The sequence below is a fragment of the Cupriavidus ulmosensis genome, assembly GCF_977008105.1.
In genome coordinates this window covers 2872488-2979552 of record NZ_CDRMWP010000001.1, presented here as the reverse complement: position 1 = coordinate 2979552, position 107065 = coordinate 2872488, and the positions used below count along the sequence as shown (strand labels likewise).

Here is a 107065-nt window from a genome sequence, read left to right as displayed (position 1 = left end):
TTGCCCCACAAGGCTTTCGATGTGCCGCACGCAGAAGTGATACTCTTTTGAGCGATGCCTACCAGGAGATCACCGTGAGCCGCAAAACCCCCATCGAGCGCTACCGGAACATCGGTATCAGCGCGCACATCGACGCCGGCAAGACCACCACCACCGAGCGCATCCTCTTCTACACCGGGGTCAATCACAAGATCGGTGAAGTGCACGACGGCGCCGCCACGATGGACTGGATGGAGCAGGAGCAGGAACGCGGCATCACCATCACCTCGGCCGCCACCACCGCCTTCTGGAAGGGCATGGCCGGCAACTATCCCGAGCACCGCATCAACATCATCGACACGCCGGGCCACGTGGACTTCACCATCGAGGTGGAGCGCTCGATGCGCGTGCTCGACGGCGCCTGCATGGTCTACGACGCGGTCGGCGGCGTGCAGCCGCAGTCCGAGACGGTCTGGCGCCAGGCCAACAAGTACAAGGTGCCGCGCATCGCCTTCGTCAACAAGATGGACCGCGTGGGCGCGGACTTCTTCCGCGTGCGCGCGCAGATCGCCGAGCGCCTCAAGGGCACCCCGGTGCCGGTGCAGATCCCGATCGGCGCCGAGGATAGCTTCCAGGGCGTGATCGACCTCGTCAAGATGAAGGCCACGGTGTGGGACGACACCAGCCAGGGCCTGCATTTCGAGTACCGCGAGGTGCCCGCCGAGCTGCTGGGCCTGGCCACCGAGTGGCGCGAGAAGATGGTCGAGGCTGCGGCGGAAGCCAGCGACGAACTGCTGCACAAATACCTCGGCGGCGAGGCCCTGAGCGAGGAAGAGATCAAGGCGGCGCTGCGCCGGCGCACCATCGCCAACGAGATCGTGCCGATGCTGTGCGGCAGCGCCTTCAAGAACAAGGGCGTGCAGACGCTGCTCGACGCCGTCATCGACTACCTGCCGTCGCCGATCGACGTGCCCGCCATCCTCGGCCACACCCCGGACGACAAGGAAGCCGAGCGCCATCCGAGCGACGACGAGCCGTTCTCCGCGCTGGCCTTCAAGATCATGACCGATCCCTTCGTCGGCCAGTTGATCTTCTTCCGCGTCTATTCCGGCGTGGTGAACTCCGGCGACACGGTCTACAACCCGGTCAAGGACAAGAAGGAGCGCCTCGGCCGCATCCTGCAGATGCACGCCAACGTACGCAGCGAGATCAAGGAAGTGCGCGCCGGCGACATCGCCGCCGCGGTCGGCCTCAAGGAGGCGACCACCGGCGACACGCTGTGCGATCCGGCCAACGTCATCATCCTCGAGCGCATGAGCTTCCCCGAGCCGGTGATCTCGCAGGCGGTCGAGCCCAAGACCAAGGCCGACCAGGAAAAGATGGGCCTGGCGCTGAACCGGCTGGCGCAGGAAGACCCGTCGTTCCGCGTGCATACCGACGAGGAATCGGGCCAGACCATCATCTCCGGCATGGGCGAGCTGCACCTGGAAATCCTGGTCGACCGCATGAAGCGCGAGTTCAACGTGGAGGCCTCGGTCGGCAAGCCGCAGGTGGCCTACCGCGAGACCATCAAGCAGGCCGCCAAGGACGTCGAGGGCAAGTTCGTCAAGCAGTCCGGCGGGCGCGGCCAGTACGGCCACGTGGTGATCGACCTCGAGCCGCAGCCGGCCGGCAAGGGCTACGAGTTCGTCGACGCGATCAAGGGCGGCGTGGTGCCGCGCGAATTCATCCCGGCGGTGGACAAGGGCATCCGCGAGACGCTGGAGACCGGCGTGCTGGCCGGCTATCCGGTGGTGGACGTCAAGGCCACGCTGGTGTTCGGCTCGTACCACGACGTCGACTCGAACGAAAACGCCTTCCGCATGGCCGGCTCGATGGCGTTCAAGGAAGGCATGCGCCGCGCCAGGCCGATCCTGCTCGAGCCGATGATGGCGGTGGAAGTGGAGACGCCCGAGGAGTTCACCGGCAACGTGATGGGCGACCTGTCCTCGCGGCGCGGCATCGTGCACGGCATGGAGGACATCGCCGGCGGCGGCGGCAAGCTGGTGCGTGCCGAGGTGCCGCTGGCCACCATGTTCGGCTACTCGACCTCGCTGCGCTCGCTGACCCAGGGGCGCGCCACCTACACGATGGAATTCAAGCATTACACGGAAGCGCCGGCGAGCGTGGCGGAGGCCGTCATCAACAGCCGGCAGACGCGCTAGCGTGCCCTGAGCGGCAGGGCGAAGGCGCCGCGCGGCCGGCACGTGCCGCGCGGCGCCGCTTCGACTCGAAAGGAGAGTGCGATGGCCGAGCAGCTATATCCCCATTTGCCTGCCGATGAGCAGCACGAGGTCCAGGTCCTGTGCGAGCGGCTGGGCTTCGCGCCCGGCGATTTCGAGATCACGCAGGAACAGGCCGACGCGGGCCAGCCGCGCCGGCTCGGCGTGCGTCGGCTGTCGACCAGCGCGCAGAGCGCCTACGAGGCGGCCCCGGGGCTGGCGTGGATAGAAGAACTGGAAAGCGACCTGGAGTGCGGGCTGTACGGGCAGCCGTCGCGCAGCGCTTCGGCATAGCGCCGCGCGCAAGCCGCAAGAGAAAACAAAAGGCCGGCGGCCGTCATGCCGGCCTTTTGCTTTTCCGGCGCCCGCCGCTTCCGTTGCTTCCGCCGCTTCAGGCGCCCGAGCGCTGCAGCCGCATCGACACCGAGAAGCGCTCCGCCGGATGGACCGAGACCGACACCTCGAATGCCTCGCCGGCCTTGTCGAGATAGCGGCGCACGATCTTCAGGGCGGCGGCGCCGACGTCGAGCCGCAGCGCGCGCGCCAGGGCCGCGTCGGTCACGGTGCAGGCGCGCACGTCCTGGTGGATCTCGGCGATCTGGCGGCCGTAGCGGGTCTCGATCAGGGCGCTGATCAGCGTGTCGGGGGACGCGCGCACCAGTTCGCCGATCTCCCCGTAGGCCGGGTCCACGTAGACGTCGGTCCAGCCGATCGGCGCGCCGGCGGCGTCGCCGGTCATGCGCAGGCTGGACACGCGCAGCCAGCGGCTGCCGCTCGCGCAGCCCAGTTCCTTCGCCAGCGCGCCGGTCACTGTCACCTCGCCGGTCGACTGCACCACGCGCAGGTGTTCCTCGCCGAACTGCACGAGGTCGTCGACCGAGGCCAGCGACGGCCGGAAGACGGTCTTCGGCCTAGCCGCCTCGACGCGCGTGCCGACGTTCTTGCGCCGGGACACGAGGCCGAGCTGCTGCACCTCCTGCAAGGCGGCGCGGATCGTGTGGCGGCTGGTCCGGTATTGCTCGCACAGCTCGAACTCGGTCGGCAGCAGCGAGCCGACGGCGAAGCGGCCGCTGGTGATGCCTTCGATCAGCTGGCGCGCGATTTCCGCGTAATTAGGCTTGGTCATGCAAAGGCACTGGATTCTGACTAAGGGTTAACGCTTGGTTGAGGGGAATGTCCGGACATATTACACTATGCATATGTCCGGACATATATGTCCGATTGTGTTGCGGTTCTTCCGCTGCTCTTTCGCGTTTCTTCCGCGCTTCCGTCATTTCCACTCGCTCATCGGGCCCCATGCTAACTTCCTCCCTTCCGGCGGCAAGCACCGTCGTTGATTCCATCCTGTTCCGCGACGCGTTCGGCACGCAGAAGATGCGGCAGGTATTTTCCGACGGCGCGCTGATCCAGCGCTACATCGACGTCGAGGTGGCGCTGGCGCGGGCCGAGGCGCGCGCGGGCGTGATTCCCGCCGATGCGGCCGAGGTGATCGCGCGCGAGTCGCGGATCGAGCGCATCGACTTCGACCACATGCGCGAGGAAACCGACATCGTCGGCTACCCGATCCTGCCGCTGGTGCACCAGATGGTGGCCATGTGCGGCGAGGCCGGGCGCTACGTGCACTGGGGCGCCACCACCCAGGACATCATGGACACCGCGGTCGCGCTGCAGGTGCGCGACGCGCTCGACAGCATCGACGCGGACGTGCGCGAACTGCGCGGCGTGCTCGCCGCGCTGGCGCAGAAGCACCGCGACACGCCGATGGCCGGCCGCACCCACCTCCAGCAGGCGCTGCCGGTGACGTTCGGCTACAAGGTGGCGATCTGGCTGGCGATGTTCGACCGCCACCAGCAGCGCATCGCCGAGCTGCGCCCGCGCGTGGCCGTGGTCGAGTTCGCCGGCGCCGCCGGCACGCTCGCCTCGCTCGGCGACAAGGGCTTCGAGGTGCAGAAGGCGCTGGCCGAGGAACTCGGCCTCGGCGTGCCCGCCACCACCTGGCACGTGGCGCGCGACGGCTTTGCCGAAGCGGTCAACCTGCTGGCCCTGGTGACCGGCTCGCTGGGCAAGATCGCGCTCGACATCATGATCATGGCCTCGACCGAGTTCGCCGAGGTCTACGAGCCGTTCGTCAAGGGCCGCGGCGCCAGCAGCACCATGCCGCAGAAGCGCAACCCGATCTCCAGCGAGCTGATGCTCGCCGCCTCCAAGGCGGTGCGCCAGCATGCCGGCCTGATGGTGGATGCGATGGTGCAGGACTTCGAGCGTGCCACCGGCCCGTGGCACGCCGAGTGGATCGCCATTCCCGAGAGCTTCATCCTCACCTCGGGCGCGCTGTACCAGGCCAAGTTCGCGCTCGGCGGCCTGATCGTCGACGAGGCGCGCATGAAGCACAACCTGGGCATCTCGCGCGGCCTGATCGTGGCCGAGGCGGTGATGATGGGCATGGCGCCGTACATCGGCCGCCAGCAGGCGCACGACGTGGTCTACGACGCCTGCCGCACCGTCAACGAGCACGGCGGCACGCTGGCCGAGGCGCTGGCCGCGCTGCCCGCGGTCACGGCGCATTTCGACCGCGCCGCCATCGAGCGCATGACCGACCCCGCCAACTACCTGGGCCTCGCGCCGCAGATGGTGGACCGCGCCGTGGCGCTGTCGGCGCAGGCCGGGGTCTGAGATAGCGGTGGAGGAAGACATCATGCACAACGAATCCACCGGCGCCGCCACGACGGCGCCCCCGAAGCCGCTGCCCTGGTACCGCAAGCTCGGCATGCAGGTGCTGCTGGCGCTGATACTCGGCATCGCGGTCGGCTTTGCCTTTCCGAAGCTCGCGCCGCAGCTCAAGCTGCTGGGCGACATGTTCCTGTCGCTGATCAAGGCCGGCGTGGCGCCGCTGGTGTTCCTCACCATCGTGCACGGCATCGCCTCGGCCGGCGACGTGCGCAGCGCCGGGCGCGTGGGCTGGCGCTCGATCGTCTATTTCGAGGTGATCTCCACCATCGCGCTCATCTTCGGCCTGTTCGCCGGCAACCTGCTGCAGACCGGCAAGGGCATGACCGCCGCCGCCGGCGCGGCGCCGGTGGCCGTGGCCAAGGCGGCCGCGCCGCAGGGCTTGCTGGAGTTCCTGCTCCACATCGTGCCGGACAACTTCGTCGGCGCCTTCGCCAAGGGCGAGCTGCTGCAGGTGGTGGTGCTCGCGGTGATGGTCGGCATCGGCATCCTGGCGATCCCGGAGTCGCGCCGCGCCAAGGTCAACGACGGCCTCGAGACCATCTCCGAGGTGCTGTTCTCCTTCATCAACCTGGTGATGAAGCTCGCGCCGATCGGCACGTTCGGCGCGGTGGCCTACTCGGTGGGCAGCAACGGCGCCGCCGTGCTGGTCGCGCTGGCGCAGCTGGTGCTGAGCTTCTACGCGGTGGTGGTGCTGTTCATCGCCGTGGTGATGGGGCTGGCGGCCCGGCTGGCGGGCTTCAGCCTGTGGCGCTTCCTGCGCTACATCAAGGACGAGATCCTGATCGTGCTCGGCACGGCGTCGTCCGAGAGCGCGCTGCCGCGCCTGCTGATCAAGCTGCAGCGCCTGGGCTGCGCCAAGCAGACGGTCGGGCTGGTGCTGCCCACGGGCTATGCGTTCAACCTCGACGGCACCTCCATCTTCATGGCGATGGGCGTGATGTTCATCTCGCATGCCTACGGCGTGCCGCTCACGCTGGACCACCAGATCGGCATCCTGCTGCTGATGCTGCTGACCTCGAAGGGCGCGGCGACGGTGTCGGGCGGCTCGTTCGTGGTGTTCGCCGCGACCGTGACCTCCACCGGGCTGCTGCCGGTGGAAGGGCTGGCCGTGATCTTCGGCGTCTACCGCTTCCTGTCGATGGCCATCTCCACCTGCAACACCATCGGCAACGGCGTGGCGACGGTGGTGGTGGCGAAGTGGTCGGGCACGTTCGACGCCAAGGTGGCCGAGCCGTACTTCTATCCCGAGCGCTATCCCGGCTTCGCCGCCGACGCCGCGGCGGTCGAGGTCGATCCGCATGGCGCGCTGCCCAAGGCGCCCACGCTCTGACCTGCGCGCAGGTCCACCACGCGGCCCGGCGGTGTCCGCCGTCTTCCCGAGCGGGGAGCGGCCGGCGCCGCCGGGCCGCTCCCACCGGATTGAAACCAAGTGAACACCATGACGGCTACCCGCGTCGAGCATGACGCCTTCGGCCCGGTCGAGATTCCCGCCGACCGCTACTGGGGCGCGCAGACGCAGCGCGCGCTCGGCGTCTTCGAGGTCGGCGACGAGCGCTTCCCGGCCTGCCTGGTCCGCACCTTCGGCCTGCACAAGATGGCGGCGGCGCGCGCCAACGTGCGCTGCGCCGCGCTCGATCCCGCGCTGGCGCAAAGCATCGAGGCCGCCGCGGCGGAACTGCGCGCCGGCCGCTTCGACGCGCATTTCCCGCTGACCATCTGGCAGACCGGCTCGGGCACCCAGACCAACATGAACGCCAACGAGGTCATCGCCAACCGCGCCAACGAGCTGCTCGGCCAGCCGCTCGGCACCAAGTCGCCGGTGCATCCGAACGACCACGTGAACGCCTCGCAGTCCTCCAACGACAGCTTCCCGACCGTGATGCAGATGGCCGCGGCGCTGGAAGTGCGCGAGCGCCTGCAGCCGGCGCTGGCGCTGCTGCGCGATACGCTGCAGGCGCGCGCGCGCGCCTTCGCGGGCGTGCTCAAGGTGGCGCGCACGCACCTGATGGACGCCGTGCCGATGACGATGGCGCAGGCCTTCGAGAGCTTCGCCACGCAGGCCGCCGGCGGCCTCGCGCGGATCGACAGCGTGTTCCCGCGCCTGCTGGTGCTGCCGCAGGGCGGCACCGCGGCCGGCACCGGCCTCAACGCGCCGCGCGGCTTCGACCAGGCCTTCTGCGAAGAAGCCGGCCAGCTCGCGGGCCTGGCGTTCAGCCCCAGCCCCTGCAAGGTCGAGGGCATGGCCGCGCACGACACGCTGGTCGAGCTCTCGGGCGTGCTCAACGTCATCGCCACCTCGCTGGCCAAGATCGCCAACGACCTGCGCTGGCTGGGGTCGGGGCCGCGCTGCGGCCTGGGCGAGCTGGTCATCCCGGACGACGGCCTGACCTCGTCGATCATGCCCGGCAAGCGCAACCCGACCATCGCGGAAGTGGCCGTTCAGGCCGCCATGCAGGTCATGGGCAACCACGTCACCGTCACCCTGGCGGGCGCGTCCGGTAACTTCGAGCTCAACGTCGCCAAGCCGGTGCTGATCCACAACGTGCTGCAGTCGATCCGCGTGCTGTCCGACAGCATGCAGGTGCTGGCGCGCAAGCTGGTGGCGGGGCTGGACGTGAACCGCGAGCGGCTGGCGGCGAACGTGGACGGCGCGCTGCTGGCCGTGACCGCGCTCAACCCGGTGATCGGCTACGACCGCGCCGCGCGCATCACGCGCACCGCGCTCGAGCGCGGCATCACGCCGCGCGCGGCGGCGCTCGAGCTGGGGCTGCTGAGCGGGGAGGAGTACGACCGCCTGGTCGATCCCGCCAGGATGGCGCGCGGACTGGCCTAGCGCGCGCAGGCCCGGGCCGGCGCGGTTCAGGTCGCCGCGGCGGCGGCCGGCGGCATGCGCCGCTGCAGCACCGTGGTGTAGCTGAAGCGGTCCGCCGGCTGGATGCTGATGGAGACTTCCATCAGCGTGTGCGACTGGTCGTAGTACTGGCGCACGAACTCCAGCGCATGGGCGCCGGGCTCCGTGCCGAGCTTGACCGCCAGCGCCTCCGGCACGCCCACGGCCCTGGCCGTCTGCCGGATCTCCATCACCACGCTGCCGGTCACGTCGCTGATGAGGTCGCAGATCAGCTCCTGCGTATGGCGCAGCTGGCGGCGGATCTTGCCGCCGTCGGCCGCGCGCACGTACACGTGGAACCATGCCACCGGACAGGCGTGCGTGAGCGGGTCGACGCGCGCCGCCTGCACCTCCATCCAGTGCGTGCCGGGCGCGCAGCCCAGGCGCGCGGCCATTTCCACGTCCACCACGATGTTCTTGATGCTGTGGATCACGCGCTGGGTGTTGGCACTGTACTGCAGCAGCTCGTCGACGGTGGAGATGGTCGGCGCGTAGCCGGTGGCCGGCGGCGCCGAGGCCTCGACGCGCGTGCCGGCGCGCTTGCGGCGCGAGATGAGCCCGAGCGCCTGGACCTGGTCGAGCGCCGCGCGCACCGTGCCCCGGCCGACGCCGTACTTCTGTGCGAGCTCGAGCTCGCCGGGCAGACAGCTTCCCACGGGATAGGCGCCTGAGGCGATGTCGTTCAACAACATCTCCGTCAGCTCGACGTAACGCGGCTTCGTAACGCTCACGGCTTGGTCCGGACCAGGTAAATGACGAGCGGATTATATCGCCGCACCCGGCGCCCGCCGCGAAGCCGTCCGGCGCGATGCCGCCGTTCACCTGTTCCGGGCTCCGCTCCTGCATCCGCCCCCGCATCCGCCACCCCATGCCATGTCCTCACTCGAGCTTGATGTTGGCGTCCTTGACCACCTTGGACCAGCGCGCCATTTCCTGCTTGATGTAGTCCATGAACGCCGGCGGCGTGGACGGCGCGGGGATGTAGCCGAGGTCGCCCACGGTCTTGCGGAACTGCGCGTCGGCCAGCGTGTCGGCCACCGCCTTGTTCAGCACCGCCACCACGCTGTCGGGCGTGCCGGCCGGCGCGAGCAGGCCATACCATCCCTGCACCTCGTAGCCCTTGAGGCCGCCTTCCTGCACGGTCGGCGTGCCGGGCGTCAGCGGCAGGCGCGTGGCGCTGGTGACGGCCAGCGCGCGCAGCCTGCCGGCCTGCGCCTGGTTCAGGCTGTCCGGGCCGGCGAACACGGCGTTGACCTCGCCGCCCATCGCCGCGGCGATGGAGGGGCCGCCGCCCTTGTACGGCACGTGCAGCAGCTTCACGCCGGCCATGTTCGAGAACAGCTCCAGCGCCAGGTGGCTGGTGTTGCCGTTGCCCGCCGACCCGACCGAGACCGCGCCCGGATGCTCCTTGGCGTATTGGATGAACTCGGGGATGGTCTTGGGCCCGAACTTCGGGTTGGTGTAGAGCACCAGCGGCAGCTTGGCCACCATCGACACCGGCTTGAAGTCCTTCACCGAGTCGTATGGCAGGTTGGGATAGAGGCTCGGGTTGATCGCGTGCGCGGCCAGCACCATCACCAGCGTGTAGCCGTCCGGCGTGGCACGCGCCACGTACTGCGTGGCGATCGCGCCGCTGGCGCCGGCCTTGTACTGCACCACCACCGGCACGCCCAGGTATTTCTGCAGGCCGGCCGACAGCGGCCGCGCCACCACGTCGGCGGTGCCGCCGGGCGGGTAGGGAATGATCAGTTCGACGGGGCGGTCGGGAAAGGCCGCCGCGCTAGCGGCGGTGGCGGCGAACAGCAGTGCGGCGCCGAGCAGGCGGGTGATCTTGGTATGCATTTGTCTCTCTCCGTAGGTATCGGTGTTCAGATCAGGGTCAGGTCGTCCGGGAATGTGAGCGGCGCTTCGGTGGCGGCCTGGAGCTCGTCCCTGGACACGCCCGCGGCCAGGGCCCGCACCACGAAGCCGCGCTGCGGGTCGACGTCGATGATCGCCATGTCGGTGTACACGGTGTCGACCGCGCCCTTGCCGGTGAGCGGGAAGGTGCAGTGGCGCAGCAGGCGGGGCTTGCCGTCGCGCGTGGTGTGCTCCATCACCACGATGACCTTGCGCGCGCCGGCCACCAGGTCCATCGCGCCGCCGATGCCGGGCACCGCGTCCGTGTCGTCGGTGGCCCAGCTGGCGATGTCGCCCTCGCTCGACACCTGGAAGGCGCCGAGGATGGTGGCGTCGAGGTGCCCGCCGCGCATCATGGAAAACGACAGCGACTGGTCGCAGATGGACGCGCCCGGAATCAGCTGCACGTGCGCCTTGCTGGCATTGATGAGGTCTTCGTCGCCGGGGTCGCCGGGGGTGACGTCCTCGATGCCGAGGATGCCGTTCTCGCTGTGGAGCACGATTTCCTTCTTCGGGTCGAGGTGGCGCGCCACCAGCGTGGGCATGCCCAGGCCGATGTTGACGTAGCTGCCGGGCCGGATGTCGGCGGCGACCAGTTGCGCGACGCGGTCGCGGCTGAGTTTCTTGCTGTCGCTCATGGTGTCGCTCATTGCTTGCCGTCCTTGCGCACGACCTTGCTGACGAAGATGCCCGGCGTGACCACCGTCTCGGGCGGCATGAAGCCGAGCGGGAGGATGTCGTCGACCTGGGCGATGGCGGTTCTGGCGGCGGTGCACATCACCGGGCCGAAGCCGCGCGCGGCCAGGCGGTAGGTGAGGTTGCCCCAGCGGTCGCCGTGATACGCCTTGACCAGCGCGAAGTCGGCGTGCAGCGGTTCCTCGAGCACGTAGCCGCGCCCGTTGTAGACGCATTGCGGCTTGCCCTCGGCCAGCGGCGTGCCGTAGCCGGTCGGCGTGTAGAACGGGCCGAGCCCGGCGCCGGCCGCGCGCATGCGCTCGATCAGCGTGCCCTGCGGCACCAGCTCGAGCGCGATCTTCTTGTTCTTGTACAGGTCCCGGAAGATGTCGGCGCCCGACGACTTGGGATAGGTGCAGATCATCTTGCGCACGCGCCCGGCGGCCAGCAGCGCGGCCAGGCCGGTGGTGCCGGTGCCGGCGTTGTTGCTGATGATGGTCAGGTCGGTGGCGCCGTGCTCGATCAGCGCGTGCAGCAGCTCGCGCGGCAGGCCCGAATCGCCGAACCCGGTCACCATCACCGAGGCGCCATCGCCGATGCCCGACACGGCGTCGAGCAGGCTGGGCGAAATCTTGTTGATCATGGATGTCTCTTCCTTGGCGACGGGCGCCGGCGCCCGTCGGTTCTTGCGTCGATGTTTTCCCTGGGCCGCCTCACAGCGCGGCCGCGGTGCCGAGGATCGCGGTCGACTGGCTCGACAGCGTGGCGCCGTTGCCGTGCACCAGCGCGATCTCGGCCTTCTGCTGCCGCTCGCCGGCCTCGCCGCGCAGCTGGCGCACGGCCTCGATGACGAGGAACACGCCGTACATGCCCGGATGCCCGAACGACAGGCCGCCGCCGTTGGTGTTGACCGGCAGCGTTCCGCCCGGCGCGATCGCGCCGCCGCTGACGAAATTCCCGCCTTCGCCCTTGGGGCAGAAGCCGAGGTCCTCGAGGAACAGGATGGTGTTGATGGTGAAGGCGTCGTACAGGCACAGCAGGTCGACGTCGTCCTTGGTCACGCCCGCCATGCGGTAGGCGCGCCGGCCCGATTCGGTCGCGGCCGTCACGGTCAGGTCGTGCATCGAGGAGATCTGGCGGTGCCACAGCGCCGAGGCATTGCCGAGCACGTAGGCCGGCGGCTTCGGCGTGTCGCGGGCGCGGTCGCTGCGCACCAGCACGAAGGCGCCGGCGCCGTCGGTCAGCAGGCAGCAGTCGCGCACGGTCAGCGGGTCGCAGATCATGCGCGAGGCCAGCACGTCCTCGACCGAGAGCGGGTCGCGCGAATAGGCCTCGGGATTCAGCCGCGCCCATGCGCGCGCGGCGACCGCCACTTCCGCCAGTTGTTCGCGCGTGGTGCCGAACTCGGCCATGTGGCGCGCCGCGGCCAGCGCGTAGGCGCTGATCGGCTGCATCGGCTGGTACGGCGTTTCATAAGGCTGCGGGTCCAGCACCTGCCGCATCTTGCCGACCGCCGCGCGGTCCACCGCGCCGCTGCGCTGCGTGCTGCCGTAGCAGACCAGCACGGCGTTGCATTCGCCGGCGGCCAGCGCGTGCATGGCCGGCAGCAGGTGGGCGACGAAGCTCGAGCCGCCGAGCATGGTGCTGTCGACGAAGGCCGGGCGGATGCCGAGGTATTCGGCCACCGGCATGGCCCACATGGTGGCCGACGCGCTGCACGTGCACAGGCCGTCGATGTCCGCCATCGTCATCCCGGCATCGGCCACCGCGCGCGCGGCGGCCTGCGCCAGGATCTCCATTTCCGTATAGCCGCGGGCGCTGCCCAGGCCCGCCTGTCCGACGCCGACGATGGCCGTGGCGCCGCGCAATGCCGACGCGCTCATGCCGTGCCCTCCGCCAGCGTGAAGACCAGGAGATGCGTCTCGCCTTCGGGGCGCACGCGCGCGCGCACGCGGTCGCCGATCCGGGCGGCGGCCGGGTCCGGCGATTCGATCTGGCTCATCATGCGGAATCCTTCGTCGAGATCGACCAGGCACAGGTTGCGGTCGCCGCCGGCTTCGGCCGGGCGGCGCATGACGGTGGTCGAATGGACCGTGCCGCCGCCGGACGGCGCGATCCATTCGAATTCGCCGGCGCCGCAGTTCAGGCAGTGCATGCGCGGGTAGAACACCACGGCGCCGCAGCCGCGGCATTTCGGCACGCGCCACTCGCCGCCGTCGAGGTAGCGGAAATAGGTCTGCTCGGGTCCGGCCGCGGGCGGCGCGCCGTCCTTCGTCACTGGCTTTGACATGATCGTCCTGTGTGCGAAGCGGGAATTCAGATGGGGTCCCAGCACACGACGTCGGGCGAGCGCTCGAGGTCGTAGAAGCTGGTGCGCATGGCGGGGATGGCGACCTCGGCGATGGTCTGCGGCGTCCAGCCGTCGCTGCGGTGCACCGAGCGGATCGGGCGCGGCTGGCTGAACAGCAGGATCTCGTTGGCGCGCACGCCGAAGATCTGCCCGGTCACGGCGCTGGCCGCGTCGCTGGCGAGGTACACGGCCATCGGCGCGATCTTGCCGGCTTCCATGCGCTTGAGCTTGTCGACGCGCGCGGCTTCTTCCGGCGTGTTGGCCGGGATGGAGTCCGTCATGCGGCTCCAGGCGAACGGCGCGATGCAGTTCGAGCGCACGCCGTACTTCTGCATGTCCAGTGCGATCGACTTCGACAGCGCCACGATGCCCAGCTTGGCGGCGGCATAGTTGGCCTGGCCGAAGTTGCCGATCAGCCCCGAGGTCGACGTCATGTGGACGTAGGCGCCGCCGTTCTGCGCCCTGAAGTGTGGCGCCGCGGCGCGGCTGACGAAGAAGCTGCCATGCAGGTGCACGTCGATCACGGCGCGCCATTCTTCCTCGCTCATGTTGTGGAAGAAGCGGTCGCGCAGATTGCCCGCGTTGTTGATGACGGCATCGATGCGGCCATGGGTGTCGAGCGCGCACGCGATCACGTTGGCCGCGCCTTGCCAGGTCGTCACGCTGTCGGCGTTGGGCGTGGCCGTGCCGCCGGCCTGCGCGATCTCCTCGGCCAGGCGCCCGGCCGCGCTGCTGTCGCCGCCCTGTCCGGACAGGGACACGCCGACATCGTTCACGACCACCTTCGCGCCGGCCTGCGCCAGCGCCAGCGCGATGCCGCGGCCAATGCCGCCGCTCGCGCCCGTCAATACGACAACCTTGTCTTCCATTCTCAGCCTCGGTGTGCGGCGGCGTTCTGCGCGCCGGCTTGTTTATGTTCGAACATATTGTGTATGCTGAACATATTGATGTCAAGCCTACGCCGCCGCCGGCGGAGATGGCGGGCGTGGCGCCGCGCTGGCGCGCAGGAAGCGAGGAAAGCTGGATGCGCGAACGCGCAGGGTGACGGCGGGAGAGGGGAGGTGTGAGTCGACGAACAGGCTGGCAGGCGTGCCGGCAAGAGATGGCGTCCGCGCAAGGGAACGCGGCAGGCAGGAGGTAACGCGGGGGAGGGGTGGCACGCGCGATGGCACGCGGGGCGGCGGTGCTTGCCGTGCGCCCGGTGCCAGAGCGAATCCAAAAGCAAAAAAGCCCGCAATTGCTTGCGGGCTTTTCTACGATACTTTTGGCTCCCCGAGCTGGGCTCGAACCAGCGACCTGCGGATTAACAGTCCGTCGCTCTACCAACTGAGCTATCAGGGAACAGCAGAGAAAAGGATTATAACCAGTTTCTCGTTTATTCGTCAACACCTGCGCGGTAGTTCTTACCGCCGGTGCCGCGAAACTTCTGGTTCCGCCTGAACGATCCCGATGCGCCGGCCGGTGCTGCTGGCCGTGTGCCGTCGGTGTTCGATGGCGAGGGCCACATTATAGGCAATGTTTTTGATTCCTGCCATAAAAAAACCGCCCGGAAGGGCGGTTTTTTTGTTCCCGTCCGCTTCACCGGACGGTGACCATCGCCGTTCAGTCGAACACGGGCGAATCGACGCCCAGGATCTTGTGCAGCTTCGGCGAGGTGGTGGTGTACTGCATGTGGATTTTCTTCTCGGGGAAGATGTAGGGCGCGGCGCCGAAGGCGGCCAGCGCGGCCTCGTGGAAGCCCGAGAGGATCAGCTTCTTCTTGCCGGGGTAGGTGTTGATGTCGCCCACCGCGAAGATGCCCGGGATGTTGGTCTCGAACTTCTCGGTGTCCACCTTGATCTGCTTGCGCTCGAGCGCAAGGCCCCACTCGGCGATCGGGCCGAGCTTGGGCGACAGGCCGAAGAACACCAGCAGGTCGTCCAGCGGCAGGCGGCGCGTCACGCCGTCGGCGCCGGTCACCTTGATCTCGGTGAGCAGGCCGTCCCTTTCCTCGTAGCCGCTGATCTGGCCGACCACGAACTGCATCTCCAGCTGCTCGCACAGTTCCTTCATCTTGGCCACCGAGGCGGGCGCCGCGCGGAAGCCGTCGCGGCGGTGGATCATCACCACCGACTCGGCCTTGCCGATCAGGTCCAGCGTCCAGTCGAGCGCGGAGTCGCCGCCGCCGACGATGACCAGGTTGCGGCCGTGGAAGCGGCTCGGATCCTTGACGCGGTAGAACAGCTGCTTGCCCTCGAACCTGTCGATGCCCTCGACCTTGACCGTGCGCGGCTGGAACGAGCCCACGCCGGCGGCGATGAAGATGGTCTTGGTGATGAAGCGCGTGCCGAGCGAGGTCTCGACGAAGAAGCGGCCGTCTTCGCGGCGCTCCACCACCGAGACTTCCTGGCCCAGGTGGAAGGTCGGCTCGAACGGCTCGATCTGCTTGAGCAGGTTGTCGGTGAGCTCCTGGCCGGTGCAGATGGGCACCGCCGGGATGTCGTAGATCGGCTTGTCCGGATACAGCTCCACGCACTGGCCGCCCACCACCTTCAGCGAGTCGATCACGTGCGCCTTGATTTCGAGCAGGCCCAGTTCGAAGACCTGGAAGAGTCCGACCGGTCCGGCGCCGACGATCAGCGCGTCGATTTCCAGCGGCTGGCCGCCGGCGTTGCCGGTGGCCACGCTGAGGCTGGCGTCGGCGACGGGGTTAGGAATGCTCAAGTCCATATTCGTCCTGATACGTTGTGGGCACCGATGTGCCCGGCATGACGGGAAAACGCGTATGTGGGGACGGCTTCCTGGCCTGTTCTGCTCTCTTGATCCGGCGGATCCAGGCGTTCAGCGCTCGAGGTACTGCAGCTTGTCGCCGACGTCCTTCCACTGGTCGGCATCGGGCAGCGGCGACTTGGTCTTGGTGATGGACGGCCAGTTGCGCGCGAGCTCGGCGTTGAGGTCGATGTACTGCTGCTGGTCGCCGGGCACGTCTTCTTCCGCGTAGATCGCGTTCACCGGGCATTCCGCCACGCACACCGCGCAATCGATACACTCGTCCGGGTCGATGGTGAGAAAGTTCGGACCTTCGCGGAAGCAATCGACCGGACACACGTCGACGCAGTCGGTGTATTTGCAGCGGATGCAGGATTCGGTGACAACGTGAGTCATTTCGGTTCCAGAAAAACGGGGTCGGCTTCGATGGGGGGATCAGGCTTGCTGTGCACTGCGAATCACGCCGCCGGGCGGGGCCGGATGGGATGCCCCGCGGGTTCACCATCCGTCCACCATGAGTTCACCGTGCGCGGCGCGAGCGCAGGCCGTGGCCTTTCAAAGACCGATATTGTAGCCGAGGCGCAAACCTAGGGTAATCCTCCTATATAGCCGGATCAGATAGTTTTCTTATTTCTTTATGTACGTTTGATCCAGCGCAGTACCGGCGCGCCCGCGCCGGCGCGCTTTGCTGGCTCCCGGCCCGGCGCCGTTGTATGCTCCCCAGGGCCTGCCCGCGCCGCCGGCGCGCCAAAACGAGGAGAACGCCATGCCAGTTCCCGTCCGCCAGCAGCCCGCCGGCAGCGCCCGGCGCACGCGCGCGGCGGCGCGGCTCGCCGGGCTGGCGCTGCTGCCGGCCCTGGCCGCGCCGGTGACGCACGCGCAGACGCTGGCGCAGGCCGGCGGCCCGTCCGAGAGCGTGGTGGCGCGGCTGATGGCGTGGCGCATGGAGACCGACCGGCCGGTGTCGCTGGCCGCGCTGACCCGCTTCGAATGGGACGACTTCGGCGTGGTGGTCGAGCCCGCCGGCGAGGCCGTGGCCAATTGCGGCCAGGCCGGCTTCATGCCGTGCGATGCCGGCCTGCAGCCGGCGCGCGGCGCGCCGGTCCAGGTGCTGGTGTTCCGCCGCGCGGCCACGCCGGTCTACCACGAGCGCATCACGGTGCGCTCGGCCGTGTTCGCCGAACCGCTGCCGAGCGCCGTGCCGCGCGCGCAGGCCACGCTGATCGGATGCCCCGGCTACAACGGCGAGACGCTGTGGTGCCTGCGCGGCAGCGCGCGCGGCCGCCAGCCGGACCGCTTCCTCGATGGCGGGTGAGCGCGCCCGCCGCCAGCCCTGCGTGCGCGCTTTCGGTTAGCATGTCGCACTGACTTGGCTTTGCCGTCCGGCCTGACATGATCATCTCATCCCTGCTCGACACCGACCTGTACAAATTCACCATGATGCAGGTGGTGCTGCACCATTTCCCGGCGGCGCAGGTCGAGTACCGCTTCAAGTGCCGCAACGCGGGCATGGACCTGACGCCCTACGTGGACGAGATCCGCGACGAGATCGCCCAGTTGTGCCAGGTGCGTTTCACCGAGGACGAGCTCGACTACCTGCGCGGCCTGCGCTTCATCAAGAGCGATTTCGTCGATTTCCTCGGACTGTTCCACCTCAACCAGAAATACGTCACGGTGGCTCCCGCCGCATCGGGCGCGGGCGAGATCGAGATCACCATCCGCGGCCCGTGGCTGCACACCATCCTGTTCGAGGTGCCGCTGCTGGCCATCGTCAACGAGGTGTACTTCCGCAACACGCAGCCGCAGCCGGACTGGCGCGAAGGCCGCCGCCGGCTCGAAGAGAAGCTGGCCCTGCTGAAGATGCCCGGCCACGCCGACTGCGTGATCGCCGACTACGGCTCGCGGCGCCGCTTCTCGCGCGACTGGCAGGAAGAGGTGCTGCAGACCATGCGCCGCGTGCTCGGGCCCCAGCTGGCCGGCACCAGCAACGTGCATTTCGCGCGCATGCACAACCTGATTCCGCTGGGCACGATGGCGCATGAATACCTGCAGGCCTGCCAGGCGCTCGGCCCGCGGCTGCGCGACTCGCAGGTGTTCGCGCTCGAGGTGTGGGCCAAGGAGTACCGCGGCGACCTCGGCATCGCCTTGTCCGATACCTACGGCTTCGACGCCTTCCTGCGCGACTTCGACCTCTATTTCTGCAAGCTGTTCGACGGCGTGCGCCACGATTCCGGCGACCCCTTCGCGTGGGGCGAGCGCATGCTGGCCCACTACGCGGCGGGCCGCGTCGACCCGCTGGGCAAGACGCTGATCTTCAGCGACAGCCTCGACATCCCGCGCGTGATCGAGCTGTACGAGCGCTTCGGCGGGCGCTGCCGGCTGGCCTTCGGCGTGGGCACCAATCTCACCAACGACCTCGGCTACACGCCGCTGCAGATCGTCATCAAGATGACCCGCTGCAACGGGCAGCCGGTGGCCAAGCTGTCGGACACGCCCGAGAAGACCATGTGCGACGATCCCGCCTACCTGACCTACCTGCGGCAGGTATTCGGCATCAAGGCGCCGGCCTGAACCCGGGAACCCGGGCCGCGCCCGGCCTCCAGACATTCCGCATCCACCACCGGACAGCAACGCATGGACACCTCTTCCGCACGCGACCGCATCTTCGCCCGCATCCGCGCCGCCCAGGGCCGCGCCGCCGGAGTCAGCAACGGCGAGCGCGCGGCGGTGGCCGACTATCTCGCGCGCCATCCAGCCGGCCCGCGCCCGCCGGCGCCGGCGGACCGCATCGCCGCGTTCGAGGCGCAGGCGCTCAAGCTGGCCTCCACGGTGGCGCGCGTGGCGACGCTGGCCGACGTACCGGCCGAGGCCGCGCGCTACCTCGACAGCCTGGGCCTGGCGCGCCGCGCCATCGCCTGGGACAGCTTCGGCGCGCTCGACTGGCAGGCGCACGGCCTGGCGGTGGAGTGCCGCCTGCCCGAGCGCGACGCGCAGGCCGACCACGACCACGGCGACCTGGTCGGCATCACCGGCTGCTTCTGCGCCATCGCCGAGACCGGCTCGCTGATGCTGCTGTCCGGGCCGCAGACCTTTGCCTCGGCCGCGCTGCTGCCGGAGACGCATATCGCGGTGGTGCCGGTCTCGCGCATCGTCGACGGCCTCGAGGACGCCTTCGCGCTGGCGCGCGGCGAGCGCGGCGAATTGCCGCGCGCCACCAACGTCATCAGCGGCCCGTCGCGCACCGGCGACATCGAGCAGACCATCGTGCTCGGCGCGCACGGGCCCTACCGCGTGCACGTGATCCTGGTCGAGCAGGACTGAGCGCCGCGCGCCCGGCGCCCGCGCGGGAAAGCCGCAGGAAAGTTCGGCGGAAAGCCGGCGGAAAGCCACGGCGATTGCTTTACACTTGAGGCCTTCGCCGCGCGCCGGCGGCCCGCCGTGCCGGCGCCTTGCCAGCCGGCGCGCTGTCTCCGCCCGCCGCCTTCGCCCGGCGCGGGTGCCGCAATCCAGAACCAGGAGATCCCGCCCGATGCGCCGTGCCCCCGCCTTGCTTTCACCACTGCTCGCGCTGACGCCCGGCCTGGCCGGCGCGGCGGAGCTCGATGGTGCGGCGCTGTCGCCGGCATGGGCCCTGCCGTTCGCCGGCACGCTGCTGTCAATCGCGCTGTTGCCGCTGCTCGCGCCGCGCTTCTGGCATCACCACTACGGCAAGGTCGTGGCGGCCTGGGCGCTGCTGTTCCTGGTGCCGTTCGCGCTGGCCTTCGGCGCGCATGCGGCGGCCGCCAGCGCCGTGCATGCGCTGCTTTCCGAATACGTGCCGTTCATCGCGCTGATCGCCTCGCTGTACATCGTGGCCGGCGGCATCTGCGTGCGCGGCAACCTGCACGGCACGCCGCGCCTGAACACCGGCCTGCTCGCGCTCGGCACGGCGCTGGCCAGCCTGATGGGCACCACCGGCGCGGCCATGCTGCTGATCCGTCCGCTGCTGCGCGCCAACGACAACCGGCGCCACGTCGCGCACGTGGTGGTGTTCTTCATCTTCCTGGTGGCCAACGCGGGCGGCGCGCTCACGCCGCTCGGCGACCCGCCGCTGTTCCTGGGCTTCCTCAAGGGCGTGGATTTCTTCTGGACGCTGCGCAACATCCTGCCCGAGACCCTGTTCATCTGCGGCGCGCTGCTGGCGATCTTCTACTTCGTCGACCGGCACTACTACCTCAACAGGGAAGAAGAATTGCCGGCCGCGGCCGATCCCACGCCGGACTCGGCGGGCATCCGCATCGAGGGCAAGCGCAATTTCGTGCTGCTGCTGGCGGTGGTCGGGCTGGTGCTGATGAGCGGACTGTGGCAGCCCGGCATCGCGTTCGACGTGATGGGCGCGCCGGTCGGCCTGCAGATGGCCGTGCGCGACGTGCTGCTGGTGGCGGTGGCGCTGCTGTCGCTGTGGATCACGCCGGCCGCGGCGCGCGCCGGCAACGAGTTCACCTGGGAGCCGATCCTCGAGGTGGGCAAGCTGTTCGCCGGCATCTTCCTGACCATCATCCCGGTGATCGCCATGCTCAAGGCCGGCGCGGACGGCGCGTTCGCCGGCGTGATCGGCCTGGTCAGCGACGCCGGCGGCCAGCCCGTCGACGGCATGTATTTCTGGGCTACCGGCATCCTGTCGTCGTTCCTCGACAACGCGCCGACCTACCTGGTGTTCTTCAATACCGCCGGCGGCGATGCCGCCACGCTGATGACGCGGAACGCCTCCACGCTGGCGGCGATCTCGGCGGGCGCCGTGTTCATGGGCGCCAATACCTACATCGGCAACGCGCCCAACCTGATGGTCAAGGCCATCGCGGAAAGCCGCGGCGTGCGCATGCCCAGCTTCTTCGGCTACATGCTGTGGTCGGGGTGCGTGCTGGTGCCGTTGTTCCTGATGATGACCTTTATCTTTTTCCACGTCCAAGCATGAGCAAGCCATCCATTCTCGTGACCCGCGCCGTCTTTCCCGAAGTGATCGACCGGCTCGCGCAGTATTTCGACGTTGACAGCAACCAGCAGGACGAGGCGCTCGACGCCGCCGCGCTGAAGGCGCGCCTGGCCGGCAAGGCCGGCGTGCTGGCCAATGCCGCGGACCGCATCGACGGCGCGCTGGTGGCGGCGCTGCCGGCGCTGCGCGCGGTCTGCAACATGGCCGTGGGCTACAACAACCTCGACGTGGCGGCGCTGACCGCTGCCGGCATCGTGGCGACCAACACGCCCGACGTGCTGACGGAAACCACCGCCGATTTCGGCTGGGCCCTGCTGATGGCCACCGCGCGCCGCGTGACCGAGTCCGAGCACTGGCTGCGCGCCGGCAAGTGGGAGCGCTGGAGCTTCGACATGTTCCTCGGCATGGACCTGCATGGCAGCACGCTCGGCATCCTCGGCATGGGCCGCATCGGCCAGGCGCTGGCGCGGCGCGCGGCGGGCTTCGGCATGCCGGTGATCTACCACAACCGCAGCCGCCTGCCCGAGGACACCGAGCGCGCGCTCAACGCGCGCTACGTCAGCAAGGCCGGGCTGCTGGCGCAGTCCGACCACCTGATCCTGGTGCTGCCGTACAGCGCGCAGAGCCACCACAGCATCGGCGCGGCCGAGCTGGCGCAGATGAAGCCGTCGGCCACGCTGGTCAATCTCGCGCGCGGCGGCATCGTCGACGATGCCGCGCTGGCCGAGGCGCTGCGCGAGCGCCGCCTGTTCGCCGCCGGGCTCGACGTGTTCGAGGGCGAGCCGCAGGTGCATCCCGGCCTGCTGGCGGTGCCCAACGTGGTGCTGACCCCGCATATCGCCAGCGCCTCGGAGAAGACCCGCCGCGCGATGGCCGACCTTGCCGCCGACAACCTGATCGCCGCGCTCGACGCCGGGCCGCAGGCGGGGCACCCGTCCTCGGTGATCAATCCCGACGTGATGGCGCGCCGCCGCTGAAGCCTGTGCGCCGCCGTGGCGCGCCATGCCGCCACGGCGTTCCCGATCCTTCCCGACCCACATGAACCTGATTTCCCTCCTGACGCTGGCGCTCGCGGCGGCCGCGGTATTGCTGCTGCTGGTATTGGTGCTGCGCGGGCGCGGCGATGGCGCCAGCCCGGAACTGGTGCGGCTGCTCGCCGAGCTGCGCGCCGAAGGCGCGCGCGGCACCGAGCGGCTCGACCGGCTCGAGCGCGAGCTGCGCACCGAGATCGCCGAGAGCGCCCGCACCGGCCGCGGCGAGGCCGGCCAGCAGATGATGCGCTTCCAGCAGGCGCTGTCGTCGCAGCTCACCAGCATCGCCACGCTGCAGAACAACCAGATCGACATGTTCGCGCAGCAGCTCGCCAAGCTGACCGAATCCAACGCCGCGCAGCTCGACCAGGTCCGGCAGAACCTGCTGGCGCAGGGCCAGCAGGCGCGCGAGGAGCAGGGCGCGGCGCTGCGCCGCTTCGGCGACGTGCTGCAGCAGCAGCTGGGGCAGATGTCGGAGGGCAACGAGCGGCGCCTGGGCGAGGTGCGCGCCACGCTCGAGCAGAAGCTCAAGGAAATCGAGGCCAACAACGCCGGCAAGCTCGATGAGATGCGCCGCACCGTGGACGAGAAGCTGCACGCCACGCTCGAGCAGCGCCTGGGCGAGTCGTTCAAGCTGGTGTCCGAGCGGCTCGAGCAGGTGCATCGCGGGCTGGGCGAGATGCAGGCGCTGGCGCAGGGCGTGGGCGACCTCAAGCGCGTGCTGACCAACGTGAAGTCGCGCGGCACCTGGGGCGAGGTGCAGCTGGAGATGCTGCTCGAGCAGGTGCTGACCAGCGAGCAGTACGCCAAGAACGTGGAGACCGTGCGCAATACCGGCGCGCGCGTGGAGTTCGCCATCCGCCTGCCGGGCAAGGACCCCGACGGCGGCGTGGTCTGGCTGCCGATCGACGCCAAGTTTCCCAAGGAGCAGTACGAGCGCCTGCTCGACGCGCAGGAGCGCGGCGACGTGGACGGCGTGGCCGCGGCCGGGCGCGAGCTGGAAGTGGCGATCCGGCGCGAGGCGCAGACCATCTCGGAGAAATACGTCTCGCCGCCGGCCACCACCGACTTCGCCATCCTGTTCCTGCCGACCGAGGGGCTGTACGCCGAAGTGCTGCGCCGCCCCGGCCTGGTCGACCTGCTGCAGCGCGACCACCGCATCACGGTGGCCGGGCCGACCACGCTGATGGCCCTGCTCAACAGCCTGCAGATGGGATTCCGCACGCTGGCGCTGGAGCGGCGCTCGAGCGAGGTGTGGAGCGTGCTCGGCGCGGTCAAGACCGAGTTCGGCAAGTTCGGCGTGGTGCTGTCCCGGACGCGCGACACGCTCGAGCGGGCCGCGCGCAACATCGAGCAGGCTGAAGTGCGCACGCGCCAGATGGAACGCAAGCTGCGCACGGTGGAGGCGCTGCCCGGCGAGGCCGCGCAGGAACTGCTGGGCCTGGAAGCGGCGCCGGAGCCGGACGGCGAGGAGGGGGAGGCCGGCTGAGTGCCGGCGCCCGCGTGACGCCCGCGACAGCGGCAGGCAGCAAAAAGCGCATCGGAACGATGCGCTTTTTTTAGGCTTGCGGCCGGGCGGAGCGGGTGGACCGGATCAAGGCAGGTCGCGGACCGTGACCTCGATGCCGCCGAAGCGCGCCGCGACCCAGTTGTAGGCCTTGCAGGCCAGCCACAGCAGGCCGAAGCCGACCAGCGCGTTGAGGATCAGCGCCGTGAACACCGTGATGCCCGGCAGGTCGCCGTAGCGGATGAAGGCCACGAACAGGCCCAGCAAGACGATAGGTACCGAGAAGCACAGGTACACCAGCACCAGCGCGCGGGCGGTTTTGACCGGGTGGAGGTACGCGATCTCCTGATTCATGACAGCTTGGGGCATAAGCAGAGTAATGTTGCGCAAGTGTATCGAATGGGTGCTGCGGCGCATAGTCCGCCACCCGCGGGGTGCGGAAATCCCCCGGTCTGATGGCTAAACAATCGTAAAACTGCGGCACAAAAACGACACCGGGCCAGCCTACATCAGCCCGTCGAACAGCATCACCTCGACTTCGTCGCCCGCGCCCACCATGCCCTGGTCGTGGCCGAGCACGATGAAGCAGTTGGCCTCGCTCATCGAGCGCAGCACGCCGGAGCCCTGCTGGCCGGTGATGCCCACCTGCCAGCCGCCGTCCGCGGCCTGCGTCAGGATGCCGCGCTGGTACTCGGTGCGCCCGGGTTTCTTGCGGATGGGCTGCGTGCTGCGCACGCGCATCAGCGGCAGCGGCGGCACCTGGGCGCCCATCTGCCGGTGCAGCGCCGCGCGCACGAAATGATAGAAGGTCACCATCACCGCCACCGGGTTGCCGGGCAGCCCGAACAGCAGCGCCTCGCGGCCGTGGGAGGCGATGCGGCCGAACGCCATCGGCCGCCCCGGGCGCATGGCGATCTTCCAGAACGTGACGTCGCCCAGCCGCGCCATGATCTGCTTCGTATAGTCGGCGTCGCCCACCGACACGCCGCCCGAGGTGATGACGGCGTCGGCATTCTCGCAGGCGCTGCGCAGCGCGGCTTCGAGCGCGTCGGGGTCGTCGCGCACCACGCCCATGTCGAGCAGGTCCACGTCCAGGCGCCGCAGCATGCCGTGCAGGGTGTAGCGGTTGGAGTCGTAGACGCAGCCCGGCCCGAGCGGCTCGCCGATCGAGCGCAGCTCGTCGCCGGTGGAGAAGAAGGCCACGCGCAGGCGCCGGCGTACCTTGACCTCGGCCACGCCGAGCGAGGCCAGCAGGCCCAGGTCGGCCGGGCGCAGGATGCGTCCGGCGGCCAGCGCGGGCTGGCCCACGGCGAGATCCTCGCCGCGCAGGCGGCGGTTGTCGCCGGCGCCCACCGCGGCCGCGTCGAAGCGGATCAGGCCGTCCCGCGCCTGCACGAATTCCTGCGGGATCACGGTGTCGCAGCCGGGCGGCATGATGGCGCCGGTCATGATGCGCGCCGCCTTGCCCGGCGCGACCGGCGGGCAGCCCGCGCCGCCCGCGAAGGCGCTGCCGGCGACCGCCAGGGCGACCTCGCCGCCGGCCGCCAGCGCGCTGCCGGCGAAGGCGTAGCCGTCCATCGCCGCGTTGTCGTGGGCGGGCACGTCCAGCGTGGAGACCACGTCCGCGGCCAGCACGCGGCCGAGCGCCGCGCGCAGGGCGACCTGCTCGGTGCCGCGCACGGGCTCGATCACCTCGCCGATGATGCGGCTGGCCTGCGCCACCGGCAGGGCGTCGGGATCGTAGTCGGACAGGCAGGAAATGACGGTTTGCAGAGATGGCATGGCTCGGTCCCGGAGAGGCAGCAACCCGGATCGTCAGCGCGCTTCCAGCGCGCGCAGCTCGTCCAGGGTATTGATATTGGCGAAGGCGCCGGCGTCTTCGAACAGCACTTCGGCAAGGCGGTGCGAGGCGGCCCAGGTCTCGATCCTGCGTCCGCCTCCGGCGAGGTATGCCGCCAGGCTGTCGCGCGCCGTCGCCGGCATCAGGCAGAACACCTGCTGGGTTTGCCGGCGGCCCGCCGCGTCGACGGTGACGGGAATGGCCATGTCGGCGCCCTGCGCTTCGATCGCCGCGGCCAGGCGCGCGGCCAGGTCGGCCGGCAGGCACGGCGAATCGCAGGGCGAGGTCAGCAGCCAGCCCGTGCGGCATTGTCGCAGGCCGGCGAGCATTCCGGCTAGCGGTCCGGCGAATTCCGGTGCCGAATCCGGCGCGGCGTCCGTCACCACCGGCACTCCGAAGGACGCATAGGCCGCCAGGTTGCGGTTGGCGCTGATCAGCACGCCGCCGACCTGGGGCGCCAGGCGCGCCAGCGTATGCGCGGTCATGGGCGTGCCGCGGAACGGCTGCAGGCCCTTGTCGGTCCCGCCCATGCGGCTGCCCCTGCCGCCGGCGAGGATCAGGCCGGTGATGTCGTCGCGTGGAATCATTGAATGGAAGCCGGTTGGTGGCGTGCGGCGCGGTCGCATCCCGCGGTTGCGTCCCGCGTTGCGCCTCGCAGTTGCGTCCTTATCCGCCGATATAGGACATCTCGATCTTGCTGTCGGCGCGCGCGTGCCGCACGGCGGGGTCGCCGCGCTGCTCCGAGTAGTGGTCGGTGCGGGCCTGCCAGACCCGCGCGATGGCGTTGGCGATCTCCAGGTCGCCGTGCGGGCCGCGCAGCAGCGCGCGCAGGTCGTGGCCCTCGGTGGCGAACAGGCACAGGTAGAGCTTGCCTTCGGTCGACAGCCGGATGCGGCTGCAGTCGCCGCAGAACGCGCGCGTCACGCTGGAGATCACGCCGATCTCGCCGGCGCCGTCGCGGTAGCGCCAGCGCTCGGCGGTCTCGCCGCTGTAGTTGGCGGCCACGGCGTCGAGCGGGAAGGCTTCGTGGATGCGGCGCACCACCTCGGCCGAGGGCAGCACCTCGTCCATGCGCCAGTGGTTGCTGGCGCCCACGTCCATGAACTCGATGAAGCGCACGATGATGCCGCTGCCGCGGAAATGCGCCGCCATCGGCACGATCTCGGCATCGTTGGTGCCGCGCTTGACCACCATGTTGACCTTGATCGGCGCCAGGCCGGCGGCCTGGGCGGTCTCGATGCCGTCGAGCACGTCGGCCACGGCGAAGTCGACGTCGTTCATGCGGCGGAAGGTGGCGTCGTCGATGGCGTCGAGGCTCACGCTCACGCGGGTCAGGCCGGCGTCGCGCAGGGCGCGGGCCTTGCGCGCGAGCAGGGAGGCGTTGGTGGTGAGGGTGAGGTCGAGCGGCTTGCCGGCGGGGGTCTCGATGCGGGCGAGCATCTCGACGAGTTTCTCGATGTTCTTGCGCAGCAGCGGCTCGCCGCCGGTGAGGCGGATCTTCTCGACGCCGTGCGCGACGAAGAGGCGGGCGGCGCGCTCGATTTCCTCGAAGCTGAGCAGCGCGGAGTGGGGCAGGAAGGTGTAGTCCTTGTCGAAGACTTCCTTGGGCATGCAGTAGACGCAGCGGAAGTTGCAGCGGTCGGTGACGGAGATGCGCAGGTCGTGCAGCGGCCTGCCGCGGGTGTCGGCAACCAGTCCCGAGGGCGCGGCGAGCACGTCCGGGATGACGGGCATCATCGAGCGGTAGCGATGGTCGCGCAGGTCGAAGATGGGGATGACGGTTTCGGTCATGGCCTGGGGTGGGGGCGAAGGCGGACAGGCGGGGCTGGTTGCGGGTGCTGTCCTCGGGCGCCGTATTGGGGCGCTATATCGTGGGGCGCCATCGGGGGCGCCATCATGCTGTCATTCTAGCCGAGCCTGCGCCCGCGCCGTTGCCGCCGGGCCGGACGGGCGCCAACGCGGCGTGCGGATATGAAAAAAGGGACGGCATCGCCGTCCCTTTCCTTGTTGCCTGGCGAAGCCGCTTATTCCTGCGGCGTCGTTTCCTTGGCGGCGGGCGCCGTCTCGACCAGCACCATCGGGCCTTCCGGCAGCGGCGGCAGCGGCTTGCGCTCGCGCACCACGCGCGGTGCCGGCGGGAGGCTGGCGGCGGCTTCCTGCGCCGCGCGCAGCTTGCTGCTGTCGGTGTTCACCCACTCCAGGCCGGCGGAGGCGAGCATCGGCTGCAGGTTTTCCAGGCTTGCCGGGGCCGCTGCCGGGGCAACGGCGGCGGCCACCGGGGCAGGCGCTGCCACGGGTGCTGCTACCGGCACTTCCACCGGGGCGGGCGCCTGGACAACGGCTTGCGCCACGGGAGCCGGTGCGGCCGGCTGCGGCGCGTAGGCGGCCGGGCTGGCGGCCACGGTTTCCTCCGCGGCGGTTTCAGCCACCGGCGCGGGCGCCGCGGCTTCGACGGGCTCGGCCACCGGGGCGGCCAGCACTTCGGCCGGCAGCACCGTCGGCGCCGCCGCAACTTCGGCGACCTCGGCGGGCTGATAGGCCGGGGCGCTCGGCACCGGCTCGGCGGCCACGGCGGCCACGGATTCGGCCACCACCGCTTCGACGGTCTCGACGACCTCGACGGTCTGGACCGCGGCGGCCGGGGCTACGGCTGCCACGGCTACCGCTTCGCGCGGCTCGGCTGCTTCCTCGCCCTCGGCACCTTCGGCGCCCTCGGCGCTCTCGGCGTTTTCCCCGGCCTGCACGCTGTCGTCGCGTTCGCGGCGATAGCGGTTGCGGCCACGGCGGTTGCGGCGGCGGCGTTCCTCGCCTTCGCTGCCTTCGCCGTTGGCGGCGCCTTCCGGCGCTTCCTGCAGGTCGGCGCGTGCGTTGTCGGCCTCGTCGCGCTGGATCGCCGGCGCGGTCACGGTAGCCACGGCGGCGCTGGCGGCTTCGGCTGCCAGGCCTTCGCCGTTTTCGTCCTCACGCGGTGCCTCGCCGCGCTCGCGCTGGCGTTCGCGCTGGCGCTCGCGGCGCTCCTGGTTGCGGTCGCGGCGGCCTTCGCCACGGCCTTCGGTGCGCTCGGCTGCGGCGCCTTCGGGCTGCGGGCGTGCCGGCTGGGCTTCCAGCGCGGCCTGGCGCGGGGCGCGGCCGTTGCGTTCGCCGCGCTCGCCGCGTTCCGTGCGTTCGCCACGTTCGGCACGCTCGCCGCGCGCTTCGACGCGCTCACCGCGCTCGCCACGTTCCTGCGGCGCGCGCTCGCCGCGCTGGCCGCGGCCCTGGCGGTCGCCACGCTCGCCGCGTTCGCCGCGTTCGGCACGCTGGCCGCGCTCGCCGCGGCTTTCACCGCGTTCGCCACGCTGGCCGCGTTCGCGGCGGCTGTCGCCGTTGCGCTGTTCCGACTCGGCCGGCTTGGCGGGTTCCACCGCGGGAGCCGCCGGCTTGGCGCCGAACAGGCCCTTGAGCCAGCCCATGAAGCCGCCGCTGGCCACCGGCTGGGTGGCCGGCACCACCGGGCGGGCCACCGGCGGCTCGACGCGCGCGGGACGCTCGGGGCGCGGCACCGACACCGGCGCCGGCTGCTCGGGCGTGATGCCCTTGACGGCGGCTTCCTGGCGCGGCTTGGCGTCTTCCTTCTTGCGGCTGCTGTAGCTGGTGTCGGCTTCCAGTTCCTTGGCGGCGGCCTCGGCCATCTTGTAGCTGGCGGTGCTGTCTTCCAGGCGCGGGTCGTCGTGGCGCAGGCGCTCGAGCTTGTAGTGCGGGGTCTCGAGGTGCTTGTTCGGGATCAGCAGCACGTTGACCTTGAAGCGCATCTCGATCAGGTTGATGTCCTGGCGCTTCTCGTTGAGCAGGAACGCGGCCACTTCCACCGGCACCTGGCAGTGGATGGCGGCCGTGTTCTCCTTCATCCCTTCTTCCTGGATGATGCGCAGCACCTGCAGCGCGGAGGATTCGGTGTCGCGGATGTGGCCGGTGCCGTTGCAGCGCGGGCAGGTGATGTGCGAGCCTTCCGACAGCGACGGGCGCAGGCGCTGGCGCGACAGCTCCATCAGGCCGAAGCGGCTGATCTTGCCCATCTGCACGCGGGCGCGGTCATGGCGCAGGGCGTCCTTGAGGCGCGTTTCCACGTCCTTCTGGGCCTTGCTGGCTTCCATGTCGATGAAGTCGATCACGATCAGGCCGCCCAGGTCGCGCAGGCGCAGCTGGCGGGCGATCTCGTCGGCGGCTTCGAGGTTGGTGCGCAGCGCCGTTTCCTCGATGTCGGCGCCCTTGGTGGCGCGCGCCGAGTTGACGTCCACCGAGACCAGCGCCTCGGTGTGGTCGATCACGATGGCGCCGCCCGAGGGCAGCATGACCATGCGCGAGTAGGCCGATTCGATCTGGTGCTCGATCTGGAAGCGCGAGAAGAGGGGCACGTCGTCCCGGTACTTCTTCACGCGGTTCATGTTGTCGGGCATGACCACGCTCATGAAGGCGCGGGCCTGCTCGTAGATTTCGTCGGTGTCGATCAGGATCTCGCCGATGTCCGGCTGGAAATAATCGCGGATGGCGCGGATCACCAGGCTGGATTCGAGATAGATCAGCAGCGGGGCCTTGTTGTCGCCGGCGGCGCCGTCGATGGCCTTCCACAGCTGCAGCAGGTAGTTCAGGTCCCACTGCAGTTCCTCGGCCGAGCGGCCGATGCCGGCGGTGCGGGCGATGATGCTCATGCCGTCGGGGACGGTCAGCTGGCCCATCGTCTCGCGCAGTTCCTGGCGGTCCTCGCCCTCGATGCGGCGCGACACGCCGCCGCCGCGCGGGTTGTTGGGCATCAGCACCAGGTAGCGGCCGGCCAGCGAGATGAACGTGGTCAGGGCCGCGCCCTTGTTGCCGCGCTCTTCCTTCTCGACCTGGACGATCAGTTCCTGGCCTTCGTGCAGCGCGTCCTGGATGCGCGCGTTGCGCACGTCCACGCCTTCCTTGAAGAAGGCGCGCGCGACTTCCTTGAACGGCAGGAAGCCGTGGCGCTCTTCGCCGTAGTTGACGAAGCAGGCCTCCAGCGACGGCTCGATGCGGGTGATGACGCCCTTGTAGATATTGCCCTTGCGCTGTTCGCGCCCGGCAGCCTCGATGTCGATGTCGATCAGTTTCTGACCATCGACGATGGCGACGCGCAATTCTTCCTGCTGCGTCGCGTTGAACAACATGCGTTTCATCGCATTACCTCACTCCAATGCCGCGGATTGCACCGGCATGCGGTGCCCGCAGCGTTCCGTGGAGCACGCGAGGGAGCGAGCGAGGGCGCGAGAATTGCCAAAAGCGCCGGCGCGCCGACAGGCGCGGCCCGGCTGGGCGCGGGTGAAAGAGAGGTAACGACGTCGAAGCGCCGTCCGCATGGTCGGAGAGAACGCCGGCGTGCTGCTCTGCGCAGCGTTTCCGGCGGGTTTCCGGCTGGCATGGGCGGCGGCGCGGGCGCAAAGGGCGCCGGTCGCACCGCGGCCGGCCGCGGAAGGCCTAGGACGCGTCAAAGAGCAAGTTTGTCGACACGGCAATGCTGCTTCGCTACCTGACATCTCCTGGCGGGCGCACCTACTACTTCTTGGAGTTCTGCGACCGGGCGCCGGTAATAAACCAGTCAGGCGGCGTCTGAAGCATGCCGGCGGCACCGTTTCCCGGTGCGGGCGGGACTTCTCTCACCAGAGCGGATGCCAACAGGGCATCCGCGATCAAATTCTGTTCTACCTGAACACTCTTCCCACGTGACCGCCGTCAGCGCCGAAGTCGCCTTCGGGCAACTTCCTGCGCGGGCGATACCGTGCGTGCTGCGTTTTTGCCGCCATTCACCAGCCGCGGGCTCGCGGGGTACGCAAAGAAGCGGGAGGCTGGCAGGGCTGGCGGCAACCCAAAGTGTAAAATACGACGAATCGCCTACACCTGACTTGCGCTGCCGGTCTTTGGCCGGGACAGCGAGGAAATTATATTGAAAATGAATGAGTTACGCCATCAAATTGAAAAAGAGGTGCGGGCCGCCGCGGCCGCACCCCAGGTGGCGTATATAACAATTGGCGAAGAGGCCGAGGGCCAGCGCATCGACAACTTCCTGCTGAAGCTGTCCAAGGGCGTGCCCAAGAGCCATGTCTACCGCATCCTGCGGTCCGGGGAAGTGCGCGTCAACAAGGGCCGGGTGGATGCCACCTATCGCCTCTGCATGGGCGACATCGTGCGCATTCCTCCGATGCGCGTGGCGGAAAAGGCATCCGATCATGCCCGTTTCGTGCCCGCGGCCAGCTTTCCGGTGGTATTCGAGGACGAGCACCTGCTGGTGATCGACAAACCGGCCGGCGTGGCCGTGCATGGCGGCTCGGGGGTGGCGTTCGGGGTCATCGAGCAACTGCGCCGCGCGCGCCCGCAGGCGCGCTTCCTCGAACTGGTGCACCGGCTCGACCGCGAAACCTCTGGCCTGCTGATGCTGGCCAAGAAGCGCAGCGCGCTGGTCGGCCTGCACGAGCAGATCCGCGGCAACGCGCTCGACAAGCGCTATTTCGCCTGCGTGGCCGGCCATTTCGACAACGCCCGGCAGCACGTGAAGCTGCCGCTATATAAATACACCACGGCCGACGGCGAGCGCCGCGTGCGGGTCCAGGACGACGGCCTGCCGTCGCACACCATCTTCAACCGCCTGGAAGTGCTGCCCGGCTTCACGCTGCTGGAGGCGGAGCTGAAGACCGGCCGCACCCACCAGATCCGGGTCCACCTGGCGCATTCGGGCTTTCCCATCCTCGGCGACGAGAAGTACGGCGACTACGGCCTGAACAAGGCGCTGGCCCGCAGCGGCGCCAATCCGGGCCTCAAGCGCATGTTCCTGCACGCGCACAGCCTGACCTTCACGCACCCGGCAAGTGGCGAGAGCGTCACCGTCACCGCCCCCATGCCGCCGGAATGCGAAGCCTTCCTGCAGCAAGCCCGCAACCAGCGCGCCCACGACTGAGGCGCCGACAAGGAAATCAATGGCCAGGCAACGTTTCGACCTGATCGTGTTCGACTGGGATGGCACCCTGATGGATTCCACCCCGACCATCGCCAAATGCATACAACTGGCCAGCCGCGACCTTGGCCTGCCGGTGCCCGACGACAGCGCCGCCAGCCACGTGATCGGGCTGGGGCTCAAGGATGCGCTGTCCTACGCCGTGCCGACGCTGGACCCGGCCGACTATCCCAAGCTGGCCGAGCGCTACCGCTTCCATTTCCTGACCCGCGACGCGGAGCTGGTGCTGTTCGACGGCGTGCGCGAGATGCTCGAGGCATTGCATGCGCAGCACTACTTCCTCGGCGTGGCCACCGGCAAGACGCGGGTGGGCCTGCAGCGCGCGCTGCAGGCCACCGGCCTCGGGCCGCTGTTCGACGGCACCCGCTGCGCCGACGAAACCTTCTCCAAGCCGCATCCGGCCATGCTGCAGGAACTCACGCGCGAGCTCGGGCAGGAGATGGAGCGCACCGTGATGATCGGCGACACCACGCACGATCTGCAGATGGCGGCCAATGCCGGGGCCGCCGGCATCGGCGTGGGCTACGGCGCGCATCCGGCGGATGCGCTGCGCGCGATGGCGCCGGTGCACTGCGCGGCCTCGATCGCCGACCTCAAGGACTGGTTGCTGACGCATGCCTGAGACACCATTGGCGATAGCGGCGGGCGCGCGCCGGCTGTGCGCGGCGCAGGACCTGGCTGACGGCGGCGCCGGCGTGCGCTTCGTGGTCGGGATCGGCGGTCGCCAGGTGGGCGCCTTCGCGGTGCGCTTCGACGGCGCCGTGCACGGCTACCTGAACCAGTGCGCGCACGTGCCGATGGAGCTCGACTGGCAGGAAGGCCAGTTTTTCGAGTCCTCGGGCCTATACTTGATGTGCGCCACACATGGCGCGATTTATGCACCGGACAGCGGGCTGTGCGTGGGCGGTCCTTGCCGCGGCGCGTCGCTGTCCCGGCTGCGCGTGGAAGAGCATGACGGCAGCGTCTACTGGGTGCCGGAAAGCCCCTACGAGGCACCCGCCACGCCGTCCGCCTAGCCCGCCCTCACCGACAACCAAGAGCGAACCAAGAGCCAACTGCATGACTGAACAGCAAAAACCGCCGCAGGACGAAACCGGCAAGCCGCAGGAGCCGGCCGGGTCCGCCGGCGAACGGCTGGAAACCGCCGCGCACGCCGATTTCCCGCTGGAGCAGGACCTGCGCGCCGGCGACGACGCGGCCCGGCGCGAAGCCGGCGAGCGCCGCGCGCGCCTGGCGGGCGGCGGCAGCGGCCCGGTGCCGACCGGCGCCGGCTGGGAGCGCGACGTGCTGGAGAAGGTGCTGATGGCCACCCTGCGCGAGCAGCGCGCCGCGCGCCGCTGGCGCATCTTCTTCCGCTTCGTGGGCGTGGCGCTGTTCGCGCTGGTCTTCTTCGCGATCTTCGACTTCAAGGGCGACGGCAGCATCACCGCCACGTCCGGCCGCCACACGGCGATGGTGTCGCTGGACGGCGAGATCGCCGCCGGCACGCCGGCCAGCGCCGAATCAATCAACGCCGCGCTGCAGGCGGCGTTCGCCGACACCAATGCCGCCGGCATCATCCTCAAGATCAACTCGCCGGGCGGCTCGCCGGTGCAGGCCGGCATGATCAACGACGAGATCCACCGCCTGCGCACGCTCTACCCGAACAAGCCGTTCTACGTGGTGGTGGAGGAGATCTGCGCCTCGGGCGGCTATTACGTGGCCGCGGCGGCGGACAAGATCTACGTGGACAAGGCGAGCATCGTCGGCTCCATCGGCGTGCTGATGGACGGCTTCGGCTTCACCGGCCTGATGGACAAGCTCGGCGTGGAGCGCCGGCTCTACACCTCCGGCGCCAACAAGGGCATGCTCGACCCGTTCTCGCCGCAGGTGCCGCGGCAGAAGCAGTACGCCGAGACCATGCTCAAGCAGATCCACCAGCAGTTCATCGACGTGGTCAAGGAAGGCCGCGGCGACCGCCTCAAGGACGACCCGGACCTGTTCTCCGGCCTGTTCTGGTCCGGCGAGCGCAGCATCGAGCTGGGCCTGGCCGACGGCCTGGGCAACGCGGACTACGTGGCGCGCGACCTGTTCAAGGCCGAGGACATCGTCGACTACACGGTCAAGGAAAACATCGCCGAGCGCGTGGCCAAGCGCTTCGGCGCGGCGATGGGCACCGCGGCGATGAAGACCATGCTGTTCGGCACGCGCCTGCAGGCGATTCACTGAGCAGACGAAGGCGCAAGGAACGGAAACGGGGCGGCGACGCCCCGTTTTTTCGTTTGCAGGCTGCCCGGATGCCGGTCAGCCCGCCAGCAGCGAGAAGATGGCCGGGCGCTTGTGCAGCGCCAGCCGTTCGGGGCGCCATTCGGCGATCGGCAGCGTGACGATGGTCTCGCCCGGCAGCGTCAGGTCCACCGCGATCGACAGCATGGTGGTGCCCGCGCAGTGCTGGCGCAGCGCTTCGAGCAACTGGCCGTTGCGGTAGGGCGTCTCGATCCAGACCTGGGTCTGGTGCGCCTTGCGCGAGAGCTGTTCCAGCTCGCGCAGGCGCTGGGCGCGCTCGCCCGCGTCGACCGGCAGGTAGCCGTTGAAGGCAAAGCTCTGGCCGTTCAGGCCGGAGCCCATCACCGCCAGCAGGATCGAGCTGGGCCCCACCAGCGGGCGCACGCGCACGCCCCTGGCATGCGCCAGGCGCACCAGGTTGGCGCCGGGGTCGGCCACCGCCGGCACGCCGGCCTCGGACAGCAGGCCGCCGTCGCGGCCCGCGCGGATCGGGGCGAGCAGGGCGGCGAGCGCGTCGTCGCGCGTGTTGACGTTGAGCTCGCGGATCTCGATCTGCTGGACCGGCCTGGCCAGCGGGCAGGTCTCGCCGAGCTTTTTCAGGAAGGCCCGCGCGGTCTTGGCGTTTTCCGCCACGAGGTAGTCGAGCCGGGCCGCGATCTGCTGCACGCCGGCGGGGATCACGTCCGGCAGCGGGTCGCTCTCGTCGCGCTTGCCCAGCGTGTTGGGGATCAGGTAGAGGATGCCGCTCATGCTTGGTTTCCGTCGTTGTCTTGGTTGGCGCGCTCAGTGCTGGAAGAGCGGGTAGCCGGCGTGGCGCAGCATGGTGGTCAGCGCGATCAGCGGCAGGCCCACCAGCGCGGTGGGGTCGTCGGATTCCATGTGCGACAGCAGCGCGATGCCGAGCCCCTCCGACTTGGCGCTGCCGGCCACGTCATACGGGCGCTCGAGGCGCAGGTAGGCTTCCAGTTCGTCGTCGGGCAGCTCGCGGAAGGTGGCGCGCGTCTGCACGTCGGCCAGCTGCGCTTCGCCGGTGCGGCCGTCGAGCAGGCACAGCGCGGAATGGAAGGTGACGGTGCGCCCGCGCATCAGCCGCAGTTGCGCCAGCGCCTTCTCGTGCGAGCCGGGCTTGCCGATCTGCGCGCCGTCGAGCGTGGCGACCTGGTCGGAGCCGATCACCAGCGTGCCCGGATGGCGCCCGGCGATCTCCTGCGCCTTGGCGCGCGACAGCCGCAGCGCGGTGGCCTCGGGGCTTTCGCCGGCGAGCGGGGTTTCGTCGATGTCCGGCACCGCCACCGCGAAGGGAATGCGCAGGCGCTCCAGCAGCGCGCGGCGATAGGGCGAGCTGGAGCCGAGGATCAGGGCGGGGCGGGAAGGTTGCGACATAAGTAATTGAGTGGAAAGGGAAAGCGGCGTATTGCCGTCTTCCAAATTTTTGACCGCGGACGAAAAATCGACGTATAATCGTGTGTTTAGCCGAGCAAGTCCGGCGCATCGCTGTGCGTATACTGTGCGTACCCGTGTATACCGCCCGCGGTTTGCGGCTCCGGGGCCATGTTCCGCGCCGCCAATGCGCCCCAGTGCGCCGGAAGCGGCCGGCGGCGCCGGCGAGGCACGACGAACGGCACGACAAGACATGACCCAGCCGACCCAGCCGATTGACCCGCGCGCGCTTGATCTCTTCGCGTTCTGCCGCGCTGGCGGCGAGGCCGCCGGCGAAGTCGCGGCACGCGATTTGCCGCGCATCATAGCCGAGACCGCGGCGCAAGCGCCAGCATCGGCGGCGGATGAAGTGTTCGCCTATGCGCTTTCCGGCTTTGTCGAGGAAGAAGAGGGCGAGCCCGGCGCGCCGGCCACGCGGCGGCTGTTCGTCGACCTGACCGTGGACGGCCGCGTGTGGCTCGATTGCCAGCGCTGCCTGCGGGTGTTTGCGCAGGACATCGCCACCGACATGTGTTTCGAAGTGGTGGCCAGCGAGGAAGAGGCCGATGCGGCATCGATGGACGACGACGAAGTCGACGTGATCGTCGGCGCCCGGCGCTTCGACCTGCTGACGCTGATTGAAGATGAAGTGCTGCTGGCCCTGCCGGTGGCACCCAAGCACGACGTCTGCCCCGAGGTGCACGAAAGCCTCGTCACCGGGGCGGACGGTCTGGCGGAACCCGAACCCGAGGAACCGCCGGAAGAAGAAAAACGGCCTTCGCCCTTTGCGGCGCTGGCCGGCCTGAAGACGAAGCACTGACGCCGGTCCGCCGGTATTCAGGCAGCGTCCGCAAGGCACCAGGATCAGCATCCGGCCGGGCCCGGCTACGCCTCGTGCGGGATGCGTGTGTTACCATTGAAAAATTCTCGAAGGAGTCATCATGGCAGTTCAACAGAACAAGAAGTCGCCGTCCAAGCGCGGCATGCACCGTTCGCACGATCATCTGTCGGCCGCGCCGCTGGCGGTGGAACCGACCACGGGCGAAACCCACCTGCGTCACCACGTGAGCCCGAACGGCTACTATCGTGGCCGCAAGGTCATCAAGACCAAGAACGACTGACAGATCGTTCGGCGTGACTTTGCGTCTCGTACGCGCACGTTGGTAGGTCGAAAACAAAAAAGCGGCAAAATCGTTGCCGCTTTTTTGTTGCGCGCTCGCAGCGCACCGCAGTGCAGGCTTCCGGCCTTCAAGTCATGCCGATAGGCGCTTGTGCACCAGGAAACAATGACGATCAAACTAGCTATCGACTGCATGGGTGGCGATCACGGCGTTGACGTGACGATCCCGGCAGCGATCAGTTTTCTCTCCAGCCACAGCGACGCCGAGGTGGTGCTGGTGGGCCTGCGCGACAGCATCGAGGCGCAGCTCGCCAAGCTGCAAGCGCTCGACCATCCGCGCGTGCGCGTCGTGGCCGCGACCGAAGTCATTACGATGGACGACCCGGTCGAGGTGGCGCTGCGCAGGAAGAAGGATTCCTCGATGCGCGTGGCCGTGACCCAGGTCAAGGAGGGTCTGGCCGACGCCTGCATCTCGGCGGGCAACACCGGCGCGCTGATGGCGGTGTCGCGCTACGTGCTCAAGACGCTCGAAGGCATCGAGCGCCCGGCGATCGCCACTTCCATTCCCAACGAGCAGGGCTGGGGCACCACGGTGCTCGACCTCGGCGCCAACGCCGACTGCGGGCCCGAGCACCTGCTGCAGTTCGCGCGCATGGCCGAGGCGATGGTCGCGGTGGTGGACCACAAGGAACGCCCCAGCGTCGGCCTGCTCAACATCGGCGAGGAAGTGATCAAGGGCAACGACGTGGTCAAGCGCGCCGGCGAGCTGCTGCGCGCTTCGGAGCTCAATTTCTACGGCAACGTGGAAGGCAACGACATCTTCAAGGGCACCACCGACATCGTGGTGTGCGACGGTTTCGTCGGCAACGTCGCGCTCAAGAGCAGCGAAGGCCTGGCCAAGATGATCGGCAACATGATCAAGGAAGAATTCACGCGCTCGTGGTTCACCCGGCTGCTGGCGGGCCTGGCCATGCCGGTGCTCAAGCGCCTGTCCCGGCGGCTCGACCCCGCGCGCTACAACGGCGCATCGCTGCTGGGCCTGCGCGGGCTGGTGATCAAGAGCCACGGCTCGGCCGACGCGCACGCTTTTGAGTGGGCCATCAAACGCGGGTATGATGCGGCCAGTAATGGTGTGATCGCTCGCACCATTCAGGCTTTCGCCAACAAGTCAGGTAACAGCACTCCGGCTTCCGGCCCGCAGTCAGGTGCCCAGGATCCTAGTCCAAGCCCGTACGCCGCCTGAGGTTCTGATGCAGATGCCGCGGGCGACGACCCGTGGCCACACGATCGATCCGACACTACATGACAAGCTACGCAAAAATCATCGGGACCGGGAGCTATCTGCCTCCGCGGCGTGTCACCAATCAAGAACTCGCGGCGCAACTGGCTGAGAAGGGCATCGAGACCAGCGACGAATGGATCTTCTCGCGCAGCGGCATCTCGGCGCGCCACTGGGCCGAGCCGGACGTCACCAGCAGCGACCTGGCCGTCAAGGCCGCCGAGCGCGCGCTGGAAGCCGCCGGCATCGACCGCCAGAGCATCGACCTGATCATCGTGGCGACGTCCACGCCGGATTTCGTGTTCCCGAGCGCCGCCTGCCTGGTGCAGCAGAAGCTCGGCATCACCAACGGCTGCGCCGCGTTCGACATGCAGGCCGTGTGCTCCGGTTTCGTCTACGCGCTGTCCACGGCCGAGAAGTTCATCCGCAGCGGCTCGCACCGCAACGCGCTGGTGATCGGCGCGGAAGTGTTCTCGCGCATCCTCGACTTCAATGACCGCACCACCTGCGTGCTGTTCGGCGACGGCGCCGGCGCGGTGGTCCTGTCGGCGTCCGAGGAACCCGGCATCCTGTCTGCGGCGATGCATGCCGACGGCAGCCACGTCGACATCCTGTGCGTGCCGGGCAACGTGTCGGGCGGCAGCATCACCGGCAATGCGTTCCTGCACATGGACGGCCAGGCGGTGTTCAAGCTCGCGGTCACGGTGCTCGACAAGGTTGCCCGCGAGGCGCTCGCCGGCGCGCAGTTCCCGGCCGAGAAGATCGACTGGCTGGTGCCGCACCAGGCCAACATCCGCATCATGCAGAGCACCGGCAGGAAGCTCGGCCTGCCGCCCGAGCGCATGGTGGCGACCGTGCACGAGCACGGCAACACCTCGGCCGCCTCGATCCCGCTGGCGCTGGACGTGGCGGTGCGCGACGGCCGCATCCGCCCGGGCCATCACGTGCTGATGGAAGGCGTGGGCGGCGGCTTCACCTGGGGCGCGGTGCTGGCGCGCATGTGACATCCGGCGGCGCCGCGGCGCCGCCACGCCGCTGCGTTTTTCGCGGTGTTCCTCTTTAAGATTCGATTGCGATGAAATTTTCCTTTGTATTCCCCGGCCAGGGCTCGCAGGCGGTCGGCATGCTCAATGCGTTCGCCGACAACGCCGTCGTGCGCGCCACGCTGGAAGAAGCCTCGGCCGCGCTCGGGCAGGACCTGGGCCGCCTGATCGCCGAAGGCCCGGCCGAGGAACTGAACCTCACCACCAATACCCAGCCGGTCATGCTGACCGCGGCCGTGGCGATCTACCGCGCGTGGATCGACGCGGGCGGCGCGGCGCCGGCGCTGGTGGCCGGCCACAGCCTCGGCGAGTATTCCGCGCTGGTGGCCGCCGGCGTGATCCCGTTCGCCGAGGCGGTGCCGCTGGTGCGCTTCCGCGCGCAGGCGATGCAGGAAGCCGTGCCGGTGGGCGAGGGCGGCATGGCCGCCATCCTCGGCCTGTCCGACGACGACGTGCGCGCCGCCTGCGCCGAGGCTTCGGCCGCGGGCGTCGGCGTGGTGGAAGCGGTGAATTTCAACGCGCCGTCGCAGGTGGTGATCGCCGGCAACAAGGCGGCCGTGGAGAAGGCCTGCGAACTGGCCAAGGCGCGCGGCGCCAAGCGCGCGCTGCCGCTGCCGGTGTCGGCGCCGTTCCACTCGTCGCTGCTCAAGCCGGCGTCGGACCGCCTGCGCGAGCGCATGGCCGGCATGGCCTTCGGCGCGCCCGCCATTCCCCTGGTCAACAACGTGGACGTGGCCATCGTCAGCGACCCGCAGGCGATCAAGGACGCGCTGGTGCGCCAGGCCGCGGCGCCGGTGCGCTGGGTCGAGTGCGTGCAGAAGATGGCCGCCGAGGGCGTCACCCACGTGATCGAGTGCGGCCCCGGCAAGGTGCTGGCGGGCATGACCAAGCGCATCGACGGCAACCTGACCGGCGGCGCGATCTTCGATCCGGCCTCGCTGCAGGACACGCTGGCGCTGCTCAAGTAAGGCAAGAAAGGACCAACGCTATGACGAAAACTCTGGAAAACCAGGTCGCGCTGGTAACGGGCGCCTCGCGCGGCATCGGCCGCGCCATCGCGCTCGAGCTGGCTGCCCAGGGCGCCACCGTGATCGGCACCGCCACCAGCGAGGCGGGTGCGGCCGCCATCGGCGAATACCTGGCCGCGGCCGGCGGCACGGGCCGCGGCGCGGTGCTCAACGTCAACGACGCCGCGGCGTCCGAGGCGCTGATCGACGGACTGGTCAAGGCGCACGGCGGCCTCGGCATCCTCGTCAACAACGCGGGCATCACGCAGGACCAGCTCGCCATGCGCATGAAGGACGAGGACTGGAGCGCGGTGATCGAGACCAACCTGACCGCGGTGTTCCGCCTGTCGCGCGCGGTGCTGCGCCCGATGATGAAGGCGCGCGGCGGCCGTATCATCAACATCACCTCGGTGGTCGGCTCGACCGGCAACCCGGGCCAGATGAACTACGCCGCCGCCAAGGCCGGCGTGGAAGGCATGAGCCGCGCGCTGGCGCGCGAGATCGGCAGCCGCAACGTGACCGTGAACTGCGTGGCGCCGGGCTTCATCGACACCGACATGACCAAGGTCCTGTCGGATGAGCAGCACGCGGCACTGAAGACCCAGATCCCGCTGGGCCGCCTCGGCCAGCCGGAAGACATCGCGCATGCGGTGGCTTTCCTGGCCGGCCCCCAGGCAGCCTACATTACCGGTACGACGCTCCATGTGAATGGTGGCATGTACATGAATTGATCACGTTTCACGGCGGACGGTTTCGAGGGAGAAGCCGGTAGATGCCGTGTGAAGTGGTTGTTTTTTGAACTGAACGGGCGCGGTTCTTGCAATGGAAGGCGGGTGGGATTTTTATGGTCCAAACCTGCTAAAATGCGCCCACTTTTTGTCGAACTTCCCTGGAGGGTTACATGGACAATATCGAACAACGCGTCAAGAAAATCGTGGCAGAGCAACTCGGCGTGGCCGAGGCTGACATCAAGAACGAATCCTCGTTCGTGAACGATCTCGGTGCGGATTCGCTGGACACGGTTGAGCTCGTGATGGCGTTGGAAGATGAATTCGGCATGGAAATTCCCGATGAGGAAGCCGAAAAGATCACGACCGTGCAACAGGCCATCGATTACGCCACCGCACACGTCAAGGCCTGAGCCTGTCGTATCTGGATTCCGAGCCACAGAAAACAGGCGGACTGGCCGCAGGGTCGTCCGCGCTGTTTTCTGTGGCTTTCGTCTGTTCGAAGAAGCACAATCGGATATGCCGCGCCGTGACCGGCGTGGCCTGGCGCAAGGCTGTCATGGCCGGCGCCGGTCGTCGTTCCGGTTCTGCTTCACGTACCCGTAGGAAATCATAGTGAGCCGTCGTCGCGTCGTCGTCACTGGGCTTGGCCTTGTGTCTCCGGTCGGAAACACGGTTGCCGAGGGCTGGGCCAATCTGGTTGCCGGTCAGTCTGGCATCGCCACCATCACCAAATTCGATCATTCCGCGCTAGCCGTGCACTTCGCCGGCGAAGTGAAGGGTTTCAAGGCCGAGGACTACATCCCCGCCAAGGAAGCCCGCCATATGGATACGTTCATCCACTATGGCATCGCAGCGGGGACGCAGGCGCTGAAGGACAGCGGCTACGTGGTGTCCGAAGCCAATGCCGACCGCGTCGGCGTGCTGGTCGGCTCGGGCATCGGCGGCCTGCCGATGATCGAGGATACCCACGCCGAGCTGACCAACCGCGGTCCGCGCCGGATCTCGCCGTTCTTCGTGCCGGGTTCGATCATCAACATGATCTCGGGCCACCTGTCCATCTATCACGGACTCAAGGGCCCGAACCTGGCCGTGGTGACGGCCTGCACCACCGGCCTGCACAGCATCGGCCTGGCGGCCCGCCTGATCCAGGCCGGCGATGCCGATGCCATGCTCGCGGGCGGCGCCGAATCGACCGTGTCGCCGCTGGGCATCGGCGGTTTCGCCGCCGCGCGCGCGCTGTCGACCCGCAACGACGATCCCGCCGCCGCCTCCCGTCCGTGGGACAAGGACCGCGACGGTTTCGTGCTGGGCGAAGGCGCCGGCGTGATGATGATCGAGGAGTACGAGTCGGCCAAGGCGCGCGGCGCCAGGATCTACGCGGAACTGATCGGCTTCGGCATGAGCGGGGACGCCTACCACATGACCGCACCCAACATGGACGGCCCGCGCCGCTGCATGGTCAACGCGCTCAAGGACGCCCGCATCAACGCGGACGAGGTGGGCTACCTGAACGCGCACGGCACGTCGACCCCGCTGGGCGACAAGAACGAAAGCGAAGCCATCAAGCTGGCTTTCGGCGACCACGCCTACAAGATGGCCGTGAATTCGACCAAGTCGATGACCGGCCACCTGCTGGGCGGCGCCGGCGGCCTCGAATCCGTCTTCACCGTGCTGGCGCTGCACCACCAGGTCTCGCCGCCGACCATCAACATCTTCAGCCAGGATCCCGAATGCGACCTGGACTACGTGGCCAACACGGCACGCGACCTGAAGATCGACGTCGCGGTGAAGAACAACTTCGGTTTCGGCGGCACCAACGGCACGCTTGTCTTCCGCCGCGTCTGAACCCGGCAGCCGCCGGGTGACGCTCCTCCGGACTTCGTTCGGGACCCATCGCCTGCGGTGGGTCTTGGCGCTGTTCCTGGCCGGCGAACTGGCGGCGCTTGCGCTGCTCGCGCGCGAGGCCGCGTGGAGCCTGGCGCGTTCTCCCGAAGGCTGGGGCCTGGCGCAGTGGCTGCCGGCGCTGGCCGCGGCGGCAGCCGGCGGCTGGCTCCTGAGCCACTGGCCCGCGCTCTGGCGGGCCGCCGGCTGCACCTATGCCGGACTGGCGCCGGGGCACGGCGGTGCCGCGGGACGGCCCGCCATCCTGGTCCGCCTGCATACCGGCGCCGATGCGGTGGCGCGGGTCGCCGGCAGTTGGGACCTGGGCGGCCTGGCGCTCGTGCTGGCGCTGGAGCCGGTCAGCGGCACGCCGCCGCGGACATTGATCATCGGCCCGGGAGCCGCGGCTTCCGATTCCCTGCGGGCACTGAGGCGCGCACTCGGCGCGGCGCGGCGCGAACAGGCGCCGGCGCGCGAGGCAGCATGAGCGGCGCCGCGCTGCAACCATTCGTCACAAAATGCGTTGCAACGCACTGACCGTGCGCCGGCTACGTAGGTAAAATACAACGTTTGTCGTGAAGACGATACCAAGAGATACACTGCAGGTGAACCATTCGTGAGCGAACGCGAAGCCGATCAGCTCCTCGTTGAACGCGTCCAGAAGGGCGATAAGCGGGCCTTTGAACTGCTGGTGGCCAAATACCACCGCAAGATCATCAGGCTCATTTCGCGCTTGGTGCGGGATTCGGCGGAAGTGGAGGATGTGGCACAGGACGCCTTTATCAAGGCGTATCGTGCCTTGCCGCAATTCCGCGGCGAGTCGGCGTTCTACACCTGGTTGTACCGGATTGCGGTGAACACGGCAAAGAACTACCTGGCAACCCAGGGGCGCAGGCCGGAAGCCACCAGCGACATCGATGCCGAAGAGGCTGAAACTTTTGCGGATGGCGAGCAACTAAGAGATATCAATACGCCGGAGTCGATGCTCCATACCCGACAGGTGGCCGAAACGGTCAACCGGGCGATGGAAGCCCTGCCGGAAGAACTGCGCACGGCAATCACGCTTCGCGAAATCGAGGGCCTCAGCTATGAGGAGATTTCCGAGGCGATGGGGTGTCCGATCGGAACGGTCCGGTCACGCATCTTCCGGGCGCGCGAGGCGATCGCCGAGAAATTGCGTCCGCTGCTGGGAACGGCAGAGGGCAAGCGGTGGTAAGCGGTAAATCGGCGGTAAGTCAGTGGTAAACGGTAAGTAGCAAGACAGTGGTAAGTGGTAAGAAAATGTCGTGCGGCCAGCGTTGCAGCCTATTCCTGCATCGATAAACGACAAAAGCAGTCAGACGGGATTGTCGGTGTTCAATGGTTTTTCTAGGGGTGGGAAATGGGTCAGGCTCATAAGCAGTCGGTTCATGTAGTGGAAGCAGCGGAGCAGATCTCCGCGCTGATGGATGGCGAGCTGGCGCCGCACGAAGTCAACGCCGTACTGGATCTCGCCAAGGGCGAGGACGGCATGGCAAGCTGGACCACGTTCCAGCTGATCGGCGATGCCCTGCGTTCGGAAGAACTGACGCATGCCGGCTCGACCGACGATTTCCTCTCCCGTTTTTCCGCGCGTCTCGACAGCGAACCGCACGTGCTGGTGCCCGCCGTGGCCCAGCAGGCGGCGGCGCATCGCATGCTGTTCAAGCCTTCGTGGGTGCGCCGGGTGATGCCGGGCACGGCCATCGCCGCCGCCGTGGCGGCCGTGAGCTGGGTCGTGGTGCCGCAGATGCGCGGCACCGGCGACGTGGGCGCGCCCGATGCCGTGGTGGCGCGTGCCGAGCAGCCCGCCGTGCCCAAGGCCGGTGGCATCGTGACCGTTTCCGCCGACAGCGCGCAGATGATCCGCGATCCGCGCCTTGACGAATACCTGCGTGCCCACCGGGTGTCGGTGGCCACCGACGCGGTCGTCCCGACCATGCGCACCGTTGTCAACAGTGCAAACTTTTCTCAGGACAATTCGCAGGAATAATGCCGGACATGCATAAAGGATGGTCGCCCGCCAACGTAGCGGGCGCACGCAGAATAAGGGCCCTTCGCAGGTCCTTTTTTCTGGCCTTGTGTCTGACTGCGGCTGCGGCAGGCGCGCAGCCGGCGGACAATACCCTGGCCCGGCGGGATGCGACGGCCTGGCTCAACAAGATCCACCGCGCGGCCCAGCGCGAGAATTATGTCGGCACGCTGATCTATCAGCGCGGCAGCGTGATGCATGCCTCGCGCATCCAGCACTACAGCGACCTGGTCAACAACGAATACGAACGGCTGGAAACGCTGGACGGCAAGCCGCGCGAGGTGCTGCGCCAGAACGACGTCGTGCACAGCCTGATCCCCGAGGCCAAGCTGGTGGTGGTGGAAAAGCAGGAGGCGAAGGACCGCTTCCCGGCCCTGCTGGCGACCAACAAAAGCGATGTCCTCGACATCTACGAGATGCGCAAGCTGCCCGGCGAGCGCGTCGCCGGGGTCGAATGCGAAGTGTTCTCGCTCGATCCGCACGATGCCGCGCGTTATGCCGTGCGGCTGTGGGCCGAGAAGAACTCCGGGCTGCTGATGCGCGCCCAGACCGTGGGCGAGGGCGGCAAGGTGCTCGAGCAGGTCGCGTTCTCGCAGGTCGAGATCGGCGTGCCCTCGGAAAAGCAGCGCATTCTCACCGCCATCAAGAACGCCAGTTCCTGGAATCACTACGAAGTCACCAACCAGCCGGCCAACATCGCCGACGAGGGCTGGAGCATCGGGATTCCGGTCAAGGGCTTCATGAAGATCCGCGAGGTCCGTCGCCCGCTCGGCGAACTGCGCTCGCCGCAGGCCAACCCGCGCGGGCAGGTCTTCGAGGTGCTCCAGATTGTCTACAGCGACGGGCTGACCGGGCTGTCGGTGTTCATCGAGCCGGTTTCCGAGCAGCGCGTGCGCCGCGAAGGCGTCGCCTCGCTGGGCGCCACCCAGGTGGTGGTGCGGCGCGTCGCCGATTTCTGGATCACCGTGGTGGGCGAAGTGCCGCCCGCCACCGTCCGCCAGTTCGCCTCGGCGGTAGAATACAAGCCACCGCCGAAGGCGCACTGAGCCGGCCCGCGCTCCGGGCCGCCGGTGGCGCCGCGGCTCCCCGCCGCGGGCGCGCCGCGCCACGGCCCCTCCGAAGCCCTGTTTCCTTCCTTTTTGCCGATTTCCGGGAGTCGATGATGTCACCAAGATCTCCAGCCTTGGCTCGGACCGTGCTCATGGCTGCCATTCTCGCGTTTGCGCCGCTGGTCGCAGAAGTGAGCCATGCGCAGGCCGCCGCGCAGTCCTACGGGCTGCCCGATTTCACCGATCTGGTCGACAAGACCGGGCCGGCCGTCGTCAATATCCGCACCACCGAGCGGGTGCGCGCGCGCGGCAACGGCAGCCCCGACGACGATGAAATGGCCGAGTTCTTCCGCCGCTTCTTCGGCGTGCCGATGCCCGGCGCGCCGGGTACGCCCACGCCGCCGGGCGCGCCGCGCCGCGGCCAGCCGCCGCAGGGCGAGGAGCAGAGCCGCGGGGTCGGGTCCGGTTTCGTCATCAGCCAGGACGGCTATGTGATGACCAACGCGCACGTGGTGGCCGACGCGGACACCATCTACGTCACGCTGCCCGACAAGCGCGAATTCAAGGCCAGGCTGATCGGCTCGGACAAGCGCACCGACGTGGCGCTGCTCAAGGTCGACGCCACCGGCCTGCCCAAGCTCACGCTCGGCGACTCCGACAAGGTGCGCGCGGGCGAGTGGGTGCTGGCGATCGGCTCGCCGTTCGGCCTCGACAACAGCGTGACCGCCGGCATCGTCTCCGCCAAGGGACGCGACACCGGCGACTACCTGCCGTTCATCCAGACCGACGTGGCCGTCAACCCCGGCAACTCGGGCGGCCCGCTGATCAACCTGCGCGGCGAAGTGATCGGCATCAATTCGCAGATCTACAGCCGCAGCGGCGGCTACATGGGCATTTCCTTCGCGATTCCCATCGACGAGGCGATGCGCGTGACCGAGCAGCTCAAGGCGAACGGCAAGGTCACGCGCGGACGCATCGCCGTGGCCATCGGCGACGTGACCAAGGAAGTCGCCGACTCGCTCGGCCTGGGCCGCGCGCGCGGCGCGCTGGTGGGCAGCGTGGAGCCGGGCGGGCCCGCCGAGAAGGCCGGCATCGAGGCCGGCGACATCATCCTGAAGTTCAACGGCCGCGACATCGAGAAGGCTTCGGACCTGCCGCGCATGGTCGGCGACATCAAGCCGGGCACGCGCGTGCCGCTGCAGTTGTGGCGCAAGGGCGCGACGCGCGACGTCAACATCACCGTGGCCGAGCTGGACGCCGACACCAAGGTCAAGGCACGCAACGGCAATGCGCCGCGTGACGACGGCGCCGCGCAGGCGGCCAAGCCCAACGCGCTGGGGCTGATCGTCAACGAGATTCCGGACGCCAAGCTCAAGGAGCTGAAGATCAAGTCCGGGGTGGAAGTCGAGCAGGCCGACGGCCCGGCCCAGCGCGCCGGCATCCGCCCGGGCGACATCATCCTGCGCCTGGGCGACAGCGACGTGACCAGCCCGCGCCAGTTCAACGAACTGGTCAAGGGCCTGGACAAGGGCAAGATCGCCGCGGTGTTCGTCAGGCGCGGCGACGCCACCCAGGTGCTGACGCTGCGGCCGGGCACGGTTTCCTCACGCTAGCCCGTTCCCATGACCGCGCTCACGCTGTATGGCAGGACCTACTGCCATCTGTGCGAGGACATGAAGATCGCGCTGGAGCCGCTCCGGCGCGATTTTTCCTTTGTCCTGCACGAGGTGGACGTCGATGCCGACGCCGCCACCGAGGCCCGCTTCGGCGAGCTGGTGCCGGTGCTGATGACCGGCACGCCCGCGGGTGCCGGCGACGAGCTGTGCCACTATTTCCTCGACGTCCCGCGGGTGCGGGCGTGGCTGGCGGCGCAAGCCATCTCGCCATACGGAAGTCCTTGAAAGTACGGTAAAATCGCGCTTTGGCGCAAAATCCGCGCCACCAACCTTGCGGCCCGGAACGGCGCGTGCCCGGCAGGGTGCCGGTTCCAGGCCGTTCATAGCCGCTGCGCCGTCCGGCGTGCCCTGGCGGGCACCTCCAGGCGAGAAAAGGCGCACCCCTGAACATCCGATGGACCATATCCGCAACTTCTCGATCATCGCCCACATCGACCACGGCAAATCGACCCTGGCCGACCGCATCATCCAACTGTGCGGAGGCCTGTCCGATCGCGAGATGGAGGCGCAGGTGCTCGACTCGATGGACATCGAGAAGGAGCGCGGCATCACCATCAAGGCCCAGACCGCGGCGCTGAACTACAAGGCGCGCGACGGCCAGATCTACAACCTGAACCTGATCGACACCCCGGGGCACGTCGACTTCAGCTACGAAGTGAGCCGCTCGCTGTCCGCCTGCGAAGGCGCGCTGCTGGTGGTGGACGCCTCGCAGGGTGTGGAAGCGCAGACCGTCGCCAACTGCTACACCGCGATCGAGCTCGGCGTGGAAGTGGTGCCGGTGCTCAACAAGATCGACCTGCCGCAGGCCGACCCGGAAAACGCCATCCGCGAGATCGAGGAAGTGATCGGCATCGACGCGCAGGACGCCACGCCGTGCTCGGCCAAGACCGGCGTCGGCGTGCAGGACGTGATCGAGGCCATGATCGCGCGCGTGCCCGCGCCCAAGGGCGACGCGGCCGCGCCGCTGCAGGCGCTGATCATCGACTCGTGGTTCGACAACTACGTCGGCGTGGTGATGCTGGTGCGCGTGGTCAACGGCACGCTGCGCCCCAAGGACAAGGTGCTGCTGATGGCCACCGGCTCGCAGCACCTGGTCGAGCAGGTCGGCGTGTTCTCGCCCAAGTCGCTGCAGCGCGAGGCGCTGACGGCCGGGCAGGTGGGCTTCGTCATCGCCGGCATCAAGGAACTGAAGGCCGCCAAGGTGGGCGACACCATCACCAACATGGCGCGCAAGGCCGCCGCGCCGCTGCCGGGCTTCAAGGAAGTCAAGCCGCAGGTGTTCGCCGGCCTGTATCCGGTCGAGGCCAACCAGTACGAAGCGCTGCGCGAATCGCTCGAGAAGCTCAAGCTCAACGACGCCTCGCTGCAGTACGAGCCCGAAGTGTCGCAGGCGCTTGGCTTCGGCTTCCGCTGCGGCTTCCTCGGCCTGCTGCACATGGAGATCGTGCAGGAGCGCCTGGAGCGCGAATTCGACATGGACCTGATCACCACCGCGCCGACGGTGGTGTACCAGGTCAAGATGCGCGACGGCACCATGCTGACCGTGGAGAACCCGGCCAAGATGCCGGACCCGAGCCGCATCGAGGACATCCTCGAGCCGATCGTCACGGTCAACCTGTACATGCCGCAGGACTACGTCGGCTCGGTGATCACGCTGTGCACGCAGAAGCGCGGCACGCAGATCAACATGAGCTACCACGGCAAGCAGGTGCAGCTCACGTACGAGATCCCGATGGCGGAAATCGTCATGGACTTCTTCGACCGGCTCAAGTCGGTGTCGCGCGGCTACGCCTCGATGGACTACGAGTTCAAGGAGTACCGCGCCGCCGACGTGGTCAAGGTCGACATCCTGATCAACGGCGACAAGGTCGATGCGCTGTCGGTGATCGTGCACCGGAGCAACTCGCAGTACCGCGGCCGCGAGGTGGTGTCCAAGATGCGCGAGATCATCCCGCGCCAGATGTACGACGTGGCCATCCAGGCCACCATCGGCGCGAACATCATCGCGCGCGAGAACGTCAAGGCGCTGCGCAAGAACGTGCTGGCCAAGTGCTACGGCGGCGACATCTCGCGCAAGAAGAAGCTGCTCGAGAAGCAGAAGGCGGGCAAGAAGCGCATGAAGCAGGTGGGCACGGTGGAAATTCCGCAGGAAGCCTTCCTGGCGATCCTGCAGGTGAGCGACAAGTAAGGCGGGCAGGGTAGCAAGGCAACAAGGCAACCGGGCCGGGCTTGCGCCTGGCCGCGGGCGAAGCGGACTCTAACAAAACATCACCACGATCTAGCCGTCATGAATTTTGCACTGATCCTTTTTGTGCTGGTGGTCATTACGGGCATTGCCTGGGTGGCCGACAAGCTGGTGTTCGAAAAGCAGCGGCGCTTGTCCGCGCAGGCCGCACTCGCCGAGTTCGATGCGCGCAGGGCCGACCTCCAGGGCCGCTACGGCACCGGCGAGATCGACACCTCGCGCAGCCGCCTGGCCGAGGAAAAGCTGCGCCAGCCCTGGTGGCTGGAATACTCGGCGAGCTTCTTCCCGGTGATCCTGGCGGTGTTCGTGCTGCGCTCGTTCGTGGTCGAGCCGTTCAAGATCCCGTCCGGCTCGATGATCCCGACGCTGCTGATCGGCGATTTCATCCTGGTCAACAAGTTCGACTACGGCATCCGCCTGCCGGTGGTGAACCAGAAGATCATCCCGGTGGGCGAGCCGCAGCGCGGCGACGTGATGGTGTTCCGCTACCCGAAGGACCAGTCGCTCGACTACATCAAGCGCGTGATCGGCGTGCCGGGCGACGTGGTGAGCTACCAGGACAAGCGCCTGACCATCAACGGCAAGCCGGCGCAATACGCGCCGCTGCCCGACTACCTCGACGAGGAGCGCCTGTCGTACTCCAAGCATTTCGACGAGACGCTGCCGGCCGGCCCGGTCCACGGCATCCTCAACGACGCCGACCGGCCGGCCTTCATCGCCGGCGCCGACCCGGATTTTCCGTTCCACGAGAACTGCACTTACAATCAGCAAGGGCTGATCTGCAAGGTGCCGCCAGGTCACTATTTCGTGATGGGCGACAACCGCGACAACAGCCTGGATTCACGTTACTGGGGTTTCGTCCCCGATCAGAACATCGTCGGCAAGGCGTTCCTGATCTGGATGAACCTCGGCAATATCGGACGCGTGGGATCGTTCAAGTAGCATCCCCGCGGCGCGAATAACCACTCCGGTCAAGCGAGGGAAAGCGCATTATGGGTCAATCGGAACGAATTGGCGGTGCCGTCGGGGGACGGCGGCAGCGCCTGGCGAGGCACAGCGGGCAGCGCGGATTTTCGCTGGGCAGCCTGCTGGTGGTCATCCTGGTGGTGGTGGGCGTGGTCATTCCCGCGATCCGGGCGATACCGAGCCTGCTGGAATATTTTTCGGTCAAGCGCGCGGTCAGCTACGCCAAGCAGCAGGCGAGCAACCGGCGCGAAGTGGCCGACTATTTCAACAAGCAGGCGCAGATCGACCGCATCACGGCCGTGCGCAGCGACGATCTGGATATCCACGAGGATGACAACGGCACCATCCGCTCGGTGGGATTCTCCTACCGCAACGAGGTGCCGCTATACGGCCCGCTGAGCCTTTTGATTACCTACTCGGGAACGCAGTACTGACATGAACCTCGACGCCTTGCAGCAACGCCTCGGCTACCGCTTCAGCAAGCCAGAACTGCTGCAGCAGGCGCTGACGCACCGCAGCCACAGTGCCTTGCATAACGAACGCCTGGAATTCCTCGGCGATTCGGTGCTCAACTGCGCCGTGGCCGACATGCTGTACGGCATGTTCAGCAAGCTCGACGAAGGCGACCTGTCCCGCGTGCGCGCCAACCTCGTCAAGCAGCAGGCGCTGTACGAGATCGCGCAGATGCTGCAGTTGTCCGAGGCCCTGCGACTGGGCGAGGGCGAGCTCAAGAGCGGCGGCTTTCGCCGCCCCTCGATCCTGGCCGACGCGCTCGAGGCCATCGTCGGCGCGGTGTTCCTCGACGCCGGCTTCGAGGGCGCGCGCACCCTGATCCGCAAGCTGTACATCCCCATCCTCGAGCAGGTCGATCCGCGCACGCTGGGCAAGGATGCCAAGACGCTGCTGCAGGAGTACCTGCAAGGCCACAAGATAGCGCTGCCGCAATACAACGTGATCGCCACCCACGGCGCGGCGCACAACCAGCAGTTTGAAGTCGAGTGCACCGTGCCTAAACTGGAAGTGCGGGTGTTCGGCACCGGCGCGTCGCGCCGCGCCGCCGAGCAGGCCGCCGCCAAGCTGGCTCTCGACGAGGTGCAGAAGCTCGTGCCCCAGTTGCTCAAGCGCAGCCGGGCCGAGCGTACCGGCAAGACCCGCAAGCAGCCGGTGCCGCCCGATCCCCAGTTGTCTCTCAGGTTGAAGGAATGACCGAATCACTCGATCCGCGGCAAGATGCCGCGGGTACCCCTTTCGCGGCGTTCCGCTGCGGCACCGTGGCCATCGTCGGGCGTCCCAACGTCGGCAAGTCCACGCTGATGAATGCGCTGGTCGGCCAGAAGATCAGCATCACCTCGCGCAAGGCGCAGACCACGCGCCACCGCATCGTCGGCATCCAGACCACCGACGACGCGCAGTACGTGTTCGTCGACACCCCGGGCTTCCAGACGCGCCACGCCAGCGCGCTGAACCGTTCGCTCAACCGCGCCGTCACGTCCACGCTGTCGAGCGTGGACCTGGTGCTGTTCGTGGTCGAGGCCGGCCAGTACGGCCCCGACGACGAGAAGGTGCTGGCGCTGCTGCCGAAGAAGGTGCCGGTGCTGCTGGTCACCAACAAGCTCGACCGCCTCGGCGCGGACCGCGCCGAGGTGATGATGCCGTTCCTGGAAAAGATGGGCCACCAGTTCCAGTTCGCGGAAGTGGTGCCGATGTCGGCCAAGACCCATGACCACATCGCGCGCCTGCTCGGCATCATCCGGCCTTACCTGCCGGAAGGCGAGCCGATGTACGACGCCGATTCCATGACCGACCGCAGCGAGCGCTTCCTCGCCTCGGAGATCATCCGCGAGAAGGTGTTCCGCTGGACCGGCGACGAGCTGCCCTACACCAGCACGGTCATCATCGAGAAGTTCGAGACCGAAGGCCGGCTGCGGCGCATCTTCGCCACCATCCTGGTCGAGCGCGAAGGCCACAAGGCCATGATCATCGGCAACAAGGGCGCCAAGCTCAAGACCATCTCCACCGAAGCCCGCATCGACATGGAAAAGCTGTTCGACGGCAAGGTCTACCTGGAGATGTTCATCAAGGTCAAGAGCGGCTGGGCCGACAACGAAGCAGGACTGCGCGCCTACGGCTATGAATGACAGAGCGGGCGGGCCGGCACTGAAGGCCCGCCGCATCGACCCGGTGGCGGAAGAAGCCGCCGAACTGCTGGACAGCCACGCCGTGCCCGGCATGGAGGTGGCCGAGCAGCGCGCCATGATGGACCGCGCGCTGCGCATCGCGCCGGCGCGCACCGAGCTGCGCGTGGCCAACCAGCCCGGCTTCGTGCTGCATGCCTGGCCCTACCGCGAGACCAGCCTGATCCTCGACGTGTTCACGCGCGACCACGGCCGCGTGGCGATGGTCGCCAAGGGCGCCAAGCGGCCGCATTCCGCGCTGCGTCCGGTGCTGCAGCATTTCCAGCCGGTCTCGCTGTCGTGGAGCGGGCGCGGCGAGGTCAAGACGCTCACGCGCGCGGAGTGGGTCGGCGGCCTGCTGCCGCTGGCCAGCGACGCGCTGCTGTCGGGTTTCTACCTCAACGAGCTGCTGCTGCGCTTCTGCCCGCGCGAGGACGCCCACGTGGCGCTGTTCCGCCAGTACATGGAAACGCTGGCGCGGCTCGCGCACGGCGAGCAGGCCGGCCTGGTGCTGCGCAGCTTCGAGCGCGTGCTGCTGCAGGAAACCGGCTTCGCCGTGGCCTTCGACGAATGCGCGAACTCGGGCGAGGCGGTGGAGCCGGAGCACGACTACGTGTACCAGCCGGAGCGCGGCGTGCGCCGCGCGCAGCCGAGCGATCCGTCCTCGTGGCCGGTGGTGTCCGGGCAGACCCTGCTCGACATGTCGCAGGACGACTACCGCCGGCCCCAGACCGTGACGCAAAGCCGTGCGCTGATGCGCTTCCTGCTGCATTATTATCTGCAAGGCGCGCCGCTGAAGACGCGCCAGATCCTGATCGACCTGCACTATCTCTGAGCCTGCCCGCATGATTTTCCACGCGCATCCCGGCGTCATCGACCTTGGCGTCAACATCGACCACGTGGCCACGCTGCGCAACGCGCGCGGCACGGTCTACCCCGATCCCATCCAGGCCGCGCTGCAGGCCGAGCAGGCCGGCGCCGACCTGATCACGCTGCACCTGCGCGAAGACCGCCGCCACATCCGCGACGCCGACGTGCACGCGCTGCGCCCGCTGCTGGCCACGCGCATGAACCTGGAATGCGCGCTCACCCAGGAGATGCTCGACATCGCCTGCGCGATCCGCCCGCAGGACGTCTGCCTGGTGCCCGAGCGCCGCGAGGAAGTCACCACCGAAGGCGGGCTGGACGTGGCCGGGCGCTTCGAGCAGGTCAAGGCCGCCTGCCGCCAACTGGCCGATGCCGGCATCCGCGTGTCGCTGTTCATCGATGCGCAGGCCGAGCAGATCGAGGCCGCCGCCGCCTGCGGCGCGCCCGTGGTCGAGCTGCACACGGGCCGCTATGCCGACGCGCACACGCCGGCCGAGCAGGCCACGGAATTCCGGCGCGTCGCCGACGGCGTCGACGCCGGCGTGCGGCTCGGGCTGGTGGTCAACGCCGGGCACGGCCTGCACTACACCAACGTGCAGCCCATCGCCGCGCTGCCCGGCATCAAGGAACTCAACATCGGCCACGCCATCGTCGCGCACGCGGTCTTCGCCGGCTGGCAGAACGCGGTGCGCGAGATGAAGGCCATCATGGTGGCCGCGCGTCTGGGCACCACCTATCCGCGCCCGGACGCCGCAGCGTGATCTACGGCATCGGCACCGACATCATCCAGATCGAGCGCGTGCAGGGCGTGATGGAGCGCACGCGCGGGCGCTTCGCCGAGAAGGTGCTCGGGCCGCAGGAACTGCTGAAGTACCACGCGCGCCGCGCGCGCTCCGAGAAACGCGGGCTGGCCTTCCTGTCCACGCGCTTCGCCGCCAAGGAAGCCTTCTCCAAGGCGATCGGGCTGGGCATGCGCTGGCCGATGACGTGGCGCGCGATGGAACTGCTGAACCTGCCTTCGGGCGAGCCCTATGCGCTCTGCCACGGCGAGCTCGATGCGTGGCTGCGCCAGCGCGGCGTCACGGTGCGGGTCACGGTCAGCGACGAACACGATTACGCGGTCGCCTTCGCGATCGCCGAGCTTGGCGGCGCCGCTCCCCGCGGCGGCGGCGCGCCGCTCGCTTCCCAGCCTAGTGAAGAACCCAAATGATCAACAAGATTTCCGGCAAGCGCCCGGGTCCCGTGGTGCTCGACGTCAAAGGCAAGCAGCTCGACGCGGAGGACGTCCGGCGCATTTCCCATCCGCTGACCGGCGGCGTGATCCTGTTCGCGCGCAACTTCGAGTCGCGCGTGCAGCTGCAGACGCTCACGCAGGACATCCGCGCGGTGCGCGAGGACGTGCTGATCTGCATCGACCATGAAGGCGGCCGCGTGCAGCGCGCCAGGACCGACGGCTTCACCCACCTGCCGGCGATGGCGCGCCTGGGCGAGCTGTGGGACCGCGACGTGCTGGCCGCGACCAAGGCGGCCATGCAGTGCGGCTACGTGCTCGCGGCCGAGCTGCGCGCCTGCGACATCGACCTGAGCTTCACGCCGGTGCTGGACCTCGACTACGGCCGCAGCGCGGTGATCGGCGACCGCGCCTTCCATGCCGACTCGCGCGTCGTGACCATGCTGGCCAACCACCTGACCCACGGCCTGCTGCTGGCCGGCATGGCGAACTGCGGCAAGCATTTTCCTGGCCACGGCTTCGTCGCCGCCGACTCGCACGTGGCGGTGCCGGTGGACGAGCGCGGCCTCGACGAGATCCTGGCACAGGACGCGCGGCCCTACGAATGGATGGGCATGGCGCTGTCGTCGGTGATGCCGGCGCACGTGATCTACCCGAAGGTGGACCCGAGCCCGGCCGGCTTCTCGCGCTTCTGGCTGCAGGACATCCTGCGCACCCAGCTCGGCTTCGAGGGCGTGATCTTCAGCGACGACCTGAGCATGGAAGGCGCCAGCGTGGCCGGCACCGTCACCGAGGCCGCGCGCGCGGCGCTCGGCGCGGGCTGCGACATGGTGCTGATCTGCAACAGCCCGGAGCGCGCCGACCAGTTGCTCAGCGAGCTCGATGCCGGCGTCGCCGAAAAGGCCTCGCAGCGCCGCATCCGCAAGCTGTTCGGCCGCCGCAAGCCGCTGCCCTGGAACAAGCTGATGCAGGACCCCGACTACGCCGGCGCGCTGCGCGAGCTGAAAGGGCACGGCCTGATCGCGTGACGATGCGCCCGCCGGGCGGCAGGCAAAGGAAAAGGGCAGCCGAGGCTGCCCTTTTTTCCGTCGCGCCACCCGTGGCGGGCGGCAGCGGCCAACTGCGCTCAGTTCGCGCGGCTGCGGTATTCGCCGGTACGGGTGTCGATTTCGATCTTGTCGCCGATATTGCAGAACAGCGGCACTTGCAGCTCGAAGCCGGTGTTGATCTTGGCGCCCTTGAGCACCTTGCCCGACGAGGTGTCGCCCTTGACGGCCGGTTCGGTGTAGATGATCTCGCGCACCAGCGTGGTGGGCATTTCCACCGAGATGGCCTTGTCGTTGTAGAACACCACTTCGACGTTCATGCCGTCTTCGAGGTAGTTCAGCGAGTCGCCCATGCTGTCCTGCTCGACTTCGTACTGGTTGTAGTCGGCGTCCATGAACACGTACATCGGGTCGGCGAAGTACGAGTAGGTGCACTCCTTGCGATCCAGCATCACGACTTCGAACTTGTCGTCGGCCTTGAAGACCGATTCGCCCGGGGCTTCGGTCAGCAGGTTCTTGTACTTCATCTTGACCACGGCGGAGTTGCGGCCCGACTTGTTGTACTCGGCCTTCTGCACGACCATCGGGTCGGTGCCGATCATGAACACGTTGCCGACGCGGAGTTCTTGTGCGGTTTTCATCTGAACTGTTTTCCTGAAAAAGAATGTCTCGGAATTCGGTGTGGCGAAGTATGGCGAAGGCGCGTTGCCGGCGCATGGCACCGGCCATCCATACGCGGTCCATCCAGTTACGCCCGGGTACCGCAGGATGCCGTGGCGCGCATGCCTTGGGGCATGCCGCGCGGGATCCTGTCGCGGTACCGCCGTTTTCCGGCCCGGTCGCCATCAAATCAACCGACTATTTTACCTGATTTTCGCAGAAGGCCACGAGATTTGCCGCCAGATCGCCGAGGTGCTGCAGGCTGCGCTGCCACCGCTCGGTGGCGTCGCGCAGCGCCGGCAGATGTGCCCGCAGGGCCGCCCAGTCGAGCGGCTTGCCGGGCTCGTTCCACGCATGCCAGAACGCGACCAGCGCGGCGGCCGCCGGCGCCTGGCCGGTGTGCTCCAGCCGCTTCACGAAGAGGTCGAGAAAGGCGTCGAGCTTGACCAGGTGCGCGGCCTCTTCCTGCGGATAGATGTGCCAGACCAGCGGGCGCCCGGCCCACTGCGCGCGCACGAACGAGTCCTCGCCGCGCACGAAGTTGATGTCGCACAGCCACAGGAGTTCGTCGTAGTGCTCCTGGCGCACGAACGGCACCACGTGCATGGTCAGGCTGCCGGCTGCCATGACCCGGCCCGGCGCGGCATCCGGCGCGCCGAACCACGCACTTGCCTGCTGCGCGGCGAGGCCGGCCGGGACCAGGCACTGCACCGGCTCCGCGCCGTCGCGCCACTGCGCCAGCAGCGCGGGCAGGGCGGGGTTGGGGTAGGCGAACAGGCTGGCCTTCAGCGCGCCCTCGCTGGGCCGCACGCCCAGCCGGTGCCACAGCGCGGCCTGCGCCGCGGGGCTTTCGCGCAGGTGCTCGCGCTGCAGACCCAGCATGGACTCGCGCAGCAGCCCGCCCGTGCCGGACTCGAAGCCCGGGAAGAAGAAGTACTTCACCAGCGGCAGGCGCGGATGGGGCGAGCTCATGCGGTGGTGCTCCCGCACCCACGGCTCGGCGCTCAGGTATTCGAGGTTGATCCAGACCGGCCGCGGCGCGCGCGCCGCCATCGCGGCGAGGAAGGGCGCCGGCAGCTCGCAGGCGAACGACTCGATCACCACGTCGTGCGGCACCACGCCGGCGAAGCGCGCGGCGCCGTCCTGTTCGCTGTCTTGTCCGCTCTCGTGGCCGCTTCTTTGATCGCCTTCCTGGCCGGGGCGCCGCCAGGTGCGCACCTCCACGCCCGCCAGCACCTGCCGCGCGGCGTCGACGTCGAGCCCCGGCGCCAGCCGCGCGAAGCTGTGCAGGTCGTCCACCCACAGCCGCACGGCGTGGCCGTGCTCCTGCGCGAGCTGCCGCGCCAGCCGCCAGCAGACGCCGATGTCGCCGAAATTGTCGATGACGGTGCAGAAGATGTCCCACGAGCGGACGGTGCGGCCGGCCTGGCTGGCTTGGCCGGTGGGATCGGGACGGACGGGCATGGTGGCGGGAGTCGGCAACGATTTGCTCTAAACTTGCGATTTTAGAGCCTGTCGCGCCGCCGCCGTCCGCCGGCCGGGCGCGGACTGGCCGCGCCCACACGGTCGATGCCCTCCCGCGATTCCTCCCCGATGTCCCAGCCGGAACCCGAAATCCACAACCCAGGCACGCCCGCCGAGCCCGGCCCCGAGGCCGCGCCGCCGTTCGACCCCAAGGCGGTGATCGCCCAGTTGCCCGGCCTGCCGGGGGTCTACCGCTACTTCGACGCGCAGGGCAACGTGCTCTACGTGGGCAAGGCGCGCGACCTGAAGAAGCGCGTCTCGAGCTACTTCAACAAGAACCTGCCGTCGCCGCGCATCGCCATGATGGTGGCCAAGATCGTGCGCATCGAGACCACCGTGGTGCGCACCGAGGCCGAGGCGCTGCTGCTGGAAAACAACCTGATCAAGGCCCTGGCGCCGCGCTACAACATCCTGTTCCGCGACGACAAGTCCTATCCGTTCCTCAAGCTGACCAGCCACCGCTTCCCGCGCATGGCTTACTACCGCGGCTCGACCGACCGCAAGCACCAGTACTTCGGGCCGTTCCCGAGCGCGCACGCGGTGCGCGAGAGCATGCAGATTCTGCAGCGCGTGTTCCAGCTGCGCACCTGCGAGGACACCGTTTTCGCCAACCGCACGCGGCCGTGCCTGCTGCACCAGATCCACCGCTGCACCGCGCCGTGCGTCAAGGCCATCAGCGAGGAGGACTACGCGCGCGACGTGGGCAATGCCGCGCGCTTCCTGCAAGGCCGCCAGAGCGAAGTGCTCGACGGCCTGCAGGCCAAGATGGAGGAGCATGCCGGGCGGCTGGAGTTCGAGCAGGCCGCGGCGGTGCGCGACCAGATCGGCGCGCTGTCCACCGTGCTCAGCCGGCAGGCCGTGGAGGAAGTCGGCGGACAGGCCAGCGACATCGACGTGCTGGCGGTGGCGGTGGAAGGCGGCCGCGCCTGCGTCAACCTGGCGATGGTGCGCGGCGGCCGGCATCTCGGCGACAAGGCTTATTTTCCCGCCCACGTGGAAGAGGGCGCGATGATCGTCGGCGAGGAGGATGCGGGCGCCGACGCCGGCGGCGAGTCCAGCGCCGGCATCGCGGCCGAGCGCATCGCCACCGAGGTGCTGGCCGCCTTCATGGCGCAGCACTACCTCGACCAGGCGGTGCCACCGGTGCTGGTGGTGAGCCACCTGCCCACGGACAAGACGCTGCTGCAGGCGCTGTCGATGCAGGCCGGGCGCAAGGTCACGCTGGTGCGCCAGCCGCAGGGGCAGCGCCGCGCCTGGCTCGAGATGGCGCAGCAGGGCGCCGCGCTCGCGCTGTCGCGCCGGCTCGCCGAGCAGGGCAGCCAGCAGGCCCGCACGCGCGCGCTGGCCGAGACCATCGGGCTCGACCTGGAAGACCTCGCGCTGCTGCGCGTGGAGTGCTTCGACATCAGCCACACCGCCGGCGAGGCGACGCAGGCGTCGTGCGTGGTGTTCCATCGCCACGAGATGCAGAACGCCGAATACCGGCGCTACAACATCCAGGACATCACGCCCGGCGACGATTACGCCGCCATGCGCCAGGTGCTGACGCGGCGCTACCAGAAGCTGGTGGAGATGCTGGAGCAGGCGCAGGAGGCCGGCGGCGGCGAGGCCGGGGCGGGGGGCGGCCAGAGCGAGGCCTCCGCCGCGCTGGCGCTGGTGCCCAACATCGTGCTGATCGACGGCGGCAAGGGCCAGGTCGAGGTCGCGCGCCAGGTCTTCGAGGAGCTTGGCCTCGACATCGGCCTGCTGGTCGGCGTGGCCAAGGGCGAAGGCCGCAAGGTCGGGCTGGAGACGCTGGTGTTCGCCGACGGGCGTCCTTCGCTGGAGCTGGGGCAGGGCAGCGCGGCCCTGATGCTGGTCGCGCAGATCCGCGACGAGGCGCACCGCTTCGCCATCACCGGCATGCGCGCGCGCCGCGCCAAGGTGCGCACCACCTCGCGGCTCGAAGAGATCGAGGGCGTCGGCGCGCGCCGGCGCCAGAAGCTGCTGACCCGCTTCGGCGGGCTGCGCGGCGTGATGGCGGCCAGCATCGACGAACTCGCCAGCGTGGACGGCATCTCGCATGCGCTGGCCGAGGAAATCTACCGCCAGTTGCATTGATTCTGGCGCGCGCGGCGCGAAATGCTCGGACGGCGTTGAAATAAGCGACAATCGCGGAATTGCTTACCGCCATTGTCTCGTCCCGGGCCCCCCAATGCCGCTGAATATACCGATCCTGCTGACCTGGCTCCGCGTTGCCATGATTCCTCTCGTGGTGGGGGTGTACTACCTGCCCGAGGCATGGCTGCCGATGCACGCCAAGAACATGACGGCCGCCGGTTTCTTTATCGTGGCGGCGGTCACCGACTGGCTGGACGGCTTCCTGGCCAGGCGCTGGAACCAGACTTCGTCCTTCGGCGCCTTCCTCGACCCCGTGGCCGACAAGCTGATGGTGGCGGCGGCGCTGCTTTCGCTGCTGGCGCTGGGCCGGGTCGCCGACCTGATCGCGCTGGTCATCATCGGCCGCGAGATCACCATCTCGGCGCTGCGCGAGTGGATGGCGCAGATCGGCGCGTCCAAGAGCGTGGCCGTCAATTTCCTCGGCAAGCTCAAGACCACTTTCCAGATGATCGCCATCCCGCTGCTGCTATTCAACGACAGCCTGCTCGGCATCGTCGACGCTTCCGTGCTCGGTACGTGGATGATCTACGTGGCGGCGTTCATGACGCTGTGGTCGATGTTCTATTACATGAAGCTCGCGTGGCCGCAGATCCGCGAGCGCAGCGGCATGGGTGGACAGGCCACCGTACAAAAATGATGTTTCGGTGAAAATATGCTTGACGAGGATGTTCCGGTTTGCAATAATCCTGTTCTCGCTTCTGACGAAACAAACCGAACGAAGCGAAATACGGCAAGAACGCATCGAGATGGCAGCAGTATCGGCACAGAAGTTGCGTTTTAGCCAAGAAGTCGGCAGGAACATGCGGGAGTAGCTCAGTTGGTAGAGCGCAACCTTGCCAAGGTTGAGGTCGCGAGTTCGAGACTCGTCTCCCGCTCCAGTTTTTGCAATGTTCGCCAGCGTGGGTGTATGCCGCGCGATGGTCGGCAGGCTTCGGCAGTACGGCAGTAATCAGCAGTATCCAATGCGGGAGTAGCTCAGTTGGTAGAGCGCAACCTTGCCAAGGTTGAGGTCGCGAGTTCGAGACTCGTCTCCCGCTCCAGGTCCCAAAGGGAAGCGCCGCTTCCCTTTTTGTTTGTGATGGTGGCGCGTGGCGCGGCCCCGGCAGGGTCGGTCGATAGCGGCTACAATCCAGCAGCAAAGTCACCCGGCGGGGTGGCAGAGTGGTCATGCAGCGGCCTGCAAAGCCGTGTACGCCGGTTCGATTCCGACCCCCGCCTCCAATCTAAAGCCCTGATTTATCAGGGCTTTTTCTTTTTTGGCGTTCCGATGAATTCGCCGAAAACACCCTCAAAAACGTCAGAATAGTCCTATTGCCACCCTAAAAAGGTGGCACTGCCACCCTGAAACGGCTAGGGTTGGGCGTGTACGCGAGTTGTCGGTCGTGTACGCGAGTCCAACAAACGATAACGGGAGCAGGGCAGATGGCGATGGTTCGCGCGCGCGGCGCCAAATTCGAATTGCGAGTGAAGCACAAGCTGCTACCCCGGCCGTACACGGCCACGTTCGAAACTGAGGCGGAGGCGCGTGAGTATGGGAATCAGCTTGAGGCGATGCTGGCCCAAGGCCTGATTCCGCGTGAAGCAGTTAGCCAACCGAAAGCGTCGGCTGGCACGACAGTCGGGCGCCTTGCCCGTGAATACCTCGATGCGGTGTCGGTGAGCGTGCTGGATCGCGGGCTGCTGGATTTGCTGGTGCTGTCGATCGGTGCCAAGCGTCTCGTCGACGTGCTGCAGTACAAATGGGTGGAGGAGTGGGTCCGGTCCCTCAAACTCGTGGAAAACCTGGCACCCGGGACCATCCGAAAGCGAGTGGGATGCCTGGCGCGCATGCTGGACTGGCATCTGAAGCGCGAGGCCGCGGACGGTGGCCAGCCGCTGGCCAATCCGCTGCGCCTGTTGCCAAAAAACTACTCCACCTACAACGAGCGCGAGCGCATCCTGCTGGCGGCCGACAAAGAAAAGGTCGTGAAAATCGATGTCGAGCGCCGCCGGCGCCTGCTGGACGGGGAAGAGGATCGGATCTTGGCGGCAATGAACGGCCAGAAGCGCGAGGACCGCGAGCGGCCGTTACTGATGCCTGAGCGAGAGGCGATGATCGATCTCTTTGACTTGGTGGCCAGCACCGGCCTGCGCTTGCGAGAGGCGTACCGACTGCGGCCGGAGCACGTGCTGCTCGACCTCTGGACCATCCACGTCGCCGACAGCAAGACCGGCGCGGCCAGGGATGTTCCGATACTGCCGGCACTGCATGGGATGCTGGAGCGTCGTCTCAGGGCCGCCCGCCTTCGCGGGCCGGGGGCAATGATTTTTCCGTGGTGGGATGGCGTAGACGACAGCGACAAGGTGCTGAATCGTGTCACGAGTCGTCTTAGCCGCGCCTTCGGCCGTGTGTTCAGGTACGCGGGCTGTGAGGACCTCACGGAGCACGATCTTCGGCACGAAGCGACATGCCGATGGGTGTTACTGCGGGATGGGGCCGGTGGTTGGATGTACCGGGGCGAGGAGGTCATGAAGATCACGGGTCACAAGGACCCGCGTGTCTTCATGCGCTATTTGAGCCTGCGCGGCTCGGACCTCGCCGACCGGCTTTGGGTCAAGCCGCCACTCGAACGGTCTGCGTGAGGTCCATCAGTGGCTTGGCGCGGCCGCGCCCCTTCTGAGCTGGCTTCGCCTGCTCATACTGCTTGGGCGCCACGTTTTCGAGCGCACGCTCGGCCAGGTACTGCTTAAGCGCAGAAACCGGGAAGCGCCAGGAGCGGCCGTATTTCACACCAGGCAGCTTGCCGGCGGCTGCGAGCTCGTTCACATGCTGCCGCTCGCAGCCGAGTGCCTCGGCCACCTGGTCGGATGTCAGCGCTTCGATGAGGTGGAGGGGGCCGATCATTTTGCGGGTTCCTCAGGGCCCGGGGTTGTCGTGGCCTGCGTTTCCGCCGCGTTCGGCCCTGGGGCAAGGGGTATGCCGATAGCGGTGCGCATCTCGGCAACGGCCTCGGGGTTCTCCTCGCGCCATCGCTGCCAGCTTTCGTCCGTCAGCTTCCATTCGATCCATTCCTGGCAATCAGGCTTGGCGAGAAACGGTTTGCGGTGCTTGCTGCACCGCTCGCAGCGCTGCGGCCGACGGGCGGTGATCCACAGATGGGCGGCGCAAAAGTACAGGCCGCATCCGTGCTCTCCACCGTATGGCTCGCCGCCGCAGACATAGGAAAGGCCGCGGTCGATCTCGGCGTTGCACCCAGGGTGATCGCACACGGCCGGTACGCCGTAGCCGATGTCGCGGTTCCAGTTGTTGTCGTATCCGATGCTCCAGCCCATCACGCACCTTCCTTTCGCTCAGCGCGGATGAGGTGCTCCAGCTCGGCCAGGATCAGGGCGCCGGCCCGCTCCAGGTTGCGCCGGCGGTCCTTCGGCTTCCACCACTCCAGATCCCAGGGCCACATTGCGAGGATATGGTGTGGCGTGCCGCGGGCCCCTAAATCCTGCATTACTGAGGCATCCGGGCCGTCAAGCGCGGCCGCGGCAGCATAGGTGGCGGCAGCTTGGGCGAGTTGCCCTTCTGCGTGCTCGTCGTCATGCTCCGGCGTCCAGCCTTCCTCCGCGATCTGGCGGCGGCGCTCGCGTACCACGGCGCGCCACGCCTCCAGCGCGTGGCGCGGCAGCTCCGTCGCTGCGCTCCCGATGGGCGGCTCCCACAGCTCGGCGCCGTGGTAGGTGTAGCCCAGGCGCTCCAGCGTGCGGGCAGCCGCATCGCGTTCGTCCTCGCTGGGCTGCTCTGCGACATGCTGCGGCAGTGGCGAGTGTTTCGGCTTTGCCGCCTGCTTGGCCCGGATTTGCTCGACCTTGGTCCAGATGCGGGCGAGTTCGGTCTCGCCGGCGGCGTGCATATCCAGACCCTGCGCGAGGCACAGCGCGGCCAGCGTGACCATCACGCCGCCGACCTCCTGGTGCTTGTCACCCACGGGCCGGCCGTACACATAGTCGACGAGCTGGTGCGCTTCGCTTGCGGTCGCGCCGCATGCCTGCACCAGTTCCAAGGCCTCTTCGAGGAAGCGGTGATTGCGCTCTTCGGTGTCGGCCGCGATCTCGGCGCCAAAGCAGGCGAGCATCCACGGCTCGACGCGAGATTGGAAGGTGGTGCCGGGCTGCTCTGCGGCCAGGAGGGCGCGCAGTTCCGCCCGGCATTCCTCGGCCCGGTCCATTGCGGTTCCATCATCGAACCTGCCGCCGGCTACCGCCCATGCGCTGGCAAACTCCTGCACCTTGGTCATGATGGCCTCGACATCCAGCGCCTTGGCGCTCGGTTGCGGGGCAGCATGCTCGAACGCAGCGATTGAGTAAGGGCGGACCGACGAAGCGCCGGCGCCACCATCTCGCAGCATGCCGGCCTTCTGCAATGCCGAGATTGCGCGCGAGGGATCTTCCTCGTGCACCCATGCAATCGGCTCGCTCTGGTGCTGGGCGGCAGGCGATGCGGCGAGCATGGCGCGGATCAAGCGCGACACCCATTCAACGTCGTCGCGCTGTGGCTGGCCGAGCAAGTGCGCGGCGATAATGGCCGCTGTAGCCTCAACCTGGCTATCCGCCGGCGCAGCACCGTAGCCGGCGAGAACGTCGCGGGCGGGCGTCTCGGCCACTCGCTCGTTGCGGCTGTTCCTGTCCTCGTTGCTCATCGCTTGCTCCTAACTCGCAGGACCGCCAGCAGCAGCGCCTCGGCATCGACGCATAGGAATACCTGGTCGCGTCGATCGCCCAACTGGAATCCGATTTCGATAAAGTTGCGCGGCTGGCCATCGTCCGTGATCGAAACAACCACCTCGCTCGACGTGTAGGGGCCATCGGCGTTATTGCGCCAGGCCTCGGCTTTCCCGATGATATTTTCGTTGGTCATGTCACTTTTCCTGGCCGGGCTGGTTGAACGAAGCGAGGAAGTGTGACTCCGGGCCATGCTTCACCCAGCGCGCGAGCGCCTGCATCGGGTTCCTTCTTGCGCTGGCTATCAGCACGCGCGCCAGCTGCTCGAGCCGCAAAATCCGGGCGGCCTGCGCGACGTTCGCCTCGCGCGCCACGGCGAGCAGCGACTCGGCCTCCGCGCGTGCCTGTTCCGCAGCGCGCAGGCGGCGCAAGAGCTCGGCCGGCGCCGGCGACTGGTCCGGGTCGCCACCCTCGCGCGCATCGCCGTGGGCGAGCTTCACTTCACGCGGGAATGGCCACGAGATCCGTTTCATGAGCTTTCCTTTCAGGGACGGGGACCGGCCGCATGCTGCCGGTCTTGAGGTTGACGAAGGCGCCGTGCCAGGTAATGCGGCCGTGTCGGAAAAATTCCCACAGGATGGCCAGCGCGGGGGTGACGACGGATTGGTTGACGAACAGCTCCTGACGCTCGAGCGCCTCGGCTAGGCCGCAGCTGGGCGTATCGTCGTCCGGCCGGCTGGTGTCGATCAGCTCGGGCAGCAGATCGTAGGGGTACGGCAGTAGCGCGCTTTCTGCGGGGTGGATCGTCCTGAGCGGGATCTCGCCACGCTCGGCGATCTGTACCTTGTCCAGGGGGGTGTGGCCGAAAATCACCTGGCCATCGCTTGAACGATTGCCCAGGTCCAGCACGTAGATGTCGCGCCGGCGCACGATGATCTTATGCAGCGCAAGGCGCGCGTGTGCGCTGTCCACGCAAACGATGACGATGGTTCCCGCCTGCAAATGGTGGAGCTCTCCAGCCTCGCAGCGCTTCGGCCGTGCGATCCATTCCAACCCGAAGTGCATATTCACGCGATGCACCAGGACCACGGACTTGAACAGGCCAACGTCGGCCGCGCTGAAGAGTTGGCGGCCCATGTTGGCCTCGCTTACCGTGTCGGGATCGAAGACCACCACGCGCAGGCCAGGGTGGCCAAGGGCGACCAGGGCATGATTCAGGCGTGCGAGCCCCGTCAGCATTTGCGAGCCATTCCCGCCGCACCCGACCAGCACCACCTCTGTCGCGCGACTGAGGCAGGCGGAAGGCGTCAGGTGAACGCCGCTCACTTCGTTTCCCCGAATACGGCGCTCGCCGGCACGTTGATCGGCATGGTCATGCCGAGCACGCAGATGCGGAAGACGATGCTAGGTGTCTTGCCGGGCCCGAGGTCGCCCACTACGCACGCGATCTTCACTTCGCCGGCATCGTCGCCGTCGTCGGTCGGGCTGAAGAACGCCGGGTCGTCGCCGTGGCTGTGGATGTCGAAGGCAAGGCTTTCAAATTCCTCCAGCGCCGGCCGTCGAATGTCGACGTGGTTCGGGCTCGTGGAGGGGGCATCGACCTCCCGATAGTTGAGATCGCCCGTCCGGGAATTCCAGACGATCCATGCGGCATGCTCGTTCGGCAGCGCCGCGCGCGCGGCCTCCACAAACTGGCGAATCAGCGGGAAGACCACGCCGAGGCGCTGGAACGCCAACTCGACCTTCTTGCCGACGGTGCCGTAGGGCGGCCGAGGCGAGTTCTCCTGCAGCTGGGCGATGGGCTGGATGAAGTGCAGCCAGGGGCGGCGCACTTCGATATACAGCCCCTCGGCCGTGGCCAGGAAGCGGTGGCCGACTTCCTTCAATGCTTGGAACTCGGCGTATTTCGGCACAGCGACGGTGGGCGCGCTCTGCCAGAGCTTTTCATCGAGCGGATACTGAGCATCGTCGCGCGAGGCCGCGATCGGGTTGTGGAGCGCGGCCTCCACCTTGCTGGCCGCTTCCTCGACGAAGCGCGTCAGCGCTCCAGAGATGGTTTCGATGCCGCTTTTCGCCGCCGCGTTGAACTCGGTTATCAGGGCTTGCATGGTCATTCTCCTTTGGTGACGCGGGCAATAGCGTCGGCGAGCGTTTCGTTGCGAGGGATCAGGCAGCGGATCGGAAATTCGGCGCCGGCCAGCAGGTCGCGCCAGAGCTGTTTCGCGCCGCCGCGGCGCTTGACCACCCGGGGCTGGTTGGGGTGCGTGAAATTGCTGCGAAAGAAAGCGTTCTCGTAGGCGACGATCGAGGCCGGCCCCGGGCGATCCGGCAGATCAACATTGCCGGTGCATATCTGGCCCGAGTCCCAGACGTTGAAGTAGGGTGCAACGTAGACGCGGCTCTCCGGTGTCGGCCGGAACATGTCGCGCAGCGCGAACACGTACCAGCGTTCACCAGTTGCGACGAAGACCAGGCCGGGATGGTTGGCAGGTCCCGACACCTCGCCAAGGTCGGACCCGGCGCCGAACCAGACATGCCGGCGTTGAGGAGGGGTCCACCAGGCAATGGTGTTGGGGCCTGCATAGATGAGCCGCTCGTCGATGAAGCCGTGATAGGCGGTGCGGCGCGCCGCGGCTGCTGCAAAGGTGGCCAGGTCGGGCAGTGTCATCGCGCGACCGGCCAGCAGCACGGGTGTCTTGCCGTCGATATTGACGTTGTGGATCGTGGCGTAGACGGCCTCTTGGTTCTCCGAGCAGTACAGCAGGATCGCCTGCTTGAGGAGCGCCGCCATGTCCCCGCTGGTGGCAATGTGCACGCTGCTCATGGCCGTTCCCCGATGAGGTCAACAAGATTCTCGATGGCCCTGGCCAGCTTGGCGGTTGAGCGCATGCGAGTGAGCCATTCGGCGGCCTGCTGCTCGCCGGGCGGGCACGGCACTGCGGTGGCCGCCTCGATGTAGTCGCCCTGGAGGGCTTCGTTTGTCCAGTCATCGAGGATGCGGGGCGCCTGGTCCGTGGGGGACCAGCGAAACCATGCGCACCAGGCTACCGAATCGCATTCGGACTCGCCGTGGCCGCAATCTGCGAATGGGCCGCCGGTGTGCACGATGGCAACGATGGTGTCTATTGCTTGGACAACCTTGCGGGCGAACGAGTCGCGTGCGGCCGCGGTTCGGACTTGGGGATCGGAAATGACTCGCCTTGGTCCGGTGGCCCATGTCGGCATATCGCCGAAAATGTCCGCGCGGCTAGGTATCTCGGCGTAGTCTTCCCGTGCCCGCTCCACGGTTATGTCGTTTAGCGAGGCAATTTCCCTAAGAGCATCTTCCTCGTTGCTGCAATAGTACCAATGGGTTGCGGAACATTGCCACAGGGCATCGCGCGGCGTGAGCGTGTTGGGCAGGTAGACCAGTGCGTCATAGAACACGGCTAGGACGGTTTGGCCGAGCCCTTTCATGGCGGTCTCCAGCTGAGTGATAGCCGGACCGATGAAATAGGGTTCGCAGGGAAACCACCCTCGTTCGTCTTGAGGAGGGTAGATAGCCAGCCAGGGGCAGCCCGCGTAGGCGCCGGCGGCCGGGTGCGGCCGCATCAGTTGTACGCCGAGGTTCCAGCGGAAAATGCGCTCTCCTCTGGTGATTTCGAGCCAGTGCCTGCGCAGGGCGTTCTTCAGCAGTTCCGCGGCATTGGTGGGCCGGCCAACGAAGTCAACGGGCAACATCGCCCCGCCGTCGATGAGAGAGAGCAGTAGCTGGCTGCACCATGTGGAATCGCCGGGCACCACGAATTCCTTAGGCACGTCGGTCAGGCGTGGCAGGGAGAGCGTGGTCATGGGAGCAGCGGCAAGGAAGTGGAAGGGGGGTAGAGCCTTGCGGTGCTGCTGGCATCGCGACGAAGACCGATGAGCCTTATCGCGCGCGCCACCGGGGTGTTGATGTGCTCTGGCGCGATTCGGTCGCCTTTCGACTTCACGAAGTCGCCAGTCTCGACGATGCGGCGCATATCCTCGGGCGTCAGCGGACCGCCCTTGTTACCCTTCGTTCCGACGGCACGTCGGAACGAGAAGATGTGCTTCTCGCCTTGCAGTTCCGGGCCCTCGATCTCTGCATTGACGATCTCGGGGTAGGTGTTCGCATAGAAGTCACGAACCTGCGCCAGCGTGAAGCTGGGGGAGGGGTCAGCGAGCTTGACGCCGTTGTAGCGAAACTCGCGCGAGAGAATGTTGACCTGCATGGTGTCACCTTAGATGGGCAGCTCGAGGCCGATTTGACGGGGGTCGATTTCTCCCGCGGGAGCGGGATCGCTGGGCGTTTCCTCGCGCGCGATTCCTTCTGCAGGCGCAGCGGGGGAAGGGGGGGAAATGCCTTCCGGGATCTGCTCGGGCGCGCTGCCTGGCGAGTCTTGATTGTCATCGTCCGAGCCGCTGTCGTCGCTGGCGTCGTCCGGGCCGTTAGGCTTGTTTCCCGATGGGTCCTGTGCAGGCTCGCCCGCCTTCTGCGCGCGCGGCCTGCCGCGGCCTGGCCCCTTGTTACTGCCTTTCGCCGTCGGCCCCGGCAACGCATTGTCCTTCGTGCTGCCGTTCGCCGCGGCCGCTGCGGAGGCCTGCTCCAGGACGGAGCGCGCGCCGGGGGCATAGATGCTGAGCGCGGCGGCGAAGTCGGCGTCGAGCTCGTCGGGCGTGGCCAGGATGTAGAGCGGATGAGGCGATGCCTTGACGGTCTTCGAGGCGTCGAGCTGCGGCGTGACGGTAACGCGCAGTTGCTCGCCCTCGGCCACGATCGTGAGCATCAACGGCGAGGCCTGGGCGAGTTCGTGCAATTCCCGGAACATGTGGGCTCCTTGCTTGGGGTGGATCAGGATTTGGATTTCGGCGCGACGCCGGTGGCGGCGTCGACGTAGGGCCTACAGGCGCGGAACGCAGCCTCGAGGCGTTGGGCGGCGAGCATTTCCTCCTGCGAGCCCACGCGGGCGCGCAGGTAGCGATAGGCGTGCTGGGCCGCCGCGCATTCGCGCCACGCCGCGACTTCGGCGAGCAACTCGATGCTTTCGGCCTGGGCGCGCGCGGGATGATCGGGCGCAGTCACAGCGCCCCCTTCTTCGCGCGCCGGGCTCCGGTGCGGGCTACGGGCCTGCGAATCTTCGTCTGGTCTGCCTGCACCGCGGCGGCGCGATGACGCCAGATAGCGTGCTCGCACTCGTCGGCGTCCGGGTAGCTCATCAGCGACCACACAGGGGTATTCCCGTCCATCACCGTGTAGGTGTGGTACGGCGTCCTGGGGATCGGGCGGCGGACGACGACGTGTTTCCCGACCAGGATGGCAGTGGTGAGCCGCGGCGGCGCCGCGCGGTCCGTCTTGAGGCGTGTCATTTCGTTCATGGGTCGCTATTCGTTGTCGCCGGCGGCGAGTTTCTTGAGGTCGGCGCGTGCTGGCTGGCCGGCCGGCGCGCGCGAGCTACGGCGGGCATGGGCCGCCGCTTCGATGGCCCTGCGGATCGGGCCGGGAGCCAGCGCCTCCGCCTCGCTGCAAACCAGGCGGAGACGCACGCGCTCGCGGAGCACGTCGGCGTCGGGCAGGGCCGGGATGGACACGGGCGGGTTAGAAGGGTGCGCCGGTGGCGGGTGTGGCCTCTTCCGGGGCGGAGGGGTGGACGAGTAGCGCCGGCGTCTCGCTTGCCAGCGTGCGCGTCGAGTCATCCAAGAGAAGCGCCGCCAGCCAGCGGCGGTGATCCGTACCGAGAATGAACGTGAGCGTGGCTCGGCCATCCGTGACAACCATCGTGGCTGTTCCGGCGACACCTGGTTGGACTGATATGCTTTCAATTCGCGGCCGCAGGACTGCGACGCCGTCTTTCGTCTTTTTCATCTCGTTCGGCTCATTCAAGGGGGTGCACATGCTGTCTTTCTCCGTTGGGGATCTGGTCAAACTGCTGGAGCAGTTGCCTGTGTGGAAACAGGTCGTGGGACTTGTTCGGGAGGTCGATGCTCTGAAGAAGCGTGTCGAGATGCTTGAACGTTCAGCGGCGCAGGCGCCGAAGCGGGACGAGTGCCCAAAGTGCCACGGGTTGAGCTTCGGCCTGGATCGGACGGAAGCGGACCCGATGTTCGGTGACGTCGGGGTGCAGCGGGACTATTACAAATGTGGCGCATGCGGTTATGAGCGGCATCAACAACGCACATAGCGGACCGGTGTCCGGCGGCGAGCGTGCGGAGCCTGCACTGACGTGCGCAGCGCACCGTGGAACTCGGAATCGGATCTGACGGCACCCTTCTGGCTGAACCAGGCCGAAGTGCCGGCATGCATGCTGCTCTTGCTTGGGGATGGCCGCTCGTCGCGCCAGCACGTGCTTGCCATCCCGGATCGCTGAGCGCATCGACCGGCGGCGCGACTGCGCCTGCCACGCCAAAGGCCAGCAGCAGGAGCACCATGCCCTGCACCGGGTGCCGGCTGAAATAGCCGTTGGCCAGCCGGTCGACCGTGCTCATGCCGACCTCGCGTGCGCGCTGAGCCGGGCCTCTGCCGCGGCGAGTTCCTGCGTGGCGAAGCTCAGCACCGCGGCCTTGTCGATGGCGCCCCACGTGTTGCGCGTGGGTGCCGCCGCGATGTAGTTGCGCAGGAGCGTGGGCCGCGTGTGCTCATTGCCCAGCGTGCGCAGGAACGCCAGCTCGTGCACGGTGCTGTAGCTTTTCTTCGGAGCGGCGGTCATCGCGATGACCTCCTGGCCTGGGCGTCCGCGGCGCGGCGCATTTCCTTGGCCTGCTCGCGGGCGCGCTCCAGCTCGATGTACTGCCAGCAGAATTCCTCGAGTTCGGCCGCAGCCAGGATGATCGGGCACGTCGAGTCATAGCCGCCGATCGAGACGCTTTGCTCTAGGAGTTCCAGGCGGGCGCCGCGGTCGCGTTCGTAGTAGGCATCGCCAACCTGCTCATCCCAATGCGGATTGACCTGAAAGCTGATGCGCAGGTACCCCTCGATGCTCAGCCCGATGGGGGTAGAGAACGCAGTCGCTTCGTCGATGCGGTACCAGCGCGGGGTGCACGTGCTGGCATGGAAGAAATCCGGGTCCTGGTGGTCCGCGTACAGCAAGGCGGCGCGCTTGGGGTACTGCCGTTGGTGGTACGGCACATCGAGGTTGCCCAAGTCATCGTGCTCGGTACCATAGTCGTCGACGACAACCCAAGGATTCGGCGTGGATTCGTAGTGGAAGCCGGCTGCGCCATAGACGCGGAAGTGTTCGAGATGCATGGCCGACCTCACGCAGTCCGATGGGTGGTGCTGGTGGTGGTCGGGGTGGCCGGCGCGGCCTGGTCGCGCTCCAGCGCGATCGAGTGCACGACGTAGACGACCACCACGGCTGCGACGTAGGCGATCCAGACTTTGATACGTTGGGTTTTGTTCACTTCGCTCTCCATCAGATGAGCGCCGGGCGGCGCGTCGATGGATCGAATAATAGTCGGACTTTTATTTATTGTAAATAGTCCGACTATTTTTTTCAGATGGCCCGGGTTACGCGGGCAGCGATGGCTAGTGTCTGGATGATGTCGGCCAGCGCCTCGACGGCGAGAGAGGGGGTGTCCGCGTAGGCGCCAGTGATCGTGACCCTGTAGGAGCCGTCTGCTTGTAGGCGGACAACCATCTTGTCATCGGCCGAGCCCGCCTGACCGTCATCGGCCGCCGCTCCTGCCTGTCGTTTGCGATATGCAGCTAGATCGAAAACCTTCGTCATGGACGCATCTCCTGTGAGGTTGGAGAGGGTCCAACCTTTCAATTGGGTAACGGCACGTAGGAGCGATGCGGTTTCCCCTATGACGGGGGAGGCAAAAGCATCTGCCTGAATGGCAGAGAGCAGGGCAACAAAAAGCCCGCCTCCTGGGCGGGCCAATCGATGGGCCAGGCGAGGCCGCGAGGTGGTCAGCTAGATTTGCGACGACCACCACCGGGTCGTGGGTGTAGGCCCGTGAATTCGATGACGGTCGGCTTTGTCTTGGGCGCTGTCGACAGCAGAAGCTCGATTGCCTGAGTGATTCGTTCCAGCTCGTCCTCATCTCGCTCGGCGAGCAAGCGGAGCAGCCTGGTCAAGGCCGGACTCTTACGAGGAGTGGGGGCTGGCGGCGTCGATGGCTTCTCGCTTCCGCCCTCTGGCAGTTGTCCTGCCAGTGCTGGGCTGATTGCGCTCGGACTAACCCCGAGGGCGCCAGCGAACTTTAGCAACGCTGGCAGATTCAATGGAATTCGGCCGAGCAGGTACTGGCTCACTGCGGCTTGGGTCTTCCAACCGCACTGATCGGCGAGCCACTCCTGCGTGACGCTGGTGTTGCTGCGTCGGAATACATCCCATGCCGAGCGCAGTCGTGTTGCGTCGGCTAGTTGCTCGGGGGTGAGGGGCTTGGCGGGCATGCGATCAATCTATTAGTGATACTTATAATCGTCAAACAGTCCGACTATTGATCTTTCTAAATAGTCGGACTATTATTGGGGCCGCGTTCATAACACCTTCTCCCTCGCCCATGCACCTTGCCGAATTCCTCAAGACAGAAGGCCTCACGCAAGCCGCGTTTGGTCGGATGTTTGACCCGCCCGTCTCGCAAGGTCTGGTGAGCCAGTGGCTCCTCGGGCGGGTTCGCATGACCCTTGAGCAGGCGCTTAGGACGAAACAGGTATCAGATGGTCATGTAACGCCGGAGGACTGCGCGGCTCTCTACGGCTCGTCTGTTGACGCTGGTGGAGTCTCGTAGTGGCTCGGCGCCAGCTCAGTGCTCGTCGAGTGCGCGTGCCAAGCGCTCAAGCTCGGCCAGCAGTCGGTGGGCGGCAAGTATGCAATCGGCGATCGCGTCGCGCTGAGCAGTCCGCCCTGATGCCTTCTTTCGCGGGGAGCCGGCGCCCGTGGCCAACCATTCCGATGACACCCCGAGTACGCGCGCGATTGCTGGCGTGTGCCGGCTTCCCTTTGCGTTCCGATTTGGGTCGCAGAGGTACTGAATTGACTGATACCGAACGCCGATGTGTCGGGCCAGGCCGTGCCGCGTCGTCGGCGGCTCGGTTTGGTCCATCGCCCATCGAAGGCGTTCTGCGTAGGTGTACATGCGCCGAAGTTTGGCACTGGGGCTGAGCAGATGTGTTTGTCATTTGCCGACAGAAATTTCTGCCTGCCGCAACGAGATTTCGCGGCCGCTGGCCTCGCCGGCGCGGGCAGCGAACGCGCTCTGCAACTGGCTGCGCGGCGGCCATGTCGGCTGTCGGTTCTGCTTGTACATCCTCGCCGCCCTCATCGCGCGCGTCGCTTTTTCAATTCGGCTCATTCCAGTGCTCCTCGTGATGGCTTGCATCGTAGAGGGGGCGCCGGTGCGTAAACAGGATGAAAAACCAAAATTCCAAAGGTGACGCATGACGTGCTGGTACAGCGAAACGAACTGGCTCGACGTTCTCTACACGTCGGTGCGAAACACCCCGGGCCGCGTTGAAGCGGCCGCGGCCTACCTCACAAACCGGCGCGGCACGCGCATCTCCGCCGAGGCGCTGCGGTTACGCCTGCGCGGCGAGGCCGATACGAAGCTGTCGGTGGAGATGCTCGATCTGCTGGTCGAATGGATGCAGGAGCTTCGCCAGCCGCATGCCCTCGACGTGATCCACGCGCGCGCCGCCGCGTTCGGCCTAGTCGTCGAGGCGGCGCCCACGGCAGCCGGCGTGGACTGCGTCCTGCAGCAGTTCCTGCGAGTTGGATTGGGTCACGGCGACGTGGCCACCGCGATTCAGGACGCACTGGCCGACGGCAAGATCACGCGCAGGGAAGCGGACCGGGTTGCCCGGCGTATCCGCGATGCGCAGCAGGCGCTGCAAGCATTGCTCATCACCGCGCGCGCGGCCGTGGCGGAATAGTCATGGCGCGCTTCCATCCGGGAATGGTCTGCTGCAGGGGCGAGCGAGCCGGCCAGGGGCTCGAATGCAGCCTGGCCAGTATGCACAGCTGCGCGACGCGCGCCTGCCGCGCGCTGGCGGAGGACAGCCCGGAGCGGTTGCCCGGTTTTCTCCTGCGTCTCCTCTCGATCTTCATGCCCGGCGCAGTGCGCGACATCGCGCGCGCGGCCGGCTGCCTCGATCACTTCATCCCGGCCGCCGCAGCGCATTGCGCGGCGATCGCCGCAAAGCCGGAGCGCCAGGTCTACGCGGGCCTGCTCTCCGAGATCCTTTCCGAAGCTGACTACAGCCACTTCGTTGAACTGCATGCCGCTGAATGGCGGCGCATCAGGGAGAAATCATGAGCGAAACCCAATCGAAGCCCCGTTACGACGCACGCCTGCTGCGTGCGGTCGGCCGGCGCGTGAACATGCGCAGCGCAGCGGGCTGCGCGCGACTTCGGCGGCTCGGCCCGGCGCGAAGCACGGGGAAATAATTCATGGCGACACTGGATCAGATCGTCCAGCAGCTCGCCCAGGCCGGCATGCCGGCATTGCCGGAGGGCCACCCGGTCGCCGACGGCAAGGTGAAGCGGTACGGGCCGGGCAAGAAGGCATGGTATGTCCTGCACGAGGCGCTGCTGGCCAGCGGCGCCGTCCAATATTTTGGTAGCTTCGGCGAATGGCAGGGCCTGGACAATGGCGCGCAGAAATTCCAGGCGGAGGGCGGCAAGCTGTCGGCGGCCGAGCGCGCCGACATGCTGCAGCGCCAGCGGCAGTTAGAGGTTCAGGAGGAGGAACGCCGGACACTGGAGGCGCAGCGCGCGGCCGGCCGGGCCACGGAGCAGTGGCGGCGCGCCGCGGCGACGGGCGAGTCAGAATACCTCGCGCGCAAGCAGTTGACGCCGGAGTGGGTGCGCTTTGACCCCGACGGCACGATCTACGTGCCGGTCATCCGGTACGACACCGCCCAGCTGGTCGGCCTGCAGAAGATCGCGCCGGACGGCAGCAAGCGGTTCAACAAAGGCATGGCGAAGAAAGGCGCAGCATGCCGGCTCGGCAAGCCGGGCGAGACCGACCGCATTGCGCTGATCGGCGAGGGCTACGCTACCGTGCGCTCCATTCGCATGGCAACGGATGAGGCGATGGCTGCGTTCATCGCCTTTGATGCCGGCAATTTGCTCGAGGTGGGCCGTGTCGCGCGCCAGCAGTACCCGGACCTGCATCTGCTTTTCTGCGCTGACGACGACTGGATGATAGAGCGCCAGCTCGCGGCGCACCTCCTCAAGCGATACGGCCTGACGCAATCGCTTGAGGCCGGCGCGCCGTCGCAGCGGCTGGAGTGCAATGGCACCTGGTACGAGTTCGCGCTCGCGCGTGAGGTTGATGCCTGGGGCGGCACGTACCTGGCGCTCACGGTGTCGAATGACCGGGTGTTGCCGCACACGGTGCGTTTCGAGAACACGGGCCTGGCGCGCGCCCGCGCGGCAGCGGCGGAGCTGGGCAATGCTTCCGTCGTCGCGCCAGCGTTCGCGGCGCGCGGGGAGAATGCCTGGACCGACTTCAACGACCTGCATTGTGCCGAAGGGCTCCAGGTGGTGCGCGAGCAGATCTCCGCCGCGGTGCTGGCTGCGCTGATGCCGCCGGACGCTCGGCCGAAGTCGGAGAGCGATGCGCCGGCGCCCGCTGCGACGGCGGGCAAGCCCGGGCGGAAGGGCAAGCTGTCGCTTGTCGCTCCTACACCCCTACCGCCCGCTGGCGCAGTAGGTGGCGAGGATGACGCCGATGCGGAGAATGGAGCTCACACATGGGAGCAGGACCTCGAGCGCGGCAAGCGCCAAGAAATACTGCCTTCCATGATGAACGTCTACAGGATTCTCATGTGCCATTCGAGATGGAGTGGTGTCATTGCGTACGACGAGTTCACGGGGCAAGTGGCCAAGCTGCAGCCACCGCCATTCCCGGGCGGCGAGGTAGGCGAGTGGTCGGATATGGACGACCTCCGGGCAATGCTCTGGATCGAGCAGTCGTACCGAATTCATCCGCGCAAGGATATTGTCATGGATGCGGTGCTGCTTGCAGCGGATACGCACAAGTATCACGACGTGAGGCAGTACCTGGCATGCATCGAGTGGGATGGGCAAAGCAGGGTTGAGACGTGGCTTTCGACATATCTCCGTGTCGCAGACTCGGAGTACACCCGCAAGGTTGCCACGAAATGGCTGGTGGCCTGTGTAGCCCGCATCGTGCGGCCGGGATGCAAGGCCGACAACGTGCTGATTCTCGAGGGCACGCAGGGCTTGTATAAGTCGACGGCACTCAAGATTCTCGCTGGCGAGAAATGGTTCACCGATGCGCCGTTCAAAATTGGCGACAAGGATGGTTACACGATCATCCGCGGGAAATGGATCGTGGAACTCGGAGAGCTCGACTCGTTCAATAAGGCCGACAGCTCACAGGCGAAACTGTTCTTCGGGCAATCTATCGACCGATACCGCCCCTTCTATGGGAAGCGGCCCTCCGACGTGCCACGCCAGTGTGTTTTCGCCGGCACGGTCAACTTGGATACCTACCTGAAGGACGAGACCGGAAATAGACGCTACTGGCCCGTGCGGGTGGCGCGAGAGATCGATCGTGTTGGCCTCGAAGCTGCGCGCGATCAGTTATGGGCGGAGGCGTTGCATCTCTACCGGCAGGGTGTCATCTGGTGGGTCACGGAGGATGAGCGCCCCCTGTTCGAGCTAGAGCAAGATGACCGATATGAGGGCGACGCCTATCAGGATGAGCTCAGTAGATTCCTCGCTTTCAGGGACTCGGCGACGATGACGGAACTGCTTTCCGAAGGCCTCCGTCTCGATGTCGCCAAGTGGACGCTGCCTGAACAGCGCCGTGTTGGCAAATGCATGAAGGCGCTGGGATGGGTACGTCGGCGCGACGGGAAGGCAGGTGCGGGTGGCAAGCGAGAATGGGTGTACTACCCGCCGGATGTCGCCGATGCGCTCGCGGACATTCCCCCCGCCGCGCCAGCGGGGTTGCCAACCGATGCGCGGATCGGAGATGATGATGCGCCCCTTTAACTCTCAAGCGATCTCCCATGCCCGATCTGCCCGTGAAACGAAGCTCTATCCGAAGGGAGGCAAGTCAGCACTCCCGGGCGCTGTTCGACTCGATGTACGCGCTCATGCTGCAAGAGGTCACTACCTTGCAGCAGCTGCGGGATTGGACGCCGGCCGGTCTTGTCGTCGAACAGACGAATGGTGTCTATCGGCTGGAGCGCAAAAAGTAACGCATGGAACATTTCGTCCCATGTCCCAAGAGGTGGCGTCCCAAGGACGGCCCTTGGGACGTGTCCCATGTCCCAAGGGAAATTGTCTTGGGACGCCCTCTTGGGACGCCCGGAAATCCTTACCCAGAAAGGGTTTCCGGGGAGCCGTCCCAAGCGTCCCAAGAAAATTCGTTTTTTCTCGTGTAGCGCGCGGCGCGTGCACACACGCAGCGGGCATGTGCACGCGCATTGCGCGCGCACACAAGACATTCCTTTTTTCTTGGGACGTTTGGGACATTGGGACGGAGAGAGGGAGAGCCGAATGGACGATCTGAGGGAGCAGGTCGCCGCGGCGATGAATCCGAAAGGGCAGCTGGGCGACGCCGTGGCCCAGCCTGAGATGAAACTCGGGGCGCTGGCCTTCGCCGATGACTTGGGCCGTATGCTCTGGCGCCTCAAGTACGGCCAGGACACCGCGCCGCAGACATTCCACCGCGCCGCGCTGCTCCTGGCGCGCCGGGCGCGCGGCCTGAAGCGCTTGCGGCGGGGCCATCGCATGAGCCGGCGCGCGACGGAAGCCGATCTTGGCGACGGCGATCTGCTGGAGCGGCTCGCAGCGCGGGCCGTGGCCGAGTGGGTCAATGATCGTTGCTCGAGCTGTTCCGGCCGCGGGCGAGTCGGTGGCGGCGCGGTGGTGCGCGGGCGCGACGGCTGCCCCGTCTGCGGCGGCGCGCGATGGATCTCGTGGGAGGAGCGCATTCCCTTCGCGGCGCCGGGCCTAGTGTTGCGCTGGCGGGATCGCTGCGATCGATGCGACGGGCTGGGCGGCGTGGCCGCCGGCGGCAAGCTGCATCGGATGGCAGTGTGCGCCGGGTGCGGCGGCTCCGGCCGCGCCCGATATGCCGATGCGGACCGTGCCCACGCGCTCCGCCTTCCGCTGGAAACCTACCGGCGGCGATGGTCCGACGTGCTGCTGGGCATGCTGGCCGTGCTGGATGCCTTCGACGGCGACACGGAGAATGTGGTGGCGCGCCAGCTTCGCGTGCGCATTGCATCTCCGACTGACATGGACTAGACTTCGCTCCAGTCGGCCATGCCGATCCCTTTCGCTGGCACTCGCGTTAGTCGTGCAGCCCTCCCAGGACAGAATAAAAATTAGGGGTGCCTGGTTGGTTCGTTGGGATCTGGCCGTCCATACAAAACGCAAGTCACTGAAGCCCGGAGCGCGCAAGCCTCCGGGCTTTTTCATTTCCGCCGCTCGAGCGGCAACCACGCGGTGTCTCCGCTCGCCCTTGGCCGGGCGGGCCTTCAGCGGGCCGGTGCGGTGGGGCGCCGGCCCGTGTCTTTTTGGAGAAAGGCATGGCAACAGTCAATGTCGACATGCGCTCGGTGATACGTGCGTTCGATGATGCGCAGGAGCGGCAGATGCCGTTCGCGGCGGCGCGGGGGCTCACGCGCCTGGCCGGGCTGGTGCGCGATGCCGAGACCGCCGAGATCGTGCGGGCCTTCGATAACCCCGTGCCTTTCACGCGCGCAGCGATTGGCACCAGCTCGGCGACGAAGGCGTTGCTGGAGGCCTCGGTCTTCGTCAAGGATCGCCAGGCGGTGTACCTGCGTACGGAGGTGGAGGGCGGCCAGCGCGAGCAGAAGACGTTCGAGCGGTTGTTCGGCAAGGGCATCGCCGTGCCCAGCGTTGGCGCCAAGCTGAACCAGTACGGCAACCTCACGCGCGGCACCATCAAGAAGATCGCCGCCGAGCTGAATTCGTCGGGCGAGGCCAAGCGCTACTTCCTCGGCCAGCCGCGCGGCGCCAGCCTGCCGGCCGGGATCTACGACCGCGGGTCGCGTGGGCGCGACCTGATACCCGTGCTGGTCTTCACCACGCGCGCGCAGTATGAACCGCGGCTGCGCTTTCTCGAGGTGGCCGAGACAACGGCGCGCGAGAACTTTGCGCGCGAGATGCTCATGGCCTGGCGCGATGCGCTGGCCACGGCGTGGCGCTGATGTGTTTCTCATACCACAACAAGAGTGGAGCTTTTATGACTGAAGATCAGAAGGAAACGACGTTTCGCGCTGCGGTGGACGCTGCTCGGATGGCGGCGGAGTATGCGGCCCGCGATCGTGGTGTCGGGTCGGTGGATGCGGCAGAGATGGTCGTCTCTGCCGCCGTGCGAGCAGCTGAAATGATCAGCGCTGGTGAGCCCTGATCGAGGAAAGCTCGCTCCGAATCTTGCGCACTGAGTCATCTTGCTCCTTTGCCAGGAGGGCGATAGCTTCGGCGAGCAAGGCGATCGCCTCATCCGTGTTTCCTGCTTTGGCCTGCTCGGCGGCTGATTCCGCCTTGTGACGCGCATTGGTAAAGCTCATATTGCTCCTCGTCGTTGCGTTGATGGGCATGGGTGTTGGGGCACCCAGCCGTCCATTGTGACAGGGAGACCGGCAGGACTCGGCCGCTGGGCACCGGCGCCGGCAGGCGGGGCGGTCGGGGGCTGCCCCCCTCCCCCCTCCGGGCGCCGCCGGGCGGCCGCGGGTCCTTCCGACCTCCCAGCTCACACGGGTCATTCACGCCCCGATTCATTTCCAGATGAAAGGGCGCCAAGGGTTAGTTAGTTTGGGGATGGGATGGGCAAGACCGTGAACCTGCTGGAGTTGGCCGAGATTACCGGATTCGCCGTGCAGACGCTGATTCGGTGGCAAAAGGACGAAGACATGCCGGTTCTCCTCGCCGGCCAGCGCGGCCGCGGCAACGAGTACGACACCGCCGCGGTCATTTCTTGGCTGGCGCGGCGCGAGGTCCATCGCGCTGGCCTGTCCAGCCCGAAAGACGAGCTTGATCGCGTGCGCAAGGTCGAAGTCGAGATCCGCATCGGCGAAAAGCTCGATCTGCTGGCGCCGGCCGCCACGTTCGAATCGCTCTGGAGCAACCACATCGAGGCGGCCAAGACCGAGTTGCTCCTGTTGCCCGGGAAGTTGGCTGACGCCGTGTTCGAGGCGCATGGCATCGAAGTCGACGAGCAACTGACCCTGCCGCTCATTGAGGAGTGCCTGGGCAAACTCCAACACCTGGACGAAGACGATGACGCTGACCCCGACTCTGAGCATCCTGACGATGCCGGAGACCTCGAGGAGGATGACGAAGACGGCTAGGCGCGCGCTGCGCGCGGCCGTGTCGCGCTGGGCGTTGCCGCCACGCATGAACGCGCTGGAATGGTCGCGCCGGCATCGCTATCTGTCGAGCATCGAAGCCGACCGCGCCGGCAAGTACGACCCGGAGGTGACGCCTTACCTGTGCTGGCCGGGCAATCCGCTCGAGGCGATCGACGATCCGAACGTGATCGAGGTGTGCTGCCAGAAGTCGGCGCAGGTCGCGTGGACCTCCGGTGTGCTCGGCAACATCCTGGGCAAGTGGATCGACCTCGACCCGTCGCCCATCCTTGGCCTGTTCCCGAAAGAGGGCGCGGCCAAGGAATACATGGCCGAGAAGTTCGAGCCGATGGTGGGCGCCACGCCGCGGCTTCGCGCCGCGGTGAATCTGCGCAGCCGCAAGGCGCAGCAGCGCATGCTGTTCAAGCGCTTTCGCGGCGGCTTCCTCAAGCTGGTCGGGTCGAATTCGCCGTCGAGCGTGAAGTCCAGCCCGATCCCGCGCGTCTTCATCGAGGAGCCGGACGACTGCAACCTCAACCTGCGCGGCCAGGGCGATTCGATCAAGCTGGCCAAGGAGCGCACGAAGACGTACCGGCGATCGCGCGTCAAGATCGTCATCGGCGGCACGCCGACCGTGGAGGGCACCTCGACCATCGCGGCCGAGATGGAGCTCTCGGACAAGCGGGTGGGCATGATTCCATGCCATCACTGCGGCGCGGAGCATGCGCTGAGTTTCGCCAACCTGCATTGCCCCGAAGATCCTGACGCGGCGCATCCGATCTACGGCAAGAAGGTGCCGGACGAAGCCTACTACGTGTGCCCGCACTGTGAAGGCCGATGGAACGATGCGGAGAAACGCCGCAATGTGAAGCAAGGCCGCTGGATGGCGACCGCGCCGTTCAACGGCATTGCCGGCTACTACATCAACGAGTTGTACAGCCCGTTCGCCGGCTCGACGATGCCTATCCTGATGGCAAATCGCCTCACGGCGATGCACCACCTGGAGATGGGCGACGAAAGCAAGCTCGTCGCCTTCGTCAACAGCTCGATGGGCTTGCCCTATTCGTTCAAGGGCGACCAGCCCGAGGCCAGCGTGCTGGCGGAGCGGGCGGAGCCATATGCCGCCGGCGTTGTGCCTGCCGGCGGCCTCGTGCTCGTCATGGGCGTCGACGTGCAGCCCGACCGCCTGGAGGTGGTTTTGCGCGCCTACGGGCGCGGGGAGGAATCCTGGTTGGTGCGGTATGACCGGCTCTATGGCCAGCCGGGCCTGATTACGGATGATGTCTGGAACCAGCTCGACAAGCTGGTCTTCGGCAAGTACCGGCATGAGCGCGGCTTCGCCCTGAGCCTCTCGGCGGTGTCGATCGACAGCTCGGACGGCAACACATCCGATGCGGTTTACAAATACGTGCGATCGCGCCAGGGCCGCGGCGTTCCGCATGTCATGGCGATCAAGGGCGCGCGCAGTCCCGATGCGGAGATCTTCCGTAAGCCCGGGCCGGTGATCGAGACCAACAAGAAGAACACGAAGGCGGCGCGCTACGGCGTGTCGGTCTTCATGGTCGGCGTTGGCCGCGCCAAGGACCTGTTGATCGGCGAACGCGGTCGCGTCGGACTGGAGGGCAAGGGGCCGGGCCGCTTTCACGTCTACAAGGACGTGATCGCCGACTACTTCGACCAGTTGCTGGCGGAGGTCAAGGCGCCGGTGCGCCAGAAAAACGGGCACGTGGTGCGCGTCTGGCAGAAGAAGGTCGGCAAACGCAATGAGGCGCTCGACTGCGAGGTCTACGCATTGCACGCCACGCGCGCGGCCAAGGTCCACCTGATGCAGGAGCGGGACTGGTCCACGCTCGAGGCGCGGCTGTCGCAAGGCGGCCTGTTCGACGACATGCCGCCACCACCGGCGCCGCTTCAAGTTGCCGACGCGCCATCACCTGTACCCGCCGTGCCGGAGTCGGAAGATGAGGACCCGGACGAGGATGCGCTGCAGGCCCGGCCACAGCGAGCCGTAGAGCCGGCTGCCGCCGACACATCACCCAACCTGCCACCGCGGGCGCGGCGCCGAAGATACGGCACCGTCTCGCGCGGCGTGGAGATCTGACCCATGATTACTGCAGAACAAGCACAGGCGCAGCTCGACGCATGGCTCGCCGCCAGCCTCGCGGTGGCACGCAACCAGTCTTACGAGATCGAGGGGCGCAAGCTCACGCGCGCCGACGCGGCCGAGATCCGCCGGCAGATCAATTTCTGGGAGGGCAAGCGCGCGGCCGCGCGCAACGGTGGCCGCCGCATGCGCATCGGCTACGGGGTCGCCGAATGAAAGTCGGCAAACCAGACCTGAAGCTCACGCTGACGGACCGGATCGTCAACTACTTCGATCCGGTCGCCGGCAACCGCCGGGCCCAGGCGCGCACCGCGCAGGCCTACTCCGGCGCATACGAGGGTGCCTCGCGTTCCAAGCGCTCGTTGCGTAACTGGTTTGCGTTCGGCGGCTCGGCCGATGCCGACCTGCTGCCGGCGCTGGCCGAGCTGCGCAATCGTAGCCGCGACCTGGCGCGAAACAATCCCCTGGCGCTGGGCGCCATCAACACGGCGGTGACGAATGTGGTCGGCACCGGGCTTGCGCCGCAGCCGACCATCGACGCGGAGGTGCTGGGCTTGACGGAGGAGCAGGCGTCCACCTGGCAGCAGCAGGCGCAGCGGGAATTTTCCCTGTTCGCTGACACGAAGGAATGCGACATCTCGCTAGCACAGACGTTCTACGAGATGCAGCAGCTGGCGTTCCGTTCCACGCTGGAAAATGGCGACCTGTTCGTAGTCACGCCCCTCCTGACGCGCCACCGCACTGCATATCGCCTCCGCCTGCAGCTGATCGAGGGCGATCGCTGCTGCAACCCGAACTACGCCGCCGACACGGAGAATCTTGCCGGTGGTATTGAGATGGACGACTACGGCGCCCCGGTTGCCTGTCACTTCCTGCGCAAGCACCCGGGCGGTATCGGTGCCCGCGCAGGCAAGCGCATCTGGGATCGGCGCGAGGTATTCGGCAACGGCACCGGCCGCCGCAACGTGCTGCACCTGTTCGAGCGGCGGCGGGTTGGCCAGACACGCGGCCAGCCGTACCTGGCGCCCGTGATTGAGCCGCTGCGGCAGCTCGGTATCTACACGGAGGCCGAGCTGGCCGCTGCGGTTGTATCGGGCATGTTCACGGTCTTCATCAAGACCGAGGACGGGCAGGGCGTTTTGCCCGAGGACGAAGGGAAGGAATCGCAGCCGGATTACCGGCTTGGCAAAGGCGCAGTTATCCAGGGTGCGCCCGGCGACAGCGTTGAGGTCATCAACCCAGGCCGCCCGAATGCGTTGTTCGATCCCTTCGTGCAGTCGATCCTGCGCCAGATCGGCGTGGCGCTCGAGTTGCCGTTCGAAGTGCTCATCAAGCACTACACCTCGAGTTACACCGCGGCGCGCGCGGCCATCCTGGACGCATGGCGCTTCTTCAAGCTGCGTCGCTTCTGGCTCTCGACAAACTTTTGCCAGCCGGTCTACGAGCTGGTGATGGACGAAGCGGTCGCCAACGGCCGCCTGTCGGCGCCGGGTTATTTCACTGATCCCCTCATCCGGCGCGCCTGGTTGGGCTGCCAGTGGGTGGGTGACGCGCCGGGCGCGGTCGATCCACTCAAGGAAGCGCTGGCGTCGGAGAAGAATCTGGCGATCGGGCGCACTACCCTGGCAAAGGAAACAATGGCCTATGACGGGAGCAATTGGGTCGACAACCACGCCCAGCAGGCACGGGAGATGGAGGCCCGCCGCCGCGATGGGCTCCTGGTGCCGGCCACGGCCAGCGGCGCAGAAATGGAGCCCGGGCTCGATGACCCCTCGGCGCCGCCCGACCCCAGCGACCCCAAGCCTTTGCCGGATCTGCCGGCCAACAAGTAACGCGGACCCGCCCATGTGGCGGGTTTTGTTTTTCAGGAGCAGTGATGAATCGACTACTCGATGTGGTGACGGCGCCCTGGGCGATCCTGCCAGCCAAGCTCTCGGAGATCGTCGCAGCTTACGACGCGCGCATGCTGGGCGAGCAGATCGACCTGCAGGCGGTAGCTGCCAGCCTGGGCCGGCCGCTCGGCAGCGAGCCGCAGGACTACGAGATCGTCGACGGTGTGGCGATCATTCCGATGATGGGCACGATCGCGCGCCGCGCGAATCTGTTCAGCGACATCTCCGGCGGCGCTTCCAGCGACCTGGTGATGCGCGATCTGCGCTCGGCTGCGGCGAACAGCCGGGTGAATTCGATCCTGCTGCATGCCGACACACCCGGCGGCACCGTCGCCGGCACGCAGCAGACCGCCAACGTGATGCGTGAGGTAGGCGCGGTCAAGCCCGTCGTCACCCTGGGCGATGGTCTGATCGCCTCGGCCGGCTACTGGATCGGCGCCGCCGCACAGGCGGTGTTTATCGCCGACGGCACCACGCAGGTCGGCTCCATCGGCGTCGTGAGCAGCCACCGCGACGTGTCGCGCTCCGAGGAAATGCGCGGCGTCAAGACCACCGAAATCTATGCCGGCAAGTACAAGCGCATCGCCGGCAGCTACGCGCCGCTGTCCGAGGAGGGCAGGGCTTCGGTGCAGGACTACGTGGATTACCTGTATGGCCAGTTCGTGCAGGCCGTTGCGGAATACCGCGGCGTCAGCACTGAGAAGGTCCTGGCCGACATGGCCGACGGGCGCATTTTCGTCGGCCAGCAGGCCGTCGATGCTGGGCTGGTTGACGGCATTGCCACGCTCGACCAGCTGGTCGGCCGGCTTGCCGCTGGCGAGTTCAAAACCCCCGGGGCCGCAGTGCCCCGTCCCAAGACCCGGGCGGATATGCCCACTTCTCCGAAAGGAAACTCCATGAGCATCACGACCCGCGACGAGCTGGCGGCAGAATCGCCCGCACTGCTGCAGGAAATCGAATCCGCCGCCCGCGCCGCCGGCGAAGCTGCCGGCGCCACCGCCGAGCGCGCACGCATCCTCGGCATCGAGGCGCACGCGATGGTCGGCCACGAGGCGCTCATTGCCTCGCTGAAGGCCGACGGCAAGACGACGCCGGACCAGGCCGCCGCCCAAGTCCTGGGCGCGCATCGCGCGGCGCTGGCCAAGCAGGCCAGCGGCCAGGCTGCCGACGCTCCGCCGCCGCTGCCGGCGTCGGTCGATGCCAGCGCTGGCGGCAAGAAGGATGCGCCGACCAAAGCGCAGATCGCCGCGCGCGCGGCCGAGCTGCGCCGTGAGGCCGAGGCCAATGGCGGGAGCCTGTCCTACGCCGCGGCGGCCACGCAGGCCGCCAAGGAACTGGCGCAGGACTGACCGCACCGCGTCTCTCATCACTTCACAGGAAATTACCATGAGCAATCCCGGACTCCTCAAGGCCCATATCGCCGAGGGCCCGCTGGCCAAGAATCGCATCGTCACCCACGGTGCGACCGACGGCAGCGTCAAGCAGGCCACCGCGGCCACCGATCCCCTGCTGGGCGCCACCGAGGGCTTCGCTTACGTCGCCGGCGACCGCCCGACCATCGTGCGCAGTGGTATCGCCGACATCGAGTACGGCGGCAACGTCACGCGCGGTCAGCCGCTGACCGCGGATGCGGTCGGCCGTGCCGTCGCGGCGGCGCCGGCCGCTGGCAGCAACGTTCGCATCATCGGCTTCGCCGACGTGTCGGGCGTCCAGGGCGACATCTGCCCGGTGTCCTTGGCGCCCGGCGTGATGCAGGGCTAGACGCCCCGTCCCGCCTTCCTTCTTCCCTTTCTTCTAGGAGTCATCCATGACGACTGCTGTCGCTCCGTACCCGATCAATCTGCAGCTCATTGCGGCGATCGTGATTGCCTACGCCAACGGCGAGATGATCGCCGACCAGGTGATGCCGCGCGTGCCGGTTTCCCAGGCCGAGTTCAAGTATCTGGTGCAGACTGTCGCTGACCACTTCACCGTGCCCGACACCCGCGTGGGCCGCAAGGCGAAGCCCAACCAGGTCGAAAGCTCCGGCACCATGCAGACCGGCGCCGTGTTCGACTACGGCCTGGACGAGATCGTCCCGGTCGAGGACGTGAAGAACGCCCCGGAGGGTGTCGACCCGTTGGCGCTCGCCGCCGAATTCGTGATGAAGCTGGTCACGCTCGACCGGGAGGTGCGCGTGGCCAACACCGTCTTCGGTGCGGCGAATCACACCAACAAGCTCACCCTGGCGGGCGCGGCGCAGTGGTCCGACTACACCAGCTCGGACCCGATCACGGCCATCCTGACCGCGTTGGACGCGCCGATCATGCGGCCGAATGTGGCGATCTTCGGGCGCACCGTGTGGACCAAGCTGATCCTCCACCCGAAGGTGATCGACTACGTGAACGGCAAGGGTGGTACGTCCGGCGGCGTGACGCGCCAGCAACTGGCCGGCGCAATTGAGGTCGATGAGATCCTGGTCGGCAGCGCTTTCGTCAACACGGCGCGCAAAGGCCAGGCGATGTCGCTGCAGCGTTGCTGGGGCAAGCATGCGGCATTCATCTACCGCGAGAAGCCGGCGGAGACCACGCGCTCCACCACCTGGGGCTTCACCGCGCAGCAGGGCGAACGTATCTCCGATGCCGATTTCGGCAAGCAGTATGGCGGCCTCGAGGGCAGCTACATGGTGCGCGCCGGCGAGCGCGTCAACGAACTGGTGACTGCACCGGATCTGTCCTTCTTCTTCCAGAACGCTATCGCCTGAGCGCGCTAGCGCCAGGTCTTGGCAGAGCGGCCCGCCATGTGCGGGCCGTTTCCTTTTCGAGAGGAACAGCATGAGAGTCAAAGCAATCTGGCCGGTGGACACCGGCAGGAAGGAGCCGCACGCCGCCGGTGCCGAGTTCGATGTCTCGCCGGAGCTTGCCTACGAGCTCAAGGCGGCGGGCGCGGTGGAAATCGTGGAGCGCAAGCGCGGTAGCGAGCCGAAGAACCCGGCCGGCACGCAGCTGGAGTCGTCGCCGCCCCCCGATCCCGGCGCGCCCGGTGGTAGCGGCGCCGGCGAAACGGATGCCGGCGCCGACCAGACCGGCGACCAGGGCGGCCAGGGCAGTAACCCCGGCTCGCAGGCCTGATGGACGCCGAGGATCTGGACGATTTTGTCGAGGATTTCGGCGAGCTCGTCAACGTGCCCAGCCGGGGCATTTCCCACATGGCGCTCATCAACCATCTGCCCGGCGACACGCTCAACGGTCTCTCGCGGGGCAATGGCGTGCAACTGCTGGGCCGTGCGGATCTGTTCGGTGTCCTGGCGGCCGGTGATGTGGTGACGGTGAGCGCCGGCCCCGCGGCCGGGGACTACAACCCGGTCGGCGAGCCCGCGAAGCGCAGTGACGGCGCGTTCGTGCTGATCGATCTCAACCCGGTATCGACATGACCACTACCAAGCGCGAGGAAATGGCCCAGCGCCTCTACGAGCGCTTGCAGGCCGTGCCCGATCTGCAAGCGCTGGGACTGGCGTTCTCCCGGTCCCTCTTTGCCGCATTGGACATGCGCGGAAAGAAGCGTGTTCTGGTGGTGCACCACGGCAAAGAGCAGCTCGGCGCCGAGTCGACTGCGGAGATCGACCGGCATGCCGTGCTGATCGTGACCATCGTGACGCGCGACCCGGACCCGGACAGCCTGTCCGAAGCTGCGTTCGCGCTGGTGCATCCCGCCGTCATGACGTTCACGGACCCCGCGCTGATCGACATCAGTGAGCTGGGCACGGACGCACCCAGCTACGACAACCTCGGCGGCATCGTCGGCGCGCGCGCAGTCCACTACGACTTCTTTTACCGCACGGGGCGTGACAGCCTCAGTGCATAGGAGATCCAGATGAAGCAAAACACGGAGGCCGGGCCGCCGGCGGACGCGGCTACCACCGCGGCCACGCCGGCACCGTCCGATTCGGCCAGCGTGCTGGCCACCGACCATTTCGCCGGCGTGGCGGGCTCGTTCGAGTTCGATCCGGTCAGCGGCACGCGCCGTCCGGTAGCCGGGCCGGCCATCAACCAACCCGAGGAGAATCAGCATGGCTAAGCTCAATCGAAAGACGGTGCTGCTGGTAAAGATCGAGACGACGCCGGGCACCGATGCCGTTCCAACCGGCGCCGCCAATGCCATCCTGGCGCGCTCGTGCACCGTGCAACCGCTGGTGGCGGAGAACGTGCCGCGCAACCTCATCCGCGCCTATTTCGGCAACAGCGAGCAGATCCCGGTGGGCATTCACAGCGAGCTCGACTGTGAGGTCGAACTGGCCGGCGCCGGCGCGGCCGGTACGGCACCGGCCTGGGGGCCGCTCATGCGTGCGTGCGGCATGTCCGAAACCGTCACAGCGGCCACGGATGTCAAATACGCGCCCGTGACTGGCACCAACGAGACGGTGAGCATCTACGCCTACATCGACGGCCTGCTGCACAAGCTGGTCGGCTGTAAGGGTACGGTGGCCTTCGACATCACCGCCAAGCAGATCCCGGTGATGCGTTACAAATTCATCGGCACGTTCGCGCCGGTGACGGATGCGGGTAATCCGGCGGGCGTGGACTACTCGAAATTCCAGCGGCCGGCCGCGGTCAACAAGACCAATACGGCAACCTGGTCCATCTCCGGCTATACGGGCCCGTTGCAGGCGCTCCAGATCGATCTGGCGAATACCCTGGTCTGGCGCTCGTTGGTCGCCTACGAGGGCGTCGAGCAGACCGATCGCCAGCCGACCGGCAGCATCAACATGGAGCTCACCACGGTGGCCAGCAAGGACTGGTGGTCGACCGTGCGCGACGTGGTGCTGGGCGCGCTGTCGATCACGCACGGTACGGTGGCCGGCAACATCGTCAAGATCGACGCGCCCAAGGTGCAGATGTCGAACCTGGCATACGCCGACCAGGACGGCGTTGCGATGATGACCTCCAACCTCACCATCAATCCGAACGTGGGCAACGACGAGCTGCTGATTACGGTCAAGTAGCCGGCTGCGGCCTTGCCGCTGCACAACCCGTGAGGCCCGCCGTCGAGCGGGCCTCCGTCATTTCCAGGAGAACCACCCCAATGGCATTCAAGCTCACCACCACGCCGACCTTCGGCGCGCGCGTCACCGTCGAGACCCTCAACGAGAGGGGCGTCATCGAGAAATCGCAATTCCTGGCGATTTTCACCCGCTACACCGTGACCCAGCTCGAGGAGCTCAAAGCACGTTGGCTGTCCGAGGGCAAGGATGATCCCTGCTGGCTCGCGCGTCAGGTCCTGGTCGGCTGGAAAGAGCTGGTAGCCGACGACGGCACCGTGGCCGAGTTCAACGAAGAGAACAAGGCCGTGCTGCTGCAGATCCCGCCGGCCGTCGCCGCGTTGCAGGCGGCGTTCTGGGACAACGTCATCACCTCGCGCGCAAAAAACTAATCGAGGCCGCGCGGCATTGGGCCGGCGCGCGCGAAACCGACTTCGAGGCGGACGCCGATGTGGCCGACGCGCTGGAGGCGATGGGTGCGCCGGCGGAGGTGGTGGCAGCAGCGCGGGCCCGGGGCAGTGGCGAGGATTTTTTCTACCACGACGACACCCGGGAGGCGGTGCTGTTTTTCCTCGACCTGTGGAGCCAGTGGAACCACGTTGGCACGATGGCCGGTGTGGTGCGCACCGGCCTCAACTACCCGGCCGTGGAGAGTGCCATGCGCCTCAGCGGCATCGGTGGAAAGAGCCGCGCGGCCTTGTTCGCAGATCTCCAGTTGATGGAGAGTGCGGCGCTCAAAGTCTTCCTGGAGGAAGCCGAGAGATGCCGCCGATGACCACAACACCCGCTTCGGCGGGTGTTTTCATTTGAAGGGAGGGGCCTGTGTCCGATCTCGGGAACATGGTTGTCCGGTTGCGTGCTGACCTGGCCGAATACAAACAGGATATGGCCGGTGGCGCCGCCGTCGCGGTGCAAACCGGGGCCAAGATCGAGGGCGCCATGCAGGGCGCCGCGACACGAGCGGAGCAGAGCGCCGCGATCGTGGCGCGCAGCTCGGAGCGCCTGGCCGGCTCGATGAACCGGGCCGTGGAATCCACCGGCGCGCTGAACCGCCAGTTTGATGGTCTTCTGCGCACGCTCGGCGGCATCGGGCTCGGTCTCACCATCAGCGAGATGGTCAGCCTGTCGGATGCCTCCACCAATCTGGCGGCGCGCATCGGCCTGGTGTCGTCCTCGGCCGCGGCGGCGACGCAAACGCAGGCTGCGCTGTACGACATCGCGCAGCGCACGCGCCAGCAGTGGGAAGGGGTGGCGCAGACCTACTCCTACCTCGCCAAGGCGGGCCAGGAGCTGGGCGTCAGCCAGGAAAAAATCTTGCGCGTGACCGAGAATACCTCCAAGGCCATTGCGCTCAGCGGCGGGGCCGCGGAAGCGACCCAGGCTGCCCTGGTCCAGTTTTCGCAGGGCCTTGCCAGCGGCACGCTCCGCGGCGAAGAACTCAATTCGGTGCTCGAGCAGGCGCCGCGCCTGGCGCAGGCATTGGCTGACGGCCTGGGCGTCTCCATCGGGGAGCTGCGCAAGCTGGGCGAAGAGGGCAAGCTGGTACCGGCGCAACTGCTGGATGCGCTCGACAAGGCCGGCAAGCAACTGAGCGCGGAGTTCGCCTCGATGCCGCTGACGGTCGAGCAGTCGTTCACCCAACTGCAGAACGCGCTCATGAAGCGCATCTCGGACATGAACGAGGCCTCGGGCGTGTTCCGCAAGCTGGCGGATGGCGTTTCCTTCCTGGCCATGAATCTGGACTACGTGACGGCGGCGCTCACCGGCCTTACCGCCGCCAAGGCGGCAGATTGGGCGCTGAACGCGGCGTCTTCGTTCGCGCGCAAGGCCGATGCGGCCATGCTGTCGGCAGCAGCGACCCGGCAGGAGACCACTGCCACCCTGCTGGCGATCGAGGCCGAGGTTGCCCGCACCGCGGCGCGCACGGCGGACATGACGGCGACCTCGGCGGCTATCGGTGTGGCGCGTGCTGAGCAAACGGCCAGGCTGGCCAGTGCCAATGCGTCGCTGCAAGCCGCTGAGGCGACCCTGGCCGCAGCCACGGCGGCCGGCGCGCTGTCCGGTGCCCTGCGCCTGGTGCGCGAGGCCGACCTACAGGCGACGGCGGCAACGGCGGCGCGCTCGGCGGCGCTGGCGGAGCTGGCCGTCCTGGGGCAGCAGCAAGTGCGCGTGAACCTTGAGGTGGCCGCCGCCACCGAGGCCAATGCAGCGGCCCAGCGATCGCTGGCAACAGCCCAGGCGGCGGGCGCTGGTGGGGCCGGCATCGCCGCTCGGGCCCTGGGCCTGCTGGGCGGCCCGCTGGGGGCGGTGGTGACTGTGCTGGGCCTCGGTGTCACGGCGTGGGAGATCTACTCGGCCAGGCAGCGCGATGCCGCGCGCGAAGCGGCGGATTCGTCGGGCAAGCAGGCGGCCGTCAGCGTTCAGACGACGCAGCAGATCATTGACGATCTGAACAAGCAGATTGCCAAGTACCGGGAGCGCAACGAAGTTCGCGACGGCACGCCGGCGGCCGATACGGCGAGGCTGGTCGACCAGAAGCAGCGCCTGGCGGACCTGCACGCGCGGAACGCTGCCATCACGCCGGAGCAACGCGCTGCCAACCCCTATAACCCGGATCTGCTGGATGAAGCGCGGCTCGAGAACGCCATCGTCGAGGCGGAGACGGCCATGCGCGCGGAGCGCGTGCGAAAGCTCCAGGCGGAAAACGAAAAGTTCGATCAGCAGCTCAAGGGCATCAACGAGAACTACGAGAAATACATCACCACGCAGAAGGGCTTGCTAGCCGAGGGTGCCATCAGCCTCTCTACCTACGTCGATCGTGTCAAGGTGGCCTATGACAAGTGGGCCGGCGGCTCCAAGGACGCGGAGACGGCCAATAAGGCCTTCCAGAACATGCTGGGCGGCCAGATGGCGTCGATCGAGCAGCAAAGCAAGCTGCGCGAAGACACGCTCAAGCGCGAGCTGGCCAACATCGACCGCCTGCGCAAGACCGGGCAGATCACGGAGAGCGAGGCGCTGCAGAGTAGCTACGATGCACGCGAGACGGCCCTGCAGGGCGAGATTGCGCAGGCCAAGCAGCTCGAGGACCTGGCCGCCGGCAAGAAAGAGCTGGCGGCACGCGAGAAGTACCACGGCGAGCGCGTGCGCCTCGAGGCGGAGCTCGCGGCGTTGGACCAGGAGCGCGTCAACGCCCTCAAGGACCAGACCGAGCAGCTCTACCGTGCCCAGGCGGACAGCGACCAGAAGACGCTGATGGGCATCGAGCAGCGCATCGTGGCCGTGAAGGACGAAACGCTGCTGTACGGGCGCCTGCCGTCGGTGATCGAGTCGGTGACGGTTGCTCGCCTGCAGGAGCGGCGTGAGGCCATTGCCATGCTCGACCCCATGAGCGACCAGCTCAAGGCGCTCGATGCGGAGATTGACGCGCGCAAGCGCCTGCAGCAGGCGCTGTCGGCCAAAGAGACCACCGAGGCCCGCTATGACCTGGCCAAGAAAACCGAGGAGGAATGGAAGCGGCTCTCCAACGAGCTGGGACAGGGCCTGACCGATTCCCTGTTCCGCGCCTTTGAATCGGGCAAGGATTTCGGCCGCACCTTCCTGGACGGCCTCAAGAACCTGGCCAAGACCACCCTGCTGCGCATTCCTATCCAGTACGTGCAGAACGGCATCCTGAGTGCCTTTGGCCTGGGTGGGGGCAGCGGTGGCGCCGGCGGAGCCATTCAAAGCGCGGCGGACCTCTACGGCATGGTCGACAAGATCAAGACGGGCTACGGCCTGGTGTCGGCCTGGCTGGGCGGTGGCGGTAGCGCGGCAACCGGCGCCACGTTCGGCGGGACCGGCTTCCTGGCTGGTGGCCTGTTCGGGGCCGGCACCGGCGCTTCGATCTATGGCGCTGGTGCCGCCGGCGTGGCCTATGGTGCGAATGCCGGCCTGTCGCTGTATGGAGCGGGTACCGCCCTGTCGCTGTCGGGCAGCACGGCCGGCCTCGGCGCAATGGCCGGCTCCGCTGGCGCCAGCGCCGGCGGCATCGGTGCCGGCATCAGCGGGGCGATGGCCGCAGTGCCGGTGGCCGGCTGGGTGGCGGCGGGGATGGCGGCGGCAGATGCCTTGTTCGCCAAAGGGTGGGACTACAAGAAAGTGGACATGAACACCCTCGGCAAGGTCTACGGGGCAGCCACGTTCGGCGCGGACAGCCTGCTGCGCAGTGTCGGCGTCAGCGATCGCTTGGCCAACGTGCTTTCCGGTGCCTCGACCATCACGGCGCTGTTCGGCCGCAAGAAGCCGGAAGTGCAGGCCGCCGGCATTGTGGGCGACTTCACCGCCGACGGGTTCAGCGGTCAGCAGTTCGTGGACTGGAAGGCCAAGGGTGGCTTGTTCCGCAGCGACAAGAAATGGACCGACTACTCGGCGCTGGACGACCAGCAATCTGCTGTGTTTGGCGGTGCCGCCAAGGGTTCGCTGGCGTTCTATGAGAACCTGGACAAGCTCGCGGGCGGTGCAGGCCTGCAAGACCGGCTCGGCTCGTTCCGCTACAGCGTGCGAGCGGATCTGCGCTCGCAGGACCAGGTGGACCAGTTGCTCAAGGACATGTCGAACTCGATGGGGAGCCAGCTGCTGCCGCAGCTCGAGGCGCTCCGTCAGGGCGAGGAATCGGTGTCCGACGCGGCGCAGCGCTTGACCGATGTCTACACCTCCACCAACACGGTGGCGTCCGTCCTTGGCAAGACCACCGAACAGGCCTTTGGTGGGGTGGGCCTGGCCACGGCCAAGCTGCGGCAGAACCTGGTCGACCTGGGCGGCGGGCTGGACACGTTCAACGCCAAGGTGGCCGACTACTACGCGGGATATTTTTCCGACGAGGAGAAGATCACCAGGCTGCGCAGCCAGCTCTCCGACAGCTTCAAGGATCTCGGCCTCACCATGCCGGAGACCCGCGCGGGCTTCCGGGCCCTGGTCGAATCGCTGGACCTGAGCACGGACAACGGCCAGCAGCTATTCGTGGCGATGATGAACCTGGCGCCGTCCTTCGGCCAGGTGGCGGATGCCGTCGCGGCGGCGGAGGCCGCCACCAAGGCATTCGGCGACCAGGTGAAGCAGTTTCAGGACCAGCTGCTGCTGGGCAACCTCTCGACGCTCACGCCCGAGCAGCAGTATGCGGAGGCGAAGCGCCGCTATGACGAAACCTCGGCTAAGGCAATGGGCGGTGATGCTGATGCGCGGTCGCAGTGGTCGCAGATCGCGCAGGCCTTCCTGGAAGCATCGCGGGCCTACTACGCGAGCGGCGGCCAGTACACCGACGACTTCAACAAGGTCCAGGGTTTCAGGCCGGACGGCTCGCACGCGAACGGCCTGGCCTACGTGCCTTTCGACGGGTACATGGCGGAGCTGCACAAGGGCGAACGGGTGCTGACCCGGGAGGAAAACGCGCGGTTCAGCAAGCCGGCGGACTGGTCCGGTTTCGGTCGGGGCGGCGCGCCGGCGATGACGGCGGAAATCAAAGCGCTGCGTGCTGAGGTTCAGGCGCTGCGCGAAGACAACCGCCAGCTCGCCGCCGCGCGCATGCAGCAGGCCCAGGACAACCACCAGGAGGCCGTCACGGTGGCCGGCCGCCAAAGCCGGCGGCTGGACGACATTTCCAACAACATCAAGCCATGACCATTGCAATTGAGGTGACTGCCTGGCGGATCTCGGCCGCGGCGGTGGAGACCTTGCGCTTTGCAAGCGAGGGCTTTACCACGCGGCCGACTGATACGCCGGCCAATGCGTACTTCGACGGCCGCCTGCAGGAGCAGCCCCGGCTAGGCCGATCGTTGTTCGATCGCGCCACTACCTACGGCGCGTCGCGCGCCTCAGTCGGGCAAATCCGCCTGCTGAATCCCGATGGCGCGCTCGATCTGCTGGCCACCGACTACGCCGTCGACGGCCGGCCCTTCGTCGTGAAGGTCGGGCAGCTCGGCACGCCGGTGGCCACCTGGTCGACTGTGATGTCCGGTCTGCTCGATGACGTCGCCGCGGAGGACGGCGTTGTCAATCTGAAGGTGCGCGACCGCCTGGCCTTCCTGGGCAAGCCGCTGGACCGGCCCAAATACGCGGGCAGCAACGTGCTGCCCGACGGTGTGGAGGGTACGAAAGACGATCTCAAGGACCAGTACAAGCCGCGCATCTATGGCGCGGTGCTGAACGTGCCCACGAAGGCGGTCAACACGTCCAAGCTCGTCTATCAAGTCTCCGACCAGGCCTGCGCCGTGAGCGCGGTCTATGACAACGGCGTGGGGCTGGCTCGCGGCGCCGACTACGCCGACCAGACGGCGCTGCTGGCTACCGCGCCGGCGGCCGGCACGTTTCGCTGCTGGCAGGGCCTGTTCCGGCTCGGCTCCGCGCCGGCGGGCCAGGTGACAGCGGATGCGGCCACGGTCGAGCAGCGCGCGGGTGCGCTGCTCGAGCAGGTCGCGCTCGACGCGGGCATCCCCGCCGCCGACATCGAGGGCGCAGACGTGGCGGCGCTGAACGCGGCCAACGCGGCGGCGGTCGGGGTGTGGGTGGACGGCGAGACGAATGGGCAGGCGGTGATGGATACGCTCGCCAATGCCATCGGCGCCTGGTACGGCTTCGACCGGCTCAACCGCCTGCGCATGGGGCGCCTCACGCAGCCGGCGGGCGTGCCGGTTGCACGCTGGCCGGCGGATGCCGTGACCAGCCTAGTGTTGCGCGAGGCGGGCGTGCCCAACTGGCGCACCGTGGTGCGGTACGCACGGAACTACACCGTCCAGGCCCAGCCCGCCGGCAGCGTGTCGCAGGCACGCAAGGCCTTCCTTGCCGAGGATTACCGGCAGGCCGCCGTCGAGGTGCCCGCAGTCAAAACGCCGTGGCCCTCCTCGGAGGAGCTGTCGTTCGATACGGCCTTGATTGCGGAGGCCGATGCGGTGGCGGAGGCCAACAGGCGCAGCGCGCTGTATAGCGTGCGGCGCATGCTGGTTGATGCCGACGTGCCGCTGTCGGAGCTGGCCGCCGTCGACCTGGGTGCGGTCGTGGGGCTGGACGGCGCCAGATACGTGGCGCCCGGGCGGCTGCTGTGCGTGATCGCGCTGGATGCTGGTGTCGATAACGACACCGTGAAACTGACATTGTGGGGGTAGGGTGGCCAACGTTCTTCTTGCGCATCCCAATATCGCCGATACCGGCACGCTGAGCGGCGGGGCCTGGCAGGTCAGCCGCGACAACCTGAAAGATCGGCGCCTGTCGCGTGTGGCACGCACGGCAACGGCCGCCAAGGCCGACACCCAATTCACGCTGGACCTCGGTCGCAGTCGCCTGATGACGGTGATTGCCATCGTGCGGCACAACGTGTCGACCTCTGGTAAGTGGCGCGTGCGTCTGGCCACCGATCCGGGCTTTGCTGCGCCGGTCTACGACAACGCGGTGACGGTGCCGCTGGACGGGTCGCCTTCGCTGCAGATGGATTTCCTCACACAGACCTTTATGGCGTGGGAGCCAGACTGGCAACTGGCATGGCCAACGCTGTTCCCGACCAGCGTGCTCGAGTGGGAGGATGACAATTTCTGGACCGGCAGCATCACCGAGGAGGAGCGCAGGGAATATCCCTCGTTGCTGCTGGCCATTCTGCCGAAGCCGACAGCGGGCCGCTATGTCCGGGTGGAGATCGATGACGAAACGAACCCGGACGGCTATGTCGAGTTCGGCCGCATCTTCGTCGGCAGCGCCTGGCAGCCTATTTACAACGCCAACTATGGCGCGTCGATCGCCTGGGAGACCGACACCGGGATGCAGCGCGCGTTGTCCGGCACGCCGTACTTTGACCACAAGGCAGGCCGGCGCGTGACGCGCTTCGATCTTGGCTTCCTTACTCGGGATGAGGCCCTCGGGCGACTCTTCGAGATCCAGCGCAAGGCGGGCATCGATGGCGAGGTCCTCCTGGTGTGGGACAAGGACGACGCGATCAACCTGATGCGGCAGTCGTATCTCGGCCGCCATCGCCAGCTCGCGCCTATCGCGCGGGCGTTCGTCGGCAATTTCAGCAACGCATTTGAAATCGAGGAGCTCACCTGATGACCAGCGTAACTTTCACGCCGGACGTTGGCGGCGATAGCGTCACCATCGACGACAGCGACAACCCGTCAACCGGCCTGGCTAACGGCGGGCACCGCACGCGGTTCCTGATCGCGCTGCAGCAGTTCCTGAAGGTCACTGGCTGGGTCAAAACCACCGCGCAAACGGTGCTGGGTTATCGAGATGCCGCCGCGGTGTCGGCTGCCAGCGCGCAGACCTTTGCCGCTGCAGCGCAGGCCGCGGTCGGCGCGCCGTCATATGCCGGAAAGCCGGGCTACGTTTTCACCGTGAACGCAGGCGCCTCCGGTGTTCAGTGGTCGCAGGACCTCGGCTTGCGTGACCTCGTGGTGAATCGGAATGCCACTTTTGCGGGCGGCCTGGAGGTTGTCGGCAGCTACCCGGGGCTGGCATTCAGGGAGACCGATCAATCCGGCGCTGCCGGGCTGTTCCGGCTCCTAGCCGACGCGGGTGCCTGGCGCCTCGATCGCAACACAGCGGCAGCCAAGGACTACTCCTCCCTGGTCACTGAATATCAGGTGAACGCTGCAGGCCGGCACTTGTTCGGTGGCGTGGCGGACGATGGGCTGTCGAAGTATCAGTTTGGGGGGAATGTCTGGGTCGCCGGCTCTCTCTTCGCCACCGTGAACGTGGGCTGGACTTCGGATGCGCGGCTCAAGGCCGACTTGGCGCCGATCGCGACGGCGCTGGAGAAGGTCACTCGCATGCGCGGTCTGACCTACGTGCGGAGCGACATCGAGAATAGCCGGCGCTATGTCGGCGTGCTGGCTCAGGAGCTGCAGGAGATCCTGCCCGAAGCAGTATATGAGGGTGCCAATGGCTATCTCGCGGTTGACTATGGCGCGCTGACGCCGGTGCTAATCGAGGCCGTCAAGGCGTTGCTGATGCGAGTGGAGCAGCTCGAGCGGGGGGGCGCATGACACTGCCGGCCTCCCCGCCCATTTCAATGGTTGATCTGGCCAACGAGACGCGGAACACCATCGGCGGCCTTGGGATTGCTCACGATGATGTCAAGCGCTTGCTTGGGTTGCCTCGAAGCCATCCGGGGCCGATCTCGCTCATGGACTGCCTTGGCAAGACGCGGCCGTGGTGGGGGCTGGTGCCGGTCACGAAAAGCACGGGCGGCAGCCAAGTTATCGTCACCTACTACACATGGATACAGTCGCACGGTGGCTTGGCCGCGGCGGTCGACCCCTACTTTGGCAATGTGCCGATCATTACGATCCAGTCGTTGCTCTCGGACGCGGAATCACAGTCGATCCTGAGCTTCGCTAGTGACCCGGGGTTCCGCAACAACATCAAGGGGCAACTGCTGGACAACAACTTCGTGGTGACTCGTGAAGTCATCTACACCCCCGACCCGGGCGGGTTGAATTGGCGCGTGCGTGTCGCGAGCCTTGACCCTGGTGTTTGCCTGTTTGTGTCGGAGGGAGTCCAGTTCGTCAACTTCATGAAGCTGTAGCGCACCGACGCATATTCCATTTCTCTCGCCGCCTTCGGGTGGCTTTTTCTTTTGGAGGGCCGTATGCCGGCAGAAGACAAGTTCAAGTTCCACCAGCAGCAGCTCACCTCGCCATCGCGCGATTTCGTTGCGGCGAACAAGGACGACAACACGGACCTGCCGCAGGTGTCGCGCGCGATCTATGTGGGCACCGGCGGCGATGTCAACGCCGTGCGCGAGGACGGCACTGCGGTGCTGTTCAAGAACGTGCCGGCGGGTTCCATCCTGCCGATTCGATGCTTTCGCATCAAGGCGACCGGCACCACGGCCAGCGACCTGGTGGTGCTGTGATGCAGTTGGGCATCGGGCTTTCGATTTCCGGTGTCGGGGCGCGTCGCTATGACGCCGACGATCTGGCCAGCGGCACGCTCAGCCTGAATTTCGTCGCCACCAACGACGTAACGCTGGTAGTCGATTTCGTCGCGGGGACCTACCGCGCGTGGATCGATGATCCGTCCTGGCCATATGGCGTGACGGGTGTTTTCAAGGGGAAGGCATAGCCATGCTGGTAAGCAAGAATTTCGGTGACATAGTGACCTTCATGCGTGCGTCCGTGGGATGGAGCTACAGCCCGGCCGGCGTGCTGGTGCCGAACGCGGCAAATAGCCCACGGCTCGACTACGATCCCATCACGCTGGCTGCTCGCGGCCTACTGGTTGAAGAGCAGCGAACGAATCTGGCACTGAACTCGGACACGTTCACCAACTGGAATATCCAGGGGGCAACGCTATCTGCTCCGATGATGGCGGCGCCGGATGGGGGGCTGTCGAGAAAACTGGTTTCTGCCGTGACGCCATCAACGGTAGTCCAGGTCTACCAGACCTCGGCGAATACGCCCACTACAGTAGGCGCGAGCTACACGCTGTCCGTATTTGCCAAGGCCGGCGAATATGCCGCGGCCTATTTGAATACCAATTTGGTGGGCAACTTTGGTAGCGCCGTTTTCGATCTGACGAATGGTGCAACGAAGGCCTCAGCCGGTCTCACGGCATCGATGGTGCAGCTCGGCAATGGTTGGTGGCGTTGTTCGGCTGCCGGGGTGGCGGCGAACACCGGAACACAGATTGCGGTGGGCGGCGCAAGCGATTTCGCGGGCGCTTCGCCTGGTACGGGACCTGCCGGGAATTCGGTGTTTGATGGGGTATCCGGACTCTATGTGTGGCGCGTTCAGTTTGAGCAAGGGGCGTTCTCGACTTCCGCAATTCCCACGACCTCGGCCCAGGCTACCCGTGCCGCTGACGGTGCCATCATCGCCGATCTGAACAAGATCGGCTTCAACGCAAGCGAGGGAACCTTCTACGCGGAGTGGGTTGTTCCAAATGACACTGGGAATCATGCCCCGGTAGCATTGAGCGACGGTTCGGCAAACAACAGGCTTGCCCTTTTCACTGGTGCTGGTCAGGTTCGAGCCACAGTCAACGTGAGTGGTGCGACGGTACTTACGCTGAATGGCCCAGCCGTTGCGGCTGGTGCGCTTTGCAAGGCTGCTCTGGGGTACAGCGCCGCAGGGCATGCCCTTTGTGCAAATGGTGGCGCTGCCGTGACTGGAGCAGGGGCCGTGCCAGTCGTGAACCAGATGGCAATCGGACAGACGCAGGCATTTACGTCGATGTTGGGCTCTACGATTCGCGCGCTGCGCTACATTCCCCGGCGCATGACGAACGCCGAACTCCAAGCACTGACTGTCTGAGGCCGCCATGTTCTACGACTACTACCTGCGCGGCGCTGACCGCGACACCACACGTGCGGCGTTGCTGGCCGCCGGCCTGACCGTTGACATCGATGTCGACGGCGAGACGCGGCGCGTTCCTGCCGCAGGCGCCAGCCTTTCGACCATCGGCACGATTTGCACGGGTGGCGAGTGGGATGCCGACGGCAACCTGGTGACGGAGCCGGTGGCCGTGCCGGGCTGGCACGTCAACCTGCGGCTGTCGCGTCCCCTTGAGGCCTCCGAGGTTGCCGCGCTGGCCGGCATGGAGATCTCGCCGGCGCCGGCGACTCCCTACAGGGTGTGGGCCGAATGAAAATCTACCTTCACCCCCTCTGCCTGGTGTTCGTCACCAGCCGCCTGCTGCCGGCCCGCTTCGACGGCTATTCCTTTGGCCCCGTGGTCCTGGTGCGGCCGGACAGCAGCGCGGCGCTCCTCGTGCACGAGCAGACCCACGTGCGGCAGTTCTGGCGCTACCTGGGCCTCAACGGCCTGCTGTACGAGTTCAGCCCCAACTGGCGGCTTCGGCTCGAGCTCGAGGCCTACCGCGCGCAGTTGGCGGTGGCCGGCCCGGCCGCGGCGCAGGGCATGGCGTCGTCGCTGGCCAGTAACTACGGGCTGGACATCACGCAGGAGGAAGCCTATCGCCTGCTCACGGCCTAGCGCGCCGATTGCTTCACCAGTCAGCCACCCCGCGGGGTGGTTTTTTCATTCCCGCCGAGTGCGGGTTTTTTATGCCGGGGAGGCACATGGGGGAAGACGACCCGACGCAGTTGCAGGCCGTGCTGCGTGCCATAGCGGAGCTGACAGAGGAGGTGCGGCGCTTGCGGACGGGATTTCCAGAGGGCGATTCGGATGGGCATCGGCGCTACCACGAGGAAATCATGCAGGCGATGGCGGACCGCCGGAAGCTGCGCCAGGAGCTCATCACGCACCTGCTCAAGACGAGCTCATGGGCCGCCCTGGCGGGCGTCCTGTGGGCGCTGTGGGAACACTTCATATCCAAGATCAAGGGGTAACACATGAAAAACGTTTTGCGGCGCTTGGGTTGGCGCCTGTTCTGGTCGGCGCTGGCCACCGTGCTTGCCTTCGCCATGTTCCAGCCGCTGGCCTTGGCCACCGGCGTGCCGGAGGTGGCGGCCGTGCTGCCGGCGCTTGCGGTGGTCTACTGGGTGGAGATGTCCGTGCTGGTCATGCGCGTGGCGCTCCACCCGCGGTTGGACTTCCAGGACATCGCGCGCGATGCTGTGGCCAGCTCGACGGCGGGCGTTGGTGCAGCGATCGTGTTCGCAGTGCTCTCGATGGGCGTATTGGCGCGTATGGGGGTGATCCTATGGATCGTCTACGGCGCGCGCTGATCGAGGGCCTCGCCGCGTGCGAGGTTTTCCTGTTGCCGGCGCTCACGCTCCTGCTCCTGTGGCTGGCCGGCCCGGCCGCGGCGCAGCTACCTGGTGACGCGCCTCGCTACCTGCCCCAGCTGCAGCACGAGCTGGCGGCGGCCTGGCCGGATGTCGCGCCGCGCGCCTGGGTGCCGGCGCTGATCGAGCAGGAAAGCCTTTGGCGCGTCAATGCCACGCTGCGGACGGCGCGCGAGCACGGTTGCGGCTTCGGGCAATTCACGCGCGCCTACGATGCCGGCGGCCGCATCCGATTCGATGCGCTGGCCGAGACGCGGGCACTCGATCCCGGGCTCGCTGGTTGGTCGTGGGCTGACTGTGCGCGCCCGGAATATCAGTTGCGTGCGGTGGTGGTGAAGCTGCGCATGCACGATCGGCAGTGCCAGCCGCTCATGCACGAGAACCGCCAGGTGAAGGCCTGCGCGGCCGCTATGTACAACGGCGGCGCGGGATCGGTAGCCAAGCGCGTGCGTAGCTGCAGCCTGGTCGCTGGGTGCGACCCGGGTACCTGGTTTGGTCATCTCGATCACCAGTGCCCGCAGTCGCGCGAGCGAGCGGCCGGCTATGCCGAGTCGTTCTGCGAGATCAACAGCAAGTATCCCGCGCGCGTCGAGGCGCGCATGCCCAAGTACATGGAGACGATGCGATGAAGGCAATCAACTGGAGCGCCGCCGGCGTTGCGGCGCTGCTCGGCGGCGTGCTGGCGTTGGTGCTGGCCAACTGGCTTTACTTCACCCCGCGCGCGGAGGCCGCCGGCCAGGCGTTGAAGGCGGCAAACCAGCTTGCCGGCCGGGTGCAGGACGCGAACGAGCGCTGCGCTGCTGACGTGGGCACGGCCAACGCGGCCGTCGCGGCGCTGAAACAGGCGGCAGAGACGCGCGCCGCCAGCGCGGCCGCGGCGCTGGCCGAGGCGCAGGGGCGGGCCACCGAGGCGGAGAAGAAGGCCGACTACCTGGCGCGCCGGCCGCCGTCTAAACCTGCCGACCTATGCGGCTCGCTCGACGAGCTGCTGACCGAAGCGATCGAGGAACGGAGGACCGCGCAATGAACTTCCAGTTTTCGAAAAATCGAAATTTCGTGGTGCTCGCGGGGCTTGGCATGCTGCTGGCCGGCTGCGGCAGTGCGCCGCCGCAGGTAATCAACCAGACGAAGACCGTTGAGGTGCCGGTGGCCGTGCCGTGCAAGGTGAAGGCGGTGGAGAAGCCGGCCTGGGCGCTGGGCCAAGCTGACCCGGGGGCCGACGTGTATGTGAAGGGGCGGGCGGCGCTGGTGGAGGTGCGCCAGCGCGCGGCGTACGAGATCCTGCTGGAGGCGGCCGCCGCAGCGTGCTGGTAGCTGGTGCGCAGACACAGCAACGGGAGTGGAGCTTCTTCTTGCGTCTGGGCATCCCTCTCGATGCTATGGCTGCCGATGTTCTCCTGTTTCAGCAATGCCGGGCGTCGTTCGCACTTGGTGATCCATGTTCCATGTTGCTCGAATCCCGGGCTTGACGAGTCCACCGAACTTTGAGAACACGCGGACCAGGGACCCCCTGAGCGCTGCCAACGCTGCGTGTTCGTGGGAGATTTTCGATACCAGACCACCATTGGCAAGGACCATGATGGTCTCGTCATCGGCTGAGGTCAATGGACTCGGGAAATCCAATACTGGAAGTTCGGGGAAAAGAACCGGTATGAGGTCTTCGACAATTTTGCGTGAGTCGAATGGACCAAAGCGATAGACGTTTTTCCCGTCAATCTCTGCGAAGTGCCAACCACCCGCCGTGTCGGAATACAGGACCACACTTTGAGTTTTACTCTGGGCTTGCATACACCCTCCAAACAAGTTATTTGCGATGGGCCCTCCGCAGTTCGGTAGGGGCGCAGTGCGGCTTTCGCGTGGAAGGCACATCCTTTGAACTGAGGGACCATATCTGCCGTCACTGTAGGGAGGTGCTTACAGCCTGTCGGTACGGTACAGTACGGGTAAAGGTACTGGCGGGCACTGGGAGGTGCCGCGGCGGCGCTGTTTCACGGCTAGCGAGCAGAGTTCATGGTATACCTTTTCTGCTGTATGAATATACAGTTATCTCGGTGCCGCCGACGCACGCTAGTCTGTTGCAGGGGCGCAACCGGTAGCCTATCGTAGGTGACAGTTTGGGGCGCAGGTTGTTAAGTTATTGATATTTATAGGTTGGGGGTGGCCTGCAAAGCCGTGTACGCCGGTTCGATTCCGACCCCCGCCTCCAGCATCCAGCAGTCCAGTAGTCCAGCACAAGAGCGCTGCCCTCACCGGTGGCGCTTTTTGCTTTCCGGGCGCCGCCGCCCCGCGATCCTCCGGCTCGCTTCTTCCTCTTTCCCGTTCATCCCTTTCCTGTGTTGCCCGCTCGCGCACTCTGTGGGCGCGTGTTTTCGTCTTTCTGGAAGCGCAGTCGCACAAGCTGCGCGACACCCGATCCGGCACTGCCGGCGTCGATGCCGGCGCCTCCGCGGCCTTGCTGCCGATCGCGTCGCGGGCCTCGTCGTGGAGCCTATGGGGGCACAATGCACGTCGATTCCGCGCTTTGCCGTGCGGATGATCGTGTTACATTGCATGCGTAGTCTTCACGGGATGCCCGGCGCAGTCCGGTCCGGGCCGCGCGCCATTGCCGCATCATTGCCGCATTGTCGTGCTCGCTGGCCGGCGCCGCGTTGCCGCCCCGGGACTGCTGCAAGACTTCCGTTCCCGTTCTCCCTCGATCAGCGTGATATCTCCCTGGCCTCCCGGCGCCGACGCCGCCGTGGCGTGCGTGAGGTTTCGCGTCCCCGGCGTGCCGACCGCTTAGGGGGTGGGCGGGCCGTCCGGCCAATGCCGTCATGGCAACCCACGAGGAACCCACCACGCATGCATCACGCTACCCCGCTCATCAGCACCATCGTCGGCGGTCTTGTCCTGGCATTCATCCTTGGCGCCCTGGCCAACCGGCTCAAGCTGCCTCCGTTGATCGGCTACCTGTGCGCCGGGATCGTGGTCGGGCCGCATACGCCCGGCTACACCGCGGACCAGGCGCTGGCGCCGGAGCTGGCGGAGCTGGGCGTGATCCTGCTGATGTTCGGGGTCGGCCTGCATTTCTCGCTGAAGGAGCTGATGGCGGTGAAGAGGATCGCCATCCCGGGCGCGGTGGTGCAGATCGCCATCGCCACGGCGCTCGGCATGGGCGCGGCATGGGGCTTCGGCTGGCAATGGGGGCCGGGGCTGGTGTTCGGGCTGGCGCTGTCGGTGGCCAGCACGGTGGTGCTGCTCAAGGCGTTGCAGGAGCGCGACCTGGTGGCATCGCCGCAGGGGCGCATCGCGGTGGGCTGGCTGATCGTGGAGGACCTGGCGATGGTGCTGACGCTGGTGCTGCTGCCCGCGGTCGCCGGGCTGCTGATGCCGGTGGGGGAGGGTGCCGAGGCGGTGGCCGCGCCGAGCTCCGGCGAGATCCTGTTTACCGTGTTCTCCACGCTGGGCAAGGTCGCGGCGTTCGTCGCGGTGATGCTGGTGGTGGGTCGCCGCTTCATTCCGTGGATGCTGGAGCGCATCGTCTGGACCGGCAGCCGCGAACTGTTCCGGCTCGCGGTGCTGGCCACGGCGCTGGGCGTGGCGTTCGGCGCCTACTCGCTGTTCGGCGTGTCGTTCGCGCTCGGCGCGTTCTTCGCCGGCATGGTGCTGGCCGAATCGGAGTTCAGCCACCGCGCGGCCGAGGAGTCGCTGCCGCTGCGCGATGCGTTCGCGGTGCTGTTCTTCGTCTCGGTCGGCATGCTGTTCGATCCCGTGGTCCTGATCAACGACCCGTGGGGCGTGCTGGCCACGCTGTTCATCATCGTGGTGGGCAAGTCCGTGGCGGCGCTGTGCATCGTGCGCGTGTTCGGGTATTCCACGCGCACCGGCATGACCATCGCGGTCAGCCTGGCGCAGATCGGCGAGTTCTCGTTCATCCTCGCCGGCCTCGGCGTCTACCTGAAGATCCTGCCGGAACGCGGCCAGGCGCTGATCCTGGCCGGCGCGCTGCTGTCGATCGTGCTCAATCCGCTGCTGTTCCACCTGCTCGACCGCTATACCGCGCGGCAGCAGGACGAGGGCGATCCGCAGCCGGC

At 67.2% G+C, this 107065-nt stretch carries 123 protein-coding genes and 4 tRNA genes (1 of these 127 running past the window's edge); 84 read left to right on the top strand and 43 right to left on the bottom strand.

The genetic code is table 11. The annotated features are described in order from the left end of the window. The first annotated feature begins 74 nt into the window (after positions 1 to 74). A complete protein-coding gene (gene fusA, locus ACWTPI_RS13725; RefSeq protein ID WP_454731903.1) occupies positions 75 to 2183 on the top strand; it encodes an elongation factor G in 2109 nt (702 codons plus the stop codon). Positions 2184 to 2264: 81 nt separating this feature from the next. Further along, positions 2265 to 2534 (top strand): hypothetical protein, encoded by a 270-nt coding sequence (locus ACWTPI_RS13720; protein ID WP_020206044.1) that lies wholly within the window; start codon positions 2265 to 2267, stop codon positions 2532 to 2534. Between the two features lie 97 nt (positions 2535 to 2631). Here ACWTPI_RS13720 and ACWTPI_RS13715 read toward each other — a convergent pair whose 3' ends face one another. After that, positions 2632 to 3366: a GntR family transcriptional regulator gene (locus ACWTPI_RS13715; RefSeq protein ID WP_020206045.1), complete on the bottom strand. Its 735-nt coding sequence runs from the start codon at positions 3364 to 3366 to the stop codon at positions 2632 to 2634. Positions 3367 to 3536: 170 nt separating this feature from the next. Here ACWTPI_RS13715 and pcaB point away from each other — a divergent pair, with 170 nt between their 5' ends. From pcaB to ACWTPI_RS13700, 3 genes are all read left to right on the top strand, one after another. Continuing rightward, positions 3537 to 4913, top strand: coding sequence for a 3-carboxy-cis,cis-muconate cycloisomerase (gene pcaB, locus ACWTPI_RS13710; protein ID WP_454731902.1), 1377 nt, complete (start codon positions 3537 to 3539; stop codon positions 4911 to 4913). A 22-nt stretch (positions 4914 to 4935) separates the two neighbouring features. Next, complete coding sequence (locus ACWTPI_RS13705; RefSeq protein ID WP_155888335.1) at positions 4936 to 6300, top strand: cation:dicarboxylate symporter family transporter; 1365 nt, start codon at positions 4936 to 4938, stop codon at positions 6298 to 6300. 108 nt (positions 6301 to 6408) lie between these two features. Further along, a complete protein-coding gene (locus ACWTPI_RS13700; RefSeq protein ID WP_454731901.1) occupies positions 6409 to 7803 on the top strand; it encodes a class II fumarate hydratase in 1395 nt (464 codons plus the stop codon). A 26-nt stretch (positions 7804 to 7829) separates the two neighbouring features. On the opposite strand, the gene ACWTPI_RS13695 is transcribed toward ACWTPI_RS13700, so the two are convergent. The 7 genes from ACWTPI_RS13695 to ACWTPI_RS13665 all read right to left on the bottom strand — a co-directional run bounded on the left by ACWTPI_RS13695 (position 7830) and on the right by ACWTPI_RS13665 (position 13653). Continuing rightward, on the bottom strand, positions 7830 to 8591 hold the full coding sequence (locus tag ACWTPI_RS13695; protein ID WP_454731900.1) for a GntR family transcriptional regulator: 762 nt from the start codon (positions 8589 to 8591) through the stop codon (positions 7830 to 7832). 148 nt (positions 8592 to 8739) lie between these two features. After that, entirely contained in the window at positions 8740 to 9702 is a 963-nt protein-coding gene (locus ACWTPI_RS13690) for a Bug family tripartite tricarboxylate transporter substrate binding protein (protein WP_454731899.1), read from the bottom strand. A gap of 26 nt (positions 9703 to 9728) precedes the next feature. Beyond that, positions 9729 to 10409, bottom strand: a complete 681-nt coding sequence (locus tag ACWTPI_RS13685) for a 3-oxoacid CoA-transferase subunit B (protein WP_454731898.1) — start codon at positions 10407 to 10409, stop codon at positions 9729 to 9731. Then, positions 10406 to 11077 carry a 3-oxoacid CoA-transferase subunit A gene (locus ACWTPI_RS13680; RefSeq protein WP_059411361.1) on the bottom strand — a complete coding sequence of 224 codons (672 nt, stop codon included), beginning with the start codon at positions 11075 to 11077 and terminating at the stop codon, positions 10406 to 10408. Before ACWTPI_RS13680 ends, ACWTPI_RS13685 begins: the two co-directional genes overlap by 4 nt. A gap of 70 nt (positions 11078 to 11147) precedes the next feature. Beyond that, on the bottom strand, positions 11148 to 12317 hold the full coding sequence (locus ACWTPI_RS13675) for an acetyl-CoA acetyltransferase (protein ID WP_454731897.1): 1170 nt from the start codon (positions 12315 to 12317) through the stop codon (positions 11148 to 11150). Beyond that, entirely contained in the window at positions 12314 to 12724 is a 411-nt protein-coding gene (locus tag ACWTPI_RS13670) for a Zn-ribbon domain-containing OB-fold protein (RefSeq protein WP_454731896.1), read from the bottom strand. The genes ACWTPI_RS13675 and ACWTPI_RS13670 overlap by 4 nt, the downstream gene beginning before the upstream one ends. Before the next feature lie 26 nt (positions 12725 to 12750). Further along, positions 12751 to 13653 carry an SDR family oxidoreductase gene (locus tag ACWTPI_RS13665; protein WP_454731895.1) on the bottom strand — a complete coding sequence of 301 codons (903 nt, stop codon included), beginning with the start codon at positions 13651 to 13653 and terminating at the stop codon, positions 12751 to 12753. A 44-nt stretch (positions 13654 to 13697) separates the two neighbouring features. On the opposite strand from ACWTPI_RS13665, the gene ACWTPI_RS13660 reads away from it, so the two are divergent. After that, positions 13698 to 13829: a hypothetical protein gene (locus tag ACWTPI_RS13660; RefSeq protein ID WP_454731894.1), complete on the top strand. Its 132-nt coding sequence runs from the start codon at positions 13698 to 13700 to the stop codon at positions 13827 to 13829. Positions 13830 to 14049: 220 nt separating this feature from the next. Here the strand turns inward: ACWTPI_RS13660 and ACWTPI_RS13655 are convergent. From ACWTPI_RS13655 to fdxA, 3 genes are all read right to left on the bottom strand, one after another. After that, positions 14050 to 14125 (bottom strand) — tRNA-Asn (locus ACWTPI_RS13655). Positions 14126 to 14386: 261 nt separating this feature from the next. Then, the gene (locus tag ACWTPI_RS13650; protein ID WP_454731893.1) at positions 14387 to 15493 is read right to left on the bottom strand and encodes an NAD(P)/FAD-dependent oxidoreductase; all 1107 of its coding nucleotides are present in this window, start codon (positions 15491 to 15493) and stop codon (positions 14387 to 14389) included. 111 nt (positions 15494 to 15604) lie between these two features. After that, on the bottom strand, positions 15605 to 15928 hold the full coding sequence (gene fdxA, locus ACWTPI_RS13645) for a ferredoxin FdxA (protein WP_020206055.1): 324 nt from the start codon (positions 15926 to 15928) through the stop codon (positions 15605 to 15607). A gap of 370 nt (positions 15929 to 16298) precedes the next feature. On the opposite strand from fdxA, the gene ACWTPI_RS13640 reads away from it, so the two are divergent. The 6 genes from ACWTPI_RS13640 to rmuC all read left to right on the top strand — a co-directional run bounded on the left by ACWTPI_RS13640 (position 16299) and on the right by rmuC (position 23024). Further along, entirely contained in the window at positions 16299 to 16847 is a 549-nt protein-coding gene (locus ACWTPI_RS13640; protein WP_454731892.1) for a hypothetical protein, read from the top strand. 77 nt (positions 16848 to 16924) lie between these two features. After that, on the top strand, positions 16925 to 18103 hold the full coding sequence (pncB, locus tag ACWTPI_RS13635) for a nicotinate phosphoribosyltransferase (RefSeq protein ID WP_020206057.1): 1179 nt from the start codon (positions 16925 to 16927) through the stop codon (positions 18101 to 18103). A 63-nt stretch (positions 18104 to 18166) separates the two neighbouring features. Further along, a complete protein-coding gene (locus ACWTPI_RS13630; RefSeq protein WP_020206058.1) occupies positions 18167 to 18853 on the top strand; it encodes a LutC/YkgG family protein in 687 nt (228 codons plus the stop codon). Between the two features lie 208 nt (positions 18854 to 19061). Beyond that, positions 19062 to 20486, top strand: a complete 1425-nt coding sequence (locus ACWTPI_RS13625) for a sodium:proton antiporter (RefSeq protein ID WP_059411367.1) — start codon at positions 19062 to 19064, stop codon at positions 20484 to 20486. Further along, positions 20483 to 21481: a 2-hydroxyacid dehydrogenase gene (locus ACWTPI_RS13620; RefSeq protein WP_020206060.1), complete on the top strand. Its 999-nt coding sequence runs from the start codon at positions 20483 to 20485 to the stop codon at positions 21479 to 21481. The genes ACWTPI_RS13625 and ACWTPI_RS13620 overlap by 4 nt, the downstream gene beginning before the upstream one ends. Positions 21482 to 21542: 61 nt before the next feature. Beyond that, on the top strand, positions 21543 to 23024 hold the full coding sequence (gene rmuC / locus ACWTPI_RS13615; protein WP_454731891.1) for a DNA recombination protein RmuC: 1482 nt from the start codon (positions 21543 to 21545) through the stop codon (positions 23022 to 23024). 105 nt (positions 23025 to 23129) lie between these two features. Here the strand turns inward: rmuC and ACWTPI_RS13610 are convergent, their stop codons facing one another. From ACWTPI_RS13610 to ACWTPI_RS13590, 5 genes are all read right to left on the bottom strand, one after another. After that, on the bottom strand, positions 23130 to 23396 hold the full coding sequence (locus ACWTPI_RS13610) for a hypothetical protein (protein ID WP_020206062.1): 267 nt from the start codon (positions 23394 to 23396) through the stop codon (positions 23130 to 23132). Between the two features lie 150 nt (positions 23397 to 23546). Next, complete coding sequence (moeA, locus tag ACWTPI_RS13605) at positions 23547 to 24824, bottom strand: molybdopterin molybdotransferase MoeA (protein WP_059411369.1); 1278 nt, start codon at positions 24822 to 24824, stop codon at positions 23547 to 23549. Between the two features lie 33 nt (positions 24825 to 24857). After that, complete coding sequence (gene mobA / locus ACWTPI_RS13600; protein ID WP_454731890.1) at positions 24858 to 25469, bottom strand: molybdenum cofactor guanylyltransferase MobA; 612 nt, start codon at positions 25467 to 25469, stop codon at positions 24858 to 24860. A gap of 79 nt (positions 25470 to 25548) precedes the next feature. Next, positions 25549 to 26673, bottom strand: coding sequence for a GTP 3',8-cyclase MoaA (gene moaA, locus ACWTPI_RS13595; protein WP_454731889.1), 1125 nt, complete (start codon positions 26671 to 26673; stop codon positions 25549 to 25551). A 233-nt stretch (positions 26674 to 26906) separates the two neighbouring features. Beyond that, positions 26907 to 30056 (bottom strand): Rne/Rng family ribonuclease, encoded by a 3150-nt coding sequence (locus ACWTPI_RS13590; RefSeq protein WP_454731888.1) that lies wholly within the window; start codon positions 30054 to 30056, stop codon positions 26907 to 26909. A gap of 770 nt (positions 30057 to 30826) precedes the next feature. Between ACWTPI_RS13590 and ACWTPI_RS13585 the strand changes: the two genes are divergently transcribed. Genes ACWTPI_RS13585 through ACWTPI_RS13570 form a run of 4 tightly spaced genes read left to right on the top strand, consistent with a single transcriptional unit; the run spans position 30827 to position 34093 of the window. Then, the gene (locus tag ACWTPI_RS13585; RefSeq protein ID WP_029044048.1) at positions 30827 to 31828 is read left to right on the top strand and encodes an RluA family pseudouridine synthase; all 1002 of its coding nucleotides are present in this window, start codon (positions 30827 to 30829) and stop codon (positions 31826 to 31828) included. Positions 31829 to 31847: 19 nt separating this feature from the next. Then, positions 31848 to 32507 carry an HAD-IA family hydrolase gene (locus tag ACWTPI_RS13580; protein WP_020205097.1) on the top strand — a complete coding sequence of 220 codons (660 nt, stop codon included), beginning with the start codon at positions 31848 to 31850 and terminating at the stop codon, positions 32505 to 32507. After that, a complete protein-coding gene (locus ACWTPI_RS13575; protein WP_454731887.1) occupies positions 32500 to 32901 on the top strand; it encodes a Rieske (2Fe-2S) protein in 402 nt (133 codons plus the stop codon). Before ACWTPI_RS13580 ends, ACWTPI_RS13575 begins: the two co-directional genes overlap by 8 nt. A gap of 43 nt (positions 32902 to 32944) precedes the next feature. Continuing rightward, complete coding sequence (locus ACWTPI_RS13570) at positions 32945 to 34093, top strand: S49 family peptidase (RefSeq protein ID WP_059415492.1); 1149 nt, start codon at positions 32945 to 32947, stop codon at positions 34091 to 34093. A gap of 75 nt (positions 34094 to 34168) precedes the next feature. Here the strand turns inward: ACWTPI_RS13570 and ACWTPI_RS13565 are convergent, their stop codons facing one another. Continuing rightward, positions 34169 to 34900 (bottom strand): SAM-dependent methyltransferase, encoded by a 732-nt coding sequence (locus ACWTPI_RS13565; RefSeq protein WP_020205100.1) that lies wholly within the window; start codon positions 34898 to 34900, stop codon positions 34169 to 34171. A gap of 33 nt (positions 34901 to 34933) precedes the next feature. Then, a complete protein-coding gene (locus tag ACWTPI_RS13560) occupies positions 34934 to 35533 on the bottom strand; it encodes a Maf-like protein (protein WP_454731886.1) in 600 nt (199 codons plus the stop codon). Positions 35534 to 35783: 250 nt separating this feature from the next. On the opposite strand from ACWTPI_RS13560, the gene ACWTPI_RS13555 reads away from it, so the two are divergent. The 7 genes from ACWTPI_RS13555 (at position 35784) to acpP (ending at position 41159) form a co-directional block, all read left to right on the top strand. Next, positions 35784 to 36389, top strand: a complete 606-nt coding sequence (locus tag ACWTPI_RS13555; protein WP_454731885.1) for a YceD family protein — start codon at positions 35784 to 35786, stop codon at positions 36387 to 36389. 121 nt (positions 36390 to 36510) lie between these two features. Then, positions 36511 to 36690, top strand: coding sequence for a 50S ribosomal protein L32 (gene rpmF, locus ACWTPI_RS13550; protein ID WP_010814675.1), 180 nt, complete (start codon positions 36511 to 36513; stop codon positions 36688 to 36690). 165 nt (positions 36691 to 36855) lie between these two features. After that, positions 36856 to 37932 (top strand): phosphate acyltransferase PlsX, encoded by a 1077-nt coding sequence (plsX, locus tag ACWTPI_RS13545; protein WP_029044050.1) that lies wholly within the window; start codon positions 36856 to 36858, stop codon positions 37930 to 37932. A 59-nt stretch (positions 37933 to 37991) separates the two neighbouring features. Next, positions 37992 to 38972 (top strand): beta-ketoacyl-ACP synthase III, encoded by a 981-nt coding sequence (locus tag ACWTPI_RS13540; protein WP_020205104.1) that lies wholly within the window; start codon positions 37992 to 37994, stop codon positions 38970 to 38972. Positions 38973 to 39043: 71 nt separating this feature from the next. After that, positions 39044 to 39979, top strand: coding sequence for an ACP S-malonyltransferase (fabD, locus tag ACWTPI_RS13535; RefSeq protein ID WP_020423891.1), 936 nt, complete (start codon positions 39044 to 39046; stop codon positions 39977 to 39979). A 20-nt stretch (positions 39980 to 39999) separates the two neighbouring features. Next, entirely contained in the window at positions 40000 to 40749 is a 750-nt protein-coding gene (fabG, locus tag ACWTPI_RS13530) for a 3-oxoacyl-ACP reductase FabG (RefSeq protein ID WP_020205106.1), read from the top strand. Positions 40750 to 40919: 170 nt separating this feature from the next. Continuing rightward, complete coding sequence (gene acpP / locus ACWTPI_RS13525; protein WP_008644813.1) at positions 40920 to 41159, top strand: acyl carrier protein; 240 nt, start codon at positions 40920 to 40922, stop codon at positions 41157 to 41159. On the opposite strand, the gene ACWTPI_RS13520 is transcribed toward acpP, so the two are convergent. Then, positions 41149 to 41490, bottom strand: a complete 342-nt coding sequence (locus ACWTPI_RS13520) for a hypothetical protein (protein WP_231586647.1) — start codon at positions 41488 to 41490, stop codon at positions 41149 to 41151. The genes acpP and ACWTPI_RS13520 overlap by 11 nt on opposite strands. Here ACWTPI_RS13520 and fabF point away from each other — a divergent pair. From fabF to nagZ, 16 genes are all read left to right on the top strand, one after another. Further along, complete coding sequence (fabF, locus tag ACWTPI_RS13515; RefSeq protein ID WP_231401673.1) at positions 41401 to 42594, top strand: beta-ketoacyl-ACP synthase II; 1194 nt, start codon at positions 41401 to 41403, stop codon at positions 42592 to 42594. The genes ACWTPI_RS13520 and fabF overlap by 90 nt on opposite strands. A gap of 64 nt (positions 42595 to 42658) precedes the next feature. Beyond that, positions 42659 to 43117, top strand: coding sequence for a hypothetical protein (locus ACWTPI_RS13510; RefSeq protein WP_454731884.1), 459 nt, complete (start codon positions 42659 to 42661; stop codon positions 43115 to 43117). Between the two features lie 129 nt (positions 43118 to 43246). Then, positions 43247 to 43846, top strand: coding sequence for an RNA polymerase sigma factor RpoE (gene rpoE, locus ACWTPI_RS13505; protein WP_020205109.1), 600 nt, complete (start codon positions 43247 to 43249; stop codon positions 43844 to 43846). A gap of 165 nt (positions 43847 to 44011) precedes the next feature. After that, the gene (locus tag ACWTPI_RS13500; protein ID WP_043367076.1) at positions 44012 to 44641 is read left to right on the top strand and encodes a sigma-E factor negative regulatory protein; all 630 of its coding nucleotides are present in this window, start codon (positions 44012 to 44014) and stop codon (positions 44639 to 44641) included. Between the two features lie 8 nt (positions 44642 to 44649). Beyond that, a complete protein-coding gene (locus ACWTPI_RS13495; RefSeq protein ID WP_029044052.1) occupies positions 44650 to 45726 on the top strand; it encodes a MucB/RseB C-terminal domain-containing protein in 1077 nt (358 codons plus the stop codon). Between the two features lie 155 nt (positions 45727 to 45881). After that, the gene (locus ACWTPI_RS13490; protein WP_370552885.1) at positions 45882 to 47342 is read left to right on the top strand and encodes a DegQ family serine endoprotease; all 1461 of its coding nucleotides are present in this window, start codon (positions 45882 to 45884) and stop codon (positions 47340 to 47342) included. Between the two features lie 9 nt (positions 47343 to 47351). Then, positions 47352 to 47630 (top strand): glutaredoxin family protein, encoded by a 279-nt coding sequence (locus ACWTPI_RS13485; protein ID WP_020205113.1) that lies wholly within the window; start codon positions 47352 to 47354, stop codon positions 47628 to 47630. A gap of 169 nt (positions 47631 to 47799) precedes the next feature. Next, the gene (lepA, locus tag ACWTPI_RS13480) at positions 47800 to 49593 is read left to right on the top strand and encodes a translation elongation factor 4 (RefSeq protein WP_020205114.1); all 1794 of its coding nucleotides are present in this window, start codon (positions 47800 to 47802) and stop codon (positions 49591 to 49593) included. Between the two features lie 99 nt (positions 49594 to 49692). After that, positions 49693 to 50592, top strand: a complete 900-nt coding sequence (gene lepB / locus ACWTPI_RS13475; protein ID WP_059415482.1) for a signal peptidase I — start codon at positions 49693 to 49695, stop codon at positions 50590 to 50592. 50 nt (positions 50593 to 50642) lie between these two features. Continuing rightward, positions 50643 to 51050, top strand: coding sequence for a DUF4845 domain-containing protein (locus tag ACWTPI_RS13470; protein ID WP_029044054.1), 408 nt, complete (start codon positions 50643 to 50645; stop codon positions 51048 to 51050). A gap of 1 nt (position 51051) precedes the next feature. Next, entirely contained in the window at positions 51052 to 51822 is a 771-nt protein-coding gene (rnc, locus tag ACWTPI_RS13465) for a ribonuclease III (protein WP_020205117.1), read from the top strand. Then, positions 51819 to 52754, top strand: a complete 936-nt coding sequence (gene era, locus ACWTPI_RS13460; protein WP_020205118.1) for a GTPase Era — start codon at positions 51819 to 51821, stop codon at positions 52752 to 52754. Before rnc ends, era begins: the two co-directional genes overlap by 4 nt. Next, positions 52747 to 53625, top strand: coding sequence for a DNA repair protein RecO (gene recO, locus ACWTPI_RS13455; protein WP_454731883.1), 879 nt, complete (start codon positions 52747 to 52749; stop codon positions 53623 to 53625). Before era ends, recO begins: the two co-directional genes overlap by 8 nt. A 10-nt stretch (positions 53626 to 53635) precedes the next feature. Further along, a complete protein-coding gene (gene pdxJ / locus ACWTPI_RS13450; protein WP_454731882.1) occupies positions 53636 to 54418 on the top strand; it encodes a pyridoxine 5'-phosphate synthase in 783 nt (260 codons plus the stop codon). After that, complete coding sequence (gene acpS, locus ACWTPI_RS13445; RefSeq protein ID WP_020205121.1) at positions 54415 to 54867, top strand: holo-ACP synthase; 453 nt, start codon at positions 54415 to 54417, stop codon at positions 54865 to 54867. Before pdxJ ends, acpS begins: the two co-directional genes overlap by 4 nt. Continuing rightward, positions 54864 to 55916 (top strand): beta-N-acetylhexosaminidase, encoded by a 1053-nt coding sequence (gene nagZ, locus ACWTPI_RS13440; protein ID WP_454731881.1) that lies wholly within the window; start codon positions 54864 to 54866, stop codon positions 55914 to 55916. The genes acpS and nagZ overlap by 4 nt, the downstream gene beginning before the upstream one ends. A 98-nt stretch (positions 55917 to 56014) precedes the next feature. On the opposite strand, the gene efp is transcribed toward nagZ, so the two are convergent. Together efp and earP are read right to left on the bottom strand one after the other, a co-directional pair. Next, positions 56015 to 56575 (bottom strand): elongation factor P, encoded by a 561-nt coding sequence (gene efp / locus ACWTPI_RS13435; protein WP_020205123.1) that lies wholly within the window; start codon positions 56573 to 56575, stop codon positions 56015 to 56017. Between the two features lie 217 nt (positions 56576 to 56792). After that, positions 56793 to 58058 (bottom strand): elongation factor P maturation arginine rhamnosyltransferase EarP, encoded by a 1266-nt coding sequence (earP, locus tag ACWTPI_RS13430; protein WP_454731880.1) that lies wholly within the window; start codon positions 58056 to 58058, stop codon positions 56793 to 56795. A 129-nt stretch (positions 58059 to 58187) separates the two neighbouring features. Here earP and uvrC point away from each other — a divergent pair, with 129 nt between their 5' ends. The 6 genes from uvrC (at position 58188) to ACWTPI_RS13400 (ending at position 62900) form a co-directional block, all read left to right on the top strand. After that, on the top strand, positions 58188 to 60218 hold the full coding sequence (gene uvrC, locus ACWTPI_RS13425) for an excinuclease ABC subunit UvrC (RefSeq protein ID WP_454731879.1): 2031 nt from the start codon (positions 58188 to 58190) through the stop codon (positions 60216 to 60218). A 94-nt stretch (positions 60219 to 60312) separates the two neighbouring features. Further along, positions 60313 to 60915: a CDP-diacylglycerol--glycerol-3-phosphate 3-phosphatidyltransferase gene (gene pgsA, locus ACWTPI_RS13420; RefSeq protein WP_020205126.1), complete on the top strand. Its 603-nt coding sequence runs from the start codon at positions 60313 to 60315 to the stop codon at positions 60913 to 60915. Positions 60916 to 61080: 165 nt separating this feature from the next. Beyond that, positions 61081 to 61156: transfer RNA gene (locus ACWTPI_RS13415), tRNA-Gly, on the top strand. An 86-nt stretch (positions 61157 to 61242) separates the two neighbouring features. Further along, a tRNA-Gly gene (locus ACWTPI_RS13410) sits at positions 61243 to 61318 on the top strand. A 107-nt stretch (positions 61319 to 61425) separates the two neighbouring features. After that, a tRNA-Cys gene (locus ACWTPI_RS13405) sits at positions 61426 to 61499 on the top strand. 201 nt (positions 61500 to 61700) lie between these two features. Next, complete coding sequence (locus ACWTPI_RS13400; protein WP_454731878.1) at positions 61701 to 62900, top strand: site-specific integrase; 1200 nt, start codon at positions 61701 to 61703, stop codon at positions 62898 to 62900. Here the strand turns inward: ACWTPI_RS13400 and ACWTPI_RS13395 are convergent. The 15 genes from ACWTPI_RS13395 to ACWTPI_RS13325 are packed head-to-tail and all read right to left on the bottom strand — an operon-like array spanning position 62872 to position 70860. Then, entirely contained in the window at positions 62872 to 63162 is a 291-nt protein-coding gene (locus ACWTPI_RS13395) for a helix-turn-helix domain-containing protein (protein WP_454731877.1), read from the bottom strand. The genes ACWTPI_RS13400 and ACWTPI_RS13395 overlap by 29 nt on opposite strands. Beyond that, positions 63159 to 63590, bottom strand: coding sequence for a hypothetical protein (locus ACWTPI_RS13390; protein ID WP_454731876.1), 432 nt, complete (start codon positions 63588 to 63590; stop codon positions 63159 to 63161). The genes ACWTPI_RS13395 and ACWTPI_RS13390 overlap by 4 nt, the downstream gene beginning before the upstream one ends. Further along, entirely contained in the window at positions 63590 to 64945 is a 1356-nt protein-coding gene (locus ACWTPI_RS13385; RefSeq protein ID WP_454731875.1) for a hypothetical protein, read from the bottom strand. Before ACWTPI_RS13385 ends, ACWTPI_RS13390 begins: the two co-directional genes overlap by 1 nt. Further along, complete coding sequence (locus tag ACWTPI_RS13380) at positions 64942 to 65163, bottom strand: hypothetical protein (protein ID WP_454731874.1); 222 nt, start codon at positions 65161 to 65163, stop codon at positions 64942 to 64944. The genes ACWTPI_RS13385 and ACWTPI_RS13380 overlap by 4 nt, the downstream gene beginning before the upstream one ends. Position 65164: 1 nt before the next feature. Continuing rightward, on the bottom strand, positions 65165 to 65500 hold the full coding sequence (locus tag ACWTPI_RS13375; RefSeq protein ID WP_454731873.1) for a hypothetical protein: 336 nt from the start codon (positions 65498 to 65500) through the stop codon (positions 65165 to 65167). Continuing rightward, positions 65469 to 66293: a PRTRC system ThiF family protein gene (locus tag ACWTPI_RS13370; protein WP_454731872.1), complete on the bottom strand. Its 825-nt coding sequence runs from the start codon at positions 66291 to 66293 to the stop codon at positions 65469 to 65471. Before ACWTPI_RS13370 ends, ACWTPI_RS13375 begins: the two co-directional genes overlap by 32 nt. Then, positions 66290 to 67075: a PRTRC system protein A gene (locus ACWTPI_RS13365; protein ID WP_454731871.1), complete on the bottom strand. Its 786-nt coding sequence runs from the start codon at positions 67073 to 67075 to the stop codon at positions 66290 to 66292. Before ACWTPI_RS13365 ends, ACWTPI_RS13370 begins: the two co-directional genes overlap by 4 nt. Before the next feature lie 2 nt (positions 67076 to 67077). Further along, on the bottom strand, positions 67078 to 67791 hold the full coding sequence (locus ACWTPI_RS13360) for a PRTRC system protein B (protein WP_454731870.1): 714 nt from the start codon (positions 67789 to 67791) through the stop codon (positions 67078 to 67080). Further along, the gene (locus ACWTPI_RS13355) at positions 67788 to 68798 is read right to left on the bottom strand and encodes a PRTRC system protein F (RefSeq protein WP_454731869.1); all 1011 of its coding nucleotides are present in this window, start codon (positions 68796 to 68798) and stop codon (positions 67788 to 67790) included. Before ACWTPI_RS13355 ends, ACWTPI_RS13360 begins: the two co-directional genes overlap by 4 nt. Further along, a complete protein-coding gene (locus tag ACWTPI_RS13350) occupies positions 68795 to 69199 on the bottom strand; it encodes a PRTRC system protein C (RefSeq protein WP_454731868.1) in 405 nt (134 codons plus the stop codon). The genes ACWTPI_RS13355 and ACWTPI_RS13350 overlap by 4 nt, the downstream gene beginning before the upstream one ends. Before the next feature lie 9 nt (positions 69200 to 69208). Continuing rightward, entirely contained in the window at positions 69209 to 69796 is a 588-nt protein-coding gene (locus ACWTPI_RS13345) for a PRTRC system protein E (protein ID WP_454731867.1), read from the bottom strand. A 23-nt stretch (positions 69797 to 69819) separates the two neighbouring features. Then, positions 69820 to 70050 carry a hypothetical protein gene (locus ACWTPI_RS13340; protein WP_454731866.1) on the bottom strand — a complete coding sequence of 77 codons (231 nt, stop codon included), beginning with the start codon at positions 70048 to 70050 and terminating at the stop codon, positions 69820 to 69822. Beyond that, on the bottom strand, positions 70047 to 70343 hold the full coding sequence (locus tag ACWTPI_RS13335) for a hypothetical protein (RefSeq protein ID WP_063923101.1): 297 nt from the start codon (positions 70341 to 70343) through the stop codon (positions 70047 to 70049). Before ACWTPI_RS13335 ends, ACWTPI_RS13340 begins: the two co-directional genes overlap by 4 nt. A gap of 6 nt (positions 70344 to 70349) precedes the next feature. Next, positions 70350 to 70556 (bottom strand): hypothetical protein, encoded by a 207-nt coding sequence (locus ACWTPI_RS13330; protein ID WP_454731865.1) that lies wholly within the window; start codon positions 70554 to 70556, stop codon positions 70350 to 70352. Between the two features lie 7 nt (positions 70557 to 70563). Next, a complete protein-coding gene (locus ACWTPI_RS13325) occupies positions 70564 to 70860 on the bottom strand; it encodes a hypothetical protein (protein WP_454731864.1) in 297 nt (98 codons plus the stop codon). On the opposite strand from ACWTPI_RS13325, the gene ACWTPI_RS13320 reads away from it, so the two are divergent. Beyond that, the gene (locus ACWTPI_RS13320; RefSeq protein ID WP_454731863.1) at positions 70859 to 71146 is read left to right on the top strand and encodes a hypothetical protein; all 288 of its coding nucleotides are present in this window, start codon (positions 70859 to 70861) and stop codon (positions 71144 to 71146) included. The two genes, ACWTPI_RS13325 and ACWTPI_RS13320, sit on opposite strands and share 2 nt — an antisense overlap. 300 nt (positions 71147 to 71446) lie before the next feature. Here ACWTPI_RS13320 and ACWTPI_RS13315 read toward each other — a convergent pair whose 3' ends face one another. The 5 genes from ACWTPI_RS13315 to ACWTPI_RS13295 all read right to left on the bottom strand — a co-directional run bounded on the left by ACWTPI_RS13315 (position 71447) and on the right by ACWTPI_RS13295 (position 74264). Beyond that, complete coding sequence (locus ACWTPI_RS13315; RefSeq protein WP_059415557.1) at positions 71447 to 71671, bottom strand: hypothetical protein; 225 nt, start codon at positions 71669 to 71671, stop codon at positions 71447 to 71449. Beyond that, on the bottom strand, positions 71668 to 72210 hold the full coding sequence (locus tag ACWTPI_RS13310) for a hypothetical protein (protein WP_420994092.1): 543 nt from the start codon (positions 72208 to 72210) through the stop codon (positions 71668 to 71670). Before ACWTPI_RS13310 ends, ACWTPI_RS13315 begins: the two co-directional genes overlap by 4 nt. 8 nt (positions 72211 to 72218) lie before the next feature. Further along, positions 72219 to 72365: a hypothetical protein gene (locus ACWTPI_RS13305; RefSeq protein ID WP_454731862.1), complete on the bottom strand. Its 147-nt coding sequence runs from the start codon at positions 72363 to 72365 to the stop codon at positions 72219 to 72221. 92 nt (positions 72366 to 72457) lie between these two features. Beyond that, on the bottom strand, positions 72458 to 72691 hold the full coding sequence (locus ACWTPI_RS13300) for a hypothetical protein (protein ID WP_420994094.1): 234 nt from the start codon (positions 72689 to 72691) through the stop codon (positions 72458 to 72460). Positions 72692 to 74087: 1396 nt separating this feature from the next. Then, complete coding sequence (locus tag ACWTPI_RS13295) at positions 74088 to 74264, bottom strand: hypothetical protein (RefSeq protein ID WP_454731861.1); 177 nt, start codon at positions 74262 to 74264, stop codon at positions 74088 to 74090. Positions 74265 to 74349: 85 nt separating this feature from the next. Between ACWTPI_RS13295 and ACWTPI_RS13290 the strand changes: the two genes are divergently transcribed. The 8 genes from ACWTPI_RS13290 (at position 74350) to ACWTPI_RS13255 (ending at position 80330) form a co-directional block, all read left to right on the top strand. Beyond that, a complete protein-coding gene (locus ACWTPI_RS13290; protein ID WP_454731860.1) occupies positions 74350 to 74841 on the top strand; it encodes a phage regulatory CII family protein in 492 nt (163 codons plus the stop codon). 2 nt (positions 74842 to 74843) lie between these two features. Further along, a complete protein-coding gene (locus ACWTPI_RS13285) occupies positions 74844 to 75224 on the top strand; it encodes a hypothetical protein (protein WP_454731859.1) in 381 nt (126 codons plus the stop codon). Further along, positions 75221 to 75355 carry a hypothetical protein gene (locus ACWTPI_RS13280; RefSeq protein ID WP_454731858.1) on the top strand — a complete coding sequence of 45 codons (135 nt, stop codon included), beginning with the start codon at positions 75221 to 75223 and terminating at the stop codon, positions 75353 to 75355. The genes ACWTPI_RS13285 and ACWTPI_RS13280 overlap by 4 nt, the downstream gene beginning before the upstream one ends. 3 nt (positions 75356 to 75358) lie before the next feature. Continuing rightward, positions 75359 to 77935 (top strand): VapE domain-containing protein, encoded by a 2577-nt coding sequence (locus tag ACWTPI_RS13275; protein ID WP_454731857.1) that lies wholly within the window; start codon positions 75359 to 75361, stop codon positions 77933 to 77935. A gap of 17 nt (positions 77936 to 77952) precedes the next feature. Further along, positions 77953 to 78144 (top strand): hypothetical protein, encoded by a 192-nt coding sequence (locus ACWTPI_RS13270; RefSeq protein WP_454731856.1) that lies wholly within the window; start codon positions 77953 to 77955, stop codon positions 78142 to 78144. A gap of 301 nt (positions 78145 to 78445) precedes the next feature. Continuing rightward, positions 78446 to 79198 (top strand): hypothetical protein, encoded by a 753-nt coding sequence (locus ACWTPI_RS13265; RefSeq protein ID WP_454731855.1) that lies wholly within the window; start codon positions 78446 to 78448, stop codon positions 79196 to 79198. Between the two features lie 284 nt (positions 79199 to 79482). Continuing rightward, complete coding sequence (locus tag ACWTPI_RS13260) at positions 79483 to 80127, top strand: hypothetical protein (protein ID WP_454731854.1); 645 nt, start codon at positions 79483 to 79485, stop codon at positions 80125 to 80127. 35 nt (positions 80128 to 80162) lie between these two features. After that, on the top strand, positions 80163 to 80330 hold the full coding sequence (locus ACWTPI_RS13255) for a hypothetical protein (RefSeq protein ID WP_454731853.1): 168 nt from the start codon (positions 80163 to 80165) through the stop codon (positions 80328 to 80330). Here the strand turns inward: ACWTPI_RS13255 and ACWTPI_RS13250 are convergent. After that, positions 80311 to 80490, bottom strand: a complete 180-nt coding sequence (locus ACWTPI_RS13250) for a hypothetical protein (protein WP_454731852.1) — start codon at positions 80488 to 80490, stop codon at positions 80311 to 80313. The two genes, ACWTPI_RS13255 and ACWTPI_RS13250, sit on opposite strands and share 20 nt — an antisense overlap. 255 nt (positions 80491 to 80745) lie before the next feature. Between ACWTPI_RS13250 and ACWTPI_RS13245 the strand changes: the two genes are divergently transcribed. From ACWTPI_RS13245 to ACWTPI_RS13105, 29 genes are all read left to right on the top strand, one after another. Next, positions 80746 to 81270, top strand: coding sequence for a terminase small subunit (locus ACWTPI_RS13245; protein WP_059415580.1), 525 nt, complete (start codon positions 80746 to 80748; stop codon positions 81268 to 81270). After that, positions 81200 to 83368: a phage terminase large subunit family protein gene (locus ACWTPI_RS13240; RefSeq protein ID WP_454731851.1), complete on the top strand. Its 2169-nt coding sequence runs from the start codon at positions 81200 to 81202 to the stop codon at positions 83366 to 83368. The genes ACWTPI_RS13245 and ACWTPI_RS13240 overlap by 71 nt, the downstream gene beginning before the upstream one ends. A 3-nt stretch (positions 83369 to 83371) precedes the next feature. After that, entirely contained in the window at positions 83372 to 83587 is a 216-nt protein-coding gene (locus ACWTPI_RS13235; protein ID WP_420994107.1) for a DUF6148 family protein, read from the top strand. Then, positions 83584 to 85203, top strand: a complete 1620-nt coding sequence (locus ACWTPI_RS13230) for a phage portal protein (RefSeq protein ID WP_059415588.1) — start codon at positions 83584 to 83586, stop codon at positions 85201 to 85203. Before ACWTPI_RS13235 ends, ACWTPI_RS13230 begins: the two co-directional genes overlap by 4 nt. Positions 85204 to 85247: 44 nt before the next feature. Then, entirely contained in the window at positions 85248 to 86612 is a 1365-nt protein-coding gene (locus ACWTPI_RS13225; RefSeq protein WP_063923102.1) for a S49 family peptidase, read from the top strand. Positions 86613 to 86649: 37 nt separating this feature from the next. Beyond that, positions 86650 to 87024, top strand: coding sequence for a DUF2190 domain-containing protein (locus ACWTPI_RS13220; protein ID WP_454731850.1), 375 nt, complete (start codon positions 86650 to 86652; stop codon positions 87022 to 87024). 46 nt (positions 87025 to 87070) lie between these two features. Beyond that, positions 87071 to 88006, top strand: coding sequence for a major capsid protein (locus tag ACWTPI_RS13215; RefSeq protein WP_454731849.1), 936 nt, complete (start codon positions 87071 to 87073; stop codon positions 88004 to 88006). Positions 88007 to 88076: 70 nt separating this feature from the next. Then, positions 88077 to 88373, top strand: coding sequence for a hypothetical protein (locus ACWTPI_RS13210; protein WP_454731848.1), 297 nt, complete (start codon positions 88077 to 88079; stop codon positions 88371 to 88373). Beyond that, positions 88373 to 88675, top strand: a complete 303-nt coding sequence (locus ACWTPI_RS13205; RefSeq protein WP_420994112.1) for a hypothetical protein — start codon at positions 88373 to 88375, stop codon at positions 88673 to 88675. Before ACWTPI_RS13210 ends, ACWTPI_RS13205 begins: the two co-directional genes overlap by 1 nt. Further along, on the top strand, positions 88672 to 89106 hold the full coding sequence (locus ACWTPI_RS13200) for a hypothetical protein (protein WP_420994113.1): 435 nt from the start codon (positions 88672 to 88674) through the stop codon (positions 89104 to 89106). The genes ACWTPI_RS13205 and ACWTPI_RS13200 overlap by 4 nt, the downstream gene beginning before the upstream one ends. A gap of 9 nt (positions 89107 to 89115) precedes the next feature. Continuing rightward, positions 89116 to 89319: a hypothetical protein gene (locus ACWTPI_RS13195; RefSeq protein WP_059415604.1), complete on the top strand. Its 204-nt coding sequence runs from the start codon at positions 89116 to 89118 to the stop codon at positions 89317 to 89319. After that, positions 89312 to 90244: a phage tail tube protein gene (locus ACWTPI_RS13190; protein ID WP_420994114.1), complete on the top strand. Its 933-nt coding sequence runs from the start codon at positions 89312 to 89314 to the stop codon at positions 90242 to 90244. The genes ACWTPI_RS13195 and ACWTPI_RS13190 overlap by 8 nt, the downstream gene beginning before the upstream one ends. Positions 90245 to 90324: 80 nt before the next feature. Continuing rightward, positions 90325 to 90672 carry a hypothetical protein gene (locus ACWTPI_RS13185; RefSeq protein WP_059415609.1) on the top strand — a complete coding sequence of 116 codons (348 nt, stop codon included), beginning with the start codon at positions 90325 to 90327 and terminating at the stop codon, positions 90670 to 90672. Positions 90673 to 90731: 59 nt separating this feature from the next. Next, positions 90732 to 91055 (top strand): DUF1799 domain-containing protein, encoded by a 324-nt coding sequence (locus tag ACWTPI_RS13180; protein WP_454731847.1) that lies wholly within the window; start codon positions 90732 to 90734, stop codon positions 91053 to 91055. A gap of 47 nt (positions 91056 to 91102) precedes the next feature. Next, positions 91103 to 95935, top strand: coding sequence for a tape measure protein (locus ACWTPI_RS13175; protein ID WP_454731846.1), 4833 nt, complete (start codon positions 91103 to 91105; stop codon positions 95933 to 95935). Next, a complete protein-coding gene (locus ACWTPI_RS13170; RefSeq protein ID WP_454731845.1) occupies positions 95932 to 97416 on the top strand; it encodes a hypothetical protein in 1485 nt (494 codons plus the stop codon). The genes ACWTPI_RS13175 and ACWTPI_RS13170 overlap by 4 nt, the downstream gene beginning before the upstream one ends. Before the next feature lies 1 nt (position 97417). After that, a complete protein-coding gene (locus tag ACWTPI_RS13165; protein WP_420994117.1) occupies positions 97418 to 98347 on the top strand; it encodes a hypothetical protein in 930 nt (309 codons plus the stop codon). Then, a complete protein-coding gene (locus ACWTPI_RS13160; RefSeq protein ID WP_454731844.1) occupies positions 98347 to 99285 on the top strand; it encodes a tail fiber domain-containing protein in 939 nt (312 codons plus the stop codon). The genes ACWTPI_RS13165 and ACWTPI_RS13160 overlap by 1 nt, the downstream gene beginning before the upstream one ends. Beyond that, positions 99282 to 99827, top strand: coding sequence for a hypothetical protein (locus tag ACWTPI_RS13155; RefSeq protein WP_454731843.1), 546 nt, complete (start codon positions 99282 to 99284; stop codon positions 99825 to 99827). The genes ACWTPI_RS13160 and ACWTPI_RS13155 overlap by 4 nt, the downstream gene beginning before the upstream one ends. 63 nt (positions 99828 to 99890) lie before the next feature. After that, positions 99891 to 100157, top strand: coding sequence for a spike base protein, RCAP_Rcc01079 family (locus ACWTPI_RS13150; RefSeq protein WP_454731842.1), 267 nt, complete (start codon positions 99891 to 99893; stop codon positions 100155 to 100157). Beyond that, on the top strand, positions 100157 to 100366 hold the full coding sequence (locus ACWTPI_RS13145; protein WP_059415622.1) for a hypothetical protein: 210 nt from the start codon (positions 100157 to 100159) through the stop codon (positions 100364 to 100366). The genes ACWTPI_RS13150 and ACWTPI_RS13145 overlap by 1 nt, the downstream gene beginning before the upstream one ends. Positions 100367 to 100368: 2 nt before the next feature. Then, positions 100369 to 101556: a phage head spike fiber domain-containing protein gene (locus ACWTPI_RS13140; RefSeq protein ID WP_454731841.1), complete on the top strand. Its 1188-nt coding sequence runs from the start codon at positions 100369 to 100371 to the stop codon at positions 101554 to 101556. A 7-nt stretch (positions 101557 to 101563) separates the two neighbouring features. Next, entirely contained in the window at positions 101564 to 101890 is a 327-nt protein-coding gene (locus tag ACWTPI_RS13135) for a hypothetical protein (protein WP_454731840.1), read from the top strand. Then, complete coding sequence (locus ACWTPI_RS13130) at positions 101887 to 102237, top strand: hypothetical protein (protein WP_059415628.1); 351 nt, start codon at positions 101887 to 101889, stop codon at positions 102235 to 102237. The genes ACWTPI_RS13135 and ACWTPI_RS13130 overlap by 4 nt, the downstream gene beginning before the upstream one ends. Positions 102238 to 102323: 86 nt before the next feature. Then, entirely contained in the window at positions 102324 to 102593 is a 270-nt protein-coding gene (locus ACWTPI_RS13125) for a hypothetical protein (RefSeq protein ID WP_059415630.1), read from the top strand. Between the two features lie 3 nt (positions 102594 to 102596). After that, complete coding sequence (locus ACWTPI_RS13120) at positions 102597 to 102932, top strand: oligosaccharide flippase family protein (RefSeq protein WP_420994125.1); 336 nt, start codon at positions 102597 to 102599, stop codon at positions 102930 to 102932. Then, complete coding sequence (locus tag ACWTPI_RS13115; protein ID WP_454731839.1) at positions 102908 to 103621, top strand: hypothetical protein; 714 nt, start codon at positions 102908 to 102910, stop codon at positions 103619 to 103621. The genes ACWTPI_RS13120 and ACWTPI_RS13115 overlap by 25 nt, the downstream gene beginning before the upstream one ends. Further along, on the top strand, positions 103618 to 104019 hold the full coding sequence (locus ACWTPI_RS13110; RefSeq protein WP_454731838.1) for a hypothetical protein: 402 nt from the start codon (positions 103618 to 103620) through the stop codon (positions 104017 to 104019). Before ACWTPI_RS13115 ends, ACWTPI_RS13110 begins: the two co-directional genes overlap by 4 nt. Continuing rightward, on the top strand, positions 104016 to 104306 hold the full coding sequence (locus ACWTPI_RS13105; RefSeq protein WP_454731837.1) for a hypothetical protein: 291 nt from the start codon (positions 104016 to 104018) through the stop codon (positions 104304 to 104306). The genes ACWTPI_RS13110 and ACWTPI_RS13105 overlap by 4 nt, the downstream gene beginning before the upstream one ends. 63 nt (positions 104307 to 104369) lie before the next feature. Here the strand turns inward: ACWTPI_RS13105 and ACWTPI_RS13100 are convergent, their stop codons facing one another. After that, on the bottom strand, positions 104370 to 104780 hold the full coding sequence (locus ACWTPI_RS13100; RefSeq protein WP_454731836.1) for a hypothetical protein: 411 nt from the start codon (positions 104778 to 104780) through the stop codon (positions 104370 to 104372). 1053 nt (positions 104781 to 105833) lie between these two features. Here ACWTPI_RS13100 and ybaL point away from each other — a divergent pair. Next, a protein-coding gene (gene ybaL / locus ACWTPI_RS13095; protein ID WP_020202254.1) for a YbaL family putative K(+) efflux transporter crosses the window boundary here: on the top strand, positions 105834 to 107065 show its 5' portion. Its footprint extends 4 nt past the window's final position; only the first 1232 of its 1236 coding nucleotides appear in the window; it begins with the start codon at positions 105834 to 105836; its stop codon lies beyond the right edge, outside the window.

Bases quoted from the DNA above. Each gene is read 5' to 3' on its own strand.
- ACWTPI_RS13720 (WP_020206044.1), top strand. From the start codon at position 2,265: ATGGCCGAGCAGCTATATCCCCATTTGCCTGCCGATGAGCAGCACGAG.
- ACWTPI_RS13715 (WP_020206045.1), bottom strand. From the start codon at position 3,366: ATGACCAAGCCTAATTACGCGGAAATCGCGCGCCAGCTGATCGAAGGC.
- pcaB (WP_454731902.1), top strand. From the start codon at position 3,537: ATGCTAACTTCCTCCCTTCCGGCGGCAAGCACCGTCGTTGATTCCATC.
- ACWTPI_RS13705 (WP_155888335.1), top strand. From the start codon at position 4,936: ATGCACAACGAATCCACCGGCGCCGCCACGACGGCGCCCCCGAAGCCG.
- ACWTPI_RS13700 (WP_454731901.1), top strand. From the start codon at position 6,409: ATGACGGCTACCCGCGTCGAGCATGACGCCTTCGGCCCGGTCGAGATT.
- ACWTPI_RS13690 (WP_454731899.1), bottom strand. From the start codon at position 9,702: ATGCATACCAAGATCACCCGCCTGCTCGGCGCCGCACTGCTGTTCGCC.
- ACWTPI_RS13685 (WP_454731898.1), bottom strand. From the start codon at position 10,409: ATGAGCGACACCATGAGCGACAGCAAGAAACTCAGCCGCGACCGCGTC.
- ACWTPI_RS13680 (WP_059411361.1), bottom strand. From the start codon at position 11,077: ATGATCAACAAGATTTCGCCCAGCCTGCTCGACGCCGTGTCGGGCATC.
- ACWTPI_RS13675 (WP_454731897.1), bottom strand. From the start codon at position 12,317: ATGAGCGCGTCGGCATTGCGCGGCGCCACGGCCATCGTCGGCGTCGGA.
- ACWTPI_RS13670 (WP_454731896.1), bottom strand. From the start codon at position 12,724: ATGTCAAAGCCAGTGACGAAGGACGGCGCGCCGCCCGCGGCCGGACCC.
- ACWTPI_RS13665 (WP_454731895.1), bottom strand. From the start codon at position 13,653: ATGGAAGACAAGGTTGTCGTATTGACGGGCGCGAGCGGCGGCATTGGC.
- ACWTPI_RS13660 (WP_454731894.1), top strand. From the start codon at position 13,698: ATGTTCGAACATATTGTGTATGCTGAACATATTGATGTCAAGCCTACG.
- ACWTPI_RS13650 (WP_454731893.1), bottom strand. From the start codon at position 15,493: ATGGACTTGAGCATTCCTAACCCCGTCGCCGACGCCAGCCTCAGCGTG.
- fdxA (WP_020206055.1), bottom strand. From the start codon at position 15,928: ATGACTCACGTTGTCACCGAATCCTGCATCCGCTGCAAATACACCGAC.
- ACWTPI_RS13640 (WP_454731892.1), top strand. From the start codon at position 16,299: ATGCCAGTTCCCGTCCGCCAGCAGCCCGCCGGCAGCGCCCGGCGCACG.
- pncB (WP_020206057.1), top strand. From the start codon at position 16,925: ATGATCATCTCATCCCTGCTCGACACCGACCTGTACAAATTCACCATG.
- ACWTPI_RS13630 (WP_020206058.1), top strand. From the start codon at position 18,167: ATGGACACCTCTTCCGCACGCGACCGCATCTTCGCCCGCATCCGCGCC.
- ACWTPI_RS13625 (WP_059411367.1), top strand. From the start codon at position 19,062: ATGCGCCGTGCCCCCGCCTTGCTTTCACCACTGCTCGCGCTGACGCCC.
- ACWTPI_RS13620 (WP_020206060.1), top strand. From the start codon at position 20,483: ATGAGCAAGCCATCCATTCTCGTGACCCGCGCCGTCTTTCCCGAAGTG.
- rmuC (WP_454731891.1), top strand. From the start codon at position 21,543: ATGAACCTGATTTCCCTCCTGACGCTGGCGCTCGCGGCGGCCGCGGTA.
- ACWTPI_RS13610 (WP_020206062.1), bottom strand. From the start codon at position 23,396: ATGAATCAGGAGATCGCGTACCTCCACCCGGTCAAAACCGCCCGCGCG.
- moeA (WP_059411369.1), bottom strand. From the start codon at position 24,824: ATGCCATCTCTGCAAACCGTCATTTCCTGCCTGTCCGACTACGATCCC.
- mobA (WP_454731890.1), bottom strand. From the start codon at position 25,469: ATGATTCCACGCGACGACATCACCGGCCTGATCCTCGCCGGCGGCAGG.
- moaA (WP_454731889.1), bottom strand. From the start codon at position 26,673: ATGACCGAAACCGTCATCCCCATCTTCGACCTGCGCGACCATCGCTAC.
- ACWTPI_RS13590 (WP_454731888.1), bottom strand. From the start codon at position 30,056: ATGAAACGCATGTTGTTCAACGCGACGCAGCAGGAAGAATTGCGCGTC.
- ACWTPI_RS13585 (WP_029044048.1), top strand. From the start codon at position 30,827: ATGAATGAGTTACGCCATCAAATTGAAAAAGAGGTGCGGGCCGCCGCG.
- ACWTPI_RS13580 (WP_020205097.1), top strand. From the start codon at position 31,848: ATGGCCAGGCAACGTTTCGACCTGATCGTGTTCGACTGGGATGGCACC.
- ACWTPI_RS13575 (WP_454731887.1), top strand. From the start codon at position 32,500: ATGCCTGAGACACCATTGGCGATAGCGGCGGGCGCGCGCCGGCTGTGC.
- ACWTPI_RS13570 (WP_059415492.1), top strand. From the start codon at position 32,945: ATGACTGAACAGCAAAAACCGCCGCAGGACGAAACCGGCAAGCCGCAG.
- ACWTPI_RS13565 (WP_020205100.1), bottom strand. From the start codon at position 34,900: ATGAGCGGCATCCTCTACCTGATCCCCAACACGCTGGGCAAGCGCGAC.
- ACWTPI_RS13560 (WP_454731886.1), bottom strand. From the start codon at position 35,533: ATGTCGCAACCTTCCCGCCCCGCCCTGATCCTCGGCTCCAGCTCGCCC.
- ACWTPI_RS13555 (WP_454731885.1), top strand. From the start codon at position 35,784: ATGACCCAGCCGACCCAGCCGATTGACCCGCGCGCGCTTGATCTCTTC.
- rpmF (WP_010814675.1), top strand. From the start codon at position 36,511: ATGGCAGTTCAACAGAACAAGAAGTCGCCGTCCAAGCGCGGCATGCAC.
- plsX (WP_029044050.1), top strand. From the start codon at position 36,856: ATGACGATCAAACTAGCTATCGACTGCATGGGTGGCGATCACGGCGTT.
- ACWTPI_RS13540 (WP_020205104.1), top strand. From the start codon at position 37,992: ATGACAAGCTACGCAAAAATCATCGGGACCGGGAGCTATCTGCCTCCG.
- fabD (WP_020423891.1), top strand. From the start codon at position 39,044: ATGAAATTTTCCTTTGTATTCCCCGGCCAGGGCTCGCAGGCGGTCGGC.
- fabG (WP_020205106.1), top strand. From the start codon at position 40,000: ATGACGAAAACTCTGGAAAACCAGGTCGCGCTGGTAACGGGCGCCTCG.
- acpP (WP_008644813.1), top strand. From the start codon at position 40,920: ATGGACAATATCGAACAACGCGTCAAGAAAATCGTGGCAGAGCAACTC.
- ACWTPI_RS13520 (WP_231586647.1), bottom strand. From the start codon at position 41,490: ATGATCGAATTTGGTGATGGTGGCGATGCCAGACTGACCGGCAACCAG.
- ACWTPI_RS13500 (WP_043367076.1), top strand. From the start codon at position 44,012: ATGGGTCAGGCTCATAAGCAGTCGGTTCATGTAGTGGAAGCAGCGGAG.
- ACWTPI_RS13495 (WP_029044052.1), top strand. From the start codon at position 44,650: ATGCATAAAGGATGGTCGCCCGCCAACGTAGCGGGCGCACGCAGAATA.
- ACWTPI_RS13490 (WP_370552885.1), top strand. From the start codon at position 45,882: ATGGCTGCCATTCTCGCGTTTGCGCCGCTGGTCGCAGAAGTGAGCCAT.
- ACWTPI_RS13485 (WP_020205113.1), top strand. From the start codon at position 47,352: ATGACCGCGCTCACGCTGTATGGCAGGACCTACTGCCATCTGTGCGAG.
- lepA (WP_020205114.1), top strand. From the start codon at position 47,800: ATGGACCATATCCGCAACTTCTCGATCATCGCCCACATCGACCACGGC.
- lepB (WP_059415482.1), top strand. From the start codon at position 49,693: ATGAATTTTGCACTGATCCTTTTTGTGCTGGTGGTCATTACGGGCATT.
- ACWTPI_RS13470 (WP_029044054.1), top strand. From the start codon at position 50,643: ATGGGTCAATCGGAACGAATTGGCGGTGCCGTCGGGGGACGGCGGCAG.
- rnc (WP_020205117.1), top strand. From the start codon at position 51,052: ATGAACCTCGACGCCTTGCAGCAACGCCTCGGCTACCGCTTCAGCAAG.
- era (WP_020205118.1), top strand. From the start codon at position 51,819: ATGACCGAATCACTCGATCCGCGGCAAGATGCCGCGGGTACCCCTTTC.
- recO (WP_454731883.1), top strand. From the start codon at position 52,747: ATGAATGACAGAGCGGGCGGGCCGGCACTGAAGGCCCGCCGCATCGAC.
- pdxJ (WP_454731882.1), top strand. From the start codon at position 53,636: ATGATTTTCCACGCGCATCCCGGCGTCATCGACCTTGGCGTCAACATC.
- nagZ (WP_454731881.1), top strand. From the start codon at position 54,864: ATGATCAACAAGATTTCCGGCAAGCGCCCGGGTCCCGTGGTGCTCGAC.
- efp (WP_020205123.1), bottom strand. From the start codon at position 56,575: ATGAAAACCGCACAAGAACTCCGCGTCGGCAACGTGTTCATGATCGGC.
- earP (WP_454731880.1), bottom strand. From the start codon at position 58,058: ATGCCCGTCCGTCCCGATCCCACCGGCCAAGCCAGCCAGGCCGGCCGC.
- uvrC (WP_454731879.1), top strand. From the start codon at position 58,188: ATGTCCCAGCCGGAACCCGAAATCCACAACCCAGGCACGCCCGCCGAG.
- pgsA (WP_020205126.1), top strand. From the start codon at position 60,313: ATGCCGCTGAATATACCGATCCTGCTGACCTGGCTCCGCGTTGCCATG.
- ACWTPI_RS13400 (WP_454731878.1), top strand. From the start codon at position 61,701: ATGGCGATGGTTCGCGCGCGCGGCGCCAAATTCGAATTGCGAGTGAAG.
- ACWTPI_RS13395 (WP_454731877.1), bottom strand. From the start codon at position 63,162: ATGATCGGCCCCCTCCACCTCATCGAAGCGCTGACATCCGACCAGGTG.
- ACWTPI_RS13390 (WP_454731876.1), bottom strand. From the start codon at position 63,590: ATGGGCTGGAGCATCGGATACGACAACAACTGGAACCGCGACATCGGC.
- ACWTPI_RS13385 (WP_454731875.1), bottom strand. From the start codon at position 64,945: ATGAGCAACGAGGACAGGAACAGCCGCAACGAGCGAGTGGCCGAGACG.
- ACWTPI_RS13380 (WP_454731874.1), bottom strand. From the start codon at position 65,163: ATGACCAACGAAAATATCATCGGGAAAGCCGAGGCCTGGCGCAATAAC.
- ACWTPI_RS13375 (WP_454731873.1), bottom strand. From the start codon at position 65,500: ATGAAACGGATCTCGTGGCCATTCCCGCGTGAAGTGAAGCTCGCCCAC.
- ACWTPI_RS13365 (WP_454731871.1), bottom strand. From the start codon at position 67,075: ATGCAAGCCCTGATAACCGAGTTCAACGCGGCGGCGAAAAGCGGCATC.
- ACWTPI_RS13360 (WP_454731870.1), bottom strand. From the start codon at position 67,791: ATGAGCAGCGTGCACATTGCCACCAGCGGGGACATGGCGGCGCTCCTC.
- ACWTPI_RS13355 (WP_454731869.1), bottom strand. From the start codon at position 68,798: ATGACCACGCTCTCCCTGCCACGCCTGACCGACGTGCCTAAGGAATTC.
- ACWTPI_RS13350 (WP_454731868.1), bottom strand. From the start codon at position 69,199: ATGCAGGTCAACATTCTCTCGCGCGAGTTTCGCTACAACGGCGTCAAG.
- ACWTPI_RS13345 (WP_454731867.1), bottom strand. From the start codon at position 69,796: ATGTTCCGGGAATTGCACGAACTCGCCCAGGCCTCGCCGTTGATGCTC.
- ACWTPI_RS13335 (WP_063923101.1), bottom strand. From the start codon at position 70,343: ATGAACGAAATGACACGCCTCAAGACGGACCGCGCGGCGCCGCCGCGG.
- ACWTPI_RS13320 (WP_454731863.1), top strand. From the start codon at position 70,859: ATGCTGTCTTTCTCCGTTGGGGATCTGGTCAAACTGCTGGAGCAGTTG.
- ACWTPI_RS13325 (WP_454731864.1), bottom strand. From the start codon at position 70,860: ATGTGCACCCCCTTGAATGAGCCGAACGAGATGAAAAAGACGAAAGAC.
- ACWTPI_RS13315 (WP_059415557.1), bottom strand. From the start codon at position 71,671: ATGACCGCCGCTCCGAAGAAAAGCTACAGCACCGTGCACGAGCTGGCG.
- ACWTPI_RS13310 (WP_420994092.1), bottom strand. From the start codon at position 72,210: ATGCATCTCGAACACTTCCGCGTCTATGGCGCAGCCGGCTTCCACTAC.
- ACWTPI_RS13300 (WP_420994094.1), bottom strand. From the start codon at position 72,691: ATGACGAAGGTTTTCGATCTAGCTGCATATCGCAAACGACAGGCAGGA.
- ACWTPI_RS13295 (WP_454731861.1), bottom strand. From the start codon at position 74,264: ATGAGCCGAATTGAAAAAGCGACGCGCGCGATGAGGGCGGCGAGGATG.
- ACWTPI_RS13290 (WP_454731860.1), top strand. From the start codon at position 74,350: ATGACGTGCTGGTACAGCGAAACGAACTGGCTCGACGTTCTCTACACG.
- ACWTPI_RS13285 (WP_454731859.1), top strand. From the start codon at position 74,844: ATGGCGCGCTTCCATCCGGGAATGGTCTGCTGCAGGGGCGAGCGAGCC.
- ACWTPI_RS13280 (WP_454731858.1), top strand. From the start codon at position 75,221: ATGAGCGAAACCCAATCGAAGCCCCGTTACGACGCACGCCTGCTGCGT.
- ACWTPI_RS13275 (WP_454731857.1), top strand. From the start codon at position 75,359: ATGGCGACACTGGATCAGATCGTCCAGCAGCTCGCCCAGGCCGGCATG.
- ACWTPI_RS13270 (WP_454731856.1), top strand. From the start codon at position 77,953: ATGCCCGATCTGCCCGTGAAACGAAGCTCTATCCGAAGGGAGGCAAGT.
- ACWTPI_RS13265 (WP_454731855.1), top strand. From the start codon at position 78,446: ATGGACGATCTGAGGGAGCAGGTCGCCGCGGCGATGAATCCGAAAGGG.
- ACWTPI_RS13260 (WP_454731854.1), top strand. From the start codon at position 79,483: ATGGCAACAGTCAATGTCGACATGCGCTCGGTGATACGTGCGTTCGAT.
- ACWTPI_RS13255 (WP_454731853.1), top strand. From the start codon at position 80,163: ATGACTGAAGATCAGAAGGAAACGACGTTTCGCGCTGCGGTGGACGCT.
- ACWTPI_RS13250 (WP_454731852.1), bottom strand. From the start codon at position 80,490: ATGAGCTTTACCAATGCGCGTCACAAGGCGGAATCAGCCGCCGAGCAG.
- ACWTPI_RS13245 (WP_059415580.1), top strand. From the start codon at position 80,746: ATGGGCAAGACCGTGAACCTGCTGGAGTTGGCCGAGATTACCGGATTC.
- ACWTPI_RS13240 (WP_454731851.1), top strand. From the start codon at position 81,200: ATGACGCTGACCCCGACTCTGAGCATCCTGACGATGCCGGAGACCTCG.
- ACWTPI_RS13235 (WP_420994107.1), top strand. From the start codon at position 83,372: ATGATTACTGCAGAACAAGCACAGGCGCAGCTCGACGCATGGCTCGCC.
- ACWTPI_RS13230 (WP_059415588.1), top strand. From the start codon at position 83,584: ATGAAAGTCGGCAAACCAGACCTGAAGCTCACGCTGACGGACCGGATC.
- ACWTPI_RS13225 (WP_063923102.1), top strand. From the start codon at position 85,248: ATGAATCGACTACTCGATGTGGTGACGGCGCCCTGGGCGATCCTGCCA.
- ACWTPI_RS13220 (WP_454731850.1), top strand. From the start codon at position 86,650: ATGAGCAATCCCGGACTCCTCAAGGCCCATATCGCCGAGGGCCCGCTG.
- ACWTPI_RS13215 (WP_454731849.1), top strand. From the start codon at position 87,071: ATGACGACTGCTGTCGCTCCGTACCCGATCAATCTGCAGCTCATTGCG.
- ACWTPI_RS13210 (WP_454731848.1), top strand. From the start codon at position 88,077: ATGAGAGTCAAAGCAATCTGGCCGGTGGACACCGGCAGGAAGGAGCCG.
- ACWTPI_RS13205 (WP_420994112.1), top strand. From the start codon at position 88,373: ATGGACGCCGAGGATCTGGACGATTTTGTCGAGGATTTCGGCGAGCTC.
- ACWTPI_RS13200 (WP_420994113.1), top strand. From the start codon at position 88,672: ATGACCACTACCAAGCGCGAGGAAATGGCCCAGCGCCTCTACGAGCGC.
- ACWTPI_RS13195 (WP_059415604.1), top strand. From the start codon at position 89,116: ATGAAGCAAAACACGGAGGCCGGGCCGCCGGCGGACGCGGCTACCACC.
- ACWTPI_RS13190 (WP_420994114.1), top strand. From the start codon at position 89,312: ATGGCTAAGCTCAATCGAAAGACGGTGCTGCTGGTAAAGATCGAGACG.
- ACWTPI_RS13185 (WP_059415609.1), top strand. From the start codon at position 90,325: ATGGCATTCAAGCTCACCACCACGCCGACCTTCGGCGCGCGCGTCACC.
- ACWTPI_RS13170 (WP_454731845.1), top strand. From the start codon at position 95,932: ATGACCATTGCAATTGAGGTGACTGCCTGGCGGATCTCGGCCGCGGCG.
- ACWTPI_RS13160 (WP_454731844.1), top strand. From the start codon at position 98,347: ATGACCAGCGTAACTTTCACGCCGGACGTTGGCGGCGATAGCGTCACC.
- ACWTPI_RS13155 (WP_454731843.1), top strand. From the start codon at position 99,282: ATGACACTGCCGGCCTCCCCGCCCATTTCAATGGTTGATCTGGCCAAC.
- ACWTPI_RS13150 (WP_454731842.1), top strand. From the start codon at position 99,891: ATGCCGGCAGAAGACAAGTTCAAGTTCCACCAGCAGCAGCTCACCTCG.
- ACWTPI_RS13145 (WP_059415622.1), top strand. From the start codon at position 100,157: ATGCAGTTGGGCATCGGGCTTTCGATTTCCGGTGTCGGGGCGCGTCGC.
- ACWTPI_RS13140 (WP_454731841.1), top strand. From the start codon at position 100,369: ATGCTGGTAAGCAAGAATTTCGGTGACATAGTGACCTTCATGCGTGCG.
- ACWTPI_RS13135 (WP_454731840.1), top strand. From the start codon at position 101,564: ATGTTCTACGACTACTACCTGCGCGGCGCTGACCGCGACACCACACGT.
- ACWTPI_RS13130 (WP_059415628.1), top strand. From the start codon at position 101,887: ATGAAAATCTACCTTCACCCCCTCTGCCTGGTGTTCGTCACCAGCCGC.
- ACWTPI_RS13125 (WP_059415630.1), top strand. From the start codon at position 102,324: ATGGGGGAAGACGACCCGACGCAGTTGCAGGCCGTGCTGCGTGCCATA.
- ACWTPI_RS13120 (WP_420994125.1), top strand. From the start codon at position 102,597: ATGAAAAACGTTTTGCGGCGCTTGGGTTGGCGCCTGTTCTGGTCGGCG.
- ACWTPI_RS13115 (WP_454731839.1), top strand. From the start codon at position 102,908: ATGGATCGTCTACGGCGCGCGCTGATCGAGGGCCTCGCCGCGTGCGAG.
- ACWTPI_RS13110 (WP_454731838.1), top strand. From the start codon at position 103,618: ATGAAGGCAATCAACTGGAGCGCCGCCGGCGTTGCGGCGCTGCTCGGC.
- ACWTPI_RS13105 (WP_454731837.1), top strand. From the start codon at position 104,016: ATGAACTTCCAGTTTTCGAAAAATCGAAATTTCGTGGTGCTCGCGGGG.
- ACWTPI_RS13100 (WP_454731836.1), bottom strand. From the start codon at position 104,780: ATGCAAGCCCAGAGTAAAACTCAAAGTGTGGTCCTGTATTCCGACACG.